The organism is Paenibacillus sp. B46(2026), assembly GCF_056786355.1.
The window spans coordinates 5,478,790-5,594,132 of record NZ_CM165907.1; the positions used below are offsets into that span (position 1 = coordinate 5,478,790).

The 115,343-nt window shown below is 45.9% G+C and carries 97 protein-coding genes, 3 pseudogenes, 1 riboswitch and 1 other annotated feature (2 of these 102 only partly in view); of the genes and pseudogenes, 29 read left to right on the forward strand and 71 right to left on the reverse strand.

Annotation, left to right across the window (positions count from 1 at the left end; genetic code table 11):
* Both AC1S8V_RS24295 and AC1S8V_RS24300 read right to left on the reverse strand, forming a co-directional pair.
* Positions 1-821, reverse strand: the 5' portion of a protein-coding gene (locus AC1S8V_RS24295) for a response regulator (RefSeq protein WP_482071107.1). 694 nt of this gene lie to the left of the window's left edge; the window shows 821 of its 1,515 coding nt (coding positions 1-821); it begins with the start codon at positions 819-821; its stop codon lies beyond the left edge, outside the window.
* A 1-nt stretch (position 822) separates the two neighbouring features.
* Positions 823-2,652, reverse strand: a complete 1,830-nt coding sequence (locus AC1S8V_RS24300) for a sensor histidine kinase (protein ID WP_482071108.1) — start codon at positions 2,650-2,652, stop codon at positions 823-825.
* A gap of 212 nt (positions 2,653-2,864) precedes the next feature.
* Here AC1S8V_RS24300 and AC1S8V_RS24305 point away from each other — a divergent pair, with 212 nt between their 5' ends.
* Positions 2,865-5,645 carry an endo-beta-N-acetylglucosaminidase gene (locus tag AC1S8V_RS24305; protein WP_482071109.1) on the forward strand — a complete coding sequence of 927 codons (2,781 nt, stop codon included), beginning with the start codon at positions 2,865-2,867 and terminating at the stop codon, positions 5,643-5,645.
* 224 nt (positions 5,646-5,869) lie between these two features.
* On the opposite strand, the gene AC1S8V_RS24310 is transcribed toward AC1S8V_RS24305, so the two are convergent.
* The 3 genes from AC1S8V_RS24310 to AC1S8V_RS24320 all read right to left on the reverse strand — a co-directional run bounded on the left by AC1S8V_RS24310 (position 5,870) and on the right by AC1S8V_RS24320 (position 9,669).
* Positions 5,870-6,748 (reverse strand): hypothetical protein, encoded by an 879-nt coding sequence (locus tag AC1S8V_RS24310; RefSeq protein WP_482071110.1) that lies wholly within the window; start codon positions 6,746-6,748, stop codon positions 5,870-5,872.
* A 706-nt stretch (positions 6,749-7,454) separates the two neighbouring features.
* The gene (locus AC1S8V_RS24315; RefSeq protein ID WP_091037865.1) at positions 7,455-8,990 is read right to left on the reverse strand and encodes a replication initiation and membrane attachment family protein; all 1,536 of its coding nucleotides are present in this window, start codon (positions 8,988-8,990) and stop codon (positions 7,455-7,457) included.
* Between the two features lie 385 nt (positions 8,991-9,375).
* Complete coding sequence (locus AC1S8V_RS24320; protein WP_076211070.1) at positions 9,376-9,669, reverse strand: YuiB family protein; 294 nt, start codon at positions 9,667-9,669, stop codon at positions 9,376-9,378.
* Between the two features lie 229 nt (positions 9,670-9,898).
* On the opposite strand from AC1S8V_RS24320, the gene hemQ reads away from it, so the two are divergent.
* Positions 9,899-10,645 carry a hydrogen peroxide-dependent heme synthase gene (gene hemQ / locus AC1S8V_RS24325; RefSeq protein WP_215075685.1) on the forward strand — a complete coding sequence of 249 codons (747 nt, stop codon included), beginning with the start codon at positions 9,899-9,901 and terminating at the stop codon, positions 10,643-10,645.
* A gap of 149 nt (positions 10,646-10,794) precedes the next feature.
* On the opposite strand, the gene AC1S8V_RS24330 is transcribed toward hemQ, so the two are convergent.
* Both AC1S8V_RS24330 and AC1S8V_RS24335 read right to left on the reverse strand, forming a co-directional pair.
* Positions 10,795-11,049, reverse strand: a complete 255-nt coding sequence (locus AC1S8V_RS24330) for a hypothetical protein (RefSeq protein ID WP_036673350.1) — start codon at positions 11,047-11,049, stop codon at positions 10,795-10,797.
* Positions 11,046-12,239 (reverse strand): NAD(P)/FAD-dependent oxidoreductase, encoded by a 1,194-nt coding sequence (locus AC1S8V_RS24335; protein ID WP_036605766.1) that lies wholly within the window; start codon positions 12,237-12,239, stop codon positions 11,046-11,048. The genes AC1S8V_RS24330 and AC1S8V_RS24335 overlap by 4 nt, the downstream gene beginning before the upstream one ends.
* 551 nt (positions 12,240-12,790) lie before the next feature.
* Between AC1S8V_RS24335 and AC1S8V_RS24340 the strand changes: the two genes are divergently transcribed.
* Positions 12,791-13,765, forward strand: a complete 975-nt coding sequence (locus AC1S8V_RS24340) for an NAD(P)/FAD-dependent oxidoreductase (protein WP_210437008.1) — start codon at positions 12,791-12,793, stop codon at positions 13,763-13,765.
* Between the two features lie 75 nt (positions 13,766-13,840).
* Entirely contained in the window at positions 13,841-14,092 is a 252-nt protein-coding gene (locus AC1S8V_RS24345) for a hypothetical protein (protein ID WP_482071111.1), read from the forward strand.
* Between the two features lie 21 nt (positions 14,093-14,113).
* Here the strand turns inward: AC1S8V_RS24345 and sda are convergent, their stop codons facing one another.
* Together sda and AC1S8V_RS24355 are read right to left on the reverse strand one after the other, a co-directional pair.
* On the reverse strand, positions 14,114-14,257 hold the full coding sequence (sda, locus tag AC1S8V_RS24350; RefSeq protein WP_017692430.1) for a sporulation histidine kinase inhibitor Sda: 144 nt from the start codon (positions 14,255-14,257) through the stop codon (positions 14,114-14,116).
* Positions 14,258-14,613: 356 nt separating this feature from the next.
* Entirely contained in the window at positions 14,614-15,273 is a 660-nt protein-coding gene (locus AC1S8V_RS24355) for a YheC/YheD family protein (RefSeq protein WP_124117505.1), read from the reverse strand.
* A gap of 239 nt (positions 15,274-15,512) precedes the next feature.
* Here AC1S8V_RS24355 and AC1S8V_RS24360 point away from each other — a divergent pair, with 239 nt between their 5' ends.
* Together AC1S8V_RS24360 and AC1S8V_RS24365 are read left to right on the forward strand one after the other, a co-directional pair.
* The gene (locus tag AC1S8V_RS24360; protein WP_482071112.1) at positions 15,513-15,767 is read left to right on the forward strand and encodes a hypothetical protein; all 255 of its coding nucleotides are present in this window, start codon (positions 15,513-15,515) and stop codon (positions 15,765-15,767) included.
* A gap of 26 nt (positions 15,768-15,793) precedes the next feature.
* Complete coding sequence (locus tag AC1S8V_RS24365; RefSeq protein ID WP_482071113.1) at positions 15,794-17,323, forward strand: Ppx/GppA phosphatase family protein; 1,530 nt, start codon at positions 15,794-15,796, stop codon at positions 17,321-17,323.
* On the opposite strand, the gene ppk1 is transcribed toward AC1S8V_RS24365, so the two are convergent.
* On the reverse strand, positions 17,283-19,364 hold the full coding sequence (ppk1, locus tag AC1S8V_RS24370) for a polyphosphate kinase 1 (RefSeq protein WP_482071114.1): 2,082 nt from the start codon (positions 19,362-19,364) through the stop codon (positions 17,283-17,285). The genes AC1S8V_RS24365 and ppk1 overlap by 41 nt on opposite strands.
* Positions 19,365-19,443: 79 nt before the next feature.
* Here ppk1 and AC1S8V_RS24375 point away from each other — a divergent pair, with 79 nt between their 5' ends.
* The 4 genes from AC1S8V_RS24375 (at position 19,444) to AC1S8V_RS24390 (ending at position 22,471) form a co-directional block, all read left to right on the forward strand.
* Positions 19,444-19,614 carry a hypothetical protein gene (locus AC1S8V_RS24375; RefSeq protein WP_482071115.1) on the forward strand — a complete coding sequence of 57 codons (171 nt, stop codon included), beginning with the start codon at positions 19,444-19,446 and terminating at the stop codon, positions 19,612-19,614.
* 232 nt (positions 19,615-19,846) lie between these two features.
* A complete protein-coding gene (locus tag AC1S8V_RS24380; RefSeq protein WP_145325104.1) occupies positions 19,847-20,074 on the forward strand; it encodes a hypothetical protein in 228 nt (75 codons plus the stop codon).
* Between the two features lie 406 nt (positions 20,075-20,480).
* Complete coding sequence (locus AC1S8V_RS24385) at positions 20,481-21,530, forward strand: glycoside hydrolase family 53 protein (RefSeq protein WP_036605759.1); 1,050 nt, start codon at positions 20,481-20,483, stop codon at positions 21,528-21,530.
* A 461-nt stretch (positions 21,531-21,991) separates the two neighbouring features.
* Positions 21,992-22,471: a hypothetical protein gene (locus tag AC1S8V_RS24390; RefSeq protein WP_482071116.1), complete on the forward strand. Its 480-nt coding sequence runs from the start codon at positions 21,992-21,994 to the stop codon at positions 22,469-22,471.
* Positions 22,472-22,981: 510 nt separating this feature from the next.
* Here AC1S8V_RS24390 and rarD read toward each other — a convergent pair.
* From rarD to AC1S8V_RS24415, 5 genes are all read right to left on the reverse strand, one after another.
* The gene (gene rarD / locus AC1S8V_RS24395) at positions 22,982-23,860 is read right to left on the reverse strand and encodes an EamA family transporter RarD (RefSeq protein ID WP_482071117.1); all 879 of its coding nucleotides are present in this window, start codon (positions 23,858-23,860) and stop codon (positions 22,982-22,984) included.
* Between the two features lie 149 nt (positions 23,861-24,009).
* Positions 24,010-24,588 (reverse strand): hypothetical protein, encoded by a 579-nt coding sequence (locus tag AC1S8V_RS24400; protein WP_482071118.1) that lies wholly within the window; start codon positions 24,586-24,588, stop codon positions 24,010-24,012.
* A 346-nt stretch (positions 24,589-24,934) separates the two neighbouring features.
* Positions 24,935-25,330: a hypothetical protein gene (locus AC1S8V_RS24405; RefSeq protein ID WP_482071119.1), complete on the reverse strand. Its 396-nt coding sequence runs from the start codon at positions 25,328-25,330 to the stop codon at positions 24,935-24,937.
* Positions 25,331-25,585: 255 nt separating this feature from the next.
* Positions 25,586-26,227 (reverse strand): NAD(P)-dependent oxidoreductase, encoded by a 642-nt coding sequence (locus AC1S8V_RS24410; protein WP_047841293.1) that lies wholly within the window; start codon positions 26,225-26,227, stop codon positions 25,586-25,588.
* 224 nt (positions 26,228-26,451) lie between these two features.
* Complete coding sequence (locus AC1S8V_RS24415; RefSeq protein ID WP_062837974.1) at positions 26,452-26,808, reverse strand: HesB/IscA family protein; 357 nt, start codon at positions 26,806-26,808, stop codon at positions 26,452-26,454.
* 444 nt (positions 26,809-27,252) lie between these two features.
* Between AC1S8V_RS24415 and mqnE the strand changes: the two genes are divergently transcribed.
* Together mqnE and AC1S8V_RS24425 are read left to right on the forward strand one after the other, a co-directional pair.
* Positions 27,253-28,359: an aminofutalosine synthase MqnE gene (gene mqnE, locus AC1S8V_RS24420; protein ID WP_482071120.1), complete on the forward strand. Its 1,107-nt coding sequence runs from the start codon at positions 27,253-27,255 to the stop codon at positions 28,357-28,359.
* A 233-nt stretch (positions 28,360-28,592) separates the two neighbouring features.
* Positions 28,593-29,654: an NAD(P)/FAD-dependent oxidoreductase gene (locus tag AC1S8V_RS24425; protein WP_482071121.1), complete on the forward strand. Its 1,062-nt coding sequence runs from the start codon at positions 28,593-28,595 to the stop codon at positions 29,652-29,654.
* Here AC1S8V_RS24425 and AC1S8V_RS24430 read toward each other — a convergent pair.
* Positions 29,651-29,905: a YuzB family protein gene (locus AC1S8V_RS24430; RefSeq protein WP_062837976.1), complete on the reverse strand. Its 255-nt coding sequence runs from the start codon at positions 29,903-29,905 to the stop codon at positions 29,651-29,653. The two genes, AC1S8V_RS24425 and AC1S8V_RS24430, sit on opposite strands and share 4 nt — an antisense overlap.
* An 80-nt stretch (positions 29,906-29,985) precedes the next feature.
* Here AC1S8V_RS24430 and AC1S8V_RS24435 point away from each other — a divergent pair, with 80 nt between their 5' ends.
* Positions 29,986-30,231 (forward strand): NifU family protein, encoded by a 246-nt coding sequence (locus AC1S8V_RS24435; protein WP_053783253.1) that lies wholly within the window; start codon positions 29,986-29,988, stop codon positions 30,229-30,231.
* Between the two features lie 135 nt (positions 30,232-30,366).
* Here AC1S8V_RS24435 and AC1S8V_RS24440 read toward each other — a convergent pair whose 3' ends face one another.
* Positions 30,367-31,146, reverse strand: coding sequence for an SDR family oxidoreductase (locus AC1S8V_RS24440; RefSeq protein WP_482071122.1), 780 nt, complete (start codon positions 31,144-31,146; stop codon positions 30,367-30,369).
* Positions 31,147-31,321: 175 nt separating this feature from the next.
* Between AC1S8V_RS24440 and AC1S8V_RS24445 the strand changes: the two genes are divergently transcribed.
* Positions 31,322-32,320, forward strand: coding sequence for a DUF2167 domain-containing protein (locus tag AC1S8V_RS24445; protein ID WP_482071123.1), 999 nt, complete (start codon positions 31,322-31,324; stop codon positions 32,318-32,320).
* 130 nt (positions 32,321-32,450) lie between these two features.
* Here the strand turns inward: AC1S8V_RS24445 and AC1S8V_RS24450 are convergent, their stop codons facing one another.
* The 6 genes from AC1S8V_RS24450 to AC1S8V_RS24475 form a co-directional block, all read right to left on the reverse strand.
* On the reverse strand, positions 32,451-33,290 hold the full coding sequence (locus AC1S8V_RS24450) for a MetQ/NlpA family ABC transporter substrate-binding protein (protein WP_482071124.1): 840 nt from the start codon (positions 33,288-33,290) through the stop codon (positions 32,451-32,453).
* Between the two features lie 74 nt (positions 33,291-33,364).
* Positions 33,365-34,024, reverse strand: a complete 660-nt coding sequence (locus tag AC1S8V_RS24455; RefSeq protein WP_482071125.1) for a methionine ABC transporter permease — start codon at positions 34,022-34,024, stop codon at positions 33,365-33,367.
* Between the two features lies 1 nt (position 34,025).
* A complete protein-coding gene (locus tag AC1S8V_RS24460; protein ID WP_482071126.1) occupies positions 34,026-35,060 on the reverse strand; it encodes a methionine ABC transporter ATP-binding protein in 1,035 nt (344 codons plus the stop codon).
* A gap of 126 nt (positions 35,061-35,186) precedes the next feature.
* Positions 35,187-35,328: riboswitch (SAM riboswitch) on the reverse strand.
* A 129-nt stretch (positions 35,329-35,457) separates the two neighbouring features.
* A complete protein-coding gene (locus tag AC1S8V_RS24465) occupies positions 35,458-36,174 on the reverse strand; it encodes a Cthe_2314 family HEPN domain-containing protein (protein ID WP_482071127.1) in 717 nt (238 codons plus the stop codon).
* Positions 36,175-36,340: 166 nt separating this feature from the next.
* Positions 36,341-37,279, reverse strand: a complete 939-nt coding sequence (locus AC1S8V_RS24470) for a COX15/CtaA family protein (RefSeq protein ID WP_482071128.1) — start codon at positions 37,277-37,279, stop codon at positions 36,341-36,343.
* Between the two features lie 315 nt (positions 37,280-37,594).
* Positions 37,595-37,939, reverse strand: coding sequence for a thioredoxin family protein (locus tag AC1S8V_RS24475; RefSeq protein ID WP_145325080.1), 345 nt, complete (start codon positions 37,937-37,939; stop codon positions 37,595-37,597).
* 142 nt (positions 37,940-38,081) lie between these two features.
* Here AC1S8V_RS24475 and AC1S8V_RS24480 point away from each other — a divergent pair, with 142 nt between their 5' ends.
* Positions 38,082-39,368 carry a DUF2515 family protein gene (locus AC1S8V_RS24480; protein WP_482071129.1) on the forward strand — a complete coding sequence of 429 codons (1,287 nt, stop codon included), beginning with the start codon at positions 38,082-38,084 and terminating at the stop codon, positions 39,366-39,368.
* 197 nt (positions 39,369-39,565) lie between these two features.
* Here the strand turns inward: AC1S8V_RS24480 and AC1S8V_RS24485 are convergent, their stop codons facing one another.
* The 11 genes from AC1S8V_RS24485 to AC1S8V_RS24535 form a co-directional block, all read right to left on the reverse strand.
* Positions 39,566-41,194: a putative polysaccharide biosynthesis protein gene (locus tag AC1S8V_RS24485; RefSeq protein ID WP_482071130.1), complete on the reverse strand. Its 1,629-nt coding sequence runs from the start codon at positions 41,192-41,194 to the stop codon at positions 39,566-39,568.
* Between the two features lie 61 nt (positions 41,195-41,255).
* Complete coding sequence (locus tag AC1S8V_RS24490; RefSeq protein ID WP_017692400.1) at positions 41,256-41,747, reverse strand: DUF456 domain-containing protein; 492 nt, start codon at positions 41,745-41,747, stop codon at positions 41,256-41,258.
* Positions 41,748-41,750: 3 nt separating this feature from the next.
* Positions 41,751-42,500, reverse strand: a complete 750-nt coding sequence (locus AC1S8V_RS24495; protein ID WP_076253219.1) for a Cof-type HAD-IIB family hydrolase — start codon at positions 42,498-42,500, stop codon at positions 41,751-41,753.
* Between the two features lie 445 nt (positions 42,501-42,945).
* Positions 42,946-43,818 (reverse strand): metal ABC transporter permease, encoded by an 873-nt coding sequence (locus AC1S8V_RS24500; protein WP_047841304.1) that lies wholly within the window; start codon positions 43,816-43,818, stop codon positions 42,946-42,948.
* Complete coding sequence (locus AC1S8V_RS24505) at positions 43,818-44,777, reverse strand: metal ABC transporter permease (protein ID WP_482071131.1); 960 nt, start codon at positions 44,775-44,777, stop codon at positions 43,818-43,820. The genes AC1S8V_RS24500 and AC1S8V_RS24505 overlap by 1 nt, the downstream gene beginning before the upstream one ends.
* Before the next feature lie 3 nt (positions 44,778-44,780).
* Positions 44,781-45,602 (reverse strand): metal ABC transporter ATP-binding protein, encoded by an 822-nt coding sequence (locus AC1S8V_RS24510; RefSeq protein ID WP_482071132.1) that lies wholly within the window; start codon positions 45,600-45,602, stop codon positions 44,781-44,783.
* A 31-nt stretch (positions 45,603-45,633) separates the two neighbouring features.
* Positions 45,634-46,578, reverse strand: a complete 945-nt coding sequence (locus AC1S8V_RS24515) for a metal ABC transporter solute-binding protein, Zn/Mn family (RefSeq protein ID WP_482071133.1) — start codon at positions 46,576-46,578, stop codon at positions 45,634-45,636.
* A 237-nt stretch (positions 46,579-46,815) separates the two neighbouring features.
* A complete protein-coding gene (locus AC1S8V_RS24520) occupies positions 46,816-48,765 on the reverse strand; it encodes a peptidoglycan D,D-transpeptidase FtsI family protein (protein ID WP_482071134.1) in 1,950 nt (649 codons plus the stop codon).
* Between the two features lie 396 nt (positions 48,766-49,161).
* Positions 49,162-51,204: a peptidoglycan D,D-transpeptidase FtsI family protein gene (locus tag AC1S8V_RS24525; RefSeq protein ID WP_482071135.1), complete on the reverse strand. Its 2,043-nt coding sequence runs from the start codon at positions 51,202-51,204 to the stop codon at positions 49,162-49,164.
* 105 nt (positions 51,205-51,309) lie between these two features.
* Positions 51,310-52,404 (reverse strand): transglutaminase domain-containing protein, encoded by a 1,095-nt coding sequence (locus AC1S8V_RS24530; protein WP_482074575.1) that lies wholly within the window; start codon positions 52,402-52,404, stop codon positions 51,310-51,312.
* 69 nt (positions 52,405-52,473) lie between these two features.
* Positions 52,474-52,956: an ATPase gene (locus AC1S8V_RS24535; protein ID WP_186327914.1), complete on the reverse strand. Its 483-nt coding sequence runs from the start codon at positions 52,954-52,956 to the stop codon at positions 52,474-52,476.
* Between the two features lie 190 nt (positions 52,957-53,146).
* Here AC1S8V_RS24535 and AC1S8V_RS24540 point away from each other — a divergent pair, with 190 nt between their 5' ends.
* Positions 53,147-54,322 carry an MFS transporter gene (locus AC1S8V_RS24540; protein WP_482071136.1) on the forward strand — a complete coding sequence of 392 codons (1,176 nt, stop codon included), beginning with the start codon at positions 53,147-53,149 and terminating at the stop codon, positions 54,320-54,322.
* Between the two features lie 489 nt (positions 54,323-54,811).
* Positions 54,812-55,159, forward strand: a complete 348-nt coding sequence (locus AC1S8V_RS24545; RefSeq protein ID WP_036605733.1) for a toprim domain-containing protein — start codon at positions 54,812-54,814, stop codon at positions 55,157-55,159.
* Between the two features lie 75 nt (positions 55,160-55,234).
* On the opposite strand, the gene AC1S8V_RS24550 is transcribed toward AC1S8V_RS24545, so the two are convergent.
* A complete protein-coding gene (locus AC1S8V_RS24550; RefSeq protein ID WP_482071137.1) occupies positions 55,235-55,846 on the reverse strand; it encodes an SCO family protein in 612 nt (203 codons plus the stop codon).
* 440 nt (positions 55,847-56,286) lie between these two features.
* Between AC1S8V_RS24550 and AC1S8V_RS24555 the strand changes: the two genes are divergently transcribed.
* Complete coding sequence (locus AC1S8V_RS24555) at positions 56,287-57,267, forward strand: metal-dependent hydrolase (RefSeq protein WP_482071138.1); 981 nt, start codon at positions 56,287-56,289, stop codon at positions 57,265-57,267.
* A gap of 117 nt (positions 57,268-57,384) precedes the next feature.
* Here the strand turns inward: AC1S8V_RS24555 and AC1S8V_RS24560 are convergent, their stop codons facing one another.
* Complete coding sequence (locus AC1S8V_RS24560; protein WP_056702318.1) at positions 57,385-57,606, reverse strand: alpha/beta-type small acid-soluble spore protein; 222 nt, start codon at positions 57,604-57,606, stop codon at positions 57,385-57,387.
* 120 nt (positions 57,607-57,726) lie between these two features.
* Between AC1S8V_RS24560 and AC1S8V_RS24565 the strand changes: the two genes are divergently transcribed.
* Positions 57,727-57,927, forward strand: coding sequence for a hypothetical protein (locus AC1S8V_RS24565; RefSeq protein ID WP_145325066.1), 201 nt, complete (start codon positions 57,727-57,729; stop codon positions 57,925-57,927).
* Between the two features lie 118 nt (positions 57,928-58,045).
* On the opposite strand, the gene trpS is transcribed toward AC1S8V_RS24565, so the two are convergent.
* A complete protein-coding gene (gene trpS, locus AC1S8V_RS24570) occupies positions 58,046-59,038 on the reverse strand; it encodes a tryptophan--tRNA ligase (RefSeq protein ID WP_482071139.1) in 993 nt (330 codons plus the stop codon).
* A 73-nt stretch (positions 59,039-59,111) separates the two neighbouring features.
* Positions 59,112-59,380: a binding site (T-box leader), on the reverse strand.
* 246 nt (positions 59,381-59,626) lie between these two features.
* Between trpS and AC1S8V_RS24575 the strand changes: the two genes are divergently transcribed.
* Positions 59,627-60,601 carry an aldose epimerase family protein gene (locus tag AC1S8V_RS24575; RefSeq protein WP_482071140.1) on the forward strand — a complete coding sequence of 325 codons (975 nt, stop codon included), beginning with the start codon at positions 59,627-59,629 and terminating at the stop codon, positions 60,599-60,601.
* A gap of 205 nt (positions 60,602-60,806) precedes the next feature.
* Entirely contained in the window at positions 60,807-61,040 is a 234-nt protein-coding gene (locus tag AC1S8V_RS24580; RefSeq protein ID WP_111269531.1) for an alpha/beta-type small acid-soluble spore protein, read from the forward strand.
* A 78-nt stretch (positions 61,041-61,118) separates the two neighbouring features.
* Here AC1S8V_RS24580 and AC1S8V_RS24585 read toward each other — a convergent pair whose 3' ends face one another.
* Both AC1S8V_RS24585 and AC1S8V_RS24590 read right to left on the reverse strand, forming a co-directional pair.
* Positions 61,119-61,532, reverse strand: coding sequence for an O-methyltransferase (locus AC1S8V_RS24585; protein WP_482074576.1), 414 nt, complete (start codon positions 61,530-61,532; stop codon positions 61,119-61,121).
* Between the two features lie 272 nt (positions 61,533-61,804).
* Complete coding sequence (locus AC1S8V_RS24590) at positions 61,805-63,604, reverse strand: M3 family oligoendopeptidase (RefSeq protein ID WP_482071141.1); 1,800 nt, start codon at positions 63,602-63,604, stop codon at positions 61,805-61,807.
* Between the two features lie 301 nt (positions 63,605-63,905).
* Here AC1S8V_RS24590 and AC1S8V_RS24595 point away from each other — a divergent pair, with 301 nt between their 5' ends.
* Together AC1S8V_RS24595 and AC1S8V_RS24600 are read left to right on the forward strand one after the other, a co-directional pair.
* Complete coding sequence (locus tag AC1S8V_RS24595; RefSeq protein WP_105409906.1) at positions 63,906-64,076, forward strand: YycC family protein; 171 nt, start codon at positions 63,906-63,908, stop codon at positions 64,074-64,076.
* A complete protein-coding gene (locus AC1S8V_RS24600; protein ID WP_062837999.1) occupies positions 64,073-64,306 on the forward strand; it encodes a hypothetical protein in 234 nt (77 codons plus the stop codon). Before AC1S8V_RS24595 ends, AC1S8V_RS24600 begins: the two co-directional genes overlap by 4 nt.
* A 12-nt stretch (positions 64,307-64,318) precedes the next feature.
* Here AC1S8V_RS24600 and AC1S8V_RS24605 read toward each other — a convergent pair whose 3' ends face one another.
* The 3 genes from AC1S8V_RS24605 to AC1S8V_RS24615 all read right to left on the reverse strand — a co-directional run bounded on the left by AC1S8V_RS24605 (position 64,319) and on the right by AC1S8V_RS24615 (position 65,880).
* The gene (locus AC1S8V_RS24605) at positions 64,319-65,050 is read right to left on the reverse strand and encodes a DUF2225 domain-containing protein (RefSeq protein WP_145325061.1); all 732 of its coding nucleotides are present in this window, start codon (positions 65,048-65,050) and stop codon (positions 64,319-64,321) included.
* A gap of 43 nt (positions 65,051-65,093) precedes the next feature.
* Positions 65,094-65,471: a globin domain-containing protein gene (locus tag AC1S8V_RS24610; RefSeq protein WP_482071142.1), complete on the reverse strand. Its 378-nt coding sequence runs from the start codon at positions 65,469-65,471 to the stop codon at positions 65,094-65,096.
* A gap of 244 nt (positions 65,472-65,715) precedes the next feature.
* Complete coding sequence (locus AC1S8V_RS24615; RefSeq protein ID WP_433747030.1) at positions 65,716-65,880, reverse strand: hypothetical protein; 165 nt, start codon at positions 65,878-65,880, stop codon at positions 65,716-65,718.
* Positions 65,881-66,032: 152 nt separating this feature from the next.
* Between AC1S8V_RS24615 and ylbJ the strand changes: the two genes are divergently transcribed.
* Positions 66,033-67,286, forward strand: coding sequence for a sporulation integral membrane protein YlbJ (ylbJ, locus tag AC1S8V_RS24620; RefSeq protein WP_482071143.1), 1,254 nt, complete (start codon positions 66,033-66,035; stop codon positions 67,284-67,286).
* Between the two features lie 104 nt (positions 67,287-67,390).
* Positions 67,391-68,194, forward strand: a complete 804-nt coding sequence (locus AC1S8V_RS24625) for an NAD kinase (protein WP_036673293.1) — start codon at positions 67,391-67,393, stop codon at positions 68,192-68,194.
* Positions 68,195-68,220: 26 nt separating this feature from the next.
* Here the strand turns inward: AC1S8V_RS24625 and AC1S8V_RS24630 are convergent, their stop codons facing one another.
* Together AC1S8V_RS24630 and lipA are read right to left on the reverse strand one after the other, a co-directional pair.
* A complete protein-coding gene (locus tag AC1S8V_RS24630; protein WP_482071144.1) occupies positions 68,221-68,628 on the reverse strand; it encodes a YutD family protein in 408 nt (135 codons plus the stop codon).
* Positions 68,629-68,642: 14 nt separating this feature from the next.
* On the reverse strand, positions 68,643-69,542 hold the full coding sequence (lipA, locus tag AC1S8V_RS24635) for a lipoyl synthase (RefSeq protein WP_482071145.1): 900 nt from the start codon (positions 69,540-69,542) through the stop codon (positions 68,643-68,645).
* 239 nt (positions 69,543-69,781) lie between these two features.
* Here lipA and AC1S8V_RS24640 point away from each other — a divergent pair, with 239 nt between their 5' ends.
* Positions 69,782-70,852, forward strand: coding sequence for a M23 family metallopeptidase (locus tag AC1S8V_RS24640; RefSeq protein WP_482071146.1), 1,071 nt, complete (start codon positions 69,782-69,784; stop codon positions 70,850-70,852).
* Positions 70,853-71,029: 177 nt separating this feature from the next.
* Here the strand turns inward: AC1S8V_RS24640 and yunB are convergent, their stop codons facing one another.
* From yunB to zwf, 4 genes and pseudogenes are all read right to left on the reverse strand, one after another.
* A complete protein-coding gene (yunB, locus tag AC1S8V_RS24645; RefSeq protein WP_482071147.1) occupies positions 71,030-71,905 on the reverse strand; it encodes a sporulation protein YunB in 876 nt (291 codons plus the stop codon).
* Between the two features lie 249 nt (positions 71,906-72,154).
* Positions 72,155-72,469 (reverse strand): annotated as a pseudogene (locus tag AC1S8V_RS24650) (transaldolase family protein); the annotation flags it as partial.
* A gap of 99 nt (positions 72,470-72,568) precedes the next feature.
* Positions 72,569-73,462, reverse strand: coding sequence for a phosphogluconate dehydrogenase (NAD(+)-dependent, decarboxylating) (gnd, locus tag AC1S8V_RS24655; RefSeq protein ID WP_169480654.1), 894 nt, complete (start codon positions 73,460-73,462; stop codon positions 72,569-72,571).
* Positions 73,463-74,037: 575 nt separating this feature from the next.
* Complete coding sequence (zwf, locus tag AC1S8V_RS24660; RefSeq protein ID WP_482071148.1) at positions 74,038-75,492, reverse strand: glucose-6-phosphate dehydrogenase; 1,455 nt, start codon at positions 75,490-75,492, stop codon at positions 74,038-74,040.
* A 415-nt stretch (positions 75,493-75,907) separates the two neighbouring features.
* Between zwf and AC1S8V_RS24665 the strand changes: the two genes are divergently transcribed.
* Positions 75,908-76,228 (forward strand): winged helix-turn-helix transcriptional regulator, encoded by a 321-nt coding sequence (locus AC1S8V_RS24665; RefSeq protein ID WP_482071149.1) that lies wholly within the window; start codon positions 75,908-75,910, stop codon positions 76,226-76,228.
* Positions 76,229-76,484: 256 nt separating this feature from the next.
* The gene (locus tag AC1S8V_RS24670; RefSeq protein ID WP_482071150.1) at positions 76,485-76,676 is read left to right on the forward strand and encodes a hypothetical protein; all 192 of its coding nucleotides are present in this window, start codon (positions 76,485-76,487) and stop codon (positions 76,674-76,676) included.
* A 768-nt stretch (positions 76,677-77,444) separates the two neighbouring features.
* Here AC1S8V_RS24670 and AC1S8V_RS24675 read toward each other — a convergent pair.
* From AC1S8V_RS24675 to AC1S8V_RS24750, 16 genes and pseudogenes are all read right to left on the reverse strand, one after another.
* The gene (locus AC1S8V_RS24675; RefSeq protein WP_482071151.1) at positions 77,445-77,582 is read right to left on the reverse strand and encodes a hypothetical protein; all 138 of its coding nucleotides are present in this window, start codon (positions 77,580-77,582) and stop codon (positions 77,445-77,447) included.
* A gap of 21 nt (positions 77,583-77,603) precedes the next feature.
* Positions 77,604-78,635: a lipase family protein gene (locus tag AC1S8V_RS24680; protein ID WP_482071152.1), complete on the reverse strand. Its 1,032-nt coding sequence runs from the start codon at positions 78,633-78,635 to the stop codon at positions 77,604-77,606.
* Between the two features lie 21 nt (positions 78,636-78,656).
* The gene (locus tag AC1S8V_RS24685) at positions 78,657-78,944 is read right to left on the reverse strand and encodes a hypothetical protein (protein ID WP_482071153.1); all 288 of its coding nucleotides are present in this window, start codon (positions 78,942-78,944) and stop codon (positions 78,657-78,659) included.
* 175 nt (positions 78,945-79,119) lie between these two features.
* Positions 79,120-82,455: a DUF5704 domain-containing protein gene (locus AC1S8V_RS24690; protein WP_482071154.1), complete on the reverse strand. Its 3,336-nt coding sequence runs from the start codon at positions 82,453-82,455 to the stop codon at positions 79,120-79,122.
* 44 nt (positions 82,456-82,499) lie between these two features.
* Positions 82,500-83,738 (reverse strand): S-layer homology domain-containing protein, encoded by a 1,239-nt coding sequence (locus tag AC1S8V_RS24695; protein ID WP_482071155.1) that lies wholly within the window; start codon positions 83,736-83,738, stop codon positions 82,500-82,502.
* Between the two features lie 411 nt (positions 83,739-84,149).
* Positions 84,150-85,105, reverse strand: a pseudogene (locus AC1S8V_RS24700) (IS30 family transposase).
* A gap of 247 nt (positions 85,106-85,352) precedes the next feature.
* Positions 85,353-86,482, reverse strand: a pseudogene (locus AC1S8V_RS24705) (IS3 family transposase).
* A gap of 196 nt (positions 86,483-86,678) precedes the next feature.
* Positions 86,679-87,206, reverse strand: a complete 528-nt coding sequence (locus AC1S8V_RS24710; protein ID WP_150364202.1) for a hypothetical protein — start codon at positions 87,204-87,206, stop codon at positions 86,679-86,681.
* A 2-nt stretch (positions 87,207-87,208) separates the two neighbouring features.
* Entirely contained in the window at positions 87,209-92,143 is a 4,935-nt protein-coding gene (locus AC1S8V_RS24715; protein WP_482071156.1) for an RHS repeat-associated core domain-containing protein, read from the reverse strand.
* Positions 92,144-92,325: 182 nt separating this feature from the next.
* A complete protein-coding gene (locus AC1S8V_RS24720) occupies positions 92,326-95,445 on the reverse strand; it encodes a DUF5704 domain-containing protein (protein ID WP_482071157.1) in 3,120 nt (1,039 codons plus the stop codon).
* A gap of 399 nt (positions 95,446-95,844) precedes the next feature.
* Positions 95,845-97,110: an S-layer homology domain-containing protein gene (locus AC1S8V_RS24725; RefSeq protein WP_482071158.1), complete on the reverse strand. Its 1,266-nt coding sequence runs from the start codon at positions 97,108-97,110 to the stop codon at positions 95,845-95,847.
* Between the two features lie 608 nt (positions 97,111-97,718).
* Positions 97,719-98,195 carry a hypothetical protein gene (locus AC1S8V_RS24730; RefSeq protein ID WP_482071159.1) on the reverse strand — a complete coding sequence of 159 codons (477 nt, stop codon included), beginning with the start codon at positions 98,193-98,195 and terminating at the stop codon, positions 97,719-97,721.
* Entirely contained in the window at positions 98,196-103,058 is a 4,863-nt protein-coding gene (locus AC1S8V_RS24735; protein ID WP_482071160.1) for an RHS repeat-associated core domain-containing protein, read from the reverse strand. It abuts the gene before it with no gap.
* A gap of 190 nt (positions 103,059-103,248) precedes the next feature.
* Positions 103,249-105,972, reverse strand: a complete 2,724-nt coding sequence (locus AC1S8V_RS24740; RefSeq protein WP_482071161.1) for a DUF5704 domain-containing protein — start codon at positions 105,970-105,972, stop codon at positions 103,249-103,251.
* A gap of 783 nt (positions 105,973-106,755) precedes the next feature.
* Positions 106,756-108,012, reverse strand: coding sequence for an S-layer homology domain-containing protein (locus tag AC1S8V_RS24745; RefSeq protein WP_482071162.1), 1,257 nt, complete (start codon positions 108,010-108,012; stop codon positions 106,756-106,758).
* Between the two features lie 726 nt (positions 108,013-108,738).
* Complete coding sequence (locus AC1S8V_RS24750) at positions 108,739-109,257, reverse strand: SecY-interacting protein Syd (RefSeq protein ID WP_482074577.1); 519 nt, start codon at positions 109,255-109,257, stop codon at positions 108,739-108,741.
* Positions 109,258-109,960: 703 nt separating this feature from the next.
* On the opposite strand from AC1S8V_RS24750, the gene AC1S8V_RS24755 reads away from it, so the two are divergent.
* On the forward strand, positions 109,961-110,917 hold the full coding sequence (locus tag AC1S8V_RS24755; protein ID WP_482071163.1) for an IS30 family transposase: 957 nt from the start codon (positions 109,961-109,963) through the stop codon (positions 110,915-110,917).
* On the opposite strand, the gene AC1S8V_RS24760 is transcribed toward AC1S8V_RS24755, so the two are convergent.
* The 7 genes from AC1S8V_RS24760 to AC1S8V_RS24790 form a co-directional block, all read right to left on the reverse strand.
* On the reverse strand, positions 110,878-111,846 hold the full coding sequence (locus tag AC1S8V_RS24760) for an S-layer homology domain-containing protein (RefSeq protein ID WP_482071164.1): 969 nt from the start codon (positions 111,844-111,846) through the stop codon (positions 110,878-110,880). The two genes, AC1S8V_RS24755 and AC1S8V_RS24760, sit on opposite strands and share 40 nt — an antisense overlap.
* 657 nt (positions 111,847-112,503) lie before the next feature.
* A complete protein-coding gene (locus tag AC1S8V_RS24765; protein WP_482071165.1) occupies positions 112,504-112,836 on the reverse strand; it encodes a hypothetical protein in 333 nt (110 codons plus the stop codon).
* 46 nt (positions 112,837-112,882) lie between these two features.
* A complete protein-coding gene (locus AC1S8V_RS24770; RefSeq protein ID WP_482071166.1) occupies positions 112,883-113,380 on the reverse strand; it encodes a hypothetical protein in 498 nt (165 codons plus the stop codon).
* On the reverse strand, positions 113,334-113,741 hold the full coding sequence (locus tag AC1S8V_RS24775; RefSeq protein ID WP_482071167.1) for an RHS repeat-associated core domain-containing protein: 408 nt from the start codon (positions 113,739-113,741) through the stop codon (positions 113,334-113,336). The genes AC1S8V_RS24770 and AC1S8V_RS24775 overlap by 47 nt, the downstream gene beginning before the upstream one ends.
* Before the next feature lie 355 nt (positions 113,742-114,096).
* On the reverse strand, positions 114,097-114,561 hold the full coding sequence (locus AC1S8V_RS24780; protein ID WP_482071168.1) for a hypothetical protein: 465 nt from the start codon (positions 114,559-114,561) through the stop codon (positions 114,097-114,099).
* Between the two features lie 17 nt (positions 114,562-114,578).
* On the reverse strand, positions 114,579-114,878 hold the full coding sequence (locus AC1S8V_RS24785; RefSeq protein ID WP_482074578.1) for a zincin-like metallopeptidase toxin domain-containing protein: 300 nt from the start codon (positions 114,876-114,878) through the stop codon (positions 114,579-114,581).
* A 237-nt stretch (positions 114,879-115,115) separates the two neighbouring features.
* Positions 115,116-115,343: the 3' portion of a dihydroorotate dehydrogenase (quinone) gene (locus AC1S8V_RS24790; protein ID WP_482071169.1), read on the reverse strand. It continues 138 nt past the right edge of the window; 228 of the gene's 366 nt are visible here — the last part of the coding sequence; its start codon lies beyond the right edge, outside the window; the stop codon is at positions 115,116-115,118.

Here is a 115,343-nt window from a genome sequence, read left to right on the forward strand (position 1 = left end):
ACATACTGGAGAGCTTTTTTGGCCTCAGCATAACTGGTCGGCGCATGGTATAGCCCTTTCATCAATCTGCCTGCTCCAATGCGTACCGCAGGATGGGTTACTGTTATCGCATCAGATAATGCCTGAAGGCCATCCATTAACTCCTGTTCCTCGTCACGAGTACCATGAATGTTGGCAATAATGACAATGTCTCCATCGATATCATGAAATACGTTCAGATGGGGTCTGTCTCTCAGCATCCCCTCGACGCGTTCAAACATGCCAGCTGTCTGTTCTTTGTCCCGCAAGACGGCCACAGCAACGTCGGGTGCATCTAGCGAAAGGTTCATAAACTGGGCGCGTTCTTCGAATTCAGTAGCTGCAATCTGTCCCGTAAGCCATCGATGAAGAATGTTATCTTTCAGAATCTGGATGCCATAAGCATCATCGGCTTGGGGTGAAACCGTATGATCCAGCTTGGACGCCGTGTTGCTCAGCGTGGATTCCAGTTCCTCCACATTAATCGGTTTGAGGAGATAATTTTCGATACCCAGCTGCATACCTTCCTTCAAATATTCGAACTCGTTGAAACCACTCAGGATAATGACCTTCATCTCAGGTTGTACTCGCCTTGCTTCCCGAATCAGATCGAGACCATTCATGAGTGGCATCGATATATCCGTAATCAGAATGTCCACAGGCTGAGAAGAGAGTGCATGTAACGCTGCCTGCCCATTGCCTGCATGGCTCACAATTTCCATACCAAACGAAGACCAATCCACAATATCGTATAACCCTTCGATGATGAACGGCTCATCGTCCACAATAAACACCTTGTACATGTTAAACACCTGTCCCTTCTGAATGTGGATATCGCACCCTGATCCGTGTTCCTTCTCCGAGGGTGCTCTCTATGGTGATGCCGAACTCTGGCCCATACAGGAAGCGCAATCGACTATGGACACTGCGTAGCCCGAACATCTGACCAGACTCTTCAGGACGTTCCAGTTCTTCAAGGATTTCCGTCAGGCGTGCAGGATCAATGCCTTTGCCATTATCTCTGACCTCCACCTGCATTACATCATCCGTCTCTTCCACAACAATGGATAATCGGTTATCCGAACGTTCCGTCTGAATGCCATGCACAACATAATTCTCAATGATAGGTTGCAGCGAAAGTTTGACCACCGGATGTTGATAATACGAGGGGTCGATCTGGATTGTATATATGAAAATATCCTTGTAGCGGATTCGGAATAATTCCAGATATAACCGGCAAGCTTCCATCTCATCCTTCAGTGTATAGTTTTTCTTCTGCTGTACCAGGCTCTTGAACAAAACGGATAGGCTATAGATCATCTCGCCGACATCCCTCGCCCCCTGAGATATCGCCCTCATCCGAATTACTTCAAGCGTATTATAGAGAAAATGAGGATTGATGCGCGCCTGTAAAGCGACCAGTTCGGTCTCCTTCTGTTTGATCTCGGCTTTGTAGACCCGTTCAATATACAGATTCAGCTCATCCAGCATGTCGTTGAAGCTATGGGAGATCTGCCCCAGTTCATCATCTCGCGGATCGTCAATCCGAGCCGTCAAGTTGCCATATTTCACTTTTTGGGTGAAGCGAATAATTCGACGAGTTCGTTTGGCAAAGTTGATAATGAAAAATGCCGGAACCAGCACGGCAAACAAAATACAGACGATACTGATCGAGATGATGGTATTGCGAATGCCCGCATAGGTTTCAGCCATCTCTTCTACCGGAACGGTCCCGATGACCACATAGCCCTGATCCGCGGAAACAAACTTGTTTACATACATGTTCTGCTCCTTTTTCATCGAATCCATATCGGTCTGATCAAACAGGGAATCGGCCACATTCACGTAGGGATACTTCTTCCCGTAATACTCATTGTTGGAGTCGAACAAGACTGTGCCTTTGGCCGATAACACCACGATTTCTCCCTTCAGGTTACTCTCGTAGTTATCCAGTGCATTACCGATTCCCTCCGAGTCAAAGAAGACAAGAAACTGGCCCAGATTACGAAGGGTCTGTGTATTGTTAATCGGTACGCGGATGGAATAGAGCGCAGGGTCCCATTGATTGATCTCTTTGCGTATCCAGTAGTTGGGTGCACTGATATTGGGTGTTTCCATCGCCATCACGTCCGGAATATAGGAATGGGCCACATTGGTGTCCAGCTTGCGGAACTGCTTGTGTTGATTGAAGGTAGACAGATCCTGCTGCTCGGCGCTATACAACATGAGTTGGTTAATCTGCGAATTACGATCCATAATGTTCTGAAAATGTTTCAACACATCGGCTGAATAGTCGTCCTGGTTGGCATAGTATCCATTCGTCATGTGCTGAACATATTCAGCGTACGAATGATTCATCAGGTAAGTAATGTTGGCGGAAAGCGCCTCATTCTGATGCATGTCCCTCACCATGTTTTGCACCGATTCATACTGCTGATGAATGGTTCGATCCACATGTTCCATCGCCGCTTTCTGGATCGCCAGTTCCCGGCGAATCGTGGAGTCGGACACCGACAGGAAGATGATATAAGACAATGTAATGATCGTGACAATGGATATCATCGAGAAAATCAGGAGCATTTTCATAAACATATTATTTTTGAAGAAATTATTGTAAACGCTAACAATTTTCAAGTCGCATGTTCCCTCCGATGCTGTTTTCCTGACTTGAATTATACCATCAGGCTTCTGACATTAACTTGTCACCTGGAACTTTTCTTTAGTTTATATCTGTGTTTCTTTAATTTCACCCTATTTAAAAACGCTTTCATCCACTATCGTTAACCATAAGTTTAGCTTTGTGTAAAAGAATACCTTACATTCATTCCACTTGAAGGAGGAACAGCATGACACGCAAACTCAAACCAAAAGGCCTCATTCCCAAGGTCACTGCCATGGTCCTGACCACGGCTCTGCTTGGACAAGTTGTTGTATCATCCGTTTATGCAGGAGACACGCTCCCTTACACCGGTGAAAGTGCCAAAGGGGTGAATCAGCCCTATCAACACGGATACACCTCGGCCCAGATTCTGAACTGGACACCGGAAAGTGATATCCATGGCGATCTGCTTCGTGCCCATGTTCCCTTGCAGCCCCGTAATGAAGCGTTCGCTGCCACACAGGCTTATCCTGAGCTTAGTCCAGACACCCAACTGTTCACGATGAGTGGTGATTATGGTAATGCATTTTTCGATAGCACACCTTATACCAATGAATTCAGCCAGTACCTCTTCAATTATTGGCAATATACAGACTACTACAGCTATTGGCACGGCATGGCCTCTGCGGGTGTACCTGAGGAGCTGTACGATCCGAGTAAAGAATGGACTGAGAAATACTTCGAGTTTGGCATTTTGAACATTCCGAATCCGGCCTACACCAATGCAGCTCACAAAAATGGCGTCAAGTCCATAGCCAACATCTTTTTCTCGGACAATGACCGTGGACCACAAACCTATAAACAAATGCTGGTCCAGGATGAAAACGGTAATTTCCCTGTGGCTGAGAAACTGGCCGAGATGGCGAAGTACTACAACTACGATGGATACTTTTTCAATCAGGAAGAGGTTGCCCGGGGTGTAGCCCCTGAGGATATCGCTTCCTACAAGAAATTCATGAAATATCTAAGAGATGAAGGCCTGTACGTTCAGTGGTATGATTCCACCATCAATACAACAGGCAAAATTCAATACCAGAACCAATTCAATGGGCTTAATAGCCCCTTTGTGCAGGATTCCGTTCTCGGCAGAGTCTCGGATTCCATCTTCCTGAACTATGTATGGAACCACAAGATGCTCCGCGATTCCCGCGACCATGCTCTCAGCCTGGGACTTGATCCACTGGAAACCGTATTTGCTGGTGTTGAAGGTGGTCATGACAAATTCGGCCGCTGGAAGCAGTCTTACGACCTGCGCCATAATCTGGATGAGAACGGTCAACCCATGAACAGCATCGCGACATTGGGTGCCGACTTCACCCACAACGCTCTGGATGAAGAGATGGGCGATGGGAGCACGAATCATCGTGCGGAGGATGAGTACCAGTGGATGACCTTTGTACGTGATCGCGCCTGGTGGTCTGGTCCAAATCAGGACCCGACAGTTGCACGTCGTAATGCGTCTGCCGATCTGTCAGATGTGTATGCTTCCGGTGCAAACTGGGATGGGATTGCCGCTTATCTTACCGAGCGATCCGTCATCAACGGCTCTAATTTTGCGACCAGCTTCAATACGGGCCACGGTCTGAAATATTATGAAAACGGCGCCGTCTCGAACGACAAAGAATGGTCCAATATCAACATTCAGGATATCCCTGTCACTTGGCAATGGTGGATGGATAGTGAAGGTGACAAGCTCAGTGTTGATTTTGACTATGGCCCAACCTACGAGAAAGGCGCAAGGTACAACTATGACTCCATTGGCGCGTTCAATGGCGGCAGCTCTCTCGTGGTGAACGGTACACTGAACGCGGACAACTTCCTGCGCCTGTACAAGACCGATCTGTCCGTCAACGGACAATCGAAACTGGAACTGACGTATAACAAACCGTCGACGAGTGACGCTTCCTCCCTGCATGTTGGGTTAATCTTCGAAGATGATCCATCCAACGTGGTCAACGTACATGTGCCTGATTCAGGCCAGCATACGGAAGGCTGGAAGACAGCTACACTGGATTTGAGCGCCTATCAAGGCAAATCCATTGCTGCTATGGGGCTTTCCTTTGACTCTAATGGGACTACGATTGAGAATTATCAGATGAATATTGGTGAGATCCGCATTTCCGATGGTTCAGCGGCTGTACCGGATGCACCGACCGGATTCCACATTGCCAAAGCACTGACTAACACCGATGAACTGGTTGTAGCATGGGACATGAAGGACTATTCAGAGGTCAAGCAATACAATTTATATGAAAATGGCGCCTATGTAGGCGGCGTGTATGATTCCACTTTTTATATCAAATCGCTAAAACAGCCTTCTGGTGAACTGTCCATACGTGCTGTTGGTGCAGATGGTACCGAGAGTGAAGCAACCGTCCTGCCCTACGATCTGAATGCAGCCGTTCAGAATATTGATGTGAAATTCAAAAAGAATGGCGATGCTATTGTAAGCTGGAAAAACCCGAAGAAAACAAAAGATACGGGCAAAGACAAAGGTAAAGGCTACGAGTCAATTCAGCTCACACTACAAACCGAATACACAAAAGAACCCTTCACCAACTCACTTCAGGTCAAAAAAGGAAAACAATCTGCCATCCTGACCGGACTTCCGACCAATGGTGAACATTACGTGCTGAACATCGCCATTGGCGACCAAAATCCGGTGACCCATACCGGACAGCTCGCAGATCTTCAGATTACACCATACGCCAAGGAAAAGGTGACGGTAAAAGATGGGAAATACACACTTGCCCTGCCCGATCTCGAGGACTGGTACAAGATCCATGTATATGAAAATGGGGTGCCACGCGAGTTCGGAGTCACTTACGTTTCGCAGAAATTCCCGTATATCATTCGGGGAAGAACAAAGCTGAGTGAACTGACCTTCACGCCATCGTCCAACAACAGCTCTTTGAAACTGGTCATTGAGGATTATGCAGGCAATCAGGCTACTACGATTTTGAGGTAACACTACAAGGTATTTTCAAGCTAACCTGTATAACATATTAGCCACTTACAGCTATTTCAATAAAAGAGAGCCCTCTCACTTCCCTGATAAGAAGTTGAATGAGCTCTCTTTTATTGATCTCACAATAACATCTCAAAAATCTTGACGATATAACTAGCTTGAGTAAGTACCTGAAGATGAAATTGTTTATGTGTAATATAAATTCTTTATTTCCAACCTAGAATTTATAGCTGATTGTATAGTTTCTTGAAATTAGACATGTATGGGTCAAGAAGATACAACTTCTTCTTTATAATTCTCTCTCTATATTTAGGGAGTTCTTCGGAAGTATTCACTACTTTATAGCTTATAATTTTAGCTTTCTTCACACTTCCAATGGAAATTTTATCATTATACGGGTCAAACAGCTCAATCGTTCCATTAAATAAACTAGTTCCTCCATTAGGACCCTTTTTATACGTTCCATATTGATATACGTTTTTTTGCTCTTCCGTATATTGCATAAGAAATCCAGATTCTTTTTTAAAATTCACAGATGCAAACAAGGACATATTTTCTGCTTTTAATGGAACATTTAAATCATTGGAGTCTGCTAAACCGAGAGCGACCATCACATTATCGTTCATGTACCTAAAAACCAATTCAGTATCTAAACTCGAGTCCCTTATCACTGTGTATCCAGATACAGGCTGACCATCTTTAAAAGTACCCTGATGTGCCGTAGCTCGATCATATTCTTCACTGTACTTACTAAATTTAAAATATTCTCTTAAAGTACCTTGCCCATTCTGTTTATCATTAGCCCAAGCTCCCTCGTAAATGACTTGAGGCGTTTCTGTTGCTGGGTCTGATGTGATTAACTCTCCCTTCCCAGATCTCTTTCCATATTTCCACTCACCGGTATAAGTTTTATACTTTCCCCATGTGGCAGTTCCCTTTCCATGTGGTTTCCCATCTTGAACTTCACCATAGTAGACACCTCCATTAGAAAGAGATAAAGATACTTCTTGTGTTGTTGCAGCGTAAACCCCTCTTTCAGTGGCTACATTAGACCCTATAAATAACCCTAGAACCAATAAAGCAATTGCAATAAATCTCTTCAAATTCAAAATCCTTTCTATTCTTATGTATTAGTAGGTACTATTATATATCGTATAAATGATAACATTTCTGTATATTCATAAGCTGATCATTGAGAACTACGCTGGCATTCAAGCAACCATGATTTAGCATTTGGGAGCTACACAGTAATAACTCGATTGATGGCCTGGTCAGTTAAAGCGAAAACGTTGGTAATTCAAGGGGATACTATATCCCGCTCTGCCCTATGGGATCAAAAAAACAGTCTACTGATTCGCACGTTTCCTGCTTCATTAAAGGGTTTTCAACATTACTATATACGCTCTCTGGAACAAGGTTATCGGCAGAGAAAGTATTATGCTGGCGTCAATTAGGCATCCGTCAATGTCTAGCTAGGACACGGAAGACCTCACCGATCTTGAGATCGTCAAAGGCCCTTGGAGGAGCGATCAGCCACTTTGTTCGATCGAAATTGGGATCCACATATCTTAAATCAGAATGAACTATCCTGTATACAGGCTGTCTTCCCTAACTATTCATGGGTATGTTTATATGATAGGCATGTAAATACATCGGGGGGAACTGTACATTTTTTTATTCCTTTCATACACTTAATCGTTTCAAGTCATCCTAAGCACTGCAGATAAAGAGAGTACCTATCCTCTGCCTAATGATTCTGCAAAAAAAGACAAGTCCCCAATCGTAGAGACCTGCCTTTACAAAACATATTTAAGAAGTTCCTTTTTGCTTACTCGCTTGCATCTGCTGGGCAAATCGCATCATCTCTTCGAACTCTTCCTCAGATACGGCATCCCCATCGGTGCTTATGTCTTGTACAATCGGAATTTCGGGCTTGGCTTTGGTTCCTTTGCCGTATGTACGGGTACGGGTTCCAGCTGCACCAGCAGCCTGTTTGCCTTTGACCTTGGCCTGGTCACGAATATATTGAACAGCTTTCTCATATGAGTTCACCTGCTTGAGTAACATGTTGGAGGCGATCGCCTCAACGAAGTTACGGTTAATCCGCTGCTCTCCGCCGGATACAAGTAATGCCATCAAATAATGAATCAATACATTGATGACTTCACCAGGCAACTTGTAACTAAGATCAATTTTCTCAAATATATCGATGAGATTGTCCGGTACTGCACCAGGGAAGAACGTCTGAAGCAGGCGGGTATACGGCTCATTACGCAGCATCATGTTGTATTGATGAATATCACACTTGGTCATAAATTGCGGAGGCACTTCGACGTAATATTCCATCTGTACCCCATGCTCAACAGGTGGTTCACCAGAGTCCTCTTTCCGTTCAGGCTCCTCCATATGCTGTCTCAGAGCCACTACTTTAGCCGCCTGGACGGTTTGTTGCTCATGCCGCTTCTTCGTCTGTCTGAACTGCATACTCGCCTTATGCTGGAGATCATCCAGAATCAGCTGGCCCTGGGGACTGAAGATATCATCTTCATCCAGCAGACGGCATACATCCTGCACACTGAGATTAAACTTGTTTACTACATAATTTACAATGCCCAGTTGTTCATGATCAAACCGCAGCTGCTCCACATGACGGCGATTGACCGATTCCCGCGGAAAACGCAAAATAATGTCGGCATAGTTCAAACTGTTTTCTTCTGCTGCATCATTCGTGCCTGTCCGCTGGGCTGTAGTCGATACTTCCGACAATGCTTGCTCCAACTCGTAATCAATCACATGGGTATTCAATTCAAATATATCGTAAAAGGGTACGGAAATATTCTCTTTATTGGCTGCCGGATAAGGTGCGTCCCCATTTTCCACTGCCGAGAAACCGGAACGCAGGGAAAGGACGGCGAATTTGCCTATCTTGTCACGAAGCAGCAGTGTCAAATGCTGTGTCCGGAAAAATTCTGCCGGAGAGAGCGGCGGTTGCAGCTCATATTCGTAGATGTAATCATCATTTTCCGGTATATATAGCCGTGAAGTCTGAAGTAGCCCCACCGCTTCAAGCTTGGATGCCTGCTCTACCAGATATTTACGCCCTTTCTCACTTGGCTCCAGCCCAAGTGTCATGAACAGCCTCCGTTGCTGTTCAAGCGGCGAATAACCGACCTGTTCACCGGGAAGATGCTGAAACAACAGCCGATACAAGCCAACCGCAAAAGCACCTACCATGGGCTGATATGCTCCTGTAAGCATACGGTCATCCAGGGCGCTAAGTCCAAACTCCCTGTATACGCAGTAGCGATGATGTTCAGTATAATGGTGCAGATTCTTCATGCGCATAGCCTGATCTCCTTCTCCCCAAAAGTATGTTTATCTATTCTATCATAAATGTCTGATCCTCAAATGCTCAAAAACAGGTAAAAAGATGGCCTGTTCTCGCTCCGTTTCGTCCTAGGTCGACATCATTCACGTTTTCGCCGAATTCAGCAAATTTCTAAAATAAAAATGTCGAGAGCCGCTAGAATACTATAAAAGCTGTAGCTGCAGAATACAAGGGAAGATCTGAAGAGAATGTTCTCCAGATGTATATGAAGTACAAGTGTACAATAATCCTTCTAATATAAATGAACAGCAAAAAAGCCTTCCCTTTGTACTCGTAAGCGTTTACGACAAAGACAAGACTTTCACGCGATTACAGTGGCATGTGTTACCTCTTTCCAACAATCTAAAACATTCTGTACCCACCCAGACGCAACTTCTGGATCGTCCAGCCACTGATTACCGCGCCAGCCAGCCCGGCGATGCCCGTCATATAGTCTACAATCTGAAAGGAACCCAGATGTGACATCAGAGACGACGAATGATCCCATAGAGAGTACACGACGATAGGCAAAATCACAATGATGAACAGATAGGAAGGAAACCAGGTGGTCTTCATCAGCATGTTCAGAATGAAACCGATACCAAACATCATAACGAAAAATAATACCATTAATACCAACACAGGTATAAATTGCATCGGGCAACATTCACCTCTTCTTTCACACTTTCAGGTTTCACTTCTGGATAGTAGTTAGTGTACCGCAAAAAATGTGGCGAAGCAACGAACTTTCTGGACAAATTCCCCTATATTTATACTCTGTTCATTTGCCCTTCTGCTTCATGTTGGGATACAATGTAAACGATAAAGCACTCACCCGTCCCTTATAGGGGATTTGGAAATATACCTTGCAGGAGGAACACAACCAATGAACGAAGCCGCATCAACACTGGAGGGCTGGTACGCCCTGCATGATTTTCGCTCGATTAACTGGGCCGCCTGGAAAGCAGCAGATGATGAAGAACGTGCTGTAGCACTGGACGAGCTGGAGGAATTCTGGAAAGAATGGAAAGAAGTCGAGGATTCATCCAAAGGAAGTACAGTCGTGTATACGGTTGTCGGTCAAAAAGCAGACCTTGTCATGATGCACCTGCGTGAAACGCTGGAAGATCTGAAGGCTGTTGAGAACGCATTTAACAAAACGATGTTTGCTCAATACACAACTAAGTCGTATTCCTACGTCAGTGTAGTGGAACTGAGCAACTACCTTGGCAAAGAAGGCGAAGACCCGATGCAAAATCCGGAGATTATCGCCCGTCTGAAACCTGTTCTGCCGCAACGGCAATATATCTGTTTCTATCCGATGAACAAAAAACGTGAGCTGAATGACAACTGGTACATGCTGTCCATGGACGAGCGTCGCACCATGATGCGCAGTCACGGCATGATTGGCCGCAGCTATGCAGGTAAAGTGAAACAAATCATTACCGGCTCTGTCGGTTTCGACGATTGGGAATGGGGCGTTACGCTGTTTGCGGACGATGCACTTCAGTTCAAGAAACTCGTCTATGAGATGCGTTTCGATGAAGTTAGCGCCCGTTATGGCGAATTCGGTTCGTTCTATGTGGGAAGTCTGTTGAACGAAGGAACTTTGGAAGACATGCTTAAGCTGTAAAATAGTGCAAAGCACAATAAAGCACCGCGACATCTCCTCTTAAGGAGATTGTCAGCGGTGCTTTATCTCATTCATGTACGTGTAGACAACCAGTCGGATAATGATCCATTTGCAGTTGTTCACTCTATTTTATAAGTCTCTGTTAATTCTTAATCCTCGTCCTCTTCATCAACCGCTTTCAGCGATTCGAGGAACTCGGCTGTGGCCCGGTCACGGTCACGACCCTTCTCTTTAAGCCGCTCAATCGCAGGCAAAATGAGAATATCCACTTCTTTCTGCACGATATAGGCCAGATCATATTGATCCTGTTCCTCCAGATAACCACCGACCTGCATCAGGGCGTTGTATCGATCCAGTTCCTCACGCGTTAATAGTCCCCGGACCTGAACACTGCAATGTCTCATCCAAAAAACCGCCCTTTCTTCAGGACTAACGGAATACCACCAATGATGAACAGATAACGCAGATCAACCAGTTTCTTCAACTGAGCCGCTTTCCAGCCCTTGTATTTCTTGCCGCCTACAACAGCAATGGCCTCACCTTTACCCAATGAAGCAACCGTGCCTTTGCTCGTAAATACAAAAGGTTGTGGCTGTTTCTTGCGAATGGATGCCACAACGTTCTTGGCGCAGTTCACACCCTGCTGCATCGCAATCTGGGCTGTTGGCGGATAAGGCCGTCCTTCCGCGTTGAACACAAGTGAATTATCACCAATGACATAAACGTGCTCATGTCCAGGGGCACGCAGATAATCATCTACCTTCACACGTCCTCGCATCACTTCAAGACCTGCCTGTTCAAGCAGTGAGTTACCGCGAATACCGCCGGTCCATACGACTGTAGCCGCATCGAGCTTTTCACCCTCACCCACAATAACCCCGTCCGGGAGACATTGCTTGATTGGAACACCAATTTTGAAAGTAACGCCCTTCTTCTTCAGTACGTTCATCGCATGCTCTACCAGTTCCGGATCAAATCCAGGCAAAGCTGAAGGCGCTGCCTCTACATTATAGATATGCACATGTTTCGGATTCACGTCGAACTCCTTGCACAGCTGTGGTATGCGATCTGCAAGCTCAGCTACGAATTCAACACCACTGAAACCAGCTCCACCTACGACAAACCGAATACGATTTCGTTTATTGTCGTTTTTGTACATCGCAAATTGATATTCGATGTGCTCTCGAATCAGTCTGACCGAGTTAATGCTGCGGATTGTCATGGCGTGGTCGAGCATACCCGGAATACCGAAGGTCTCGGGTTCCCCGCCTAATCCAATAATCAGATAATCATAGGATAACGTGCCGTCCTCCAGAATAATCTTCCGATCCTGCAGACGAATCTCCTTCACGGAAGACTTGACCAGATCAATTTTGAACTCATCAATCAGCTTGGAAATGGGGACTCTTGCATGCTCAATGGTATCCGTGCCGGCTGCCGGCATATGTAGATGTGTAGTAATATAATGATAATCATGCCGATTCACCAATGTGACGTCGGCCTCGTTATAGTTCAATTCCTTCTGCAGCCGCTGGGCTGTCAGAATCCCGCCATAGCCCGCGCCGAGGATGACGATTTTGGGAATACTGCTCATGTCTATACCCCTTCCGGTTTCACTTGCATCAGCCCGATCCTGGGTGAGATGCAAAATGCACATACTTACAAATATTGATGAGGTCTTGCCCATTATGACAACAAATGTTAACTTCGCGAATTTATTTAAACGTTTGCATCAAAATTGATCCGTTTGCACGCAAGTTATCGGTTCAAGTTGTGAAATTAACCACAAGATTCTACAAAACACGGGTTCTGTCTTCATATTACATATTGACTCTAAATTAGACAAAAAAACACATAGTACAGGTCAAGGATATCTGTATTTCTAGTAAAGATCAAGGTTTTTTTTGTTATTTTTCATAACCTTTCATTTCCAATTTCATCCTATTCTCATCTGATCTTCATCAATTGTTCCCAGTTTCGTGACGCCGCTAACTTTGCAACCCTGAATACACCGTTTATAATAGGAAAGACAGTTCAGCACCAATGCCGGTTACGATACGTAGCCTGCACATTCTTCCTGTTAACTACCTATTAAAATATGAAAGGTGTTGTTGATTCTTGACTGCACAGAATTCCAGTCATGATATGACTGATTTGCTTATTATCGGTGGAGGCCCTGCGGGTCTGTTCGCCGCGTTTTACGGTGGGATGCGTCAGGCATCCGTTACACTGGTTGAAAGTATGCCACAGCTTGGCGGACAGCTTGCCGCTCTTTACCCGGAGAAATACATCTATGATGTAGCCGGATTCCCGAAAGTAACGGCTCAGGAACTGGTGAATAACCTGGTTGAGCAAATGAGTCATTTTAACCCGAACATCCGCCTTGAAGAAAAGGTTGTATCGGTTGAGAAAAAGGATGAACAACACTTCGTCGTGAAGACGGATGAGAATGAATATCATGCCAAAGCTGTTATTATTACAGCTGGTGTAGGTGCATTCGAGCCACGCCGCCTGGAACTTGAAGGTGCTGCCAAGTTCGAGAAGAGCAACCTGCACTACTTCATCAGTGATCTGAATGCCTTCGCTGGCAAAAAAGTACTGATCAGTGGCGGTGGTGACTCCGCTGTAGACTGGGCACTCATGCTGGAGCCAATCGCCGAGCAAGTAACGCTGATCCATCGCCGGGACAAGTTCCGTGCACATGAGCACAGTGTCGAAAACCTGATGAATTCCAAGGTGAATGTCGTTACACCGACCGAAATCACGGAACTTCACGGAGATGACACGATTACCAAAGTAACCCTCTCCCATGTGAAAACTAAAGAAACACAGGAAATCGAAGTAGATGACGTGATTGTTAACTTTGGATTTGTCTCTTCTCTCGGACCTATTGCCGAATGGGGAATCGAAATTGACAGCAACTCCATCGTCGTTGATTCCCGCATGGAAACGTCTATTCCAGGGATCTTCGCTGCCGGAGATATCACAACATACCCAGGTAAACTGAAGCTGATCGCTGTCGGATTTGGTGAAGCTCCAACAGCCGTCAACAATGCGAAAGTATACTTCGATCCGGATGCCAAGTTGTCCCCAGGACACAGCAGCAACATGAAACGCTAGTTTCGCTAAAATCACATATTTGATACAAAAAAGGGTATCTTACTCCTGAGTGAATCCATATCAGGAGGGATACCCTTGTCTTATATATGCCCGCTGTGTAACGGTCTGGTTGTACCGGAGCAGGCTTGCCCCCACTGCCTTCAGGGACTGTTAGAATGCGGCAAATTGGATGATTACACCGGACCATACAGCCCCTACGTACTCCAAACTTCCTCTGACACGGCAGACGAAGCCGAAAACGTTTGCAATCATGTGATGTACTGTCACCATTGTCAGAAGAGCACGCTATGGCCTGTCTCACTATGGGACTTGTCCGGAAACCTGTAACATTGCCTGCAATGAGGATCTCTAGTGAAGAATGGCAGATACGTCGGTACCCAGTTTGCGCTTATGGATTTCTGCCAACAGCAGTGCGATGAAATCTCGTTCGAGATTCAACTCAATCGCTTTATGGTAGGAATCCAACAACATCTCATCGGATAACATAGCCATTTCCCGCCACAACCTTTCCTTTTTTTTCCTCAAAACTATCATATCAGAGATTCATATAGAGAACAAGCGTTCTTGTTATCCACAACGATATGTGGAAATCCTGTGCATAGTTTGTTGATAAATGGAAAAAATGTTGAGTAATCAACGTGTATAGTGTGGACAATATTTATGCACAGGTGAGATGTACTACCTTCAGAACGTTTATGAGCGTATTTTTTTTAGAATAAATTCATAGTTTCAAAACTTGTTTCGAGTAAATTACCCGGTAATGTAAATTTTCAAACGGTTTTCAAGCTGTTTTCTTCTATATATTATCGGTTTTTCTTGGATTTTCTTGAGCTTTTCCATCCATTTTTTTATTGTGGTCTGGTATTCACTTCCAGAATCCAGATCTTGCCTGAATAATCCAGTCCATAATCAAATCCAAGCTGTCCTACACCCGGGAACTGGCTCTCCATAATGTACGTGCATGTCAGTGTAAGTGAGCGCATCTCCCGGCGTTTGTGCCGACCGGATATATGTGGCAGGGACAAACCAAGTGCTCTCCTTCCCGATAACATGGTGCCACCCTTGCTCAGATTCGTCACACAAAGACCTGGGCGAGCGAGTCGTCCTACCAATGAACGGAATACCCAGCCTCTTTCGGTCTTGACGACTTTGACTCTGTAATCGACAGGCCTGCCTTGAATCGTTGCCAGATGAATACCCTGCTGGATCAAGTACCTGCGTCTTGCCTTTACACGTACCAGGGAGCGATACATCTGGCTGAAACTGGCGAAAGAACGGGTCGTTTTCATATGGGTGTATCGATAAGCCCCACCGCTGGCCGATACCCGGATGACACCGTAACCTCCGCCTCCTACAATAGGTTTGACATACACCATTCCATAACGACTGAGCATTTGCAGCAGATTACCCGAGTTGAATGCCTTGGTCTGTGGGATATGGACAGCAGCTACCGGGTATTTCATCAGAGCCGCTGTCTTCCGCCATTTGCTTGCAAGTTGTCTCGACATGGGTTGATCTCCTTCCTTGAAACAATAGTCCTTCCTTATACATACTCAACAGAAGCCTTGCTTTCTTGGATGTCTGTCCACGGCAAAGGCCCCTTTTCCATGGAACATGTCCCAGGGGTGATGGCCGGAAACGGGAACAAGCGCCCGGTTTGCTTTTCAAACAAGTCAATCTGTCGTATGCTACTAAGGAATGGCATGGAAGGGCTTAAATATGAGGATTTAAGGAGCGTTCAGAAGAAATGGAAGCATTTTTCAAATCACTTTATGGCGTAGCCTATTTTGCAATGTCGATCGTTCTGGTAGCCGTTACGGTACTTCTCTTTGTCACAGGTATTCGACTGTTTATTCAAAAGCGCAATCGCGGCTTTGCCGTGAGTTGTCTTATATTTGCCTGTTTCATCGTCTTTATCATTGTTGTTATGCTAACTACGCCCTTCTCTGCCACACCATCGGGTTCACCGGAAGCCATGGCTGCCCTTCTTCACTTCGGGTAGTTGAACCTCTGTAGAAGGAGATGTTTATGACACGTACTAATGAAACCTTAGGAATTATTGATATCGGCTCGAACTCCATTCGTCTAGTTATATATGAACTGGATCAGGACGAAGCCTATCGCATCATTCATGAAGACAAATACGCTGCTCGTCTGAGCAACGTTGTTGAGTCCGATGGAACCATTCTGCGTCATTCTCTGGATAAAGCCATTACCATCTTGCGTCAATTCAAAGCGACCTGTGAAGCGTATCAGACCAAACTGATCCGGGCAGCAGCTACGGCAGCTATTCGTAATGCAAGCAATGTCCTGCAAATTATCGAATGGCTGGAGACAGAGACGGGGCTTACCATTGAATGTGTATCCGGAGATCGGGAGGCCTATTATGGTTTCCTTGGCGTCACTCAGTCCATTGATCTGGCAGACGGTTACGTCGTAGATATTGGAGGCGGCAGTACAGAGATCACCGTCTTTCGGGATCGGAAAAGGTTACATAGCATTTCCCTCCCGATTGGTGCAGTGAATTCACATGCCCGATATGGGGGTGAAGATCAGTGGACCGAGGCGAATGCGATTGCGCTGTGCAATGAAGTCATTCAAGCGCTGAGTGGACAGGATTGGATTCGTGAGCATCCTGGCCTGCCACTCATCGGACTTGGCGGCACAATGCGTACACTCGCCAAAGTGGAACAAAAGCGTACTCAGTATTCTCTGCCGGTCTCTCATCATTATGAGATCAGTGAGGAAGCGATGGAGAACATCGCTCGCTCCTTGCCACATCTCACCTCGGCACAGCGCAAAAAGGTACCCGGGCTCGCCAAAGATCGCGCGGACATCATTGTGCCCGGCGTACTGATCCTGCGAACAGTCTTCCAGTTAATACAGGGAGATCGTTATGTGGTTAGTGGTGCGGGTCTACGAGACGGGTTGTTGCGAGATTACATGGCTGGAGGTCAGCCGGTCGTTCCGGATGCGCTGAAGGACAGTATCCGCAACTTTATCCATTTTGGTCCGCCTATTCCAGAGAAACGTCTGCAACGGATTCATCAGGATGCGGTTACCCTGTATACGGCATTACAAGGTACTCCTCCTGATCAAGCAGATGCCCGAATCCTGTATGCCTCCTCCATGCTGCACATGGCTGGTAAGCAGATTAACTATTTCCGTTATACGCAGCACTCGGCCTATTGGATCATGAATGCAAGCATCTATGGACTTTCTCACCGGGAGACCATTCTCAGTGCCAGTGCAGCCGATTATCATCCCAAAAAAAGAACGCCCCAGCTGCTGAACAAGCACCGGGACATTCTGAAGAATTCCGATGAGCGGCATGCTCATCGAATAGGCTCTCTGCTGCGCGTGGCCGAAGCCATTAATCGATCCGAGAGCATCGCTGCGATCGAAGCAACCAAAGAAAACGACTCGCTGCAGGTGCAATTCACCTGTACAGCCGAGCCGTTACTGGAACTTGAAGGCCTGGAAGAGGCCGTCAAGGATCTGCAGGAAGCCTGGGGAGTTAAGTTAAAGCACTCCATTCAGCAGGCTTCCAAGGGATAATCCCCATCGCCTCCGTCTGACTTCTCAGCGGGGGCTTTTCATTTTGTACAAATACATAATTGCCACCAGGCATAAGTTCTCTCGCTTTGACATTATCCATCAGGGACAGATTAAGGATATCGACCAGCATCTTCTTCAGCTCTGGATCGAATACAGGACACATCAGTTCAATTCTTCGATTCAGGTTACGTGTCATCCAGTCTGCACTGGAGATGTATACATCGGGGTTGCCGCTATTTTCAAAATAAAACAACCGTGAATGCTCCAGGAAGCGATCCACAATGCTAATGACCCGAATATTCTCACTGAGTCCCTCCACACCCGGACGCAGGCAGCATACGCCGCGCACAATCAGATCGATCTGCACTCCAGCTTGAGAAGCCTCGTACAATTCATCAATTATATCCTGATGAGATAAGGAGTTAATCTTGGCAATGATTCTGGAAGGTTTGCCTTTCAGCGCATGCTCCGTTTCCCGACGAATCAGTGCGAACAGTTCATCCTTCATGCCATCCGGAGCTACGCGGAAAGCCTGCAATGCCTTCGGACCGGAATATCCGGTGATTTCATTGAACAATTCGGATGCATCTTCACCGATTATCGGATTGGAAGTGAACAATCCCACGTCCGTGTATACTTTGGCTGTACTCTCATTATAGTTACCTGTTCCTACGTGAACATAACGTCTCAAACCCTCTTGTTCTCTGCGGACGACAAGAATAATCTTGGCGTGGGTCTTGAGCCCAACCAGTCCATATACCACGTGACAACCTGCCTTCTCCAGCTTGCGGGCCCACGCAATGTTGCGTTCTTCATCGAACCGGGCTTTCAGTTCCACCACAACCGTGACCTGTTTACCACTCTCAGCAGCAAGTGCAAGTGCCGGAATAAGGCGTGAATCGCCATTGACCCGATATAATGTCATCTTGATGGCCAGAACTCTTGGATCTTCCGAAGCCTCCAATATAAAATCAGTAACCGGTTCAAACGATTCGTACGGGTGATGCACCAGTACATCACGTTTGCGCAGCAACTCGAAATGACTTTCCCTTGGCAGGAACTCCAGTGGATAGACAGGCTTCACCGGACTGTATTTCAGATGCGAGAAACCTTCCAGACTATCTACGAATCCAGCCAGAAAACTCAGATCGAGTGGCCCATCCATTTCGTACACCGGGTCCTGAATATCGAATTCATCCTGCAATTGTAGCAAGGCATCCGGACGAAAATCCTTGCAGACCTCCAGCCGTACAGGAGCTCCCCTGCGTCTGCGTCGCAATTCCTTCTCAATCGCCTCAAGCAGATCTTCCGCTTCTTCTTCATTAATGAACAGATCCGCATTGCGGGTCACCCGGAATTCCTGTGCAGCAAGCGAGATATATCCGCTGAAGAGCGTGTGGATATGATGTTTGATCAGGTCTTCAATCAGGATGAATGTTTTCTTTTTGCTATTCGCCCGAATGGGAGCCTGAACCATCCGCGGTAGATTGGAAGGCACCTGGACAATAGCCATAAACGGCTCGCCCTCTTGCTCTCCTTCCTTCTGCAGCATCACGGACAGATAGACAGACTTGTTGTGTACCAGCGGGAACGGACGACTCTGGTCAATCGCCATCGGTGTGAGTACCGGGAAAATAATCTCATGAAAGTACTGGTCCATTGCGCGTTGCTGTGTCACATTAAGATCTGTATATTCCTGAATGTTTACGCCCTTCTTGGCGAGTAGACGAATAAGTTCACGATAAGTTCTATACTGCTCGGCGACCATGGTCCCGATTCGTTTGATCAATCTGCGATACAGTCCCGAAGGCGTATATCCCGTAAAATCCTTTTGCGTGAATCCGGCCTTGATCTTCTCTTTTGTCTCTGCCACTCTTACACTGACGAACTCGTCCAGATTACTGGCGACAATACCGAGAAATCTCATGCGTTCCAGCAGGGGTGTCGTTGGATCCTGGGCCTCTTGAAGTACGCGCCGATTAAATTCAACCCAACTCAAATCGCGATTAACGTAGTTACCTGTTTTGACGTCTCTATGCATGTATGGCCTCCGATGTGTTGCATATCTATTCTTGTTAATAGAAAAGTTAAACTAAAGAATATTTACACTTGCCACTCCGATGACAGAACAACCTTCCGATCGCGGTTATCCCCAGATTTTATTGATTCCCTTTTTTAAAGGGGAAAATTCGGGGATAAAGGCGAAGCGTATGCTTCCGATGCAGCTTTCTTTCAGAAAGCTTTTAGCTCCGCTTCTTCAGGTTATTTCTGCCCCCTCCGTTCTCATGTAAATGCTTAGTTCAATTTTTTATAGGTGCTGTAATTTAATTGTACTATTCGTAATCGACTTCAGGCGTCATCGCAGTGTAAACGCTACGTAAAATTTATGTAAATGATACCTCATGGGCGCAACTTTTTCCATCCCTTTACAAAGAGCAATAGACAGAGTAAAGTGATGTACAGTGTGATTTGGTGCGGTTGCTTGTTATCATTTCCAAATATCAGTGTCTAAAGGAGTATATAATGAAATCGAACAAACCTAGAACGTTACAAAAAAATATAGAGTTTTTCACGGCTGCACTCTCTCAATGTATCGTAAGCGCATGGCAGGAAGACCCGGCTGGCGTCTACTGTGAAGTGGGAAGCGGCATTGTCGAGCGGATCAGTGAAGACAGCGTACGCATTCGAAACAATGACGGAACGAAAAGTCACTATGCACGAGATATAACGATGTTCCAGACCGAAAAATAATTATGCGTAAATGAATCAATTTCATAATACCTTTGGCTGCTTCAATCAGGGCTAGATATAGATTAAAATACGTAAAAAAAGACTAGCTTTTCAAAACAAGGTGTTGTATACTCTTGCCACAAGGAAAGGAGGTGCGTCAACATTTCTAATGTCATGTTGAACGTGTCCCTTACCCGATCCACCAGCTCAAAATAAAATGAGTTTGGTGGAGGCGCGGGATACGGATCAATGTTTCAAAAAGCGCCACGGGTAGAAAAGCCGTCTTCGGACGGCTTTTTGTTTTGGCTTTTTTTGTAGAGAGGTTGAGAAAACAGCCAAAATATTGGTATTGGACCCTTTAGTTAAGTAAACCAGGATGGCTATAATTAGGATGCAACTCAACCTAAATCCGAGGAGGCATCTTGTAATGTTCAAAAATGTAAGGGGTTTCAAGACATCTATCATGTTGGCTTTTGTTTTGTTATTCACCTCCATCATGTTGCCCGCAGGTCAGCATGCCAGCGCAGCACCAAGTTTCGCCAAAGGAGCCGACATCAGTTGGGTTCCCGGAATGGAAGCTCAAGGCTACAAATGGAAAGATAAAAACGGCGTACAGCGCGACATCATTGATATTTTGAAAAAAGATTATCAAATCAATTCCGTTCGTATTCGGGTATTCGTTAATCCTTCGAATGATTATGGGAACGGTTACATGAATAAGGATCGTGCGGCTGCACTCGCACAACGTGCCAAGAATGCTGGCATGAGTGTAATGCTCACTCTGCACTACAGCGATTCCTGGGCAGACCCTGGTCAACAGACCAAACCAGCTGCCTGGAAAAACTATACGTTCCAACAGCTCATGGATGCGGTATGGAACCACACTCGTGAAGTTATGACGGCGATGCAAAGCAAAGGCGTTACCCCTGACTGGGTTCAGATCGGGAATGAAACAAGCAACGGCATGTTATGGGAAGATGGCAAAGCATCCACCAACATGAAAAACTATGCGTGGCTGGTAAACACAGGCCATAACGCAGTGAAATCCCTGAGCAGCGGCACCAAAACCATTGTGCATCTGGCAGGTGGCGATGATAACGCCCTCTATGTATGGAATATTGGTGGTCTGATTAATAACGGAGCTAACTTTGACATGATCGCTATGTCCCTCTATCCTTCAGCTTCCGGCTGGAACACCGCTGTGACAAATACGGTAAACAACGCCAAGGATATGATCAACCGTTATGGCAAAGAGATTATCATTTCCGAAATCGGCATGGACAATAATCAGGCTGCGGCTGGAAAAAGTTTTGTTGCGGCGATGAAAAACCAAATCCGCAATCTGCCAAATGGCAAAGGTAAAGGTGTATTCTACTGGGAGCCTCAGGCTACACCAGGATACAACAGTGGCTACGGCAAAGGCGCTTGGCAATCGAATATGATGCCAACGGTAGTCATGGAAGGATTTATTGACTAGGTACGGTGGGTAGAAGTGCGGGCTTTGGGGGGCAGCGTAGTGGCCGTTCCGGGGTCGGATCGTTCTTATGATCGCTGTTATCCCCAGATTTTATGAATTCCCCTGATAAGGGGAAAATCCGGGGATAAAGGCGACCGCTCCGCTTCTTCAGAATCGATTCCGCCCCCTCCACTACGTTGCTGCTCCTTGAGACACTTCTAAAACCGTGTGTAGGCAAGTTATTAGGGTAACGAAAGGCGGAAGGCGCTGTTCCCAGTGGGAGTAGCGCCTTTTGTGTGTTTTCGGCTAGCGTGCTGGACGTTCCGGGATCGGATCGGGCACTTCTAAAGCGTGTCGCGATCAATCGAGGAGGGGTGCACCACTCGGGCTGGAGACTGATGTTCTTTTGCTTACATATGAATATAATAAGTTTATTGAGATAACACATAGGATCAACTTCTTATTGGAGAGGAGGCATAAGGATGAGTTTTTTAAAAGGCATGGGTCAATTAGCTGGGGAAGTTACCGGGAAAGTGTTGGGCGGCAGTGTGAGGGTTGTTGGTGAAATTGCGGGAAGCCCCTTTATCAAAGAAATCGGGAACGGCGTAGAGAAAGCTACAATCAATACAGGCAAAACCGTTGGACAACTGGCTAGCGGGACATATGATCTTGCCAGTGGTGCAATTCGAAAAGATGATACCGCCATAGACGCGGGGCTTGCCGATATTGGAGGTGCTGTAACCACTACTGCAAAAGGTGTAGTGATATCAGCCAAGTATGTATATAAAAGCGGTAAAGATGTTGTTGTGGGCATGAAAGAGGAAGATAAAGAGAGAGTCAAGCTTGGTGCCAAGAATCTTTTAGCTGCTGCTGCGGTAACAACACTCGCTGTCAGTGTAATTGATGCAGCTGATGGGGCTGATGGTATGGATACGGCAGAATCTGGATTAGATCATCAATAACACGATAACCGAAGAAACACAGCCTAGCAGGGAAACAAAAATATGTAGGCAACTACATGAGATTTTTTCAAGTAAAATCCGTTGTTTCTTCTGCATGAGGTAAGAATAGATGAACACCGTTACCACAATGGGTAGATATAAATGAAGATCCGGACCATCCGTGCTCGGTAATAGGGTATTAATGAATCCACCTATCGTCTCGTTAACGAGCATAAATCCGTATATAACACCAATTATCGCTGAAATAGAAAACTGAATTAATGTCTGAACTACATCATTCTTTAAAAAGAATGGATCACGTTTACGGTAAAAGTTACTAACCATCATATATCTATTGCCTCCTCGTTTTCTTATTACTATTTTTGAATATTACTCCTGTATTTTACCATATCGTTGATCAGCTGCCTTCTTGGTTTTATCGAGTAATTGTTCCCCCAAATACGAAAAAATGGACCTGTCCACCTCATTGGCGGACAGGTCCATTATGCCATTCCCAAGATGCCTCTCTGTTCAGCTTACCTTAGCAAGTCTCGTAGCACGCATGGATGCGGCAGCGTACACGATAAGTGCTGTCCAGATCAGCGCAAAACCAACGAGCAGAACTGGCGAGACCGTTTCCTTGAACACAAACACACTCAGGATCAGCATGATTGTCGGACCAATATACTGTACGAAGCCTAGTGTGGACAATGACATTCGAGCAGCCGCCCGTGCAAAGAAAAGCAACGGCAACGCCGTCACCACACCGGAAAGAAGCAGTTCGAAGAACATCGGTGCAGGCAGAGTCCATGCCGTAGCTTTTCCCACGACGGCCAAGTAGATCCAGTAACCTAGCGCCACGGGCAGAACTACAGCTGTCTCGGAAAATAAACCCACAGAAGCGTCTTGCTTAATCTTCTTCTTCGCCAGACCGTACAAGCCAAATGACACGGCCAGTGAGATCGCAACCCATGGGAAACGTCCGTAGTCGATGGCAATGATAAGCACTGCGACACCAGCGATGGCAATCGCGAGCCATTGTCCACGGTTTGGCTTTTCATGAAGGAAGACAACCGCCAGCAGCACATTCAGTAACGGGTTCAAATAATAGCCCAGACTTGTCTCAACGACATGACCATTGTTAACTGCCCAGATGAAGATCAGCCAATTAATAGCAATTAGCAACCCACTCGCGGTAAGGGACAGCAGGGTCGAACGACTGCTCAGAATGCGCTTCATGTCACCCCAACGACGTTGGACGGCAACGAAAATCCCCATAAAGACAAATGACCAGACAACCCGGTGCGATAAAATCTCGCCTGCTGGTACATTTTCAAACAACTTCCAATACAGCGGGAGAACCCCCCACATGATATACGCAATGATCGCGTTGATTAATCCATTATTCATAACTAGTTCCCCTCTTATTGCTCTGATATCTCAACGGATTATACGCCTCGATCCTCGTTTAAGTAAAGGGGGTAATAGGTCATACAGGAATCCATGCCTAGTTCAAATGACTTTTTCTTTGAGCAAAATCCCCGTTTAGCGCAACCAAATTATACTTTGCGCTTTTTCTTTCTTACTCTCATGAAGAAGATAAAGATCGCCGCAAATACGACTACACCTACGATAAACAAATCAATATCTTGCTCAAACATAAACCACATTTTATGTTCTACGTTTACTTGTTGTTTTGGTGGAAATCCTTCCCCGAATAGCTCAGTTACTTGGTTCAAATGATTCATTTCGATGGTCAAACTGCACGGACTACTACTTAATTCGCCATCCACCTCGCTAAAGTATATTAAGTATTTGTTACCTTCCTTGAAATCAAACCCCCAAGTGAAGTTAGTTGCAATAATTAATTGAGAGTCAACTTCAGTATTCCAACTCCTCTCAACTTCCACTAAAATATATCTAATTTTCTCTTTGGTCCCCGTGAAACCCTCTTGCTTCAAGTCGACCTTTACTTGCTTTACTTCACCATAAACAGCTCCATCATATATTTCTAACTGTTCTTGGGGACCTCCCGATTCAGCACATGACAAAGCGTTAACATCTTGTGCATTTGTGATATAGAAAACGGTGGATATAAAAAATATTAACGTGAATATACGAAGCTTCAGTTTTTCCACCTTCTTCTCATGACGTTATTTCGTACATCTTTATTGACCTGTTTAACAGGAAAAATGTTGCATTTTCCCTGGCCGTTAGGTGAATGAACAAAGAAGCAACCAATCGGACACAGTTGGTTACTCCGCTAAGTCTTTATTAAGTTATCATTCAAGACTAATCTAAAAGAAATAAAACTAAGATATTTTTCTTACAGCAAACCATAGCTCAACAAAATTCAGTCCATCTTTAACTCCAGTAATTTCAAATTCCATTCCGTCGACCTGTTCATATCCTGTAGTAGGAAGCCATTCGGAAAAGAATCGTCTATATATGGTAGCATCACATTTGATCCTATTTTGGTTACTTTCACTTTCCTCCAACATGAAACACACCAATTACGGTTTCACCTTCCATGTCATATAGTGGAATATCACGACCATCTGGTGATCTGCTGTTCTGTATCGCAATAGCTTCCTCAGGTGTTTTTGGTTGCTCGCCATCTATGTCTTTTTTCAGCACATATCCTTCTGTACCACCCACACCTATCGCCCTGATTAATTCAGGTTCCGTTTCTGGAGAAGTAGCATCTGCGGCAGAACCGTATGTCTGTCCATTTTTATTTTTAGGATAAAGAGAAGTTATGTGACTTTGATTCATCGTATTTTTAGTATTTGTATATTGGGATAACCCTGAACCACTCGATACACTAATCATAAAAACCACAAAGAGCAATAGTATAACTCCTTTAGAATACATCTTCACAACTGTTCACTCCCTTATACTTTTAGGCTCGCAGAAAATCTAATTAAGAGAAGGAGGCCTCCATATAATCACATTTCCCTCCCAACTTTAGAATAATATAACATAGATTCAAAGGAGTAGTTGGAAGATGAACGATAATAATCTAACCTGTCTAACTTTATTGCAGAACATCCCTCTTCCATAACATAAAAAAACAGACGCCGATCTGTGGAGATCAGCGTCCGTTTGTATGTTCAATATTATAATTTAAAAGTGTTACTTCACTTCGCCAACAACGGTAAAGCGTTCGTTTTTGTGTTGCGGATTCTCGATTTCATCCACCAAAGCAATCGCATAGTCTGCATAGCTGATGTAGCTGTTGCCTTCGCTATTCACGAGAATAACGTCGTTGCCTGCTTGATATTTGCCTGTACGTACGCCTTCCGGATTGAAGAATCCAGCTGGGCTCAGGAATGTCCATTGAATACCAGAAGATGCTTGCAGATCCTGCAAGTTTTGACCCTGGTTCGTTGCAGTTGCTTTGTATGCATCAGGGAATCCTGGAGATTCAAAGACACGCAATGTCTTGGACTCGTCCGTGAACAGGCTTCCTGCTCCACCCACAACAATCAGACGAGTGTTTGGTGCATCTTTCAGGATATTGATCAACGCTTGTCCTACTTCCACATGCAGGTTTTCTTTACCCGCTGGAGCACCAAATGCATTCACAACCACATCGAATGCTTTAACATCTTCAGCTGTAAGATCGAATACATCTTTCTCCAGCGTGTTCAGGCTTTTATCTTCCAATTTGGATGCATTACGAACGATTGCCGTTACTTTATGCCCTCTGTCTGCCGCTTCTTTCAAAATTACACTTCCTGCTTTGCCTGTTGCACCAATGATTGCAATGTTCATCATGATCTCTCCTTTAAATTATCGATATTGTTTATGTTTGAACTTTATAATGTAACTATAATTGTTACAACTAAGTTTGTCAACCATGCACAATCAGTACACGCAAAAAAGCCCCTGATATCATGCCCGTGCTAAACGGATACAATTCAGAGGCTAGCTATTAAAGGGATTGCAAACTGCTTATTTCAAAACAAGATTGGGAAACCGCTGTACAACTCAGTTTTTTAACAATCCTTATCAGGCACACCCGCATCTTCCTTCGTACGGAAAGAAGATCCACAGCCGCAAGTGGCTACCGCGTTCGGATTATGAATGGTGAACCCACCCGTCATACCGGACTCTTCAAAATCAATTTCAAGTCCATTCAGATACTTCAGGTTTTCCTTCTCGACCACAACCTTCATGTTCTGAATATCCATATACAGGTCCTCATCGGACTCTTTATCGTCAAAGCCCATGGCGTACGAAAATCCGGTGCAACCGCCCGGTGCTACGCCAAGACGCAGGAACATACCAGGTGTCTCTTGCTGTGCAAGCATCTCTTTCAATCTGTCAGCAGCCGTTTCGCTGATGTTAATCATGCCAGGTCACTCTCCTTTTCGTTAACTCTTCTTTAAATTATACTCCACCCCGTCAAGGGTCTCAAGTCATGTTTGCCTCTTTCCGCGTTCCACCTGAACTCCTTTTTCTTCCCAGTGTATTGAACCCCCGGGACACGAGGTTTATAATGAATAGGTGGTCGCACTGAACTGTCGATATTTTGTCATGACTTATTCAGACGATGGTCATAATTGGAGTTGTAATTTTTTTCACATTTCGAGACTGCAGCGCAGTCCCCAATGCATATATGAGTCAACAGACTCCATTTTCTGAAAAATTTTAGCTTTCATATGCAGCACACGCTGCACCGGGTAAATAAGAGTTAGTCCATATAAGGGCGGCAGATGACCGCATCTTTGCTATGTAGTTCTGTAAATCAGGTCCTACACACAACTCAATTCCGGTAAAGAACAGGAGGAAACAGTATGTCTACATTGGTGACACCGTTCACAGACAAAAGAATGGCTGAAATCGTTGAGAAAGTGCAGAACGGCGTAAGGCTGAACGTAGAAGACGGCGTATATCTGTATGAAACAGATGATCTGCTGACTTTGGGCCAGCTGGCCAATGAGGCCAACTTGCGGAAGAATGGTAAGAAAGTGTATTTCATCGAAAACATGAGTCTTTACTTTACGAACGTATGCGAAGCCCGCTGCGCTTTTTGTAATTTCCGCAAAGACCAGGGGGAAGAAGGCTCTTATACATTATCCGGTCAGGAAATGATCGATTATGTGGAACAGCATATTCATCCAGGCGTACGTGAATTCCATATCGTAGGCGGTCATAATAACCATGTTCCTTTTCAGTATTATGTCGATTCCCTGCGTGCTTTAAACGAGAAATATCCGGATGTTACACTGAAAGCCTACACGGCAGCCGAGATTGATTTCTTCACCCGGATTAGCGGACTCAGTATCAGGGAAGTTCTGCAAGAGCTGCAAAAAGCAGGTCTGAAAACATTGACTGGTGGCGGCGCTGAGATTCTGTCGGATGAATATCGCAAAAAAATGCGTGTAGACAAAGCCAACGTGGACCGTTATCTTGAGGTGCACCGCACAGCTCATAACCTGGGCATGCGTACACATACAACGATGCTGTATGGTTCGATCGAATCCTATGAGGACCGTGTCAACCATATGGTGCAGATCCGTGAATTGCAAGACGAGACCAACGGATTCATGGTCTTTATCCCGCTCTCCATGCAGCCAAAAAGCAAAACTGCGAGCATTATGCGCCGTAACTCGGCTTATGAGGATCTCAAAACAATTGCCATCAGCCGTCTGATGCTGGATAACATCGATCATATCAAAGCCTACTTCATCAACATCGGTCCACAGCTGGCTCAAGTTGCGCTTGGATTTGGCGCTTCGGATGCACACGGCACGATCGTTCGCGAACGGATTAGTCATGCGGCAGGTGCACTCACACCTGAAGGCCTTACACGTAAAGAGCTCATATGGCTCATTAAGGGTGCAGGACGTATTCCGGTAGAACGTGATACGTTCTACAATGAAATCCAAGTGTACGAATAGGATAGAATTCCATCTACAACCAATATTGCACTAGCATCACTCCAGGACGCTGCTTCATTACAGGGAGACGTTTGAATTCGAGTGGTGCAAACTGCTAAAGTATATCTTCAATTTTCAATTCCTATTTTTCAATTATTCAAATCCAAACAAAAGGAGCAGCTATGTTATTGCATAGCTGCTCCACAGTTTACAGCCCCATTTCAGTGGGACTGATGCAGAAAGGAAGCCGAGTCATGAAAAATTTCGTCATTCTTGGAGGCGGTTATGGCGGCCTCACCATCATCAAGGAACTTCTGGAAGGTAAAATTCCATCCGATACACAAATTATTTTGGTGGACCGCAGCCCCTTTCAGGGATTAAAGACAGAATATTACGCACTCGCAGCAGGAACCGTATCTGATTATGACCTGCGTATCCAATTTCCAGTGAGCGATAAAGTCACTTACCGTTATGGAGAAGTTACTTCGATTGACCTGGAACAGCGTCAGATTGAATTTGAAGGCCAAGACCCGCTCGTTTACGACAAACTTGTTATTGGACTTGGCTGTACAGACCGTTTCCACAACACGCCAGGCGCAGAAGACTACAGCTGTACCATTCAGAGCTTTAGCAAAACACGCGAGACCTACCTGCGCCTTAATGAAGTCAAAGCCTATGGCAATGTGCACATCGTTGGAGGCGGATTAAGTGGTGTCGAGATGGCAGCCGAACTTCGTGAGAGCAGACCCGATCTGAACATTAGCATTCTGGATCGTGGTGAACGTGTATTATCCGCTTTCCCCCAACGTCTGTCCGTTTATGTGCATGAATGGTTTAACGAACATCAGGTAGAGACAAGCGGACATATCGCCATTTCACGCGTTGAACCAAATGCCATCTATAACCGGGATGAACAAATCCTAACCGATGCTGTCGTTTGGACTGCAGGCATTCAGCCAGTAAAAGTGGTACAGGATCTGGACGTAACCAAAGACCCTCAAGGTCGTGTCGTCCTGAATGAATACTACCAAATCCCGGAATATACCGATGTTTATGTCGTTGGTGACTGTGCGAGTGTCCCTTATGCACCTAGCGGTCAAGCTGCCGAAGTGCAGGGTGAGCAGATCGCCCATATTCAGCATGCCCTCTGGAAAGGCGAAAAGCCCAATCCACATCCACTCAAGCTTCGTGGCACACTGGGTGCACTTGGCAAGAAGTCCGGGTTTGGGCTGATGGGCAAAACGTCCATGATGGGACGTGTACCTCGTATTTTAAAAAGTGGTGTGCTCTGGATGTCCAAGCGCCATCTCGGTTAGTCGAGATCGAGCTCGTCCCAGGCATCGGCTTCGGCAATTTTGGCCAGAATGGCGTTATATAGATCTTCCACTTTGTCCGTGATGACAACTTCGCCATTCACCAGTGCAAAAGGAGTCATGTAACATTGGCCGCAGTTGGTGAGGCAGCCGTATTCAATCACATCATAGTCTGGATTTTCTTCCAGTTGATCCATGACTTCATCTGTTCCAAAATGCATATTATTGGCACAAAATTCAATAATCGGTCTCATGTAGTTTCACCTGCTTTGTTTGACCATTTTAATTTATGGCCATTTGTAATATAATATAGGAAGGAAAGGAGTTGAAAAAAATGAGCGAAAACGCACAAAGCACCATGTACGATGAGGTATCTGATGTGCTTGACAAACTTCGTCCGTTCCTGCAACGCGATGGCGGTGACGTGGAACTGGTCGACGTGGAGGACGGCATCATTAAGCTGAAACTGGTCGGTGCCTGCGGCAGTTGCCCAAGCTCCACCATTACCTTAAAAGCCGGGATTGAACGCGCCCTTCTCGAAGAAGTTGAGGGTGTACAAGAAGTCGTACAAGTATTCTAATCAATCCTTCACGAAATAAACCTCAAGAGCCTTTCGCTTCACATGAAGCGGAGGGCTCTTTTTTTGTGTGCATATGCAGAGAGTCCATTTCACTGTCACCTTGACCTATTTCCACGTCCATTCTTCCAATTCACTTTAAGCATCCTCGCGCTGTATGGTTGGACGAATCGGATCAAGTCCTCCAGATACATCCATAATGTTGCCTGTTATAAAATCAGAATGATCCAGACACAGATACGTAATGACTCGCGCAATATCTTCACCACTGCCAGGACGCCCTCTTGGCGTCTCTACGTCGGTTATGCCTGCCATCTCATCAATCGTTTTCTCTTTGTTCGCACCTCGAATGTCACCTGGACATACCATGTTAACCGTAATTCCATACGGGGCTTCTTCAACCGCGAGTGTCTTCGTAAAAGATACCAGACCTACCTTGGCAGCAGCATACACTGCGCGGTGGGGCCAGGATCTCGCTTCTCCAGCATGACTGAAGCCTAAATGAATGATGCGCCCCCACTGCTTGCGTCTCATCTCTGGCAACACACGTTGATCCAGCAACATAGGTCCCAACAGGTTACCCTGTACAAGCATCTGGACCTCACCTTCGGAATAGTCCGCAAATAATCGACGTTCACGAACAAATGGACCCGCGTTATTCACCAGAATATCAATGCTGCCCAGCTTGTCTTCCACCTGTTCGACCAATGAAGCAATATCTTCCACCTTGGATATATCCGCCTGGATGGCAATGCAACGCACACCCTTGGCTGTAATCTGAGCCCTTAAAGCCTCAGCTTCTGTTCTGCTGTGTACATAGTTGAGGGCAATATGACACCCCTGATCTGCCAGACTGAGGGCCGTCATTTTACCAAGACCTTTGGCACTTCCCGTTATGAGGGCAATCTTTCCCTTCACGTTCATCCCCCTCTTCAAAGAGCAGTCACTTATCCAGTATAAAAGATTTATCGTCCTCCTACAACTCGCTTATCCACAAGTCATTATCCACCTTTAATTCCAAATATATCTTGATTGAAATCAAACACCTATGGTACTGTCGATGATATTAACTTGAAAGGATCTCTACATGAACATGAAAAACAGAAGATCAACATTATTTATCACACTAGTAGTGGTCATTTTATTAGCATTCTCTAATGCTTTACAGGTTTCCGCGGAAAGTGAGACTGACCAAGCACCTGATGAGTATGATTGGATTACCGGACCTGCATCTGTAACCCTGGATGGAAAGGCCACACTGGAAGTCCCAGAAAGCCATTCCTTTCTGGATAAGGCCAATACCCAACGCTCGATACTTAACAGTGATGGAAAGCCTAACGGGAATGAAATTGGAAGCCTAACCAGCAATAGCGAATTCGGCTCGTGGTATGTTGTGTTCGAATACGTGAAGACAGGTCATATCCATGATGACGATCAAAATCTGAGTGCTGAAGAACTGTTAAGCAGTTATATCCGTGGCACAGAAGAAGACAACAGAGAGCTCGATCCTGAATATAGAACGTACATAACAGGGTGGGAAATCGAACCGGCATACGACAAGACCAAACATCAGTTGGTCTACTCCCTTGGTTTCAAAAATGCTTATCAGCAAGCCATGGTGAATTACAATGTAAAACTCCTGACACGTGAAGGGTATATCACAGCCATTCTGGTTACAGATACGGCCACCTTTCAACAGAGCCGCCAGGCATTCGAGGAAACGGTCCTTAATCAACTTAGCATCAATGCGGGATATACCTATGAGGAGTATGATGCTTCGACTGACAAAACATCCACCATAGGGCTCAATAGCCTTCTGATGGGCGGGATCGGGTACACGGCTTCCCAAAAATTCAGTGCTCTTCTTTTGCTCAAAAAAGGGTGGGCCTTAATCCTGGTTGTTGTACTCGGTCTGATCGGGTGGATCAGATACAAAATCAAAAGCTCAAACGGAGATGAAGAAAAACTCTCTCCCACCGAGAGAACGTACCTGCAAGAAGCTGATGAGCAGCAGTATGCTGATCAAAATGAATTATCCTACTACCGCCAATCTGGACATCACTCCAACACTGATAAAACAGAAGAACTCTGACTTATGTTGATCCCCGCGTCAGCACAGACTTATGTAACATAAAATAAGCCGTATATCTCTTCTGGAGAGATATACGGCTTATTTCTTACAAACTTTACATCATATCATTTCATATCATACATATCGTGAATTATTCAGTTGCAGGTTCAACTGCACCTTGGTAACGTTCTTTGATAAATGTTTTAACTTCTTCGGAGTGCAGTGCAGCAGCCAGTTTCTGGATTGCATCTGCATCCTTATTGTCCTCACGGGAAACGAGGATGTTTGCATATGGGTTACCTTGCAGATCTTCGATCAGCAAAGCATCATTTGCAGGATTCAGGTTGGCTTCGAGCGCGTAGTTAGCATTGATGAATACCAGATCTGCTTCATCCAATTGACGAGGCATCATGGCTGCATCCAGCTCGATGATATCCAGATTCTTCGGATTTGCTGTGATATCCTGAATCGTAGATGTGATGTTTGTGTTGTCTTTCAGCGTAATGATGCCTTCCTTCGCGAGCAACAAGAGTGCACGTCCACCATTAGATGGATCACTCGGAATCGCTACTTTTGCGCCGTCTTTCAATTCATCCAAAGACTTGATCTTTTTGGAGTATCCACCAAAAGGTTCAACATGAACAGGTGTTACCGTAACCAGGTTGAAACCACGCTCTTTATTCTCGGTGTCCAGGTAAGGCTGATGCTGGAAGAAGTTTGCATCCAATTTTTCATCAGCAAGCTGCTGGTTAGGTTGAACATAATCATTAAACGTAACCACTTGCAAACGGATACCTTGGGCTTCCAATTCAGGCTTAATGCTTTCCAGAATCTCAGCGTGTGGTGTTGGTGAAGCTCCCACTTTTAATTCTACCGTGCGCGGAGCGCCTCCGGCATTGTCTGCGCCGCTATCGGCATCCTTGTTGTTTCCGCAAGCTGCAAGTACTGCAATCAGCATAAGACTAAGTAAAGCAAAAGACCATTTTTTCATGTGTAAAACCCCTTCTCTAATCATTTTTTCATGTGGTATCCGCATGAATGCATACCCCTCATGTTATCTATGTGTTATTTCCTGGTGAAAAATACAACCAAGCGATCTCCTGCCATTTGGAGAATTTGTACCAGAATGATCATAGAGACTACGGATATAATCATGATTTCATCCTGATAACGATAGTATCCATAGTTAATTGCCAGCGTTCCCAGACCTCCACCACCGACCATACCCGCCATCGCCGTGTACGAGACAAGCGTAACGATAGTGATGGTTATTCCAGCAAGCAGACCAGGTAGTGCCTCAGGCAACAGTACCCGTCTTACAATCTGTCCAGTCGATGCACCCATTGCCTGTGCCGCTTCAATGACACCACGATCCACTTCACGCATTGTTGTCTCTACCAGTCGAGCGAAGTAAGGAGCTGCTGAAATAACTAAAGGTGGGATAACACCAAGCACCCCTGTAGCTGTACCGACGAGTGAACGAGTGAATGGAATAAGAGCAACAATCAATATGATAAATGGGATCGATCGCAAAATATTAACAATCAGGGACAGTATAATGTACACCACCCTTGACTGGGTTGAAGCAGATCGGGCTGTCATGAACAGCAGCACCCCGAGCGGTAAACCAAAGATTACGGTAAACAAGCCTGATACACCCAAAATTTGCAGTGTCTCAATGGAAGCTTTACCAACCTCTTCCCAACGTACGGTTGAAAAATCCATGTTAACGTAACACCTCCACATCAAGTCCCTCTGCGGTTAATTCTGATATCGTCCGGTCAATCGCATTAGTATCGCCTTCGAACCGAACGGTCAGCTGACCATAAGGAACCTGTTTGATCGTAGAGATCGTACCTTGCAGGATGGCAAAATCCACACCCGTTTTACGTACCGTTCTGGATAAAATCGCTTCATACGTTTTGTTACCCAAAAAGGATATCTTCACAAGTTTGGAAGCAGCACCTGCCTGTAATTCCAAGCCTGCATTCGCCAAAGCAGTCTCTTCAAGGGCAAGTTCAACTTCATGATCACGCATCATAAAGTCCCGCGTAATGGCATGCTGCGGCTTCAGGAATACTTCGGTTACAGGTCCCTGTTCCACTATGCCGCCTTGATGAATGACAGCCACTTTGTCACAGATATTCTGGATGACGTGCATCTCATGTGTAATCAGCACAATCGTGAGGTTGTACTTTTCGTTAATGTCGAGCAATAACTTCAGAATTGAATTTGTCGTCTGCGGATCAAGTGCCGAGGTGGCCTCATCACAGAGAAGTACATTCGGATCACTTGCAAGTGCTCTCGCAATCCCTACACGTTGTTTCTGTCCACCCGATAATTGAGCCGGATATTTGTTGCTATGATGCTCCAGACCAACCAGAGTGAGCATTTCCTTCACTTTGCGATCAATGGCTTCCCTGGGTGTATTCACAAGCTTTAGTGGAAAAGCCACATTGTCATATACCGTTGCCGAGGATAACAGGTTAAAGTGTTGAAAAATCATCCCGATCTTGCGTCTCTGTTGCTGCAATTCGGTTTTATTCAGTTCAGTCAGGTTGATCCCGTCTACCCAAACTTCACCCTCCGTAGGGCGTTCCAACAAATTAATGCAACGGATCAGTGTACTTTTACCCGCTCCAGAATGGCCGATCACTCCGTAGATTTCACCCTTCTGAATGCTCAAATTCAGCTCGGATAATGCTGTTGTAGATTTTGCTCCTTTGCCGTACGTCTTCGTTAAACCTTTTAATTCAATCAATCGCACTTGCCCCTTTCCAACCACCTACATGTATCTTTACCCGATCTAAAGGAAAACTCCCCTATACATACAAAAAAAGAGCCCTTTGCAGATACAAAGAGGGCTCTTTACGTGAAAGAATATACCTTCTCATCTGCCAAAATCGTGTCTTGCACCATTTTGTAGGAATTAGCACCTAACATCTATAACGAATGACACATGTGTCGTGTCGTTACAAATCGGTTGCCGGGCTTCATCGGGCCTGTCCCTCCGCCGCTCTCGATAAGAAATATGTTGTTGTAGGATTCTATAAGTTCATGTAGTTTATGCTTTATAATGTGAACATAACTTCTGAAATATCAGTCATATCTGTGTAACATTCGATTGAAACTCAGTATATTCCAAGTATTCCGATTTGTCAAAGGGAATTATTTCTTTGCCATATTTTATTGATATAGCTATAAGAGGCTGTTAACGTTTCACAGACCATATCCACGCCCTGACGCATTTCCTGCACATGTTGATTCAGATCCTCCAATTTCACTTTACCTTGCAAGGTCTGATGTAACTGCCACAAATCATCGTGCATTTCGGAGTTCATGTAGTGAATTTCCATATTACGTCGTTTGCGGAGCTTGCTCATCGGCTCACGATAAGAGTCCTTGATCTGAATCAACCGCAAGGCAAGATCATGATGCTCCCTCGCATAGTCGAACTGTCTTAACACAGTAAAATAAGAAAAGTGCGCTTTTGTATTTGAGGTATTCAGCTGGAATATCTCATTCAATACGGTGCCGACTTTATCCAGAATGGCAAAGCAGCGAATGAAGCCATCTTTGTAGAAATACACATACCGGGCATACTCGGCTTTTTCGGGCGGCGTCATATCGTCCGTAGAACCTGCAACGACCTTTTGGCGAAAATGAGCAGCAGCGAAGCAGCTTTGCTCCAGTTCATCCAGTGAAGAGATAAGCCCCTGGGTCCACACATACAGTTTCCGATAGTCATGCGCGGGGTCATGGTCCACATGCATTTGTCGCTGAAATAGCTCAAGCGTATGCGCCATGGACTCCATTGCTTCTTTCAGCAAACCTTCGTTTACACGCGGCTTTTCTCCCAGCAACGTTCGCAGCATATATAACCTCCTCTTTTCCAAATCAACAAGGTTTCATCACTATAATACATAATCATTCCGAGTAAACGTGTAATTGCAGCTTGCCATAGGTTGCCCTGTTCCCCCTGACATCAAACAAAGTCCACCTGTCCAATGATGTGCATCACTGGATGGTGGACTTTCATATTTAGAACCGATTAACCGGGCGATGCAGCTTGTACACCAGGAAACTCATATACGTTAATACCCCGAACAGTATGGCGATATCCAGCATATGCGCAAGAGCTACGAACATGTATACTTCCGGACGGCTCATCGTCACCATCATGAAAATACCGATGACCACTTGCATCAGAATCAGAACAACAGATACCACGCCAAGGGTACGCATTTCCTTGTTATCCGGATGATTACGATACGCGAAGTGCCCCAGAATTGCGATTACAATTACTAGAGAAGCAGCTGCCGCACGGTGAGCAAAAGCAACCGCTACCCCGCCCGAAAGCTCAGGAATAATCTGCCCGTTACAGAGTGGAAATCCGGAGCAACCACCGGCAGAATCCGTGTGACTCACAAATGCACCCGTGTATACCACGAGATACGTGTAGATCGTGGAGAACCAGACCAGATTTCTGAATTTTTTACTGACCCGAGGGTATTTATTCAGACGCTCCAGTCCACCATCTTTTGCCTCCTGCCTTATACCCAATGCCATCATAAGCGAACTGGCAAAGGCAATCAGCGCAAAGCCGAAATGAAGTGCCATAACTGCTGAAGATTGGGAGAAAACGACGGCAAAAGCCCCCATGATTCCCTGGACAATAACAAAGATCAGGGTTAAGAAAGAAAACAATTGCAGGTCACGGCGTGACTTGCCGAACCGCAGAAAGGCAACAAATGAGGCAATGGACAACAGTCCAGCCAGTGCGCTTACAGCGCGGTGGGAATATTCAATAAGTGAAGCCACAGTATGTGCGGGAACGAGTTTTCCGTTACATAAAGGCCATTCCGTTCCGCAGCCAAGGCCCGATTCCGTTTTGGTTACGATGCCTCCACCAAAAGTGGCCAGAAACATGACAAGACAGGTTAATACGGTTAACCATTTAAACAAAGATAAGTGCTTCAATTTTTTCTCACCCGCTGTTGGTTTAAGATGGCGAAGAATATTCTTCGCTTGTTTCGGTACTTTGACACTTATTTCACAACTAAATTCATTATACCGGATAAAATGTTCATTGACGTCGCGCTTTGTGACAAAATGTTAACGTCTGGTGAAATAATGACCCGCAGGTCATTGGAGTTATGTAATTGAGGGATATGCCAGTTGAATTGTGTATTAAACAGAATCCTGAACACACAAACGCCATCTCCCTATTTCAAGAGAAATGGCGTTTCATCTAGTATAACCCTTTTACAACATGAACCTGTCATACTTTTATTATCATTTATGGATCGTGTTGTACACCTCAACTGCGCGATCCAGGAACTGCTCAATCTCTTCTCTCGACTTGCGCAGCTTGTTCACATACCGTACGAGTTCGCGGCCATCTGTATACGCCACAAAGCTCGGAATGCCAAGAATATTCTGCTCTTCACTAACCGTTCCAACCTGATCCACGTCGACCTCAACCAATGTCAGTTCACGTGCATATTTCTCTTCAACCTCAGGCATAAACGGATCGATGTATTTGCAGTCACCACACCAGTCTGCCTTGAATACGGCAATCGTCAAACGTGGGGATTGGATGGCTACATCAAAAGCCGGTTTGGAAGTAATCTGTTCCATTCGGTTCATCTCCCTTTCTGTACCTTGTCTTACCCTAAGTGAAGCAAATTGAAGAGTGGAAGTCAAATAATCAGCGCATACTTAGAATAAACCACATGGTCTGTGAAATTAAACTTAGAACATCATGAAAGGATGTCAACTTATGACTTCCACCAGAACCGATTCTTCCAACGCACAGCATCACGGGTCCCTCCTGCAGATGGTCCGTTCCATTCCGGGGGCTGCCCGTGAAGTATGGCGTGGCAAACAGGCCGCATGGCAAGCTTCAGCACAGCTTCGTCACCCGTTGCGTGACATCGAGTGGGATACAGATACGGCAGCTGCCCTACAGTCTGAGGTGGAACGTTTGTTGCCTGGCAGCGGCAAGTCTTTTGCACGTACCGATCAGATCCAAAGTGCACTCGTCTGTGAAGAAGATTGCATCATTCTGGAAGAGATTAAGACGCTTACCCAGGAGCATAATCGGAGTAACATCACTCGCACGGCAGCCTATCTGGAATGTTATGAGCAATATCCTGAACTGCATTGGGCACTACTGGCTCATATGGTCTCTCGCAACGGCGGATATCACATGACTGATCTTCAGAGTGACTTGATGCATAATTTACAGAATCAAAGCGATCGTGAGCATATGTATCGACTGTTAGAACGGTGCAATGCACTCATTTTCCAGGATGCATATCCCCAACTTCTGCTGTATATGAACAGTCGCCGGATCGGACGAAGCTGTTTCCATCTCTTGTCGCACTTTCACGTATCGGCGTTCATGACGCCGTTTTGGGAACGCTTTTGGCTGGAACGGTGCAGTTCACTGCTTAGTGTGGCATTAATTATTAATGAGCAGAACTATATCGAAAGCCGGGTGGTGCAACATCCTTATTTTCAAAAAGAAGTACTCTCCAAACCCGCATTCCATCTGCATAATCTGGCGGGTCTGAATCATATCGTCTTTCCACTTGGACGGGAAGCCGGGCTCGCAGGGCGAGTGATTGAACATTTTGGCAAGCTGGATGAGCGAATTAGGTTTGGCAAAGGCCTATATGCCCTGTTGTTCGGGGTGGAGCAAGTCCACACAAAAGTGTTGGAATTCGCACGTTCAGTTCCCCATCATGGCTCACGAGCCGAGTATTGGCCTGGCCTGTTTACCCATCATGAAGATAAGGCGGGTGATCGTACGTTCTACGCTCAGGAGCTGCTCAATGAAGAATGGTTACCCGAAGGGCAACGATTGTATAGTCCGGAGCTGCTCGCCGTATGGGGAGACACGCCTTATGAACCGATCACCCGACAGGACTGGCTTCAAACTCGGGATTGTCTCGGTTATCTGACGGCACCACGCCGCCCATGGTTGTTTGAGATGAGTCACGAACACCGGTATGGCATGTTGAAAACAGCACTGGCTCATGATGCGAAAGCCATCACACACTAATTGTGAAGATCACATAGAACAGGTTAATCCAGATCATGCGAACACCCGAAGTACAGCTAATTTAGGCTTGCTTGCCTACTGTCCAACTCAGTCGCTCAGCTCGCCTTAACTATACAAAAAGCCCTGTCCGCTTCAACAGCAGACAGAGCTTGTATCGTATTTTGACCGAATGATGAGGCCTAGATATTTCGTGAAGGTTATCCTCTTTGCCCGACTCCACGTTGAAGACGCATAAGTGGACGGAGAATTTTTTGCAGAATACGGGGGTAACTGCCCAGCTCGTCCTTGCGCAGTACACGCAGCACAACCATGAGAACCAGATACACCACCATCACAAGCACACCAACCACAAGGCAGGTAAACAAGAAGGATACACGTGCTGGCAAGAACAAACCAAAGATCATATTGCCAATCCAGTTCGTTGCAAATCCTACACCTGCTGCAAGCAGCACTGTAATGATAAACCCTTTCCAACGATCTCCCATGATGGAGAAATCAACGATTTTGCGAAGGACCCGCAGATTCAGGTATGTGATAACCAAGAAACACAGCGCCGTTGCAATAATGATGCCATAAATACCAAAGATCGGCGCCAAAATCAGACTTGCGATCAGTTTGATTACAACACCTGCTGCCACACTGACCATCGTAATCCGCGGTTTCCCTACCCCGAGTAAAATGGAGTTGGTGGTCATCATCGTAATCTGGAAAATGGTACCGAATGTCAGCAAGGCAATGATCGGCGTTCCATCCAGATTGGTAAACAGCAATCCGTTAACCGAATATGCTGCCGCACAAAGTGCAATGACAATCGGCATACCTGTCAGAATCGAAATGCGCAACGCAAGTGTAACCTGACTCTTCAGATGCGCTTCATCCTTGCGGGCAAATGCTGCCGAAATGACAGGCACCAATGATTGACTGAGCGCGATAGCCAGAATTGGGGGAATACCCGCAATACTTTGAGCCTTGGCACCAAGGATCGCAAGGACGCCTGTCGCTTCTTCAAGTCCGATCTGGCCACTAAGCAGTGGTACCACAAGGGATGAATCGATGAAGTTAATGGCTGGCACCGCAAGTGAGGACAGCACAATTGGAATAGACAGCTTGAAGATATCACTGTAGATGCCACGCATCGGTAACTGTTCTGCACGCTCGTAATTCAATTGGGCGGCACGGTCGCTACGTCGCAGCTTCAAGGTGAAGTACAACATGACACCGAAGGCACCAACACTTCCTAATACCCCACCAAATGAGGCACCCGCAGCAATCGTTTGGTCATCATAATTCCATTGCAGCATGACATAAGCCACGATAATGGCTGTACCTACACGGGCGAATTGTTCCACAATCTGTGAAATGCCGCCTGCTGTCATGTTGCCACGTCCCTGGAAATATCCACGCATCATCGCAATGGCCGGGAAGAGCAGCAAGGCTGGGGCCAAGGCGCGAATGGCGCTGACCGATTCCGGTACTTTGGAGACATACGTAGCATAATAAGGCGCCGCGAACCACAATAAAGCAGACATGACCACCCCGGCAACAGCCGCAAAGATCAGGGCTGCACGGTAGATCTGCTGTGCTTCACCCGCGCGTCCGAGCGCATAGCGTTCCGACACCATTTTGCTAAGTGTACTCGGTATGCCCGCCGTTGCTACAGTTAACAGCATTAAATATACCGTATTGGAGATGGTAAATGATGCGTTACCTATATCTCCGAGGATATGCTCCAGCGGTACCCGTTGAACCAATCCGAGTACCCTCGCGATTAGCGCAGCTGCCGCCAGAATGAGCGTACCCTTAATGAATGTTTCTTTCTTAGACAAACCAATTCCCCTTCTTTCCTCCACACCGGACGTGCATCCCATTGAAGCTAATCCCGAACGTTTAGGCGAATCTTACCACCCAGATAATAAAGAGAACAATCATGACGATCTGCAAAATAATTTTCATCACAGTGCTTGTAAATAGTCCCACGACGGAACCAAATCCTACTTTCGACGCTTTGGATGGTGAAGACCCTCCGATCAGTTCTCCGATAAAAGCACCGATAAATGGTCCCAGCACCAGTCCGAATGCCGGAATGACAAATGGGCCAATGATAACACCAATGGTACTCAGCGTGGTCGATAACTTGGAGCCACCGAACTTCTTCACGCCCCATGCGCTAACGACATAATCAGCCACAAACAACACAACAACAATCAGAATCTGAATGATCCAGAACCACACACCAAACGGATCAAAGCTGAAGAACCAGCCGTAGACCAGAAACGCGAAGAAAATCGCTACAGCACCAGGCAGTATGGGATATACCGTTCCAGCCATCCCCACTGCAAACAGCAGTACAATTAAAATCCAGGCAACGGTTGCGAGCAAAGGTTACTCCCCCTTCAAAATATGTTCACGGATCACTTCGACGATGCCGTCTTCATTATTACTCGCTACGATCAGATCAGCCGCTTCCTTCACCTGCTCTTGCGCATTGCCCATCGCTACACCCAGACCCACGGCCTCAATGACAGCCAGATCATTCAAACTGTCTCCGACAGCAACGACTTCGGACATCTCTATGCCCAGCAACTTACAGACTTCCGCCACACCACTGGCTTTGGATACGCCAGCAGGGTTGATCTCGATATTAACAGGTGAAGAATTCGTCATTTGCAGACCACCCATTTGTTGCAGTTCCATCATAATCTGGTGACGAACTTCGTCCACTTCGGTATTGAAGCCGAATTTTAGCCATTCCAGACCTTCAATATTGTCTGTCCAGCGATCACGGTTGAACAGCTCTTCCACGGAGTATGCCCAGTACCAGCTGTTATATTTCTCACCAATTTCCTGCATTTGGCGAATCAATGCCGGGTCCATCAGATGACGCATATGCAGATCATGCGGTGCTTTCCAGACCTCACTACCGTTAACGGTAACCATCGGTGTCTCCAGTCCAAGCTGCACCGCATAAGGCATCGCGTGGAATACGGCTCTTCCCGTGGAAAGGCACACATGTACCCCCCGACGAATGGCAATCTGAATCCACTTGGCGGTCTCCTGTGTAATTTCATGATTATCGTTAAGCAATGTTCCATCCATATCCAATGCCAGCAATTTGTATTTCAGTTCACTCATACAGTAATTCCTCCTCCGGCGTCTCTCTCCAAATTGAACTCATGGATATCCATTCAGGCACTACGCGGGCAGAAAACCTTTCAGAGTAGTTGTAATTCCCTTCTCTAGGTCCTTTCTGCCCTCTCCGTTTCCCAATGTATCTCCAGTTCAACTTAAAGGTTCTCTTTAATCTAATTTTAAACATTCTCTCACGACAAGATCGCCCGGCATCCACAAAAACGGACGCTCCGGACGTCACAGCTAACGACATTTTACCACAGATCATCTGTATGCAACAAAATAACCCGTAATCGGAACGTTGACGCTACACTACAGATGTATATTCCATTTCTTATATCAGGTGGCCTTGTAAAAGAATATGACCAGACACGATATAAAACCGCCTGCAAAGCAGGCGGCTTCTTGTTATTTGGGTTTATCAACCCGTTATTCACTTAAAATTCGATTACCGTGCCGCAAATTTGCGACGAGCATAACGGAATACGATGCCATGTTTCGGTGACAGCAGCAGTGCGAGAACAAACAGAATTCCAGCAACAGCCACCATGCAGCCCGCGATGGAAGCATCCAGCGCGTATGCCATGATGTAACCTCCAACCGAGGAAGCTGCTCCGATCAGGACAGCATACAGAATCATTTTTCCGAGACGATCTGTGAGCAGGTAAGCCGTCGCCGCGGGTACAATCAGCATACCCACAACGAGAATGGACCCCACACTCTCAAATGAAGCTACGGATGTCATGGATACGAGTCCCATGAGCAGATAGTGGAACAACACCACCGGAATGCCGCAGGCTGCAGCCAGCGCCGGATCGAACGCACACAGCTTGAACTGTTTGTAGAACAGTCCGATGACAACGAGGATGACCAGCAAAGTGATGCCCAGCATCCAGACCGCCCTCGGCCCGACATCCGTACCTCCAAGGGTTAGCGTATCCCACTGCACATAAGCGATCTCACCGAACAGGACACAGTCCAGATCCAGATCAATATGCTGGGCGTTCAGACTAATGAGAATGACCCCTACTGCGAAGAGTGCTGTGAACACAATTCCGATTGAGGCATCGGACGAAAGTCCACCCGCCTGCAGACTTTGTATGAAGAACACCGTCAGTAGTCCAAACACCGTTGCGCCGAGCAGCATCCACAATGAATCTCTGGAACCGCTCCACAGGAAAGCAATCGCAATACCGGGGAGAACCGCATGACTGATCGCATCACCGACCAGAGCCATTCGCCGCAGAATCAGAAAACAACCGAGGATGGCGCAAGCAGAAGATACCAAAACGGCCGTCAAGATAATCCAAAACGTTGCCATTACATCTCCCCCCGTTCCTGCTGATTTCGCTGTGCGGCGAGAGTCTGGAGTGTAGCTCGCTCTTTACGCATATATGCGGACTTTGCCTGAATACTACGCAACCGTCGGGCTAACAATCCACGACGTGGGGCGAGCAAGGCTGATCCGGCAAACAGCACCGTAGCCGCAAGAACCGTTACAGGTCCTGTCGGCAGATTGGGCACGAGCGTGCTGAAGATGGTACCCGTCGCTCCGCTCAATGCACCAAATATGCCTGCCAATAATACCATGAGTGCAAGGGAGTCGGTCCAGCAGCGTGCCGCTGCAGCCGGAGTTACCAGCAAGGCCGCAACAAGTACGACACCAACGGCCTGAATCCCGGCAACCACCGCGATCACCGTCAAGAGCAAAATGAGTTGCTCCAACATGGCAACTGGAAGTCCCATACCTCGTGCAAAGCCCGGGTCAAAACTCACCAGTTTGAATTCCTTGAACCAGGCAAGACAGGCAATCAGTAATACGAGACATACGCCACCCATGACATACACATCCGTCATGACCATGGACGCCGCCTGTCCAAACAAATATTTATCAAGTCCGCTTTGGCTTCCGCTCGCCCCATGCTGAATGCGCGTCAGCATCACTACGCCAACTCCGAAAAATACAGTTAATACGATTCCCATCGCCGCATCCTGCTTGATCCGGGAGTAGCGTGTAATCCAGGAAATTCCGAAGGTAGCGACAATACCGGCCACCAGCGCACCGAACAGGAATAAGCCTACGGACTTCGTTTCCGTCAACATAAATGCAATACAGATCCCAGGCAGAGCAGCATGAGCGAGGGTATCCCCCATGAGGCTCTGCCGACGAAGAAAGGTGAAGGAGCCAATAATTCCGCTACTGAATCCCAGCAGCAGACAGCCAAGCAATATCCAACGTGTATTGGGGTCGGACAAGATGGCAATGATCCAGTTCCACATGCACTACACCTGGCCTTTCTCCGTCCGGCTTCCGATCATCGCAATCCGGCCTCCGTACGTCTCTTGCAGTGTATCCGGTACAAATACTTCGCTTGTTGGTCCGCCTGCCACCAGTCGTCCATTGAGCAGCAGCACATGGTCGAAGTATTCCTCGACTGTCGCCAGATCATGGTGAACGACCAGTACTGTCTTGCCTTGTTTCTTCAACTCTTCCAAAAGCGAAATGATCGCTTTCTCCGTGGTGGCATCCACACCTGCAAACGGCTCATCCATGAAATACAGATCCGCGTCTTGCACGAGTGCCCGTGCCAGAAAGACACGCTGCTGTTGTCCACCGGACAGCTGACTGATCTGGCGGTACATGTAATCGCCCATGCCGACTTGCTCCAGGCAGTGTGCTGCCAGGTCCCGCTCCTTTTTCCCCGGACGACGGAACCAGCCTAGATGACCATATCTTCCCATCATAACTACATCAAGTGCATGCGTTGGAAAATCCCAGTCGACCGATTCCCGTTGTGGCACATATCCGATACGACGACGTTGTTCCCGGTACGATTGTCCGAATATCCGAACCTCGCCATGCATCTTCGGTACCAGTCCCAGAACGGCTTTGATCAGGGTGGATTTCCCTGCGCCATTTGGTCCGAGAATTCCGATGAGTTGTCCTTCCGGGATATCAAAAGATACGCTGCTAAGCACTGGTTTTTTATGATACGCAACAGCCAGATCCCTCACACTAAGAGGAGCCGATGTTGGCTGCGTTCCCTGCAAGTGGCTGTTGTTCAGTTTCGTAGGAGTTTGTTCCAATAAAGTTGTATCATTCATAATCCTATAACTCCTCTCTTCTTGTGATTCATTATTTCAGGGCTTCTACAATTGTCTCAACATTGTGGCGAATCATACCGATGTATGTGCCTTCTTCCGTTCCTTCAGCCCCCATGGCATCTGAGAAAAGTTCTCCACCAATGCTGACCGTATGTCCTTTTTGAGCTGCTCCGGCAATGATGGCTTCCATCGCTTTCGCAGGCACACTCGATTCAACAAATACTGCTTTGATATGGTTATCCACGAGATAATCCCGCAGTTCGCTAACATCTTTTGCACCATATTCGGCTGCTGTACTGATGCCCTGAAGCCCCATCACTTTCATCCCATAAGCCTGACCGAAATATCCAAATGCATCATGCGCCGTAACCAATACCCGGCTTGCTTCCGGAATCTCCAGAATCTTCTCACGTACCTCGGCATCCAGCGCTTCGAGCTTCGCTAAATACGTCTCTGCCTGAGCCTTGTATTCTTCCGCATGGTCCGGGTCCGCCTTCACGAGCGTATCGCGTACGGCTTCTGCCGCATGCATCCAGTGGCTGACGTTAAACCAGACGTGTGGATCATATTCGGTGCCGCCTGTATCTTTGCCTGAGTGCAACTCCTCGACTGGAATAGTCTCTGTAACGGCAGTAACCAGCTTGCTTGAGGACATTTTTTCCAAAATGTCTGTCATTTTGCCTTCGAGATGCAGTCCATTATAGAAAATGACTTTTGCTTGTTCCAGCTTGCGAATATCACCTTGGGATGCCTTGTACAAGTGGGGATCAACTCCCGGGCCCATTAGCCCGGTAACATCAACATATGCCCCGCCTACCTCACGTGCTACGTCAGCGATCATTCCCGTTGTAGCGGTTACTTGTAGCTTGCCACCACTGCTCGTCTCTGCATCACTGGAACATGCCGTAAGTACGACAACCAGAACCAGAGCCGCTAGCGTAATGACCCCCCTCTGAATACTCCTCATTTTCACCATTAACAATTCAACCGTCCCCTTTCCCTCTCCTAAAATACTTGTCTCAATCTAATTTTGTTGTACAAGGTATTAAATTTTAATCAAGACTAATAATGTTTCCCTTGTGCAAATTTTATCCGAAGCCAAAAAAAAAGGCAAGGGATAAATTCCCCCTGCCTGTCCAAATGTATTTAATTCACTTCATTAACTTTCTGGTTATGATGTTAAAAGAGCTACATCTGCTACGTTTCTTTTACATTACTCGTTGTCTTTTCCTTCGTCTTTCTTCCCTTTTGGCGTTCCATCGAGACCATACACTTCATCGTATGCATCGAAGATTTTCCGTGCAATCGGTGAAGCACTGACTGACCCGAACCCACCTTCCGGCACAACAACAGCGACAGCAAGCTTCGGATTGTCCCGTGGTGCAAAGGCAATAAACACACCATTCTCTTTTTTGTTCGGCCCTGTCCCCTGCTCTGATGTTCCTGTTTTCCGAGCATAATCGTAAGGGAAACCGTCAAATGAACTTACTTTGGTAACCATTCCTTTATGAACTTCATTCCAATGCGCATCGGCAAAATCAACTTCATTGAGCACCTTAGGTTTGATCTCTTTCACCACATTACCGTCCGCGTCACGAATTTCCTTCACCAGATGTGGTTCCATCCGTTTACCCTTATTCGCAAGCATCGTGGTATATTGTGCGAGTTGCATCGTGGTGTACTTGGCTTGTTGTCCAAAGGAGGCAAATGCCAAACGTGTTAGAACTGATTCGTCTTTATTATTATATTCTAGCCTACCCAGAAATTCATTAGGCAGATCTACACCAGTGGACACACCCAAGCCAAATTCCTTCATGTGTTTGTCCCAGATATCAATTCCTTTATCCGAGCCATATTTGCTTAACAAACGTTTACCCACCATGTCGATCATGAACGCATTGGACGATTTCTCGATCGCTTTTCTGGCGGTAATGGAACCATTATAAGCAGAATGTGAGTTCCTCACTTGTCGGCCGTCTTTCCCCAGAATGGCATATCCCGGATCATGATAGGTCTGTCCTGCTGTAAATAATCCCTCTTTCAATCCAATAAGCACACTTAGCGGTTTGATCACTGACCCAAGAAGTACAACGGATTCTGCCCGTCTAGGCTTATCATCATTCGGTGGGAATGACTCGGTGGTTCCGTTTCGGAACACATATTTAATTTTGTCATAATCCCAATCGTTCGGATCATAATCCGGCATACTTGCCATGGCCACCACATTTCCTGTATCCACTTCCATGGCGACTGCGTATCCGGTAATTGCTTTGGGAAGTCTGCGCAATTCGTCCGTTATCGCTTCTTGTGCGGCCATCTGAATTTCCTTGTTAATGGTGGAAACCAGACTGTAGCCTTTCTCCGGTGGTGTTTGTAACATCGTCCCATCTGGCAGATTACGTGCGTCAATATCAATGGACTGATATCCGCTTCGTCCACGGAGTTCTTCTTGGTATTGAAGCTCCAGCCCATCGAAGCCAACCTTCTCTTCTTCATGATAGACAAGCCCTGGATCACGCTGGGTACTTGCCCCTTCACGGATGGCCTTATATTTGGCAATAGAATCCGGTGCCCGTTTGAACTCTCTTGTGTAACCGACAACCTGAACCGCTACGCCATCCGGGTCATATTTTCTTATGTTTTCTTCCAGCACCATAACGCCTGGATATTCCGCTTTTTTCTCCATGAAAAAGGCAATTTCTTTGGTCGATAGATCCGACTTCACCAGCCTCGGTACATAGCCAAACGTTTTCTGGTAATCCAGATCCAATCGTTTGATGATCTCTTCCGCGTCCGGCTGCTCTTTGTCCCCGGGATTAAACTGCTTAAACACAGCCGCCAGATCATGAGCCAGTTCCTCTGCTTCCTGTCTACGTTCATCATTCCGATAATCCTCATACAACAGCACATACAGGGACTGTACAGGTTCGGAATAAGCCAGCGCGACTTCCCCTGTCGCATCATAGATGGGACCACGAACAGGTGCAAGCGGGATATCTTTGGTATTACGACTCGTTTCCATATACGTCAGTTCAGGACCCTCCACAAATTGCACAAAGGCCAATCTGAAAATAAGGATGCTGAATATGACAAATGCCGCGAAAAAAAACAGATTCAGCCTTGCGGTGGAAGGCTTGTTGACGGGTGTATCTTCCTCAGTCATGGGTTTCTTCCTCAATCGGTTAAACATGTATTAAGCCTCTCCCGTTCCTCTATAAAAATAATATTATTTAATACGTATTGTGCACGTGTTCAATCTGATATTTAATCCTTTCTCATACAAGTCTACCAAAGGTCAGCTGTCACGTCTTTCAATATTTGGTTACATTTTCGTAAACAGACCGTTACACTAACCAATCTACCGATTTCAATGTAAACACTGACATATCAACGTTATCCCGTTCTCCGGATCGCGTTTACCCTTCCCTTATTTAAACGTGGTACAGCTCATATGGTTACATATTAATGCAACTAATTAGTTCACCCTTACGATCCATTCTCACCGTAATAACAAAAAAGAGGACCCGCCAAGGTCCTCTCTCTAAACGAATACTTTACATCACTGTGTGCCTGATTCCGAATCTGAATCTGAATCTTTATTTTTGTCCTTTTTCGGTACACCGTCGAGACCGAATTCCTCGTCATAGGCGTCGAAGATCGCACGTGCAACCGGGGCCGCACTGCTCGAACCAAAGCCCCCTTCGGGAATAACCACAGCGACAGCAAGCTTCGGATTATTACGTGGTGCGTAGGCGATAAACACCCCGTTATCCACCAGTTTACCGCCGACGAGTTGTGTCGATGTCCCTGTTTTTCTGGCGAAATCATATGGGAAGCCGCTAAATGCCGAAACTTCGGTGGCCATGCCTCGTTGCACTTCATTCCAATAGGCATCGTTAAATTCTACCGTGCTGAGTACTTTCGGTTTCACTTTCTCAACCACATTGCCTTCCGAATCCCGGAACTCGCTAACCAGTTGTGGTTCCATGCGTTTTCCTTTGTTCGCCAGCATTGTAGTGTACTGTGCTAACTGCATGGTTGTATATTTCCCTTGCTGACCAAAGGAGGCATATACCAGACGTGTTAAAGAACTCTCCAATTCATTCTCATATTCTTTGAGACCAGACTTCTCATTAGGCAAGTCTACACCTGTAGACACACCAAGACCGAATTTCTCCATGTACTTATCCCATACGCCAATGCCCTTCGCACCATACTTCGAGTACAGCTTCTTCCCGATCTCGTCGATCATGAACACGTTCGAGGAATGACGAATCGCATCACGCGGACGCATCGCACCGTACACATGACCTGAAGAGTTCTGCACTCTACGGTTGTCTCCACCAAAGGTCGTTGAACCTCTATCTGAATATACGGTATTTGTAGTGAAGAAACCTTCCTTCAAACCGATCAATACACTAAGCGGTTTGATCGTTGAACCGAGCAACACAACAGATTCTGCCCGTTTTCCACTATCATCTGGCGGGAACCCTCTAATCGTACCATTCTGATAAATATATTTTATTTTTTCGTAATCTTCCGTGCTTATACCGCCAGTTCTCCACACGTTGGTATCATAATCGGGCATACTCGCAGCGGATACGATTTTCCCCGTATCCACTTCCATCGCAACTGCAAATCCTGTCTTGGCATTCGGATGCAATTTACCGGAAACCGGGTTCCGGTGAAGCCAGCTCAACTGATCCAAAATGGCCTGTTCCGTTTTCATCTGAACGTTCTTGTTAATGCTGGAAATCAGGTCATACCCTTTCTCCGGCGGGGTAGAACCAGCCACACCTTCAGGCAAGTTACGCAAATCCACATCAACGGATGTATATCCGCTTTTGCCTCGGAGAGCATCCTGATATTGCAGTTCCAGTCCGTCAAAGCCTACGAATTCATTCTCCGTATACACAAGACCCGGATCCGTTTGTGTTTTATTGGTCTTATCAATCTCTTCGTACTTCTTCAATGCTTTGGAGCTTTTGAATTTTTTCAGATAACCGATCGTCTGAACCGCTACCGTATCCGGATCATAGAACCGTACACTTTCCTCAACAATCTGGATGCCTTTGAACTCGTCCTTATGCTGCAGGAAATAAGCGACCTCTTCCTCAGATAGATCACTCTTAATGAGCCGTGGCATGAAGCCGTTCGCCTTGCGTGAATTCAAGTCCATCTCTTCAATAATCTGTTCCACTGTAAGTGACTCTGAATCCTTCAGTTTGTACTGTTCAAACACATCATGCAACCGGGTTGCAATATCCTGCACTTCCCCTATGTTAGGGCTCGGCTGCCCATCTACATCCCCATAGTTTTTATACAGCGTCAGGTATAGAGACTGAATGGGCTTGGAATACGCCAGCTTCACCTCACCTGTGGAATCATAGATCGTTCCCCTAACAGGAGGAAGCGGTACATCCTTGGTAATATTACTCGCTTCTTCCTGACTGAGTTCAGGACCTTCCACAAATTGCAAAAACGCCAAACGTACAATAATAACGCTAAAAATAACAAAGGAAGCGAAGAAAAATACGTTCATACGGTAACTAAAACGCCGTTTGTCTGTAAGTTCATCCTTCTCATTGGAATGCTTTTTCATCCATCCTACCTCTTTCATGACTTGATGCATACCGCTCAAACTGGTTCTTCGCGGCATGATAACCTGGCAACGTCGTCATATTAAGGACCCATGTCCGTTGTAATGTCAAGCTGATTGATCCTTTAGATGGGTGTCGGCAAAATTCGGAGGATTAAACCAATCTCCACTGATCGCCCATGTCGGGTCAAGCGGAATCCAGCTCTCGGAATCACTCAAATACACCTCATTCCACGCATGCGGACCGTACCCTCCCTGGCCGTTATAACCAAGTCCTGTAACGACTTTGACTTCAAGTCCTTGTGAACGGGCCATCACAGCATAGAGACGGGCATAATCAATACATACGCCTTTGCGTGTATCAAATGTATTCTGTGGATTCTGTTCATGCCATATGCCCTTTTGCTCATAGTCATCCACTTTACCATAGTCATACTGAATACGTGAACCTACCCAGTCGTATAGCGCTCTTGCTTTGGCTTCATCTGTCGATTCGCCTTTGACAATCTCACTCGCTGCAGATTCAATGTCCGTCGGAATATTATGGTCAATGACTTCATATTTGCGTTGCAGGATGCCGCCCAGTTCCTTCTGCACAGCCTGCGTAAATACGGGAAGCTTGTCCTTGATAAATGTGCCAGACAACGGTTCGATAACCGTTTTGGCCCCTTGCATATAGATCGGAGATGCCTCCACATATCGGCTGAACATGCTCCCGGGGTAAAGACTGACAATCATGAACAAGACCGCAATGACAATCATTCCGCGGACGGAGCCTATGATCGTGCCAATCAATGCACCCGTCAACCGGCTAAACATACCTTTAGGCGCACTTTCCTCGGCTGACCCCTGCCTGCTGTTAAAAATTAATGAAGAAAGGAACCCGAGAATCAGTCGGATGAGTCCATAGCTAAGTACAAATAATACAGCGAACCGCATCAGCGGAAAATCTGCAATCGCCGTAACCAACGTATAATACATCTGTTCCCACCGGTTCAACTCACGGTTAGGCATGGCAGAAGCATACGCAGACAGCCACTGCTGTACATATGGTGCAAGCCACATCGTTAAACCGATTGACAACAGAATACCAATCACCGCCATAATGCCATCCATCAGGAACCCGAAGAGTCTGCCTGCTGAACGCGAAGCCCCTCTGGACCAACCCTGCAATAATGAAGCAGCCACAATCAGCAGCAGCATAATTGTGATGCCATTAAACTCCTTCAGGCTGTCCAGCCAATTCTGCAGCACGTACTGATTCCCCCTTTACTACGATGCTGGTGCTGTTTTGTTCTCCTGTGCCTGTTCGACAAACGTACGTATGGTTTCATTGTCGAGTTTCCATTCACCAAGTGAAATTCCGCGGAAGGTCACATCAACTTTATCCGATTGAGTTCGGCCCTTAATCTCCACATTGGGACTTGTGATGGTGAATGCGCCATCCTGTCCTTTGACGTAGGTTGCTTTGGAAGCTTCCTTGAGCATCATGCTGGTCGCTTCCTTCTTCAATGTGTCCATCGTACTGGATTGTACGTCTGTCACTGTCTGTTTGATCTGATCAATGGAGATGCCGCTGTATATCAGTAGAGCCGCAATAATGATGATGGCAATCGCCCATTTCAATACGGTTTTAACCACATTCAGAACAAAGAACAAAATGATCAACGCAACCACGATCACCAGCCAGTTCTGCATCACAAACTCTTTCATTACTTCTATGTTCATGACTACACCTTCCGTATTAGAATTCATTCGTTACACTTCCCGAATATTATACATGATTTCCGAAGCTGCTGTCAGCTAAGCCCTCCCTCGTAAAAATAAACGGTCTAAGTTCGTCCCGCCAGGCGTACAAGTAGTACCATGAGGTTCTGCTAGCGAACGGAGAACACGTTCAAGACCTGTAATGTGAACATGCATCGCTTAACAAGGAGGGGCTTATGTGAAAACAGCCATCTGGCTATACCTGTTTTTGTTCCTTGCCGTATTTGATTTGCACGCTCAGTATCCCATTTTGACCCCTTTTGCCATCTCGCTTGGAGCCGCCCCTACATTCATCGGCTGGATGATGGGCATCTATTCCTTAACGCATCTTCCTGGCAATCTGATTGCCGGAACACAAATTGATAAACATGGCAGTCGTCGCTACATTGTGTTCAGTCTGCTTGGGGCAGGATTCATCCTGCTCTTGCAAGCCCACGTCCATACCCCATGGCAACTGCTGGCGCTGCGTTCCATCAGCGGTTTTGTGCTGGCCTTCCTATCTCCGGCATGTCTTGCCCTGCTTGCCCAGCTATCCAGCGATCCAGTAAAACAGGGGAAGTATATGTCGGGTCATGGGGTGGTACACACCCTCGCCTCAGTTGTATCTCCAGCAGCAGGTGCGATCATTGTAGGTTCTATGGGATTCTCCGCTACATTCTCAGGATTAGGTTATCTGCTTATTCTCACAGGTGTCATTGCATTCATGACCATGCCCCGTGGTATCATCAAGCAACATGAGAAAGTAACGGAACCGGCTAACCCTGATGTTTCACCCGCAGATGCTACAAGTGCATTCCTGCCGGTATCCTGGCGCTACTTTGCCCTGCCTCTGGTTATTGCCTGTGCTCAGGGGATTCTCTTCTTCGAATTACCCCTGCGAGGAGGCGGACATTCGTCCATGATGTCTACCGGCCTATTGTTCTCCATAATCAGTATCGGGGCCCTCTCCACACTCAGCATGTTATTTCTCAATCGGTATTCCCCGAAACTGCGACTGGTTACGGGTGTGCTCCTGATGTCCTTATGTTTTTTTGTAATGGCAGCTATTCCGCAAATTCCGTTGTCTACCGTATTGTTTGTACTTGGGATGTCCAAAGGTATTATTTTTCCAGCTATGGCTACCCTCTTTATTCGTCTGAGCGGCGGGAGCAAGTTGGGACGAATATTCTCGCTGCAATCCATCGCCACCTCCATCGGTTCTTTCATCGGTCCCATCACAGCCGGGCAACTCCGTGTCGGAGTATCACCCTATTTCATCGCCTTCATTTTGTTAATGATTGGTATGCTACTGCTTCCATACTATACATCCAGACGCGAAGCTTCCATTTCGGATCACAAAAGTATATTGAATTAGGCCAGTATTTTCATTAGCTTTGCATCATTCCCCCATTTACAGCTAAACTATATAAAATGGACTGATGTTTTACACGTTATAAAAGCTAACTGGGAAATCTATGTTTCACAATCACCGAAGGTTTTATCTTATTGAAGAGCATCATTAAGGTTGAACGATGAGCCAAAAGTAGTGAAGGGGACGGAATCGATTCTGAAGAAGCGATAGCGTTCGCCTTTGTCTCCAAATATTAACTTTATAAAAGTAAATCAGAAATATATGGAGACAACAGTGATCGGAAGAACGATCCGTAACCGGAACGGCCACTGCCAGCTATTACTGACCTAATGATGCACATCAAATAAGATTTCAGAGAATTGTCTTGATGGGTTGTTCTATCCAGTTAGCAATCGTGTAAAGAAAGGAGTCCATTTTATATAATCAGTCGATTTTCGCTGCAACATTTCCCGGGGAATGTCGACATAAGCTCTCGAACAAGAGGTGAATATGATGCCTATTCATGTCATTGTGGAAGGTAAGAATGACCGAAGCAAACTAAAACGTCTGGTTGGACCCGAAATCAACATTCTATGCACGTTCGGAACGCTTAATTCACTTAAACTGGAGACCTTGCGCAAACAGGTCGGATATGATGAAGTCTTTTTATTTATGGATAATGACAGTTCCGGTAAAAAAATTAGAGGTGTGCTTCGGGATGCTTTCCCGGATGCAGTACAGATGTATACACGACGAGGATATGCAGGTGTAGAAGGAACGCCTGATGAGTATATCATTGCCCAGCTGGAGAAAGCCGGGTTAGAGACATACATCCAATACCCTGAACATCCTTCCTATTAAAGTGAAATACCAAAAGGCTGCCTTTGGGTTGATATCCAACCTGAAAGCAGCCTTTACAATATGAGCAACAGATGATTATTCCTTGATCAGATTCCGAATATCCTCGGCAATCACAGCAGGCACAACGTCCTCTGTATTAAACGCATTATATACCTTACGCAGCTGGTTGTTCTCATCCACCAGCCCAATCATGTTCATATGGGCAAAATCGTCCTTAGTCTCCCCATCGATCAGGATCTGGAATGAATCCCTGGCGAACTGTTTTGTTTTGTCCATATCCCCTCGCAAGAAGTACCATCCGGAATAATCTGCATGGAAGCGGTCCGCGAACGTCTTAATCTTCTCTCTTGTATCGACTTTCGGGTCGAATGAAATGGATACAAACGAGACATCTTTACCGAAGGTGTCGTCCTCTTTCAACAGATCCTGCACCTGGGATAACATAAACGTCGTAATCGGGCAGACATCTGGACAACTGGTGAAATAAAAGTAGAACAAACGGACTTTCCCTTGAGTATCCTCCAGTGATACCGTACTACCATCTACATTTTCCATGGAAAAGGATTGGATCTCGCGAATCTCGGGTAATTTTTCCTTACTGGCAAATACGGTGCCCCACATCAGATACACAGCCATAATCAGTGCGAGCCCCAGTAGCATCCATGTCCATTTGTACTTTTTCAGCATCTTCCTCGTCCCTTCTATATCTTCTCTAATGAATACGCATACATAGGTGAATCAAAAAAGTCCTCACGTTCGTTACGCTTAATCCATGCATTGTGACATATGTATTCAAAGAAACCTACTTTTTATGAGATTCTATATTATTGTAACGGTTTGAAGGAACAATGCCCATACATTATTTCAACGTTGTACATCATTCGAATTGTATCATGCATTATCAGGTGAAATTTCTTTCTGTATCCGATATAAAGTTTATCATAGGAAATGCGGAAATAGTTTGACAAACCAAGTATGTTCATTAAATATAATACATTTATTGGCATTAATTTAAAATTAGGGGTGTTTTGCATCCTTACAGGCGGATATTATACACTATATATGGGTATCACCTAGATAGAGAAGTAATATGCCTTAGAACGATACACCACACAAAGGAGACGGTTATGGATACCTCTACACACTTTGTCATGGGGATTGGTTTAGCCGGTCTGGCTTATATCGATCCTGTGGTCGCGTCCAACCCCATGCTTGCAGCTGCAGTAATGGTTGGCACGATCGCTGGTTCCCAAGCCCCTGACATCGATACTGCGTTACGTCTCAAAAGCAATTCGCTTTACATTCGGAATCACCGGGGCCTGTCACACTCTCTGCCATTTCTCCTGTTATGGGTTCTGCTCATCACTGGCGTCATTGCACTGATATTCCCAGGAGTCCCTATGGGTCACGTTGCCACTTGGACTGCTGTAGCCGTAGGCGTTCACGTATTCACTGATCTGTTCAATACCTATGGAACCCAAGCAGCCCGGCCTTTTACCGAACGCTGGATTGCCTGGAATATCATTCATATTTTTGATCCGTTTCTATTCACCACTCATGTCATGGCCATCCTGTTATGGGCCTTTGATCTGTTTGCCCCTGCACCACTCTTCGTTACGTTGTATAGCTTGACAGGTTTATATTATGTATGGCGGACGATTGCGCGTGCACAAGCAGTCAGAAAGGTTAGGCGGCTGGACAACAGCCCAGAGCAGGTAAGATACATTGTCATTCCGACGATATCCTGGAATCGCTGGCATGTGGTAAAAAGAATTGCGGACGGCAGTTATGAGATCGGTAAAATGGATGGTTCCAATCTGGCATGGAGTCTGCACGCCTCGTCTTCTACACATGCGGCTGTTGCTGCTTCACGCAAATCGCCCGAAGTCAGTGCATTCCTTTACTTCACCTCCTATGCGGTGGCAGAGGTTGAAGAATTGCCTGCCGGTTACAAGGTTCGCTGGGCAGATGTACGTTATCGTCACCGGAAACAATATCCATTTGTCGCTGTCGTGGTTATGGATCGGAATTTCGAAACGATCGATACGTATGTAGGCTGGTTAAGCGATGAGAAGATGGATAAAAAACTTTTATCCGCGCGCCCTTGACGAAGCGAGCATGGCAAGGCACAATCAAACATAGGAACTGATACGCGAGAAAGCCCGGAGCGTTTCCGCCCCGGGCTTTCTGTTTATCCTGTTTTGTTGCTGTTTGGTTAAGATAAATTATTTGCCAGACCCAGCCAGAGACTGCTCAGCGATTTGTACCAGACGTTTGGTGATATATCCACCCAAAGATCCTGTTTCACGGGAAGTGTAGTTGCCATAGTAACCGTCTTGTGGGATAGTTACACCCAGTTCCTGTGCAGCCTCCATTTTCAATTGTTGCAGTGCTGCAGTCGCTTGAGGTACCACCAAGTTGTTTGAAGAACGAGATCCTTGAGCCATAATTTATAATCTCCTTTCAATCTGTGTCTGTAATGTATTGCAAGCTTGCAAGATTATTATGGCTCGTACGCTTCAGGTTATACGGAATTTCACTAAATTTATAGGTGGAGGTTTTTCCCAATGAGCAAAGGCTTATCCTTATGGTTCGCATTTTCTTCAATTATCTTGTTAGCGGTTACAGCAATTACGATCTCCTACTCCGGTTGGCTTGCTGCACTACTATTTGTCCTGTCCATTGCCAACATTGGTTGGGGATTTGTGATTCGTGCCAAAAAAGAACGTCAGGAAGTGCGCTCGACTGCTTCAGAGCCTACTTCTTGAGCAGGTCATTTTATAACTCAACACTGAACGTACAAAATAAAGAGGAGTCCTTCAATAAGAGCTCCTCTTTATTCATGTTAACTATTCATCCCGTTACATATGAAGATCTTGTTCAGCACTACAGTTTACGTCTAGGAACAAACCCCATACGTTCTTTCACTGCATCCAGCGTTTGAGCAGCTACTTCTTCTGCACGGCGGGCTGACGTATCCAAGACTTCGGCTAATTCGCCAGACTCACGAATCTCATTATACCGTTGTTGTAGAGGTTCAATCACAGACACAACCACTTCAGCCAGTTCCTTTTTGAACGGACCATACATCTTGCCTTCATAACGCTCTGCTACTTCCTTAAGCGTCATACCGGCACATTCAGCGTAGATACTCATCAGATTGCTAACTTCCGGTTTGTTCGCCGGATCGTATAGCACTTCGCGTCCAGAATCTGTAGTAGCACGGCTGATTTTTTTGCGAATAACATCTGGCGGATCAAGTAGAGCTATATAGCTGCCAGCGTTAGGGTTACTTTTGCTCATTTTTGAAGAGGCATCATCAAGTGACATTACCCGAGCACCCACCTGTGGAATATACGGATCTGGAATGGTGAAGTAGTCCCCATAACGGTGGTTAAAACGTCCTGCCAGATCACGTGTCAGTTCCAAATGCTGCTTCTGGTCCTCACCTACTGGCACAAGGTCAGCATTGTATAACAAAATATCAGCCGCCATTAATGATGGATACACGAACAATCCGGCACCAACAGAATCTTTACCGGATGATTTATCCTTAAATTGAGTCATACGCTCAAGCTCACCCATGGAGGTCAGCGTTGTCATCAACCAGCCCAGTTCCGCGTGCTGTGGTACATGGGATTGCAGAAATACATTGGATTTCGACGGATCAATGCCTGCTGCAATAAACAGCGCAGCTACAGCTTCTGACTGCTCACGCAATGCTGCTGGCTCTTGAGCCACGGTGATGGCATGAAGATCAACCACCATGAAATGACACTGATAGTCATGCTGAAGTTTCACAAAATTTTTGATTGCACCAATATAATTACCTAATGTGAGCTTGCCGCTCGGTTGAATACCTGAAAGTACTGTTTTCATTGCACATAACGCCTCCCTGATTGTAAATAAAAAGCTCCGCCATTCTCTGCGAACGCAAAAAGGCCCCACATCCGCAAGGGACGTGAGACCGTGGTGCCACCCTTATTCGCTTTTCTTCCATTGCTCCTGACCCTGAATTCAAGTCAAGCTGAAGAATCGCCTTCATTGTTCCGTAACGTGGATTATACGGCAGACTCTAATGAGGCAAGCCCGTCTCTGGCTGCGCCTGTTCAAATCCACACTCAAGGGTCCATTCGATAAAGAGCTCACACCGGTTCGCATCAACCACCGGCTTTCTGAAGAGGATTCTCTTGACCTACTTATCCCTGTCATCGATTTCATGTCATTCAATTCTAATAAATGCTTTCAGAGTTCCATCTTAATGCGCACAGGCCCGAATGTCAAAATGAGATGAACTTTTTTACCCCGCACATCAAAATCTGTTATGATGGAATTGCTTATCCTATAGCCCTGCTTCACTGGAAGTAGAACAGGAAATAGCTGGCATGTACACAATGACACGCCTGCAGCAGCCTAATCATCACGACTGCTTGCAGACAGATTTCAAGTGGGAAAAGGAGCATCGATATGAAACAAGTGACCAAAGGCCAATGGAATGGTTACGACACGTATATCCTACATAGCCGTGAATTGGAAATTACCCTGCTGCCGCGTCTTGGAAATAATATTATCTCTATTCGCGATTTAGTGCAGGACCGAGATGTCGTCCGCCGTCCGGATGAAGACGATCTTGCCTTTTATCTGCAGAAGCCGTACCATTTTGGCGTTCCTCTTCTGATTCCACCTGGACGCATTCATCGGGGACAATTCGAATATGAAGGTGTTCGTTACCAGTTCGATCAGAACACGGCGAATGACAACCATATTCACGGTCTCCACCGTACCCAATCCTGGTGTGTCAGTGACATTGAGGAAGATGAAGACGGCTGTGCAATTACGACTGAATTATTGACTGAAAATGAAGAGCACTGGATGGCTCAATTCCCGATTCCCCTGAAGCTCGAGATGACATTCAGACTGCAAAACGCTGTATTTAGCCAGCGTCTGCGGGTCACCAATCTGAGCTCAACTCCTGCTCCTTTCGGGATGGGATATCATACATGGTTTTTGTTAGACGGCAAACCTGCTGACTGGACACTGCAACTGCCTGTTTCCGGACTATACGGACAGAATGAAGAACAATTACCCACAGGTGAACTGGAATCTCTAGGTGAATGGTCTGCTCTGAACGAAGGCATCAACTTGCAGGGACGTAACTGGGATACCTTGTTGAAAGCTACCGAAGGTGAACCAGCCACGGCTTACTTACGCAGACAAGACGGATATACATTGAAATATTCAGCAGATGAAGCATTTTTCAAACACTGGGTTCTCTTTACCAAAGGCGAATCTGATCAGTTCTTGTGCATTGAACCGTACACTTGGCTCCCGGATGCACCCAATCTGGCTTTATCGGATGATCAGACGGGGTTAATTCGTCTGGAACCGGAACAGCCTGTTGAGCTATTTACACGTATTGAGGTTATACCTCCTACAGACTAAGCGAGCTGATCATCCTCTATGTTGCTTTTGCACATATGACCCTATATTTTGATATCCTTATACAACTTGTCGACCCGCATTGGGTCGGCTTTTTTATATGACATATCTACCAATGATCATCCATATTTTCCCTTACGCCATATCATGTATATTTCCGTATTCTCTAACCATACTAACATCACCAACCCATAAGGAGGTGACACATATGTACGGAAGTCAAAACCAAGGTAGCGGTAGCCGCTCCAACAACCTGGTCGTTCCCCAAGCAACTGCAGCATTGCAACAATTGAAAATGGAAGCTGCACAAGAGCTGGGTGTAACGATTCCACAAGATGGTTACTACGGTAACTATACTTCCCGTGAGACAGGTTCTCTGGGTGGATACATCACTAAACGTCTGGTGCAAATCGCTGAGCAGCAATTATCGGGTCGTTCGTAAGCTCGTAATTTTTGCTTAAGTAGCGTAAAAAACAAAAGCGGCCTTCTTCGGAAGTGCCGCTTTCTCTTGTGCAATGAATTATGAAGTCGACTCCATACCTGAATCCTTGTATGTATTGGTTCTAGGGTAACGAATCATAAGGCTGGCCATATTGTAGTTAGATTCCATCGTTGCATCTACCAAAATCATACCTTGTCTTACTGTGAAGTCATATGCTATTTCTCCATGTGTCCAATTATGCTTGAATTTCAAAGTTTCCAGAGCCATCGCTCGGAAAGAAGTCCTTTGGGTATCGTTCAATCCTCCATCCTCGATTTCCATCTGTCCATCGCGTCCGGTTATCGGATTATGTCGAATTCCAAATTTCCCAATTACGTTGTTTCGTATTTGCACAAAAACTACCCCTGAATCTAAACCTGATAATTCATGATCAAGCTCTTTGAACACCAAATCTAACTGTCTTGCTAATGAAAGCTGTTCAATTTTCATAATAACACTCCTCCTATAAGCTTATAGTCCTACACGACAAGGACTTACGACTCATTATATGACAACAAATGTGCTCATTCAACAAAGAATGATAAACTTGGGTAATTATAACTACAACTTGCACAATTAATTGCCATTCGTCTTCCTTAAACCGAGTTTTTTCACTCAATTACGACAAAATATTCGAGAATCCAAAATGAGGATTTCGAACAAAAAAAGCTGCAATCCCGTGTCTGTTAACACCGAATTGCAGCCATTCCATATATGTGTTCAACCTATTTTTCGGTTGCCGTCATCCGCAGAAACTGCTCAATATCGGCAATAACCAAGTCGGCAGCATTTTGCCAGAAATCCGGTTGTGTCAGATCCGTACCCAGATGTTTCTGAGCAAGTTCTTCGACGGTCATACGCCCTGTATCACGTAATAAATCATCATATTTATCTGCAAATGCTGTTCCTTCCTGCTGTGCTCTCGCATAGATTCCCGCACTGAACATATACCCGAACGTGTATGGGAAGTTATAGAATGGCACACCTGTCAGATAGAAATGCAGTTTGGATGCCCAGAAATGCGGATGATCTGATGCAAGTACACCACAGAACGCTTCCTGCTGTGCCTCCACCATTAATTTGGATAACTCATCCGCGTTGACCAGGCCTTTTTTGCGTTGTTCATAGAAACGATTCTCAAACAGGAACCGGGCATGGATGTTCATAAAGAACGCTACACTGCGCTGTATCTTGTCTTCCAGCAAAGCCAGCTTCTCTTGTTCATCTGTTGCCGCCTGTACCAGGGCATCTGCTACAATTAGTTCGGCAAACGTGGAAGCCGTCTCGGCCACATTCATCGCATAGCGCTGGTTCAACGCAGGCAACTCTTCCATAATGTGTTGATGATATCCATGACCAAGTTCATGCGCAAGAGTCGACACATTAGATGGTGTCCCGGAGAAGGTCATGAAAATTCGGGTTGCTTTGCTAAGTGGCAAAGACGTACAGAATCCTCCTGGACGCTTGCCAGGACGATCTTCTGCTTCGATCCAGCGTTTCTCAAAAGCCATCTCTGCAAAAGAAGAAAGTTTAGGACTGAACTTGGCAAACTGTTCAACAATATTGATGGCTGCCTCATCATAAGTGATTTTCCCACTCGATTGGCCTACAGGTGCGTCTACGTCGCTCCAGCTGAGCTTGTCTACCCCCAGCAGTTCTGCCTTGCGCTCCAGATATTGAACAAGCGCAGGTTTGGCACCGTTAATCACATCCCACATCGTATCCAGTGTCTGACGTGACATCCGGTTGATGGCCAGAGGTTCTTTGAGGATATCATCCCAGCCACGTTTCTCATATAACTTCAGACGGAATCCCGCAAGGTGATTCAGCGTATCAGCGCAGAAATCTTCGACATCGGTCCAAGCCTGCTCCCAGTTTGCGAATACCGTCTCGCGTACATTCCGATCGCTATCGCTCAGCTTGTTGGCAGCCTGTCCTGCGGACAGCATCACCGTTTCCCCATCTTGCTCAAATGGAATGTTTACCTTGCTGACAATGGTGTTATAGAATTTGCCCCAACCATGGTAACCATCCACACCCAGATCCAGAGCAAGGCCCTCAAGTTCCGGCGACAGCTTCTCACGAGCCAACGTGCGACTCTCGTTCAAAGCAAATGCCAGCGGCTGGATATCTTCCCGAGCAATCCAAGCGTCCCACACCGAATCCGAGGTCTGACTAAGTGTATTATCGAACTTCGATTTGCTGCCGTTCAGCATCGCAGCAAGAGAACTAATGGCCCCCTGAAGCTGCGTTGCCTTCTTGTCCTTCTGGTTTTGCGATGAGAGGCAGGATACAAACGCAGAACCTTCCGATATGCGGACATAACAGCTTTGCAGCAGCTCCAAAATGGGATCAAATGCTGCCGTCTCTCCTAATGAAGTCGGTGCAGGTGTTTCGTTTAACAGATGTTGCAGTTTACGTACATCCTCTTCCAGTTCAATCAGATACGCAGCGAATGTCTCGGAGGAAGAACCTCCACTAAAAATGGACTCCAGATCCCATACGGGGTGTAATGGCGTTTTCATTTAATCAGGCACCTCTCTCTATAAATTGGATCATTAGGATTGAATTAAAAACTGGTTTTATGTGTGCCATATCTCTATACTAGAGAAATAGTTATAGAGGTTGTTCAAAAAGTCCACTTTTGATTACGAATCATGCCTAACGGCATCATCAGCATCGAATATGAAATTCAGCCGAAATGTCCGTTGCTCACGTAGTTTCCCTACGCTCCGCTACTCCATTTCTATCTTCATTCCATCTTCTCGGTACTGAAAACCAGACTTTTTGAACATTAATTTATAGTAACTTTCAGGAGGTAAACGTATGAAACCTTTACAAGTATCGGCTGATACAGCCGTCAAATTAGCAGAATCCTTGGGCGTACCTTTGGAGCACCTGATGCACATGCCCCAACATATCCTGATGCAGAAGATTGCGGAACTCGCCAAACAAGAAGCATCCAAACCTGCCGCAACAGAAGGCGAACAGGAATGATTCCATTTGAGAACAGCTGGCCTTACGATATTGTCATGGGAGATATCTATGTACAGCAATGCCCTTACTGTCATGCAAGCAATGTGCTGCTCCCCCTTAAACCGAAAGAGCTTGTGCTCATTCGCGAAGGAAAAAAGAAATTACTGGTCTTCCCCTGCTGTAATGCCAGCATGACCGTGATCGACAATGACAGTGACTATTTGTTATCCAGTCGTCCTGTCCGTAACTAATGTAAGATCAACCTAAAGGGGGCTACGTTTCGTAGCCTCTTTCTCTGCTTCCAGCATCTCTTCTGGGAGTTCCAGCTTGCCTGAAATCATCTGTTCGCGTAGCACGGCCCATTGTTCTCTTGAAGCACGAATCATAGCCGCATCTGTGATCCGCTTGTCATGAATGACCTTGCCGAACCACTGCACTGCTTCATTGAACCGGCCTACCCTGCGGTTCAATTCCCCGAGCAGATACAACAGTTTGGCTTCATTGCCACCCGTTCCTTCACGTTCGAACACCTTGACATAAGCCTCAAGGCTAAATTCAAGAAAACGATGTTCCTGTGCATGATCCTCCATATAACGATACAGCCAGGCAATATGATGCAGCAGGCCAGCGACAACACGGTCTTTCTCCTGGATAACCTGAGCGCACAGCAAGGCAAGCTTGTACGTAGCCAAGGCTTGGTCCAATGTCCGCGCTCCACTATAATCACGTTTCACCCAGCGATTACCGATCTGTTCCTTAAAAGCCTTGCGCTGAGCATCATTCAAATGCTCCGTTGCGTTCTCCGTGGAGGCAAACCCGCACTGCGGACAGATGCGAACCACATAAAAATCCGGATTCTCCAGCTTGTAGTAAGCACAAAAATCGGAATCCGTTCGGTAGGGTCTTTTCAAGCTCGGTCTTACCCGTGAGGTGTCATACTCGGTTTCGCAATAATGACACGTCACTTTCACCTTATACAGCGGCTCTAATTCCACTCGCTTCCATCCCTCTCCCGTACGCTTATAATCATATTCGGAACTATGGTGTATTCACAAAATGATGTGCAGGCCCGGATAAACGCTGCAGGATAAACGAATGCAAGGGCTCCTCCACACCGATCTGTGTTAACGCTTGATTCATACATGCAAGCCAAGCCTCAGCCCGTTCAACCGTTACTTCAAAGTGCATATGACGGGCACGCATCATTGGATGTCCAAACGCTTCGGAAAACAGTCCTGGTCCTCCAAAAAACTGAGACAAAAACATATACTGCTTGTCCATGACCGGCTGAATATCTTCCGGGAAAAGTGGAGCCAGTTGCTCATTCTGCTGAACGATCGGATAGAAAGCTTCAACCAATGCGCGAACACCTTTCTCACCGCCAAGATTTTCATAAATACTCAAACTGGGATTCATTCGTCTGATTCCCCTTTCTGATGTCGAATTTTGCCATATATTACACGTTCCGTGAACATTGTGAAAACAGTAACAATATCCAGGCTACAAAAGCCCTTATCTCCATTCTATCAAAAAAAACCGAAAAGTCCTATATAACATGAAATCATCAGGATGCATGACCGGCTATCTGTATATAGGACCTTCTTCAGCACATTACACAAAAAAAGCGCCAACCGTATGGGTTGGCGCACTAGATATTCCATTAATAACTCCGCCAGTCCTCTTCCTCAGAGCGTACAAGCGAGGCACGTATCACATATACAAAAGCACAGACCAGGATTCCGGTGACAAGACTCATGATCATCACTCCATCCGAATTGAATTTCACCTTGGAGACAATTAGGTGACGTTCAGGCGTTTTTCTCATTTTAGCACACATCACTCAAAAACACAGCCACTTTTGCAAGCGCTTTCTACGTATATTTTTGTACTGTTTGTCCGCTTTTTTTCATATATTGATGGCAAAAGCGCCACTGACTGCCGCACACCGACCATTCCAAAAATAAAGGAGAAGAATTCATGGCTGCTCCACAACGAATCACCCATGTCCTGGTCACACTCGCTCTTCTGATCCTTTGTGTGTTGATGGTCCTGTTTCCAGCGGAAACCTGGCATGCAGGCGTACGCGGACTGTCCATCTGGTGGGACGTCTTGTTTCCCTCCCTTTTTCCTTTTCTGGTGCTGTCCGAGCTGCTGCTCGGTTTTGGAATTGTTCATTTTCTCGGTACATTACTGAATCCACTGATGCGTCCATTGTTTCGAGTACCCGGAAGCGGTGGTTTTGTATTTGCTGTGAGCTGTGCATCCGGTTATCCCACAGGGGCTAAACTGACCGCCCAATTATGGGAACAAAAGCTGGTTACCCGGGAAGAAGGAGAGCGTCTCGTAGCCTTCACCACATCCTCCGATCCAATCTTCATGATTGGAGCAGTATCCGTTGGTTTCTTCCACAACGTTGCCATTGCTCCATTATTGGTTGCAAGCCATTACGCTGCGGCTTTTCTGGTGGGTGTGCTCATGCGTTTCCATGGGGGCACAACGAAAAGCTCACAGCCAGGCGCCTCTCCTGCATCCCCATCGGAGGAGAGACATCGAAACAGACTGACCCGCGCCATCTATACGATGCATGAAGCAAGAAAGGCTGACGGACGGGCATTTGGTGAACTGTTGCGCCACGCAGTCTCCTCGTCCCTTCGCCTTATTATTATCGTAGGGGGGCTAGTTGTATTCTTCTCCGTCATGATGGAATTGTTTGTGCAGACCGGTTGGCTTGGCGGATTGTACGGGATTACAGAGCAATGGCTACGGCAGATCGGATTGCCCCCATCCTTATCCCCTAGCCTGGTCGGGGGGCTATTTGAAGTCACACTGGGGGCCAAGGAGGCTGGAGGTGTCAGCACCTCCATTCCACTCGTATATAAAGTAGCGGCAGCAGCCTTTGTTCTCTCCTGGGGTGGATTATCCGTCCATGCCCAGATTATGAGTGTTCTTAGCAACACACCGATGAGATATGGGCCCTTTCTGTTTGCCAGAGCTATTCATGCGCTAATCGCACCTGTGCTAGTCTTGCTCTTGTGGACACCCATGATGGGGCATTCCTCTTCACCTGTACTCATGGAGCCCGGCTTCATCCCAACGTTATCGACATATACACCGGACTGGGGGCTGATCTTCTTCTCCGGAATGATTGTTTTTGTAAGTCTCATCGTTTTGTTGCTATTCTTGGCGATATTAAGTTCCATTCTCAAGCCTAGACGACATGCCAAAAAATAAGTCCACCTTTGATCTATATTTAACTGAATATGCATACAAACGTTGTGTTCTTCCGCGGAATTGATTATCATCGGTAGTATAATGACCACAAAGGAGCTTTCATCTTGAGATACTATGTTCAAGACCGCGGAGACCAGTTATCGATTGATCTCAGTCAGCAGTTTCATGCGCTGGCGAAGGAAGAAGGGTTCAAGCTGGATGCAGAATCGCCGGAGATCGTCATCTCCATCGGGGGCGATGGTACGATGCTGCAAGCATTTCACAATTTCATCGACCGCATTCCGGATATTGCTTTTGTTGGGGTTCATACGGGCCATCTCGGCTTTTACGCCGATTGGAAGAAGGAAGAATTACGTGAATTAGTTAGACTGATGAGTGGCAAAGGAGATCCGGAGCGTCTCAAACCACGCATTGTACAATATCCACTCCTGGAGCTTGAGATTCGGAAAAAGTCGGGGAATTCCTCTTACATTGCACTTAATGAATTTACGTTAAAAGGTGTGGACGGTACCGTCGTGGCCCAGGTCGATATTAACGATGTGACTTTTGAAATGTTCCGTGGGGATGGAATCTGTGTATCCACGCCATCAGGCAGTACGGCATACAACAAAGCTCTTGGCGGTGCCATGGTGCATCCAACCATTGAGGCCATTCAGATTGCGGAGATTGCTTCGATTAATAACCGGGTCTATCGTACACTCGGTTCACCGGTTATTTTGCCCAAGCATCATCATTGTGATATTTTTTCCCGCAAGGATCAGCGGTTATTGATGACGATTGATCATGTGAACGTGATGGTGGAGGATCTAATATCTGTGCGTTGTCAGGTATCGAGTCACAAGGTCAGTTTCGCACGTTTCCGTCCTTATCCATTCTGGAATCGGGTCCGCACGGCATTTCTGGACTAACATACACACCAAAAAAGCGGTCCTTCTCAGGAACCGCTTTTTGCTTTGGCTTGAGGTTGATCTTTGCTCTTCTGAAGCACAAAATACGCACAGCCAAAGTTACAATATTCATTGATATAATCCACCATACTGGCGATCGTGGAATCCTTTGTGGCTTTCGGATGGTTATCACGGTAAAAACCCTTCAACCGTAACTGGCTATATCCCCAGTCCCCGATAATATAATCATAACGCTCCAGCACTTCACTGTAACGATCACGGAAAACTTCTGGATTCCAGCCCTCTTTATGGTTCTGAACGATTTCATAATTCTTGCCGCCGATCTGTACAATGACCGGTTCTTTGGGCTTTTCCTCAACCGATTCCTGAACCGTCTCCTGGATCTGTTCCTGAAGTTGCTCCTGAATCTGTTCTGTGATTTTTTCTTCTTCCAATCCGGTATCCTCCATCACGCGTGTGTTGCCGCCTGTTCAGCATGTTTGGTAGCCGATTTCACCTGTTCATGCGCATGGTAGGAGCTGCGAACCATCGGGCCGGATTCGACATGGCTGAATCCACGTTTCAATCCTTCCTGTTTCAATGCAGCGAACTCCTCTGGCGGATAATACTTTTCAACATACAGATGTTTCTCCGATGGCTGCAAATATTGACCAATCGTCATAATATCGCAGTTCACCGCACGAAGATCATCCATCGTTGATAAAATTTCATTATATTCCTCACCTACGCCAAGCATAATGCTTGATTTCGTTGGGATGTCAGGTTGCATCTCTTTGGCACGAGCAAGCAATTCCAATGAGCGTTTATATTTCGCCTTGGCGCGCACTTTGTCTGACAACCGCTCTACTGTCTCAATATTATGATTCAGAATGTCCGGTTTGGCATCCATTACAATCTGCAAAGATTCCCGATCGCCCAGAAAGTCTGGAATAAGTACTTCAACGCTGCACAATGGCAAGCGTCGTCGTACGGCCTTTACCGTCTCTGCAAAGATCGTAGCTCCCCCGTCCTTCAGGTCGTCACGGGCTACACTTGTAATTACGCAGTGTTGCAGATTCATCTGCTCTGCTGCTTCCGCCACACGTTCTGGTTCCTGCAAGTCAAGCTCCGTTGGCAAGCCTGTATTCACCGCGCAAAAACGGCATGCCCTTGTGCAAATGTCGCCCAAAATCATAAAAGTGGCCGTTCGATTGGCCCAGCATTCATAAATGTTCGGACACCGTGCTTCCTCACATACCGTATGCAGCGTTTTGGAACGCATCATCGTTTTCATTTCCTGATAGTTATCGCCGGTTGTCAATTTGATCCGAATCCAATCCGGCTTCGGTTCTTTAACACGTTTAGCCAATGCATAAACCTTCTTTCTACTGAAGTTAGGCTGTTCTCGGAACATATTATACCATGAAAGCACTGGAAAAACTCCCATTTGTCACATCTAGTGTATTCAAGCCTGGTCCGGACAATTTCTATTCATCGATTCATACCCAATGCTTACATGGATAAAATGAGAACTTTTGAAGAACGCTAACCTTTAGCTTGGTTCATCGGGTACCTTGTATCATTCTAATGGAAAGGGGCTGCTTCCCAGTGCAACAACGCTTGACCTTCAGGCACACGTACCGCTTTTGGATCAAAACATTACTTGCAGGTACTCTGCTTCTCCCATTCTTGCCTGTTGACGTTTACAGTGAACCCGCCCAGGCCGCTCCCAAACCACAGGCAGCTGAGCTAAAGCCCGCAGAAATTTTCGCTGCTCGTCGTCATTTATATGAGAGCATCGGTCAGATGACTCAGATTCCCTGGTACAGGCTGGCCGCAATTGATCAGTATGAACGAACGATTACTCGTGCACACCCGAAGGATCGCAAGCATGAAGAGCGACTTACAGGCATCTTCATGACCTCTCCAGCATGGAGAGGTTGGCTTAACCCTGATGAGACGGATCAACATCCGAACTCCATTCTTTTTTTCAATGGATATGGACGTGACGGTTCCGGGGATGGCCTGGCAGATGCCAACAATGATCAGGATGTGCTGTACAGCATGGCTTCTGTTATTCAGCGTTACGGGAACAGACAAGAGGACTTCAACATTGCCTTGTGGGAATATTATCATAACTCCCGTGCTGTGCAACGGATACAGCAATTCGCGAAGTTATATGAGCATTTTGACAATCTGGATCTGTTTGGACATGCCTTTCCCGTGCCGCTCGGAACCAACTACTCCTACCGCAGCACCTGGGGTACGAAACGAAGCTGGGGCGGCTATCGCATTCATGAGGGAACGGATATCTTCGCTCCACATGGCCTGCCTGTTCGTAGCACCTGTTATGGGGTCGTGGAAATCAAAGGCTGGAATCCGTTTGGCGGCTGGCGCATCGGTATCCGGGATTTGAACAACCATTATCACTACTACGCCCACCTCTCGGGTTTTGACAAAAGTACACGTATCGGTGAAGTCGTTATTCCCGGTCAGGTTGTGGGTTGGGTTGGCAGTTCGGGTTATGGGAAACCTGGGACACAGGGCAAATTCCCTCCGCATCTGCACTATGGGATCTACCGGGACAGCGGGCTGCACGAATGGTCGTTCGATCCTTATCCACAGCTGAAACATTGGGAACAAGAAGAACGCAAACAGAAGAACACGAAAAAGAAGTGAGACGAGGATATGCCAGTACGTGGAAGCAAATTGGAGTACACCTCATGTCTTGACCCAGCCTGTAAATTCGCGGGATTGAGTCGATTCTCTTCGGCTTGGAGTACGATAAGCATTCGAAAAAGGGACCTCTTCAATAGGAGGCCCCTTTCTTCGCTTTGTACTGGGTATTTGTGTGTATCACGGCTGCGCATCCTTATTAGGTTGCAATCCCCCATTGATATCTGGCAGATCCGGCTCCAATTCAAGCTCGTTCCCATGTACATTGTCTGTTGGCGCCTGTTGCTGGTTCTGGCTAGGGGGATTCGTAGTCACTCCATTCCCGCTTGATACACCCGTATGCCCCGATGGCAGCGCAATAGCTGGGGCCTGACTACCGTTACTGCCTACCGGCTTGCCCTGATTATCGTAATAATACATTGGCACATCGCCCACAACCAGAAGATAAGAGATCGGGATTTCCGTATCGACCGTTTCAGGCTCCATATCGAAGGGAACCACTACTGCAACCTCAGCAATAATGTGAATGTACACTTCCACCAAAATCATGTTAATACCCGCGTTCTGCTGACGGGTATTCAGGTCTACTTTGACAGCGCCCTGAGGCTCAATACGAACCGGTATACTTGGACCAAATGAAGCCATCACCGGACTACCCAGCGCCTGCCCCAACGGGATCTTTTCTTTTAACATGTGTACATTCTGAAGCGTGGATTGCACGATATTCATCGTACTTGCGGTGATTCGCATATGCTCATTGTAGTTCAGCATGAAACCGGACACTTTCCCGGCGGTATCCGTCTTCCAGTCAATCAGCCCTTCATTGGTTTTACCATCTGCCACCTGTGCTGTAATCGCCTTGTTGATTGCTTCGGTTGCAATCTGCTTTACTCTGATCTTGGCCAGATGCATGATCGGCGGCTTCATTTTTTTGTCCACATAGGCAAAGCCATGCATTAAACAAAACGCTGTCACCAATAAAATAATCACCCACATTTTTCGTTTACCGCTTGGCGGCTTACGACGTCTCCGGCTTCGCCATTTTCTTCTCATCATCGAAGTGTCCCTCCCCTGCGGGATGAGCTATAGGCTATATGTTAACCTTATGCACTGTTGTCCCGAAAAAGAAGGACAGTACGTGGACACTGGACAGAAAGTAATAACAACATTAAAGAGACAAGCAGTCACCATTAACTAATTGGAGCATACGAAAACAAAGATAAAAAAACCTTCCGCTTGCAGATTACTCCACAAGGCGAAAGGCTTTATGTTCAGACACCCAAAGAATCGGGCATGTCTACCACTTTATTTCGGAACAGATTCCCAGTCTTTCAGGAAACGTTTGATACCGCTGTCCGTCAGTGGGTGTTTCCAAAGTGTCGGCAGAAGCGAACCCGGAATGGTGGCAATATGCGCACCGGAAAGGGCTGCATCTTCGACATGTTTGATATTGCGAATGCTTGCTGCGATAATCTCGGAAGGCAGATCATACATGTCCAGAATAAGACGCAGATCACGAATCAGTTTCATACCATCCACCGCAATATCATCCAGGCGACCAACGAATGGACTGATGTAGGTTGCACCGGCTTTCGCCGCCATCAGGCCCTGTGCTGCGGAGGAAAAATTTCATGATATGTTCCCTCCACTTGATGAATTCGTAAACACGATATAAGTCATTACCCGATGTTCATCATATGTTAACAGTTATATATAGAATTAATTTTTCTCTACAGCGTGACCGCCAAATTCGTTACGCAGTGCTGCTACCACTTTACCTGTGAATGTATCTGTCTCCAGGGAACGGTAACGCATCAGCAAGGACAAAGCGATAACTGGTGTAGCGGTTTGAAGGTCAAATGCCGTTTCTACCGTCCAACGTCCTTCGCCGGAAGAGTGCATTACACCTTTAATTTCATCCAGGTTTGCATCTTTGGAGAAGGCACGTTCTGTAAGTTCCATCAACCAAGAGCGGATAACGGATCCGTTGTTCCATACGCGAGCCACTTGTTCGAAGTCGAAGTCAAAACCGCTTTTCTCCAATACGTCAAAACCTTCACCGATGGATGCCATCATGCCGTACTCGATACCATTGTGAACCATTTTGAGGAAGTGACCGCTGCCCGCTTTACCTGCATACAGGTAGCCGTTCTCCACGGAAGTATCTTTGAATGCCGGTTCAACAATTGCCCAAGCTTCCGGGTCTCCACCGATCATATAACATGCTCCATTACGTGCGCCTTCCATACCGCCAGATGTACCTGCATCCATGTAGTGAATGCCTTTAGGCTTCATCTCTTCGTAACGACGGATGGATTCTTTGTAGTGGGAGTTACCCGCTTCAATAATGATGTCGCCTTTGGACAACAATGGGCTCACTTCAGCCAGTACAGCGTCTACCACGTTGTGAGGAACCATGATCCACAGTACACGTGGAGATTCGAGCGAAGCTACCATCTCTGCGTAAGAAGATACGCCTTCAGCGCCGTATTCTTTCATTTCTTTTACTGCTTCAGCGTTCAGGTCAAAAGCAACCACTTCGTGTTTGTGATCAATCAGGTTTCTACCCAGGTTCAATCCCATTTTTCCTAATCCGACAAGTCCAAGTTTCATTTCAAAATCCTCCTGTTATGAACAATGTTTAAATTTCATCTTTGTTGCAGAGCGCCAGACTACATTCCCGTTTCGCAGCAACCGTTCCGGTTACGGCTCGTTCTTTCGATCGCTGTTGTATCCAAATTTCTTTTCATCAACCTTTAAATTGATGAAATTTGGATACAAAGGCGAAGTGTATGCTTACGAAGTAGCTTTCTTTCAGAAAGCTTTTAGCTTTGCTTCTACAGAATCGATTCCGTCCCCTACACTACGTCGCTACTTAGGCAAAAAACTCAGTGCGTCCGCTAATCTATATTCAAAAATTTTCACGGCCTTCCGCCCACATAACCGGAAGGGCTTATGCAAAATTGGAACGGTATAATTCGTAATAGATACTGTGTTATATCAGCAATTTACACCTTCGATCCAACTCGCTTCTGAGTACAAGCTCTAGGGGAATAAAACATTCCGTTCTATATCCTGCTGACTTGGAAGACGCAATTTGGATTGTGCAAAATGTTTATTTGTGAGTAGAACGGATTGTACTGTTGTCTTTACTATTGTGTTCTCTTGTGCTCACTCTTTCGTTTCACTTACCACCAACGATAACCGTCTTCTGCTGTCAGGCGATCTCCTGACTCAGGTCCATGTGAACCTGCGCTGTACGTATCCAGTGGCACACTGCCCGCTTCGAATGCTTCCTGAATCGGTTGCACCCATTTCCATGCCAACTCCACTTCATTCCAGTGAGCGAAGAAGGTGGAATCTCCACGCATCGCGTCAAAGATCAGATTCTCATACGCTTCAGGGATGTTACGTTTACCTGAGTTGAATGTCATATGCATCGGCTCCACTTCACCATGGTTCAATGGATTCTTCGCATTTAATTGAAACGAGATGCTTTCTCCCGGACCAATTTCAATCGTAAGCAGGTTCGGTTCCGTTGTATTTTCGGATTCATGTCCCGTCTTCAACGGAGCCTTGAATTCAACAACGATTCGGGTGGATTTCTCAGCCAGGCGTTTACCTGTACGGATGTAGAACGGAACCTCGCTCCAGAATGGATCATCGATCCGCAGTCTCGCGGCAACATACGTCTCATTCTGAGATCCGACTGGGATGCCAGGCTCGTCCAGATATCCAACAACCGAAGTACCTTGTAGCTCACCTGCTGCATATTGCGCACGAACAACTTCAGAAGTGATATTTTCTTTCGTCAAAGGACGAAGCGCTTCAGCAATTTTTTGCTTTTTAAATTGAATTTCTTCCGGTGTACAACGTTTAGGCAGATGCAAACCGATCATCATCAGCAACTGAAGCATATGATTTTGGAACATGTCACGAAGGGCACCGCTTTGGTCGTAATACGCGGCACGTTCTTCAACACCCACCGTCTCACTTGCCGTAATCTGTACATTGGCAATATAACGGTTAGACCACAACGCTTGAATCACCGGATTTGCATAGGTGAGCGTCTCAATATTTTGAACCATCGGTTTACCGAGGAAATGGTCAATGCGATAGATCTCTTCTTCCGCAAAGGTATTGCTCAGTTTTTCGTTCAGATCACGAGCCGATTGCAGGTCGTGTCCGAAAGGTTTTTCGATAATCAGTTTCTTCCAGCCTTTGGTGTTACCCAGGCCACTTTCTTGAATGTTTAATGCGATTGGCTCAAAGAATTCCGGGGCCACCGACATGTAGAACATGCGATTTTCGGGAATGTTAAGCTCTTGTTCACGCTGTTGAACCAACTCCAACAGTTTGGTGTAATCTTCAAGCTTTGTATTATTTAAAGAACAATAGCGGAAAGCTCCAATGAAATCACGAACTTGAGATGCTTCTTCCGGCGTCTGACGTGAGAATTCATGCAGTGACTTTTCAACATTCGCCTGGAAGTCCGTATCCGACAATTCACGTCGTCCCAATCCGATAACGGAGAAGGATTTCGGCATTTTCTGATCCATGTACAAGTTATATAATGCAGGGTAAATCTTGCGTTTGGCTAAATCGCCAGTTGCCCCGAACAGGACAAATGTCATTGCATCCATTGGAGTGCCTCCTGTGATCTGTGCAGTATAGTATATGATGTTGCAAAATGTTCAAATCCAAGCATGACAAAAGACGGAATAAGTGGGGGTGGTCCCCGCCTTGCCTCCGTTTATATAACGCACCTGAATTCAACCATGGAACATTCCTTCTCTCCACAACCTGTGTTTAGGTTATAAATTGTAACCATTTGAATTAACGTTACCCATATTACACCTGTCGTCACAATTCGTCAATAATCATGTCGAACCTGTGAACTCCAGTGTTTATAGGGTTTTTATTTGATGATAACGCTTTATGTGGTAACATTAAGAACAATTGGAATGTGACATTTTACACATATGGCCTGTGGACAAGTAGGTTACAATAAGTATACTAATGATATTACAAGCAATACTAAATCAAAGGAGTACAATCATGAGCGATGATGAGAATGCCAAGCAAATATGCACAAAAGTGGAACAATCTTATCAGATCATTGGCCGAAAATGGGTAGCCCTCATTATCCATGCATTGGTGGAGGAGCCCAAACGCTTCAGTGAGATTCACGCTTATATCCCTGACTTGAGCAAACGTGTGTTAAATGAGCGAATGAAGGAATTGGAGGAAGAAGGACTTGTGGTTCGCCATGTAGTTACGGAACGTCCAGTTCGAACTGAATATATGTTGTCACGAAAAGGCACGGAACTGGGGAGAGCGCTAAGCGCCGTGGAACGTTGGGCTGATAAGTGGCTGTAACATTTTGAGGAATCATTATTGTTTATTTAGCTTGAAGGTAACGCCGTGCAATCCCGGAGGTGGAGTATCGCATTTAGCAACTGGCTAGTGCAATCCGCATCCGGGATTTTTAAATTCAAACGGTGAATACTAATTGTATAGAGACGTAATAACGCTATTTTTCACAATCCAAAATAAAGCTTACTGCACCGTTCAAATTGTTGCTGATACTGCAGCGGGGTCGTCCTGGCAGATTTGCGAAATAACTGGATGGAATATGGTCCATTTGGAAACCGGCGCGTCTGCCAATCCTCCACCGAAAGTGTTGTTATCTCAAGGAGCAGTAGGCTTGCTTCGACCTTCGGGCTGTGACGTAGTCCGTTATGCTGCTACCTGTCTCTTGATGAAAAATGCGGGAAGCATACGATTTGGACATGTGAACATCTGCCACCATCTGCTCCTAATCTGATCACATATTTGAAATGCTCTTCAATCCATTGCATTCTCTTCTCCAAGTGTCTCAAATGACGTTAATACGCTAAATGAGAAAGCGTTTCATTTTCGCCCTCTTTCTGTTGATTATCGTCAAAGGGATTATTATTATCTGGAAACGTTCTCGAAGATAATTGGATGAAGGCACCGGGTCTATTGATTTTTCGGAGTTGTAGACGCAACAAACGTAGCACAAAAAAATGCCACCTCACTATTACGTGAGGTGGTATCTTTAGATATTCATAATAATTACTTATTATTTTGGATTAGATCATTATTTCAAGATTAAAACAAATTTTTATGTAAAATAAAAAATAAAATCTCAATATTCATTCAATAGCTTCCATCCGCATCCTTTATTCTCTTGATCGCATCTAACATTTCCTGTTTTTGTTTGAGGAGTAACTGTGTCCGAGTATCCACTGATAAAAGAACACTTCCACCTTGATTCGAAGTTTATCGGCTGATTGTCCCTTCCAGGTGTTCAACTTCCCATACAATACACGTGCTTCTCTCTCATTTTCTCTCAATTCGCTAAGGATAAGATCCAACTCTTGTTCTGCCTGTAATAACTGATCCAAGTCCATGGGTATACTGCTTCCACTCATTACATCTTCCTGCCTTTCTACCCATGTTCGTTAAGCTACTGTTCCACTATCGGCCTGGATAAATAGATCCGCCTTGTTCTGAATATAATCTACAAGATCAGTGGTATGTTATGTTCCAGATGCCATTCATCTACTGCTTAATACTTCTGAAGATCCCATACAATCGGCACAAGCCGCTGACTGTGACTGCTCTCGGTGTACTCAAAAAAGTTCCGTTGGATTCGCTCGAAGGTACGGCTCATATCCTGTGCTTGGCGACTCCATTTTCCCTGCAATCTCCTTCAGTTCCTCTGGCGTTAACTCGATGGTTCCTGCCGAGTATCCACCAACAACGTTAACCACAGATTTGAAACCTTTGGATAGGGTATCCCATGCTTCACGTGCATGATCCAGTAATTTATGATCCGAAGGTTTCGGGGAGAGTAACTCACTTGTTCTCCCGTAATTTCATCATACAATGTATTATCGATATATCCATCGTCATCGAAGCTATAATGCTTCATATCGTGATATCCAGGACCATCCAGTGTATCCTTTATTTTGTCCACAGCACCGTAACTGGCATTAAAATCGTCATAATTTTGATCAATCACGAGAGTTGAGCTCACGTGCCTCTCATATCCTCCGAGCATGCCGCTTGCAATGAAATCCCCAGGATGAATGAAGTTGGTCACCTGACGATCGAAAGCACCTTCTTCTGCTTTCCTACACATTTCTGGTGTTAACGATGCCACGACGGTAGGCGCACTAAACGTGACTGCATCCAGTCCTGTATACACCGCTGCATATTGTGCATTCGCCCCGCCTAATGAATGCCCCGTAAGTGTAAAGTCTGCATCGGGATACTTACTTTGCATCTCTTTCACGTAATCTTCTGCTTCGTATAACTGATTATCAGGTCCAAACTCTTTATCTATACTTTTGCCTGTATCCCCAAACAAGTTATTGAGCCATGTAATCCCTAAGGTATCTTCAATACCCTGCACATTTTCTTTCCCAGCTTCAGACAAAGGATCAATTTTTCTAGCAATCGTAGCCCCTGTTTCAGGAAGACCAATATTGAGAACATCTGCTTTTAAATCAGGTGCTTTTCTATCCCAAGTGCTGGAGCCTTCCGTTCCTCGGAAAGCAATGACCGCTTGTTTCGTATCTGGGTTGTAAAAGGTCACTACATCCATGCCAGATGAATTATGTTTTTGATCTAGTACTTCCCAACCAGGGAGAACGCCTATTTTCTTACCAGTTTCATAATCCTTATACGCTTCTTGTGACATCTTCTTATAAACAAGATCAGTAATTTCTCTATTATTTGAACTCTCTTTATTCATTAAAACGTCCACCTTTCATTGTCATTCCAATTTGTATGGATCGTAACCTTCGTTTAACAAAACTTCTTCTAATTCTGGGCTAAAACTAAATGACTCCGTTCGGTTTTCCTCATAATTAATGGAAACATTAAAGGATTGTTCTTCATGTTGAGAAACATAGCCATAAAAAGTAACCCAACTCATTGCCATTTTAGGTTGCATTTGTTTCCTAGCAATTTTCACATCGAGGTCATAAGTATCCTTCAAATACTGAATGGCAATGGCCTCCGAACGATCTATAATTTCTTGATCTTTATCTTTTGTATCCACTCTTGAACACCCTCCTAAAATGAAAACTATCATTATGGTAAATGTAATTATTTTTATCATCCGGGACACAACCATCCCTCACTTTATGATCTATTTGTAAATAGATAGAAGAAATCCTCTGGTAAAAGGATTTCTTCTATCAGGATCTAATCAATAAAACTAACTTGCGTTTTCTTTAATGCGGTACCTGCGCACTGAAATCATCCCGGCTGGAGCGATCCGCATGGTAGAAGACCACGTCTCCATCCCGCAATGTAAAGCTGTTTCCGTAGCTATCCTCTACCTCACGCTGGAATCCTTCTAGTAACCATTGATTCATCAGTGGGGCATGGATATACTGCAGATGCGGTGCCGCCAGATTTCCCTCTCGAATGGACTCAAAGTTGAAGTTCACCACGATATACCCATCCTTCAAGAAGATCGGCGATTTAGCATCCAGTCCGCCATGCGTACGTCCATACTCAGCCAAGTTTGTTCCCGCTTGCACCACATAGGGCTCAGCAGGTAGACTGTATTCCCCGTACCATTGTTGAATGGCTGCATTCGCACGCAGGACATCTGCACTGGCGGTCGTTGGAATATTCGTTTTCGGACCGATAAATGTCCGCAACTGTTCTGGCATCAAGAGGAGGCTATACCCACCTACGGGTGTTTTCATTTTCGTGAACTTGTCTCGATAGTACTCTTGATACGCTCGTTCACTCATCATCCCCGGGTGGATTTCACCATATCGGTTGTATTTGTACGTCGCTGTATCTCGTAGTTGCTCGGACGGGACTTGGCGCAACCGATCATTTAAAATCACAAACCGCTTCACTTGGTCTTCTGTCGAACCGATGCGAATAAAGTTCCGTTGGTTGGTGGAGTAATACAGATCCACGGGCACACGCGTACGGCCATCCTTACTCACAAAATCAAAGGTTGGCGTGAGACGAATGCCGTCTCGTGGGCCAAACATGTTGCCTTTCGTTTTAAAGTCAAACTTGAAGTGGTATCCCGTTTTCACCGCCACATTCTGATACCCTTGCAGTGGGTGACTGCCTGGGCGAATCGGGACGGTAAACTGCGGTTTGTTCCCCCGCTTATCTCCGTCAATATCCTGCGTGCCGGTCCAGTAAGTGATCCAGGTCGGCGCAAGGCTATTTTTGAAACGGCGGAAGACCAGCTCCCAATTATAATCGGCGATATCGGTAATCTCAAAATCATATAGTCTCCCAATGACCTCCACAGATACTTCGTCCGAAGCGGCGTGGTAGTACAGATCTGTGTTGGCAGCGGGCTGGGCGTCAATCTCCGGCTCGGTACTAAAATGCGATGGGGCATTTTCAGCGATATTCCGGAATTCCACCTGGTAGTCTCCTTCATCCACCCACACAGGCAGATAGAAGGTCGTATCCAGTACCGGTACCTGAACATCAATCCATGTATTTCGTGGATAAAATTGCGTTCGGTCAGCACTGTACACGTCAAAAGGAAACCGCACTTGTTTGATCCGATAATATTTAGCGTAATCCCGATCGCCATATCCGGGATAGGATCCCGCATCCAGATGCTGTCCGTTGGTCGGGATGCGAACCGTGAATGGTCGCTCCAAAATGAGCGCGGACCGACTCATGTTCGGCACCGTTTTCTGGTTATGTGGCTGATCATCCGAAACGAGCGAGTAGTTCACGACTGGGGTATGGACGGTGACGGTGTTGATACCATTGATATCGAACTCTTGGTCATCGCCTCCATTCACACTGTTATCCATTAAGATATAACGAATGGTACCCTCGCTGATGGTATCTTGTTTGTTCGCCTTACTGATTGGAATATAGTTATAGGGACTATATAATACATTCTCATCAATCTGCACGGGATCTGGAATTTCGCCGGGCTGCGGGCCGGATTCAGGGGACCGCTGCGGATCCATAACCGTCCCTCCATTAAAGTAAAAGGCATCATTCTCTACCTCTACATCAGGGACTGCATCCTCAGCCACACTCTGTAGATCTTCATCGGGCGGGGAGGGTCGATCCTTTCCTCCCGTTTCTGTGCCAGGCGGAGCTGTGACTTTGACTGGATTGGGTGGCGGATAATAATAGCCCGTCGTTTCCGCCTTAAAATCTGGAGGAACATACCCTTCGGGCTGCAACGTGATTTGTCCAGATCCAAAAGCATAATTGATTAGCGTCGCCTCATCGATGCTGTATACACTTAACGTATCAATCGTCCAATAAGCGTATGGACGTTCAACAGTATATTGCTTGGTAACCGTTTCTTCCGCTTCCTGTGGATCTGGAACTTCCCTCTCATTGCCCTCCGCATCTTTCTCAGTCTTCTTCGGATCCCACTTCAGGGTCCATATTTTCTCAACATCAAACTGATATGTACATGTGCCTGTCATCTGTACAAAGGTATGTTCAAACAAATAATCTCGACTAAATACGTTACCATAGAGGCTTTCAGAGGTGGGAATCCCCTTGAGAACATCAAAAGGTTCACTGCCCCGTTGATCTGCCCTAATCATAGCTGTAACGACTGGATCCATAATCTGGCCTTCTAATGTCCGTCCGGGTTGGGGCTGTGAGCATGCAGTTACAGGTTCTTCTGGAATCTCGTTATCTTCCCCTACGGTTATCGTGACGTTTTCCCAAATATAGTACGGCCCTTTTTTCCAAAGAGCAGTAATTTTTGCAGTCCCTCTGCCTTCTGCCTTCACTACTCCGTTGGAATTTACTGTTGCAACACCCTCTTTATCTGTCTTCCACTCGGTTTGTTCACGAGTTGAGACATTTACCCAGTCTGTTGTATTCCCTTGATAGTCAATCTCGCGCACTTCTGCAGCAAGCTGAACCGTTTCTCCCTCCTGCAACGTGTTATCCGAGTTAACCCGAATCTCTTTTGTTTCGTAAACATGAGCTATATAATCAATATGCAACGGAGTCCAATATGCTACTTGCCATTTTTTTTTGCCGTCAGGTCTAGTACCATAATCTCGTTCTTCATTTAACTCATGTGGATACCCTGTTAATACGTTGATTTCGATATGCTTATCTCCGAATGTATATCCGGGTTTAGCATTTCCGGGTGTATAGTTATCTCCTCCCAAATAATCAACATTCTTTACTCCGAGATCATCAATATACCTTCTGTCAAATGTATTTCCATTTATATCTTCCAAAGAGTCCGGCGCGTATACTGTAGCATCTATCTTATCAATAAACCTCTCTCTGACTGGATATCCACGAGTTCTATTCTCATTCCAATGTGTTGTTGTAGTAACCCGACTATTTGAAGATTCACCTGTTGCGGACCAAATTTCTCCATCACCCTGTGTCCATATCACCTTAGGATTGGGGTCTTTATATCCATTAACAGTTACTTTAATCTTTTGTTTCCCTCTTGATCTACCTTGAGCATCAGTGGGGACCAATTTTTCAAGGTCTTCTGGATAACCGTTACGAAAATGATAGTCACTAGCTTGTGCCGCCACGAGAGGGAGAATCCCTGTTATGAAAGTGATCATTAAAATTATATTCCAGATTTTTTTTTTCATAATTACCCTCTCTACTATCTTCCATATATCTGTACACCTGAACCATCATCTGTCTTGAATCCTGCCACAAGTCCTTTATAGCCCTCATCATACCACTTCACAATCCATATTCTTACTCCATTAGTCGATGAATATTTCGCAAAAAAGTTCTCAGCGTTGGACTTTGGCAAAGTTGTATAACCAAATTTTTCAGCCAAGTCTTCTTTCAGAGCAGACCCAAAAAATGAATTACTCAAACCTTGTCGATAGTCATCGAGATTGAATCCTTTTTTATTCGGGTAAATAGTAACCTCTTGAAATACAGCTATTAATTTCTTTGGATAAGACTGATACCATTCTTTATATGACTCTGAGAAAAAGAAGGGGGCATATACTCCTCTCTTATTATTCCATTCTGTAGGATCAACAGCTATGGTGCGATGGAGAACTAGACTCCCACTTTTATTGCTAAATGTCACTTTCTTCTCGCTTGCATCTGAAAAATCACGACCAGTTGTAAATTCAAATGGAGTAATTTCTTTAAAATTAGATTTCGCTACCCCCACAGATCTGATTTCATTTAGTGCTTCGAACGATGATGCCTTCTTACCTTCCATATTGGCTATTCTCAATAGAATTACCGAAGCTTCTGCACGCGTAGTGGCTTTAGTTAAGCCAAATGATTTATCCGGATATCCCGTCATTACACCTGTTCCGATCGCTACTGCTATATAAGGTGCTTTACTTTGAGAGATCCCTGGAGAAAATGCTTCTTTTACAGGAATTAAAGATGTCTTGGTATCCTCCAAAGCTTGTTCGAAGTCCTTGTCAGCAGCTGCTAATCCGGAACTAATCCACTTGGCCATCTCTTCACGAGTAATTATCGTACTCGGCTTAAAGCCGTTTGGATAATCCTTTACGTTAATAAATCCAAGAGATACTGCACGATTCACTTCTGTTTCACTCCAGTGACCGGTCAAATCCTTAAACACGTTACCTTGCTCCGTCTCTGGAGTCCCTTTCGCGACTCGTGCCAGCAACGCTGCAAATTCTGCGCGCGTGACGGTGGAGCCAGGCTTAAATGTGCCATCACTAAATCCTTTGAAGTAGCCTTTTTCTACAGCTGCATCGATGGATGCTTTCGCCCAATGGCTTGTAGGCACATCTTTAAATGAGGTAACTGCTGCTTGACTGGTGTTTCCGGTGAAAGGGAACATTCCAATTACCAATGCACCGCTTAATATGAGTTGTGTTACTTTTTTCAATTCTTTCACACTCCATTTTTATTTTTTTCTGTGGAACCTTTATGCCTATGTACATTTTTCTTGAATCTAAATTTTGCTATCATCAAATATATAGGACTTATTTAAATAAAATAGTTCACTAAGCAATATATCCCATTAAAGTTCCATGAATATTTTACCATAACGCGATGCCTATTCATAGGTATTAAGACTTATTTCTGCTTGTATATATCCCCCTGAATCCAGGGATAATGTTTCTTACCTTACTTAGATTACCCAATGCTTTACGTATTGTACTTGCTACTCTCTCCCTCATCTTTTCTCACAACTTAGGCTCATCACAATAATGAAAAAACCTTTAAATGGCTTTTAAACACCATTCAAAGGTTTCTTAGTTTTGATTCTATACTTTAATTTTAATGTTTTATATTTGACGGATTGTCAAACCAAGTGCGACAGTTCCTCTGTGAAGGATTCGTGAGCGGTTCTCCAACCCAAGCATTTTCGTGGTCTGTGATTCATTAGATCGAGTGAACGGGCGAGAGCTTTATCCTCCACTTGAGCGAGATCGGTACCTTTAGGGAAAATTCTCGAAGCAACCCGTTTGCATTCTCGTTGGAACCGCGTTGCCAAGACGAATACGGATCAGCAAAATAAATGTGCAGGTTATGGGTCGTTTCTAGATTGGCATAGCATGCAAACTCCTTTCCTCGATCAGCTGTAGCTGTAAGGAAGGTCCCTGTAGGGTACTGTGAGATCGCTACACCGAGCGCAATCTCCATCGACAAAGCGGTACGGTCTGGCATGAGAACAGCGGTATACAGGCGTGTTTTACGTTCAATCAACGTGGCTACGCAGCCTTTACTTTTCCCACGACCCGATACGACGGTATCCAGTTCCCAGTGTCCAAACGTTTCGCGGGAACGAACCTCTTTGGGACGATCTGAAATGGATCTGCCGACAGCGAATTTACCGCGAGTTTCTGCCGGTTTCTGGCGCTTCCCCTTGTGCCGAAGAACCTGTAATACACCTCGAACCAAGCGCCCAGCGTAGATCCAGCGATAGATGGTTTTGAAGGAGACTGCACGCCGGCCTTCGATACGGAAGCGCTGAGTGATCTGTTCTGGAGACCACGTTGCCTCCAGTTTTTCCTCCAGTGAAGCAGCCAAGCTGTCTGACCATTTACCTGAAGAAACAGAGGCTTTACGACGCTCCTCATAAGCGTTCTGAGCGTATTTTGCCTGATAGGGACGCGATGAATTAACACGATCTAGTTCACGGCAAATCGTGGATGAGTGCCTTCCCAGCTCTTTTGCAATAGCTCTTGAACTTTTGCCTTGTCTGTGGAGGATTTCTAGCTTGCTGCGTTCGATTATGCTAAGATGTGAATAACTCATGGACTGATTCTCCTTGTGTGAATGCTGGTGTGGTAACTTTCATTCTACACGAATCAGGCTATGAGCCATTTTTTATTTCCAGCGGGTGTCGCACTTCATATTACAATCCGTCATTTATAGAACTTTACCTTTGCGGCTGTGACTGCCTAAGACTCTTATTTATTGTTGAGAGACAAAGATGAACCCTCCTCCATATAATAGGGACTGCACCCCTTTTATGATATAGAGATCAAAACACCTTGCAAGTTTAAGCAGCCAGTCTTCGGAAATTTATCGGAGACTGGTTATTTTCGCTTGAATCTGATAGTAAGTGATGTAATCTCAAACGCTCTGTTCAACGATGGCTGTCGTTGTGCACCTAAGATCTTCGAGGTAGAACGTTTCAGACTTTAGTGTGGAATGAAACGACTAAATGGGGGCATTATCAGCGGGCGTTCCTTTACGGGACATGCTCATTGTAATGCCTTTCCCCTTTATTACAGTTTGGTAAACTTGAGAAGTATACACGCTACCCTGGTCGCTGTGGAGCAGCATATTTGTCCGCTCTGGAAGTTGCTCTAGCGTATCCAAAACCAAGGATGTGTCCTGCTTGTCCGCTATACTGTAAGCGACAATCTCTCCGTTGTACAGATCCAAAATGCTTGAAAGGTATAACATTTTATTACCGAAAGGCAAATAAGTAATGTCGGTCACCTGTTTTTGCAAAGGAGTTTCTGCATTAAATTTGCACCATAGTAGATGTTCCGCATGTTTTGCAGGTTGCCCCGTGTTCTTTCATTTTTTCATTCTCACTCGACATTGTAAAACCTCGTACTGCATAATTCGTTGTATTCGTTTATGATTTATGGGACCTTCAATCCGAAGCAAGGCAGTGTTTTTCCAATCCATACCGGAACTAGTGCTGAGTACAAAGCTGAACTACTTTCACGACCATCGGATCTGGACACTTGCTCTCCCGAGCTGTCTTCCAGCGGTAGTATGTCGCTCGAGCAATTCCAAGCCATGCACAAGCCTCAGACATCGTCACTTCTTTTCGAATGGACTGGACCCAAGCGATAACGACTTTTGCTTCCACCTCTTTTCGAGTTTATTGTACTTTTTTAGCAGATCCAGTTGCTGTTTCAAAAATCGGTTTTCTGCTTTTACTTTTTCGAGTTCTGTCTTGTGTTCTGGACCTCTTCCGTAGCTATATTGCTTACCAACCGGTTGATCTAAGGGATGTAATTCTCCTTTTCGATACCATATCATCCACGTTTTTAATTGTGACTTATTTCGTATTTCGAGCTGATCCATAACCTCTTTCACGGGTACCTCTTCCAATCTCATTTCTATGGCTTTCATCTTTAATTCCACGGGATAACTCACTCTTGATGCCATTACAAAAACACCTTCAAGATGATCTCCTTATCTTACGACAAGGTTTCATTCTCTTAAAGGTGTTTTGATTTGTCTCACGTTATGGGGTCAGTCCAAAGCTCTAAGCGCATATTGTGGTATTTTTTTATTTTCGTAATATAGCCTAATTTATAACTGATGATAAGATAATAAAAACAAACACATACTATAAAATCAACTAATTTATTATTTTCGATACTTTTGTACCGTCAAACTTATCACCCCATCCTCTATTTTCTTTAATAGAGTAAATCAAAAATGACTGAATATCTGGTAAAGGGAAATTACTGTGGTTCATAAAATTGATAATCTTCTGCAATGAATTCAAACTATTTTCACCATATCCTTCAATTACAGAATAAGCATGGCTAATACCTAATTCATAAATATCTCTAATTGAAGTATTTATCGATCTATCAATATATTGATATAATTTAAATAAATATAGAAATTCATCTTTACTCAATCGCTCAAACTCATGTTCTTCATAAGTTTGAAACTCCAGTAAATTTTCAGGAATTAATTCAACTACAACTTCATTCCAATCATCTAAATATTGAGTACTAGTAAATTCCCATAAATAGTTCAATACAAGCTTCCAATCATTAACATCATATTTGAGAGTTAAAATTATGTTTTCAAAACAGCTTATCCCATATGCTACCCTACCTCTCAACGATATATATTTAAATTGCTCCATATCCATGTCTACTTCTCTCCTTTAGTCCAACCCGTTATAGCATCAGCAACCGTCCCCTTGAAAGTGCTTGTACAATTTTCACAAGCCAATTTTGTTTTTCCAAAAGATGAACGTGTTGTTTCGATCGTAACTAAATATAAGTCATTTAATTTCGCATTCTGATTCAATGCTTGGTTAATTGCATCTACTTCTGAACAATTTCCTACCTTATAATCATTGAGAGAATTTTTAGGCAATATCCCATCTTGATTTTTGTTTCCAAATAACACTGTATTTTTCACATCTCCACTTAGATCCACTCCTTTGTTCATACCATAATAGTAATTACCTGTTTTTGCATCGTAAGCTAGAGTGGCCGTATTAAAAAGATCCCTTTTTCTATTTGACGGTGCTATTGATTTCTGCATATTAGACCACTCACTAACAGAACTTAGTAACTCTTCATCGGATGGTATCCGTGGTACATCACCTTTACTCGCACCCTCAGACTTTGTTTCCCACTTACTCAACCCTAACGGATCGATGTAACTTACGGGATTCCCGTTGACATACGCATACCGGTTAAACGTCTGCCCATCCTGAATCTCTCCGCGAATTACATCCCGGTTCAGGAACCGTTTCAGCTTCGGATCATAGTACCGTGCACGCATGTAATACAATCCGTTGGCATCCGTCATGACCCCATCTCGACCATTATACGCAAACGGCTGCTGGGTTAATCCTTCATGTTGCTCCAGTTCGCCATATAATCCATACGTATAGCGGTCCGTCACCCGGTTTTGTTCATCCGTCAGCAAAGTCGTACTACCGCGCAGATCGTAGTGGTAACTCAGATACGTTCCGTCGGCATCTTCGCGTCCGATGAGTCCCAGACCATAGATGTAACGGGTTTTCACATGCCCTTCCCCGTCCAGCTCCATCAGCACTCGGCTCAGTTCATGCGCATCGTCAATGACATAGCGGGTAATTTGCCCTCGCTGGGCGAGTTCAATCCGGTCCCCCTGAGGGTTGTACCGATACTTCAGCTTGCCTGCCTTCACCAGACGGTTTCGGGCATCGTATTCGTAAGCGGAAGCCGTGCTACCATCGGTCGCATACAGCAGATTTCCGTTGGCATCGATCTCGACGGGATAGTCCCCTACCCGCTGAAGCCGGTTATCCCAGGTATAGTGCAGATGCTGCGTGGGCGAAATGCTCGTGGATTCCGTTTCAGATGTCCCTAGTTGTTCGGTTGTCAGGTTCCCGGATGGGTCATACGTGTAGTGTACAACACGACCTGGCTCGGCGCCACTACGCAGGCGTTTCAAGGTATCGTACGTGTACTGTTTGTTTTCTTCCTTCAGTAGCAAGCCGCTTGGGCTGTATTCGTACTTGAATTGCTGTAAACGAATGCCTTGTCCGCTCGTATCCGTCAGGCGAGCCAGTTGGCCTGCGGCATCGTATTCCCGTTGCTCCTGGCTGCCGTTCGGGCGCCGGGTGTCGATGAGCTTCCCGCTTGCATCATAGCGGTACCGGGTCAGGCGGCCGTTCCAGTCCTTCACTTCAGCCAGTTCACCCGTGGCTTGGTAGCGGTATTGCACCACTTTGCCATCTGGATAGGTCAGTGCCGTCATCCGGCCTGCGGCATCATACGCATATTGCAGTAGATGACCAAACCCATCGGTTCGGGTAAGCAATCGGCCTGCCGCATCGTAGGTTCGTTCCTCATGCTGCTCCGCTTCGAGCACACGCGCCACTTGTCCATCCGGCGTATAGGTCAGCACGATTTCGCCCGCTTCATCCGTGGCACGGATCAGGCGGCCCGCAGCATCATACGCATACCGGGTTTCCTGTCCCTTGGCATCCAGCTTGGCACGTAGCCAGCCGCGTTCGTCATAGCTGTACGCCGTCCGTGCACCTGCCGCATTTGTTTCCTGCAGCAAGCGTCCGCTGCGGTCATAGGTTAGACGGGTCTCGTTTCCACTGGCATCGGTGTAGCTCGTATTGCGCTCTTCCCCATCCCATGTCTGGCGATAGGTCACTTCATCTGCCCCTTCGCCTTGAATGACTTCGGTCAGGCGGTGCGCGGCATCGTAGCGATAATGGCGGGTATGACCATCCGCGTCGGTATCTTCGACGCGTTGATGGAGGGCATTGAACCGCAGCCGCGTCATGTGGCCGAGTCCATCCTGCCATGCCACGGGGCGTCCTGCGCCATCATAGGTCAGTTGCTGGACGGTCCGACCTTCGCCATCGATGACGGAGACTAGGCGACCTGCACCATCATAGTGATACCGTGTGATGTGTCCTAATGCATCGGTCACGGTCTGCAATCGACCTGCGGCGTCATAGGATAGCTGCGTGCTTTCACCGAGCGCATTCGTTTCGGCGATCAGGTGGTTTTCGGCATCATAGGTATACTGCCGAGTGTGACCGAGCGCATCGGTGATGGTCGCGACCTCACCGTTTGGCGTATACGTATAGTGCATGGAGGCTCCAGACGGACGGGTCTCCCGAATGCGCTGCCCACTGGCATCATACACAGTCTGCCATGTGAGGCCCAGCGGGTCGGTGATAGATGTCAGGCGATCTGCACCATCGTAGCTCCGGCGGCTCACACTTCCTGAGGCATCCTTCAGTTCGACCAGTCGGCCTGCTTCATCCCAGCCCACCTGTAAACGTCGGCCTTCCGGATCCAGCGTATGCTGCAGTTCGCCTGTCTCGCTGTACACATAGGTCCAGATGGCTCCCGTGAAGTCCTGATACGTGGCGGTTTGTCCGGTTTCGGTGTAGGTCCACTTGGCTGTACTGCCATCTGGACGGGTCACTTCGGCCAGTCGTTGTTGTTCATCGTACTGGTAGTTGGTTACGCCGCCTTCGGCATCCGTTTCACGCGCAACTTGGTGGTGCGCGGTATAGTGATATTCCGTTTCATGACCCAGTGGGTCGATTTCGCGGATCAGATGCCCATCCTCATCATAGACATACGTCGTGGTTTCGCCCAGCGGATTCGTCGCACTGGCCATCTGTCCTTGTCGCGTGTAGGTATAACGTGTAATCCCGCCGTCTTCGGCATGCACTTCGAGGAGCTGCAAGGCATCATCGTGCACAAGGATGCGCGCCTGACCCAGCCGATTGGTCACGGTAGTCCAGGTCTGACCCGGATGACTCTCGGTATCATACGCCATCTGCCCTGCTACACCGGATGGGTCGGTTTGCGCAATGATTCGGTACTTCTCGTCATAGGTATTGGTAAACTGAACAACGCCGGCTTCGCTCAGCGACATCAGACGCCCTTCGCCGTCATGGGTCATTTCCGTGATCGTACCGTCCGGTTCGGTTAGACGCACCAAGAATCCTGCGCTATCATAGCCAAATGTCGCTTCACGCAAGGCATCCCTGACCGCGGCAAGGTTCCCTTCCGCGGTGTAGTCCAGTGCCAGCACACGTCCCGTGACCCGGTCCTGCAACTGCTGGAGTTTTCCTTCTTCATCATAGACCAGATCAAGTGACAATCCGTCCTTGTTGGTGTGACGAAGTAGTACGCCATTGAGATCGAATTGGTACATCTCGCGCGGACTACGGGCTGTATAGAGCCAACCCTGCTCGGTGTAGCTCAGCTCGTCATGGTTCACATCCAGGTCATCACTGCGGTAACAGCCGTCCCCTTGGTGCGTAAATCGGTTTTTCCGTCCCGGTGTCCAGCAGACATCCACGATGGGTTGGAATGCATCACTAGCTTCGACTTCGATCTGAGAATCCTTTGGAGTGATGTCCAACCGCAGACCATATTGATGTGTCCAAGCCGGGCCTAGCTCTCCCCGTTGCAACAGTCCCGAATGGTAGATTAGGGTAAAGGGCCAGTCGGCTGCTCCGTGCAGCGTCAGCAGACGGTGATTCATAAATTGATGACCGGTCGCTGCGTGAATCGGGTCCTCCACTTTACTTTCTGCATGTGATTTCTGAGGATTCTGCGTTTCGGTGGTTCGCCCCGTAGATGGTTGATGCGGCGAAGAATCGATATCCTTCGACTTGGGCGCCCCTGGTGCCTCTGCCCCTTTCGGAGCGTTACCTCCGGGTGTCTTCTTTATCATCGAAGCGGCCGCTGCAGAGCCCGTTCCTGCCGCCGTTCCTGCTGCAGCCGCTGCTTTCTCGGCATCGGTGAGTCCCGTATCGTGGCGTGTGGACCCGGCATCGCTTGGCGCATCGTCTGCTTTGCCCGTTGGTTTGTTACTCGTCATCGGCGCGTCACCTGTATCCCTGGAGCCCGCGGGGGCTTCGCCTGCCTTGGTCGACTTCGGCATCGCTCCGGCAATATCCTCTCCGGCTTCTCGGGTCGAGTTCCCGGGTACGCCCGCCTTGTTCGTGCTGGTCGGGATCGCATCGATCGCTTCATCCGCGTTGCGACCGACGGTTTTTGCTGCATCTGCAGCGTCGTCCGCATGCTTCACCGCTTTCCCGGTCAGATCCATAGCTTCATCCGCATATTTAAAGAGGGAAGCCGCTTTATTGGCTCCTTTCCCCAGCGGTCCCAGCACGGCAAGACCTCGTTCGTACCATGCGAGCTTCTCTCCGGTCAGCAGATCCCGACCCGTGATGGCCTCAATAATCCCTTTCACATTGCCGACGACAGGCAAGAAATCCAGCACCGTCCCCAATGCAAAGGTGAGGAAGCTCGCCAGCTTCCCCCAGTTGAATTTTTTGCCCTCCCGGTCCGCTTGTTCATATTCTTCTCGTTTGCGACGGGTCAACTCCGACAACAGTTCCAGCTTGCTTTGCAAGCCGTCCAGTTCCCGCATCAGGTGGGTGAACGTACTTTGTACCCCACCTTGGCTGAGGGTTTTATAGCTTAGGCTGTTCATGGACCGATTCAGGTCCGCGCGCAGATCCCCCATCTCATCCGCGGCTCCGTTCAGACTTTTTGAGGTCCGCTTCAGGTCAGATAGGCTGACTTCCAATTTCATGGCTGTTCCTCTTTTCTATGTACAATGGCGTTGCAATTCATTTTTTAAATTGATACTTCTTACTTTGCTCATCGTTCTAAATAAATGCGGTACACCGTAAGGCATACCGCATAAGCTCTACAACGTTCTCTCTAAAATACGACTAGACTATATCCTGCTATTTCTCTTTTCTACATCTGAAACTAATGCGGTACCTGCGCACTGAAATCATCGCGGCTAGAGCGATCGGCATGGTAAAAGACTACGTCTCCGTCCCGCAATGTAAAGCTGTTTCCATAGCTATCCTCTACCTCACGCTGGAATCCTTCCAGCAACCATTGATTCATCAGTGGGGCATGGATATATTGCAGATGCGGTGCCGCCAGATTTCCCTCTCGAATGGACTCGAAGTTGAAGTTCACCACGATATACCCATCCTTCAAGAAGATCGGCGATTTAGCATCCAATCCACCATGCGTACGTCCATACTCCGCCAAGTTTGTTCCCGCTTGTACCACATAGGGCTCAGCAGGTAGACTGTATTCCCCGTACCATTGTTGAATGGCTGCATTCGCACGCAGGACATCTGCACTGGCGCTGGTGGGAATATTGGTTTTCGGACCGATAAATGTCCGCAACTGTTCTGGCATGAGCAGCAGGCTATACCCACCTACGGGTGTTTTCATTTTCGTGAATTTGTCTCGATAATAATCTTGATACGCTCGTTCACTCATCATCCCCGGATGGATTTCACCATATCGGTTGTATTTGTACGTCGCTGTATCTCGTAGTTGTTCGGACGGAACTTGACGTAGCCGATCGTTCAAAATCACGAACCGCTTCACTTGATCTTCTGTCGAACCGATGCGAATAAAATTCCGTTGGCTGGTAGAGTAATACAGATCCACGGGCACACGCGTACGGCCATCCTTACTCACAAAATCAAAGGTTGGCGTGAGACGAATGCCGTCTCGTGGGCCAAACATGTTACCTTTTGTTTTAAAATCAAACTTGAAGTGATATCCCGTTTTCACCGCCACATTCTGGTACCCTTGCAGGGGGTGACTGCCCGGGCGAATCGGGACAGTAAACTGGGGTTTGTTCCCCCGCTTGTCTCCATCGATATCCTGCGTGCCGGTCCAGTAACTGATCCAGGTCGGCGCAAGGCTATTTTTGAAACGGCGGAAGACCAGCTCCCAGTTATAGTCGGCGATATCGGTAATCTCAAAGTCGTATAGTCGCCCAATGACCTCCACAGATACTTCGTCCGAAGCGGCATGGTAGTACAGGTCTGTGTTGGCATCGGGCTGGGCGTCGATCTCCGACTCGGTACTAAAATTCGACGGGGCATTTTCAGCGATATTCCGGAATTCCACCTGGTAGTCTCCTTCATCCACCCAGACAGGCAGATAGAAGGTCGTATCCAGTACAGGTACTTGGATGTCGATCCACGTGTTTCGCGGATAAAATTGCGTTCGGTCAGCACTGTACACGTCAAAAGGAAACCGGACTTGTTTGATCCGATAATATTTAGCGTAATCCCGATCGCCATATCCTGGGTAGGACCCCGCATCCAGATGTTGTCCGCTGGTCGGGATGCGAACCGTGAATGGTCGCTCCAAAATGAGCGCCGACCGGTTCATGTTCGGCATCGTTTTCTGGTTATGTGGTTGATCATCCGAAACGAGCGAGTAGTTCACGACTGGGGTATGGACGGTGACGGTGTTGATCGGATCGACAGAGAACGTTTTTCCTCCACTGCCGCCCAAGGTCGTTGGATGAAGGGCATATTGGATTTCTCCCGTGGACTCCGTATCCGCTTTATTCAAAAGTGTCCGGGGAATCAACAACCGATCTTCATACAGCACCTGCTCCCCGGTATTTTTATACGAGCCAATCTTCGTTGGTGCCGGGATTTGCGTCGGGTCTGGTCCATTTTCAACCACCGTGCTGCCATCCATGACGTTTGTCGTCGAACCCTCCCAGGTAAAGTCGAGCGCATCGTTCTTCACATCGGGTGGACCCGTTTGGTCTTCGGCCATCCCTTTCAGTAACTCCGTATCATCAGGTACGTCTAAAGGCTCGTACCCCTCAGTCGCTAGTACCTCGGGAACATAGCTAATTTCTCCTGTTTCCTTCGGCATGACATGGATCTCCACGTCTTCGTCGTGCTCCATCTCCAAGTCCGGCGGTGTATACCCCTGTGGCCTGAGTATAATCCGACTTCCATCAGGGAGAGCATAGTTTTCCATTTCAGCCTGCTCAATCGAATACAGTTCGACGTTATTGATGTTCCAATAGCTATAGTTTCGGTCAAAGCTGAACGTGTACTTCACATCAACCGTATCCGAATCCTCGGTATCTTCCTGCGGGATGGACGTCCCATTCGGTCCCGGCAGGTCAGGCTGCTCCACCTTCCAGGTGCGAACATATGTAATGTCGGCAGTGCAATCATAGGTAATCGTGCCTTGTTGCTTGCCAAAGGTATGCTGGAACAAATAGTTCATCGCCCACGTATTGGCATAGAGATGCTCCGACGTCGGAATCCCTCGTGTGACATCAAAATGAATGCCGTTGGTTGGGTCATCCGCCAGAATATGTCCTTGAGCCCCCGGGTCCATAAATGCAGTTTGTGGTGAGGCTACTTCATTCGGTGGATTAATGGTATATGTACAACCTGCAACTCCACCAGGTTCAGGCTGGGTCGGGCCATCTCCTACGGTCACGTTTAAGTACGCAATGAGATCATATTGATATGGATCGCCGCTTTTCCAACGTACAGAGATTTTTGCCGTCCCCGGGCTTATGCCTTTGATCTTTCCACTTGGGTTGACCTCTACAACACTACTTTGGTCTGATTTCCATTCCACACCCGAACGAGTGGAGATATCTACCCAGTTCCCAAAGTCTGCCTCTCCAGGATTCATGGTAGCCACCTCACCTTTAAGGTAGGCCTCTTCATCAATCGCCAGTCGCTGGCTTCCCGTAAGACGAATTTTCTTTTGTTCTACAACTTTTCCTCGCCAAGTTATTGTGAGCGGAGTTAAATATAAAGCTGTTTTTTTTGGATATCCATTATTACCATTACCAACCGCGTCATCATTATATTCTTCTCTATACTTAGTAGGTATGTCTGGAAAATTGGCTCTCCCCGTTTCGGAAGTAAGCAAAACTGCTGTGTTCTGCCCTGTAAGCTCTAAATCACTAATATAAGAGGTGCGACCTTGTAGATCCGTTGTAGTAACTTTTGATATACGCGCTTCAGTAACCATATTTATATTTTCAACTGGAGTACCCTCAAAATAACTATATTCACGAGCCATATAATGTGAGTCATACAAATCTATTTTATCCCTGACAACTCCTAATGTTGGCCAAGGTGCTTCAGGAGGACCAACGCTGTTAACAATCTCATCTCCTCGAGATGATCTAGCAACCCACTTTCCATCATCCCTTTGGACCCAATATACACCCGGATTAGCTGTCCGTACCCCATCAACTTTTCTTACAACTTTTTGATAACCCGTTGGACCAACTGGAGATGCAACAGAAGCAGTAAGTGGTTCCCTATCCTCTGGATTAGAACTCACAGCAATAACTTTAGTAGAATTACCCGGAGCAGAAAAAACCAACATCATCTGATAGTTACTACATACAATAAATACAGATAATATTACTATACATTTTCGCAGACCTCTAAATTTCATATGTACATCCTCTAATCAATTTGGTATATAAAATGACGTAAGGGAGTTACCGACCCTTATAGATGAACCGTTTAAAGTAACATCCTCCGAACGATATCGATTGATAGATTGGGCCATCCAATATCGCTTAGAAACCCCTTTTTTGAAAAAGCCAGATTTCACATAATCTACCCTTGGTAAGTTTATTATTCCATATTTTTTTATAGCTCCACTTGTAAAATTACTTGCTGCACCACTAGTTAAGCGATATCCAGTCGAGTTAGCTAAGGCAAGATTGCTAAGATTATTTCCATTAGGAGTAACTGTTACTTCCATAAAAACCATGTAGCGATCTTCATCAATGAATCTGTCAAAATCTTTATCGATAAACATTTTTCCATACATATTCTTCACAGTCGAAGCAGTGGGGGCGTCGGCTATGATCATTCGATGGACTATCATTTCTCCAAGATTGTTACGAAGTGAAAAAGGTTTCTCCGTTATCAAGTCAAAACTATTCAAATAGTTTGCGTTCTCATATTTACTGTAAACAAATGGCGTCGCAGAAGTCAGATTCGTTCCTGTTAGACCTACCTCGCGCATTTCATTCAGATCTCTATACGACGTTGCCTTGCTCTTCTGTACCTGTTCGTAACGGGATAAAATAACTGCTGCCTCTGCTCGTGTGGTTGTTTTCCCCGGACCAAACGTACCGTCTGGGTACCCGCCCATCAATCCAGTTCCCAATACCACCGACACATAGGGATAGGCTGCTTTCTTTAACCCACCCTTGTAATATTCTGCCACAGGCACTAGCGTATTCTCTGTATCCTTCAGCGCTTGCTTGTAATCTTCATTTTGCGCTGCAAGTCCTGAGCTGAGCCACTTTGCCATCTCCTCTCGCGTCAAAGCCGTGCCTGGCTTAAACCCATTCGGATAATCCGAAGACTTCAGAAAACCAAAGGTTACCGCACGATTAACTTCTACCTCACTCCAATGCCCTGTCAAATCCTTAAACACATTAGCTTGCTCCGTTTCCGGCGTCCCTCTAGCTACTCGGGCTAGCAATACTGCAAATTCCGCACGTGTTACTGTCGCTCCAGGCTTAAATGTACCGTCACTATAACCTTTGAAATAACCTTTTGCTACCGCTGCATCGATCGATGCTTTCGCCCAATGGGTCGTAGGCACATCTTTAAATGAAGTCACGGCTGCTTGACTCGTGTTTCCGGTGAAAGGGAAGATTCCAAATACTAATGCACCGCTTAATATGAGTTGTGTTACTTTTTTCAAATCGTTCACGCTCCATTTTTATTTTTTCTGTGGAACCTTCATGCCTATGTACCTTTTTTCTTGAATCTACTATTTTGCTATTATCGAATATATAGGACTTATTTAAATAAAATAGTAAGCAATATATCCCATTCTAGTTCCGTGAATATTTTACCATAACACGATGTCCACTCATAGGTATTAAGACTTATTTCTCCTTGTATAGTTACCTTTGAATAGCATAAAGCATGCCACACTTAACACAATCAATAAATCTATACCCGAGATTGTGTTTCTCCTCATAACCCCTCAATAGATCTGATAGAAATAATTTTAAAGATATTTCTATGTTCAATCCATATTGATGAAGTTACTTTATAGCTCTTGCTAACGTCTGCACTTCTTCTTTTCCCTTTTAACTCTATTATCTCCAAGATATTTACTAATTTTAAAATCAAAAAGTTATTAATTCCCAACATCTCTCAGCAATTCATCGCTACAAGAAAAGTAGCCAGTTTCGTTCTCACTGGCTACACCTTCTCAAATATATTACATCTGGTACGCTTTTGACTGTTAGTTGTAGATAAATTATCTAAGTTTTTCTAAAGAAAGAAAATTCCTATTTATGCGATTGAGAATTATGCCAAATTTATCCTTTTGAGAAATTGGTACCAATCATCTAGATGTACATCAGGTACGAGTTCTTCATATTTTGGACCAAATACATAATTAAAAAGGAAGTAGTTAAAATCCCCAAAAGTTTTCTCAGCGCTTGCTGAATATCCTTGTTTTAAAAAGCATACTTGTCCAGAGTGCTTATCAATTACTAATGGCTCGTACAATACTTGCCCTACTTCCATCCATTTCTCTGTTCCTCCTATAAAATCAGAAACCCGATATTGATGCTCATCTAATTCATTAATCGACCATAAATCGATTGCTCCACATCTTGCACCATCAGATTTTCCCAAGAACTCAAAGTACAGTTTCAGGACTTTATTATCCATTGTAGTAGCTGTAGCACCTTCACATAATTCACCATAAATAATACTATCAGGTTCAGTTTTCAGTTCTTCTTTTACCCTCATTATTAAGTCGTCAAGTTTTTCATCCATCTACTTTCCTCCCAATTGAATATTAATCTTAATTTTTGTACCAGTAGGTAAGTCTTTTATTTGTGGTCTAATTTGTTTAACACCAATATGCCAGTTAGTGTACGAATCTAAAAATTTTAAATTTTTAACATTATCAGGTCCACCTAATTGTAGTTCCCATACATGATCTGGTTGCATACGTTTTGTTACTCTATCTATTAGTTTTTTTCCAAATTCCGGGTTATTCTGTCCATACTGATTCCAGATTCTTTTTATCATATCTTGTCTATATTCTCTTGTAACTGCAGGATTCCTTGATACAGGGTTTTGTGCTTTGTATAATAGACCTTGATCCCCTAGTTCCTTTAACTTATTAGCCTTTTTCTCAAATTCACGTTTTGGCATTTCACTATCATATTTAAGAGTTATCTCAGTCTCACACTTCATCAACCCCAGCGGATCAATGTAACTCACCGGATTCCCGTTGACATATGCATACCGGTTAAACGTCTGCCCATCCTGAATCTCTCCGCGAATCACGTCTCGATTCAGGAACCGTTTCAGCTTCGGATCATAGTACCGTGCACGCATGTAATACAATCCGTTGGCATCCGTCATGACCCCATCTCGACCATTATACGCAAACGGCTGCTGGGTTAATCCTTCATGTTGCTCCAGTTCGCCATATAATCCATACGTATAGCGGTCCATCACCCGGTTTTGTTCATCCGTCAGCAAAGTCGTACTACCGCGCAGATCGTAGTGGTAACTCAGATACGTTCCGTCGGCATCTTCGCGTCCGATGAGTCCCAGACCATAGATGTAACGGGTTTTCACATGCCCTTCCCCGTCCAGCTCCATCAGCACTCGGCTCAGTTCATGCGCATCGTCAATGACATAGCGGGTAATTTGCCCTCGCTGGGCGAGTTCAATCCGGTCCCCCTGAGGGTTGTACCGATACTTCAGCTTGCCTGCCTTCACCAGACGGTTTCGGGCATCGTATTCGTAAGCGGAAGCCGTGCTACCATCGGTCGCATACAGCAGATTTCCGTTGGCATCGATCTCGACGGGATAGTCCCCTACCCGCTGAAGCCGGTTATCCCAGGTATAGTGCAGATGCTGCGTTGGTGAAGTACTCGTGAACTCCGTTTCAGATGTCCCTACTTGTTCGGTTGTCAGGTTGCCCGACAGGTCATATGTGTAGTGTACAACACGACCTGGTTCAGCGCCACTGCGCAGCCGTTTCAAGGTATCATACGTGTACTGTTTGTTTTCTTCCTTCAGCAGCAAGCCGCTTGGACTGTATTCGTACTTGAATTGCTGTAAACGAATGCCTTGTCCGTTCGTATCGGTCAGGCGAATGAGCTGGCCAGCCGCATCGTATTCCCGCTGCTCCTGGCTGCCGTTCGGGCGTCGGGTGTCGATGAGCTTCCCGCTTGCATCATAGCGGTACCGGGTCAGGCGGCCGTTCCAGTCCTTCACTTCAGCCAGTTCACCCGTGGCTTGGTAGCGGTATTGCACCACTTTGCCATCTGGATAGGTCAGTGCCGTCATCCGGCCTGCGGCATCATACGCATATTGCAGTAGATGACCAAACCCATCGGTTCGGGTAAGCAATCGGCCTGCCGCATCGTAGGTTCGTTCCTCATGCTGCTCCGCTTCGAGCACACGCGCCACTTGTCCATCCGGCGTATAGGTCAGCACGATTTCGCCCGCTTCATCCGTGGCACGGATCAGGCGGCCCGCAGCATCATACGCATACCGGGTTTCCTGTCCCTTGGCATCCAGCTTGGCACGTAGCCAGCCGCGTTCGTCATAGCTGTACGCCGTCCTTGCACCTGCCGCATTCATTTCCTGCAACAAGCGACCACTGCGGTCATACGTTAGACGGGTCTCGTTTCCACTGGCATCGGTGTAGCTCGTATTGCGCTCTTCCCCATCCCATGTCTGGCGATAGGTCACTTCATCTGCCCCTTCGCCTTGAATGACTTCGGTCAGGCGGTGCGCGGCATCGTAGCGATAATGGCGGGTATGACCATCCGCGTCGGTATCTTCGACGCGTTGATGGAGGGCATTGAACCGCAGCCGCGTCATGTGGCCGAGTCCATCCTGCCATGCCACGGGGCGTCCTGCGCCATCATAGGTCAGTTGCTGGACGGTCCGACCTTCGCCATCGATGACGGAGACTAGGCGACCTGCACCATCATAGTGATACCGTGTGATGTGTCCTAATGCATCGGTCACGGTCTGCAATCGACCTGCGGCGTCATAGGATAGCTGCGTGCTTTCACCGAGCGCATTCGTTTCGGCGATCAGGTGGTTTTCGGCATCATAGGTATACTGCCGAGTGTGACCGAGCGCATCGGTGATGGTCGCGACCTCACCGTTTGGCGTATACGTATAGTGCATGGAGGCTCCAGACGGACGGGTCTCCCGAATGCGCTGCCCACTGGCATCATACACAGTCTGCCATGTGAGGCCCAGCGGGTCGGTGATAGATGTCAGGCGATCTGCACCATCGTAGCTCCGGCGGCTCACACTTCCTGAGGCATCCTTCAGTTCGACCAGTCGGCCTGCTTCATCCCAGCCCACCTGTAAACGTCGGCCTTCCGGATCCAGCGTATGCTGCAGTTCGCCTGTCTCGCTGTACACATAGGTCCAGATGGCTCCCGTGAAGTCCTGATACGTGGCGGTTTGTCCGGTTTCGGTGTAGGTCCACTTGGCTGTACTGCCATCTGGACGGGTCACTTCGGCCAGTCGTTGTTGTTCATCGTACTGGTAGTTGGTTACGCCGCCTTCGGCATCCGTTTCACGCGCAACTTGGTGGTGCGCGGTATAGTGATATTCCGTTTCATGACCCAGTGGGTCGATTTCGCGGATCAGATGCCCATCCTCATCATAGACATACGTCGTGGTTTCGCCCAGCGGATTCGTCGCACTGGCCATCTGTCCTTGTCGCGTGTAGGTATAACGTGTAATCCCGCCGTCTTCGGCATGCACTTCGAGGAGCTGCAAGGCATCATCGTGCACAAGGATGCGCGCCTGACCCAGCCGATTGGTCACGGTAGTCCAGGTCTGACCCGGATGACTCTCGGTATCATACGCCATCTGCCCTGCTACACCGGATGGGTCGGTTTGCGCAATGATTCGGTACTTCTCGTCATAGGTATTGGTAAACTGAACAACGCCGGCTTCGCTCAGCGACATCAGACGCCCTTCGCCGTCATGGGTCATTTCCGTGATCGTACCGTCCGGTTCGGTTAGACGCACCAAGAATCCTGCGCTATCATAGCCAAATGTCGCTTCACGCAAGGCATCCCTGACCGCGGCAAGGTTCCCTTCCGCGGTGTAGTCCAGTGCCAGCACACGTCCCGTGACCCGGTCCTGCAACTGCTGGAGTTTTCCTTCTTCATCATAGACCAGATCAAGTGACAATCCGTCCTTGTTGGTGTGACGAAGTAGTACGCCATTGAGATCGAATTGGTACATCTCGCGCGGACTACGGGCTGTATAGAGCCAACCCTGCTCGGTGTAGCTCAGCTCGTCATGGTTCACATCCAGGTCATCACTGCGGTAACAGCCGTCCCCTTGGTGCGTAAATCGGTTTTTCCGTCCCGGTGTCCAGCAGACATCCACGATGGGTTGGAATGCATCACTAGCTTCGACTTCGATCTGAGAATCCTTTGGAGTGATGTCCAACCGCAGACCATATTGATGTGTCCAAGCCGGGCCTAGCTCTCCCCGTTGCAACAGTCCCGAATGGTAGATTAGGGTAAAGGGCCAGTCGGCTGCTCCGTGCAGCGTCAGCAGACGGTGATTCATAAATTGATGACCGGTCGCTGCGTGAATCGGGTCCTCCACTTTACTTTCTGCATGTGATTTCTGAGGATTCTGCGTTTCGGTGGTTCGCCCCGTAGATGGTTGATGCGGCGAAGAATCGATATCCTTCGACTTGGGCGCCCCTGGTGCCTCTGCCCCTTTCGGAGCGTTACCTCCGGGTGTCTTCTTTATCATCGAAGCGGCCGCTGCAGAGCCCGTTCCTGCCGCCGTTCCTGCTGCAGCCGCTGCTTTCTCGGCATCGGTGAGTCCCGTATCGTGGCGTGTGGACCCGGCATCGCTTGGCGCATCGTCTGCTTTGCCCGTTGGTTTGTTACTCGTCATCGGCGCGTCACCTGTATCCCTGGAGCCTGCTGGGGCTTCGCCTGCCTTGGTCGACTTCGGCGCCGCCCCGGCAATATCCTCCCCGACTTCTCGGGTCGAGTTCCCGGGCACTCCCGCCTTATTCGGGCTGGTCGGGATCGCATCGATTGCATCATCGGCGTTACGACCTACGGTTTTTGCTGCATCTACGGCGTCGTCCGCATGCTTCACCGCTTTCCCGGTCAGATCCATGGCTTCATCCGCATATTTAAAGAGCGAAGCCGCTTTATTCCCCGCTTTTCCCAGCGGTCCCAGTACGGAGAGTCCGCGCTCATACCATGCGAGCTTCTCTCCCGTGAGCAGATCCCGACCGGTGATGGCCTCGATGATCCCTTTCACATTGCCAACGACAGGCAGGAAATCCAGCACCGTCCCCAATGCAAAGGTGAGGAAGCTCGCCAGCTTCCCCCAGTTGAATTTTTTGCCATCCCGATCCGCTTGTTCATATTCTTCTCGTTTGCGATGGGTCAACTCCGACAACAGTTCCAGCTTGGTTTGCAAGCCGTCCAGTTCCCGCATCAGGTGGGTAAACGTACTTTGTACCCCACCTTGACTGAGGGTTTTATAGCTTAGGCTGTTCATGGACCGATTCAGGTCCCCGCGCAGATCCCCCATCTCATCCGCGGCCCCGTTCAGGCTTTTTGAGGTCCGCTTCAGATCAGATAGGCTGACTTCCAATTTCATGGATATTCCTCTTTTCTATGTACAATGGCGTTTCAATTCATTTTTTGAAATTGATACTTCTCAATTCTTATTTTGCTCATCGTTCTAAATAAATGCGGTACACCGTAAGGCATACCGCATAAGCTCTACAACGTTCTCTCTAAAATACGACTAGACTATATCCTGCTATTTCTCTTTTCTACATCTGAAACTAATGCGGTACCTGCGCACTGAAATCATCACGGCTAGAGCGATCGGCATGGTAGAAGACTACATCTCCGTCACGCAACGTAAAGCTGTTTCCGTAGCTATCCTCTACCTCACGCTGGAATCCTTCTAGCAACCATTGATTCATCAGCGGGGCATGGATATATTGCAGATGAGGCGCCGCCAAATTTCCCTCCCGAATGGACTCGAAGTTAAAGTTCACCACGATATACCCATCCTTCAGGAAGATCGGCGATTTAGCATCCAATCCGCCATGCGTACGTCCATACTCAGCCAAGTTTGTTCCCGCTTGCACCACATAGGGCTCGGCAGGTAGACTGTATTCCCCGTACCATTGTTGAATGGCTGCATTCGCACGGAGTACATCTGCACTGGCGCTGGTGGGAATATTGGTTTTCGGACCGATAAATGTCCGCAACTGTTCTGGCATCAAGAGTAGGCTATACCCACCTACGGGTGTTTTCATTTTCGTGAATTTGTCTCGATAATAATCTTGATACGCTCGTTCACTCATCATCCCCGGATGGATTTCACCATATCGGTTGTATTTGTACGTCGCTGTATCTCGTAGTTGTTCGGACGGAACTTGACGTAGCCGATCGTTCAAAATCACGAACCGCTTCACTTGATCTTCTGTCGAACCGATGCGAATAAAATTCCGTTGGCTGGTAGAGTAATACAGATCCACGGGCACACGCGTACGGCCATCCTTACTCACAAAATCAAAGGTTGGCGTGAGACGAATGCCGTCTCGTGGGCCAAACATGTTACCTTTTGTTTTAAAATCAAACTTGAAGTGATATCCCGTTTTCACCGCCACATTCTGGTACCCTTGCAGGGGGTGACTGCCCGGGCGAATCGGGACAGTAAACTGGGGTTTGTTCCCCCGCTTGTCTCCATCGATATCCTGCGTGCCGGTCCAGTAACTGATCCAGGTCGGCGCAAGGCTATTTTTGAAACGGCGGAAGACCAGCTCCCAGTTATAGTCGGCGATATCGGTAATCTCAAAGTCGTATAGTCGCCCAATGACCTCCACAGATACTTCGTCCGAAGCGGCATGGTAGTACAGGTCTGTGTTGGCATCGGGCTGGGCGTCGATCTCCGACTCGGTACTAAAATTCGACGGGGCATTTTCAGCGATATTCCGGAATTCCACCTGGTAGTCTCCTTCATCCACCCAGACAGGCAGATAGAAGGTCGTATCCAGTACAGGTACTTGGATGTCGATCCACGTGTTTCGCGGATAAAATTGCGTTCGGTCAGCACTGTACACGTCAAAAGGAAACCGGACTTGTTTGATCCGATAATATTTAGCGTAATCCCGATCGCCATATCCTGGGTAGGACCCCGCATCCAGATGTTGTCCGCTGGTCGGGATGCGAACCGTGAATGGTCGCTCCAAAATGAGCGCCGACCGGTTCATGTTCGGCATCGTTTTCTGGTTATGTGGTTGATCATCCGAAACGAGCGAGTAGTTCACGACTGGGGTATGGACGGTGACGGTGTTGATCGGATCGACAGAGAACGTTTTTCCTCCACTGCCGCCCAAGGTCGTTGGATGAAGGGCATATTGGATTTCTCCCGTGGACTCCGTATCCGCTTTATTCAAAAGTGTCCGGGGAATCAACAACCGATCTTCATACAGCACCTGCTCCCCGGTATTTTTATACGAGCCAATCTTCGTTGGTGCCGGGATTTGCGTCGGGTCTGGTCCATTTTCAACCACGGTGCTACCATCCATGACGTTTGTCGTTGAACCCTCCCAGGTAAAGTCCAGCGCATCATTCTTCACATCGGGTGGACCCGTTTGGCCTTCAGCCATGCCTTTAAGCAGCTCGGTATCATCAGGTACATCTAGCGGTTCGTACCCCTCAGTCGCTAGTACCTCGGGAACATAGCTAATTTCTCCTGTTTCCTTCGGCATGACATGGATCTCCACGTCTTCGTCGTGCTCCATCTCCAAATCCGGCGGTGTATACCCCTGTGGCCTGAGTATAATCCGACTTCCATCAGGGAGAGCATAGTTCTCCATCTCGGCCTGCTCGATCGAATAAAGTTCGACGTTATTAATTTTCCAATAGCTATAGTTTCGTTCAAAGCTGAACCTGTACTGGACCGGGACTTCATCCGAATCCTCGGTATCTTCCTGCGGGATGGACGTCCCATTCGGTCCCGGCAGGTCAGGCTGCTCCACCTTCCAGGTGCGAACATATGTAATGTCGGCAGTGCAATCATAGGTAATCGTGCCTTGTTGCTTGCCAAAGGTATGCTGGAACAAATAGTTCATCGCCCACGTATTGGCATAGAGATGCTCCGACGTCGGAATCCCTCGTGTGACATCAAAATGAATGCCGTTGGTTGGGTCATCCGCCAGAATATGTCCTTGAGCCCCCGGGTCCATAAATGCAGTTTGTGGTGAGGCTACTTCATTCGGTGGATTAATGGTATATGTACAACCTGCAACTCCACCAGGTTCAGGCTGGGTCGGGCCATCTCCTACGGTCACGTTTAAGTACGCAATGAGATCATATTGATATGGATCGCCGCTTTTCCAACGTACAGAGATTTTTGCCGTCCCCGGGCTTACCCCTTTAATCTTTCCACTGGAATTAACATCCACTATGCCTTGCTGATCCGATTTCCATACCACACCAGAACGAGTGGAAATATCTATCCAATTTCCGTAATCAGTATCTCCAGAGTTCATCGTAGCAACTTCTCCTTTAAGAGAAGCCTCTTCATTTATAGCCAATCTCTGGGTTCCCGTGATACGAATTTTCTTTTGCTCAACAAGTTTTCCTCGCCATGTGATATCAAGGGGTGTATGATACAGTGTTTTATGCTTAGGTTCGTGATCTGTATTTTCTCCATATTTATCGTTGTACTCAGCTTTATATAGCTCTGAATTTAGTCTTCCCGTTTTCGATACTATCTTCACACCTGTTTTTGATGAAGTTAATTGAAGACTTTTAATAACAGACTTTATACCTTGTAATTCAGTTGATTGAACTTTTGCGATATGAGGATCAATAATTTTACTTTGATTTACTGAATTACCATATTGATCAGTGTACGTATTAGGGAGGTACTCCAACTTACCAGACATCTCAATTTGATCTGGTACTTCCGTTACTACTGGGGCAGGATCAGCTCTTGTACCTTGATTATCGGCTACTATCCTATCATTAGAAGCTTCAGCTACCCAATCTCCGTTATCTACTTGGAACCAATAAACCCCAGGAGTAGCTTGTTTAGTTCCTTCAACAATATTCACTACTTTTTGATAACCAGTTGGTCCATCTGGTGAGGCTACGGGCTTGGGTAAGAGATTAAAATCTTCTTGATCCTCAGCATCAGAACTTACAGCAACAACCCTCTGGCTCTCAGCATCAGCTGCGAATACGGTGACAGGTTGAAATACTAGAATCCAGCAGCAAAATAATATACTGACTTTATACATACCTTTCATTAGGCTCACCAAATTATCTCCTTAAAACTTTATAGGCAAATGAAAAGAAGCTATATCTTCACCAATCACAATGGTTTTACCATTGCTTCCAGCGGGCCCTCCATGTTTTCTATTCAACATAGTCATCATCCAAAATTTTCTTGTTACTCCTTTTTTAAAAAATCCTGATGTGATGAAATCTCGTTCAGGTAGATTTACTATTCCATATTGCCCAACTGTCCCACTACTAAAATTATTACCAGGTGTCAATTTATCAGCAATAGCCTGACTAAATGTAAGATTCTTTAAATTATCGCCACTAGGAGTAACAGATAATTCAATAAAAACAGTATAATAATCATTCAGAACAGGGTATGAATATTCCTTATCTATAAACATTTTTCCATACAAATTATTTATATCTGTTTTGGAAAGGGCATCCACAACAATCATCTGGTGTAAAGTCGCTACTCCAAGATTATTACGCAGTTGGACTGGTTTCTCTTTAACCTTATCGAAACTATTAACGATGTTTGTTCCAGCTTTTAAACCGTATACATATGGCGTAGCAGAAGTCAGATTCGTTCCTGTTAGACCTACCTCCCGCATTTCATTCAGATCGCTATACGACGTTGCCTTACTTTCCTGCACCTGTTCGTATCGTGATAAAATCACAGCCGCCTCTGCTCGTGTGGTTGTTTTCCCCGGACCAAACGTACCGTCTGGGTACCCGCCCATCAATCCAGTTCCCAATACCACCGAAACATAGGGATATGCTGCTTTCTTTAACCCGCCCTTGTAATATTCTGCCACAGGCACTAGCGTATTCTCTGTATCCTTCAGCGCTTGCTTGTAATCTTCATCCTGAGCCGCAAGTCCTGAGCTGAGCCACTTCGCCATTTCCTCTCGTGTCAACGCCGTGCCTGGCTTAAACCCATTCGGATAATCCGAAGACTTCAGAAAACCAAAGGATACCGCACGATTAACTTCTACCTCACTCCAATGCCCGGTCAAATCCTTAAACACATTAGTTTGCTCCGTATCCGGCGTCCCTTTAGCCACTCGGGCTAGCAATGCTGCAAATTCCGCACGTGTTACTGTCGCCCCAGGCTTAAATGTACCGTCACTATATCCTTTGAAATAACCTTTTGCTACCGCTGCATCGATCGATGCTTTCGCCCAATGGCTCGTAGGCACATCTTTAAATGAGGTAACGGCTGCTTGACTGGTGTTTCCGGTGAAAGGAAATATTCCAAATACCAATGCACCGCTTAATATGAGTTGTGTTACTTTTTTCAAATCGTTCACGCTCCAATTTTTATTTTTTCTCTCTTGATCTCTTCATACTTATGTACATTTATTAAGTCTGCTGTTTGCTTCCTTTTATATTTTCACCTTCACTGATACTTGTTTATCACCTCGATAATATGGATATAATTCGTTTTTCTTTAAGACCTTCGGTAGTTTCAAAAAGTTATCTTATGCCTAGGACACCTATAACCTAAGATCCAATCAAAAATGCCATTTATATGAATATTTTACCACTACAGACTCAAAAAATATAGGTCTATTGAATCAAATAATTGATAACCCTAAGTAGGTTCTAATAAACGCTAAAATTAAAACAGAATTTTCATCATCTTACTTCGGTCATACGATAGATGGGTCTCATCTCCACTAGCACCGATTTAGCTCGTACTCCCGTACTCCCTATCCGATATCTAGCGATAGGTCACTTCATCTGCCCCTTCGTCTTGGCCTACTCGTAGTCAGGTTTCCGATAGACTGTACTTCTACTTGAACTTCTGTAAACGAATTCCCAGTAAGCTCGTATCCATCAGGTTAAATAATTGGCTCACCTCGTCATACCCAGCTGTTCCTGACTGATTCAGATGTTGGAATGTGGTATTATTTGAAAATTAGATGACAAAAAAACAGATTAATCATAGTGGAATTTAACTATGATCAACCTGCAAGATGTAACGAGATAACTTAATTAAGAGCGAACAATGATAGTTTGAATATTTATTTTTGTAATCGTAGAGTTACAATTAATTGCTCAATGCCCTCTGAAATTACTTCAAATGATTTTCGTTCGAAATCCTCAAGTTTGACTAACCCATTCTGATTATCAACTACAACAATAAGCCCGTTACCCTCTATCCCTATAGGAATGTGCTCGAGTTTGTTATCATGGTTGCGCTTGTATCCCACAAGTAAGTTGAAGTACGATTCTATATCTGTTGTTTGCAGTACAGACTCTAGTTTTATATAATGGTCAGGAATAAAACCATCTAAATTTGCAAACCAATACGAATTGAAATACTCAATGACAGATACATGCATTCTAATGCCTAATTTTTCTTCTAGTGAGCTAAAATCATAAATTTCTTTTTTTTCGACAGGTCTCCAAGAGATATAATCATCCTCGTCAACTTTTCCATAATAAATAAGAGATTCTACGTCTTCATCAAATGGTGTTTTAAATAAAAAATCTAATCCTCCTTCAGCGAGGGACTTCCTTAATAAAAAATATTGATTCATCGCTTCTTTTATGGACACATATATCACCCTTTACTTATTTAAGAATCTTTCTAGCATTTCAGCATATTTGCTATCACTACCCCAAGCTCCTGCTTCTTTTTCAACATTGTGTATGCCGCCCGAACTAGGATACAATTCGGAAACTTGCTGCACTAGCATGATAAACGCCTGTAACAATGAGAACCATCACAAGTCCAATAGCAAGGATTAAAGGTGTAATTAATTTCTTTCTTCTCGTAACTTTCATCTTAGTGGAAGACTAAATGACGCTTTTGTATTATTATCAATGAAAAAAGTTTTCCAACTGTCTGATGAGGATCCGTCAGAAGTTCTGGCCAATCCAAATCTCATCCAAAACTTTCGATCCACTTTTTCTTTAAAAAATCCAGAGCTTACATAGTCCTCAACGGGAAGATTATTTATCCCGTATTTATCCACTGTTCCACTATTGAAGTTGTTTACCGTTGTAAATACGTTAGCAACCTCCTGGTAAAATGTTAAATTCCTTAAATTATTACTACTAGGGGTTACGGTCACTTCAATGAAAACCTCATAATATCCTTCTTTAATGGGGTATCTATAATCTTTATGACAGATTGTAATATGAAGTGCGACACCTACTGGAAATAAAAAAATGGCTCATAGCCTGATTCGTGTAGAATGAAAGTTACCACACAAGCATTCACACAAGGAGAATCAGTCCATGAGTTATTCACATCTTAGCATAATCGAACGCAGCAAGCTAGAAATCCTCCACAGCCAAGGCCAAAGTTCGAGAGCCATTGCAAAAGTACTAGGGAGGCATCCGTCGACGATTTGTCGTGAGTTAGATCGTGTTACTGCATCGCAACCCTATCAGGCAGAACAAGCTCAAAACGCTTATGAGGAGCGCCGTAAGGCTTCTGTCTCTCGAGGTAAATGGTCAGAAGCCTTGGCTGCTTCCTTGGAGAAGAAGCTTCAGGCGACGTGGTCTCCAGAACAAATCACCGAACGTTTCCGTATGGAAGGCCTGCCAACCGTCACCTTCAAAACCATCTATCGCTGGATCTACACGGGGCGCTTGGTTCAAGGCGTATTACAGGTTCTTCGGCACAAAGGGAAGCGTCAGAAACCCGCAGAAACTCGCGGTAAATTTGCCATTGGTCGATCCATTTCGGATCGTCCCAAAGAGGTACGTTCCCGTGAAACGTTTGGGCACTGGGAACTGGATACCGTCGTATCGGGCCGTGGGAAAAGTAAAGGCTGCGTGGCCACGTTGATTGAACGTAAAACACGCCTATATACCGCTGTTCTCATGCCCGACCGTACCGCTTTGTCAATGGAGATTGCACTCGGTGTAGCCATCTCACAGTACCCTACAGGGACCTTTCTCACAGCCACGGCTGACCGAGGAAAGGAGTTTGCATGCTATGCCAGTCTGGAAACCACGCATAACCTGCACGTTTATTTTGCTGATCCGTATTCCTCTTGGCAACGCGGTTCCAACGAGAATGCGAATGGCTTACTACGAGAGTTCCACCCCAAAGGTACAGATTTCGCTCAAGTGGAGGATGAAGAACTCGCACACTCACTCGATCTAATGAATCACAGACCACGAAAATGCTTGGGTTGGAAGACGGCTCACGAATCTTTTACAGAGGAACTGTCGCACTTGGTTTGACAATCCGTCTTATCAATAAACATCCTACCATAAATATTGTTAATATTTGTCTTTGATTGTGCATCGACAACAATCATCCGATGCGGGGTCATTGTACCTAAATTGTTTCGAAGTTTTACTGTCTTGCCCACTATACGATCAAAACTCGAACTAACACCCTCTTCGGATTTTAGATATATGTATGGTGTTGCAGACGTCAGATTTGTTCCTGTCAGACCTACCTCGCGCATTTCATTCAGATCGCTATACGAATTCGCCTTACTCTCCTGCACCTGTTCGTAACGCGACAAAATAACCGCCGCCTCTGCTCGTGTGGTTGTTTTCCCCGGACCAAACGTACCGTCTGGGTACCCGCCCATCAATCCAGTTCCCAATACCACCGACACATAGGGATAGGCTGCTTTCTTCAAGCCACCCTTGTAGAACTCAGCTACAGGCACCAACGTATTTTCTGTATCCTTCAACGCTTGCTTGTAATCCTCATTTTGAGCTGCAAGTCCTGAGCCGAGCCACTTCGCCATTTCCTCTCGTGTCAAAGCCGTGCCTGGCTTAAACCCATTCGGATAATCCGAAGGCTTCAGAAAACCAAAGGATACCGCACGATTAACTTCTGCCTCTCTCCAATGCCCGGTCAAATCCTTAAACACATTAGTTTGCTCCGTATCCGGCGTCCCTTTAGCCACTCGGGCTAGCAATGCTGCAAATTCCGCACGTGTTACTGTCGCTCCAGGCTTAAATGTACCGTCACTATATCCTTTGAAATAACCTTTTGCTACCGCTGCATCGATCGATGCTTTCGCCCAATGGCTCGTAGGCACATCTTTAAATGAGGCAACAGCTGCTTTAGTGGTGTTTCCGGTGAAAGAAAACATTCCAATTACCAATGCACCGCTTAATATGAGTTGTGTTACTTTTTTCAAGTTTTTCATGCTCCATTTTTGATTTTTTTCTGCGGAATCCTTCATGCCTATGTACCTTTTTTTTCCTTGAATCTACTATTTTGCTATCATCAAATATATAGACTTATTTAAATAAAATAGTTCACTAAGCAATATATCCCATTCTAGTTCCATAAATATTTTACCATAATATGATACCTATCCATAGGTATTAAGACTCATTCCCCTTGTCTAAATATCCCTGAATCCATATATAATGCTTCTTACCTTACTTGGATACTCATAGCTTTACGTATGTACTTGCTATTCTCTCCCCCTCATCTTTTCTCACACCATAGGCTCATCATAATAATGAAAAAACCTTTAAATGGCTTTTAAACACCATTCAAAGGTTTCTTAGTTTTGATTCTATCCTTTAATTTTGATACTTTTCTATTTATAGAAACTTCCCGTTGCGACTAAAACTGCCTCAGACTTTTATTTGTTGAATAATTATTTGCAACCTATTCTTCTCTTGTAATCATTAAAAATAAAGATTTCATCCATCATTTGCAAGAAAAATCATCGTTCACCAGAAATTTTCGACATGCTTGAAGAAGAATTACTATGAATTCCTAAGAAAACCTCAAATTTCATGCTTTTGCTGAGATCCTTAGTATTTTCTGAATATCATAAAAGGTAATTCTATTATATCTCCTTGAATATTTCCCATTGAATATTTTGAAAGAACTCCTTTTTATTCTTAATATCATCCTCAAAAGGCAAAGAGATTGATACGAACACTCCAGTAAACGATATATTATCTTCTAAGCACATCTGTAAGACTTTCTTCATATCTTGCTGATCTTTCTCATTCAGTCCCTTATACCCTGGAACTATTACAGTCCTAATCACTTTTAATTGTTGTTCTTTATCATTAATATCTAGATCACAGATCTCTTCATACTGTTCTTCTGTAAGGAAATCTACATCAAGATATTTTAAAATAGTTACTATACTTTCATGATTTAAATTACTCATAGTTTTTTAATTCTCCTGTGATATTAATAGGTGATCTTTCTGCAACCTATAATTTAATGCCCCACCTTGGGAAAACAGTAATAGGCTGATTGTTTTGGTTAAAAAATACTTGTCCAGAACGAGATAAACCATAATCTAATGTCCCACGTTGATAGCCTGACCCCACAATATGATTGAATGAGATAGGATTCTGAGCATGTGACAATTGTCCTGTATTCTCCAATATTTGCTGTGCACGTTGGATCATATTTAGCTGATCTCTATGACTAAAGAATTTAGTTGCAGCGGCTGGTAATCTAGTTCTACCTCTTCTATCAGTATCTACTACTCCAGTAGTGGGATTGATCCCCTGTGAAGCACGGTCGTATTGTGACTGTAATGTTGTCTGAGCTCCATGTCTTTCTAAAAAATGTGCACCTGGTGTAGAGTTTTCTAATTCTTGTAGTCGCCGATAAGCGTTATTTTCAGCTAACTGTTGTAATCGAGCTGCACGTTGATCATTGGAAAGATGTGAATACTTCTCCTCTTGATTTCGAAGACTCACACCCCATCAATCCCAACGGATCAATATAACTCACCGGATTCCCGTTCACATACGCATACCGGTTAAATGTCTGCCCATCCTGAATTTCTCCGCGAATTACGTCTCGATTCAGGAACCGCTTCAGCTTCGGATCATAGTACCGTGCTCGCATGTAATACAGTCCATTGGCATCGGTCATGACCCCATCTCGACCATTATACGCAAACGGCTGCTGGGTTAATCCTTCATGTTGCTCCAGTTCGCCATATAATCCATACGTATAGCGGTCCGTCACCCGGTTCTGCTCGTCCGTTAGCAACGTCGTACTGCCAGGCAAGTCATAACTGAGATACGTTCCGTCGGCATCTTCTCTTCTAATCACGCGTAGACTATAAAAAAACCTTGATGACATTATGTCAATCAAGGTTTTAAAATAACGTTAATTTAGATCTCATTTTATAACGCAATAAACTAAATATTACGTTAATTGGATAACATTCATCATTTATTTTAAACAGAGGGTACTGTGCTCGCATTTAGTTCACATCCGTAATGCCCTTATCTCGTCCCTTACATACATTTATGCGAGTAGCTGAATCATGCTTCCTTCGTGCTGCACAAGACCACCATATCGAAATAAATACGTATATCGATCCAGCAATTAGGTAATGCTTCGCCGAATGGTTTTTAGTTGTATTGTGCACGTGCCCACAGAATGTACACATCTCATCTAAATATTATCCCTTATCTTCTTCTGTGACTTCGTTACTCATAATATACTCTATATCTTTATCAGTATATTCGTTACCTTCTGATACTGGATGCCCATTAACATCTAATATCCCTAAAACTGTTTTATCTCTATCAGATACAATTAAAGTATATTCCTCAAATATAAACTGATTTGGCTGTAGATCTACAGTTACTCTCCAAGCAGTTCGAATATCATCATTCTCTCTATTTTCGATATCTACTATAAACGTATACTCTTCATCAAAAAATAGGGATTCTATTTGTTCATTAACTACTCCATCCAGTTTATTTTCTCTATGATATTTTTTTGCAATTTCAATCACTTCATTTGGCTTCAATACTGTGTCTATTGTTATTTCTCCAACTTTACGATAATGCCTTGGAAAATCTTCATCAGCTAATTTAATAATTTTTTCAAGTTCTTCTTTAGTTCTATTGTATTTTTTCATCCCTACACTCCTTTCAACTATTTAGATTTTAATCGTAATCCGTTAATATACTCTAATGAGTGTTTAATTGATGCATCATCAAACAAATGTTGATTTTTCATTATTTGTTCAAATACATATTCTTCTCTTTCCAGACGGCTCAATTTCATATAAGCATCTTTCCCTATATCTAACCATTGTTTAGCATGATAACCTTCATGATATAAATTAACGACAGTGGGATTTTTCTTAATGAAAATTTGTCCACTTCCAAAGTCAAATGCCGCCTCGTAGTGTGTCTTAGTCTTACGTTCAACATTTCTAACAAAATGAGCTATTCATAGTCAGATCTATTTCAGTATGAGAAAACCTTGAACGGTCTTGCAAGCGTTCAAGGTTTTCTCAATTAAAGCCTATCTATATGATGAAAGAAAAAAGCAAGAATTTAGAACTAACTTAAAACTCTTCTTCAGAAATTACTTCTATAGATTCACAGTAAAAATCAATATATCCGAATCCATCATCCTCTCCATACCCACTGTCATCATGAACATGATAGTACTGGTTGCGCACTACTACTCATCAGCAATCCATACAGACTCATTTAATATCGAAGAGTCGGATAATATATCGCAAAGCTCAATAAGGAGTTTCTTTACCTCCACATTTAAAAGCGCTGTTTGTATTTCTTTTAGTTGTTTTAGTACAATTGGTATATCCGGAATCTTCCACGGTTTTTCCCACCAAGGCTCTTCAACATTGTAATAATAGGCCAGACCGGTCCAGCCGTTGTCCTCGGGCTG

Coding starts and splice junctions, on each gene's coding strand:
- AC1S8V_RS24305 (WP_482071109.1), top strand. CDS start 2,865: ATGACACGCAAACTCAAACCAAAAGGCCTCATTCCCAAGGTCACTGCC.
- AC1S8V_RS24315 (WP_091037865.1), bottom strand. CDS start 8,990: ATGCGCATGAAGAATCTGCACCATTATACTGAACATCATCGCTACTGC.
- AC1S8V_RS24320 (WP_076211070.1), bottom strand. CDS start 9,669: ATGCAATTTATACCTGTGTTGGTATTAATGGTATTATTTTTCGTTATG.
- hemQ (WP_215075685.1), top strand. CDS start 9,899: ATGAACGAAGCCGCATCAACACTGGAGGGCTGGTACGCCCTGCATGAT.
- AC1S8V_RS24330 (WP_036673350.1), bottom strand. CDS start 11,049: ATGAGACATTGCAGTGTTCAGGTCCGGGGACTATTAACGCGTGAGGAA.
- AC1S8V_RS24335 (WP_036605766.1), bottom strand. CDS start 12,239: ATGAGCAGTATTCCCAAAATCGTCATCCTCGGCGCGGGCTATGGCGGG.
- AC1S8V_RS24340 (WP_210437008.1), top strand. CDS start 12,791: ATGACTGATTTGCTTATTATCGGTGGAGGCCCTGCGGGTCTGTTCGCC.
- sda (WP_017692430.1), bottom strand. CDS start 14,257: ATGGCTATGTTATCCGATGAGATGTTGTTGGATTCCTACCATAAAGCG.
- AC1S8V_RS24355 (WP_124117505.1), bottom strand. CDS start 15,273: ATGTCGAGACAACTTGCAAGCAAATGGCGGAAGACAGCGGCTCTGATG.
- AC1S8V_RS24360 (WP_482071112.1), top strand. CDS start 15,513: ATGGAAGCATTTTTCAAATCACTTTATGGCGTAGCCTATTTTGCAATG.
- AC1S8V_RS24365 (WP_482071113.1), top strand. CDS start 15,794: ATGACACGTACTAATGAAACCTTAGGAATTATTGATATCGGCTCGAAC.
- ppk1 (WP_482071114.1), bottom strand. CDS start 19,364: ATGCATAGAGACGTCAAAACAGGTAACTACGTTAATCGCGATTTGAGT.
- AC1S8V_RS24375 (WP_482071115.1), top strand. CDS start 19,444: ATGACAGAACAACCTTCCGATCGCGGTTATCCCCAGATTTTATTGATT.
- AC1S8V_RS24380 (WP_145325104.1), top strand. CDS start 19,847: ATGAAATCGAACAAACCTAGAACGTTACAAAAAAATATAGAGTTTTTC.
- AC1S8V_RS24385 (WP_036605759.1), top strand. CDS start 20,481: ATGTTCAAAAATGTAAGGGGTTTCAAGACATCTATCATGTTGGCTTTT.
- AC1S8V_RS24390 (WP_482071116.1), top strand. CDS start 21,992: ATGAGTTTTTTAAAAGGCATGGGTCAATTAGCTGGGGAAGTTACCGGG.
- rarD (WP_482071117.1), bottom strand. CDS start 23,860: ATGAATAATGGATTAATCAACGCGATCATTGCGTATATCATGTGGGGG.
- AC1S8V_RS24410 (WP_047841293.1), bottom strand. CDS start 26,227: ATGAACATTGCAATCATTGGTGCAACAGGCAAAGCAGGAAGTGTAATT.
- AC1S8V_RS24415 (WP_062837974.1), bottom strand. CDS start 26,808: ATGATTAACATCAGCGAAACGGCTGCTGACAGATTGAAAGAGATGCTT.
- mqnE (WP_482071120.1), top strand. CDS start 27,253: ATGTCTACATTGGTGACACCGTTCACAGACAAAAGAATGGCTGAAATC.
- AC1S8V_RS24425 (WP_482071121.1), top strand. CDS start 28,593: ATGAAAAATTTCGTCATTCTTGGAGGCGGTTATGGCGGCCTCACCATC.
- AC1S8V_RS24430 (WP_062837976.1), bottom strand. CDS start 29,905: ATGAGACCGATTATTGAATTTTGTGCCAATAATATGCATTTTGGAACA.
- AC1S8V_RS24435 (WP_053783253.1), top strand. CDS start 29,986: ATGAGCGAAAACGCACAAAGCACCATGTACGATGAGGTATCTGATGTG.
- AC1S8V_RS24445 (WP_482071123.1), top strand. CDS start 31,322: ATGAAAAACAGAAGATCAACATTATTTATCACACTAGTAGTGGTCATT.
- AC1S8V_RS24450 (WP_482071124.1), bottom strand. CDS start 33,290: ATGAAAAAATGGTCTTTTGCTTTACTTAGTCTTATGCTGATTGCAGTA.
- AC1S8V_RS24455 (WP_482071125.1), bottom strand. CDS start 34,024: ATGGATTTTTCAACCGTACGTTGGGAAGAGGTTGGTAAAGCTTCCATT.
- AC1S8V_RS24465 (WP_482071127.1), bottom strand. CDS start 36,174: ATGCTGCGAACGTTGCTGGGAGAAAAGCCGCGTGTAAACGAAGGTTTG.
- AC1S8V_RS24475 (WP_145325080.1), bottom strand. CDS start 37,939: ATGGAACAGATTACTTCCAAACCGGCTTTTGATGTAGCCATCCAATCC.
- AC1S8V_RS24480 (WP_482071129.1), top strand. CDS start 38,082: ATGACTTCCACCAGAACCGATTCTTCCAACGCACAGCATCACGGGTCC.
- AC1S8V_RS24495 (WP_076253219.1), bottom strand. CDS start 42,500: ATGAGTGAACTGAAATACAAATTGCTGGCATTGGATATGGATGGAACA.
- AC1S8V_RS24500 (WP_047841304.1), bottom strand. CDS start 43,818: ATGGCAACGTTTTGGATTATCTTGACGGCCGTTTTGGTATCTTCTGCT.
- AC1S8V_RS24505 (WP_482071131.1), bottom strand. CDS start 44,777: ATGTGGAACTGGATCATTGCCATCTTGTCCGACCCCAATACACGTTGG.
- AC1S8V_RS24510 (WP_482071132.1), bottom strand. CDS start 45,602: ATGAATGATACAACTTTATTGGAACAAACTCCTACGAAACTGAACAAC.
- AC1S8V_RS24515 (WP_482071133.1), bottom strand. CDS start 46,578: ATGGTGAAAATGAGGAGTATTCAGAGGGGGGTCATTACGCTAGCGGCT.
- AC1S8V_RS24520 (WP_482071134.1), bottom strand. CDS start 48,765: ATGACTGAGGAAGATACACCCGTCAACAAGCCTTCCACCGCAAGGCTG.
- AC1S8V_RS24525 (WP_482071135.1), bottom strand. CDS start 51,204: ATGAAAAAGCATTCCAATGAGAAGGATGAACTTACAGACAAACGGCGT.
- AC1S8V_RS24530 (WP_482074575.1), bottom strand. CDS start 52,404: ATGCTGCTGCTGATTGTGGCTGCTTCATTATTGCAGGGTTGGTCCAGA.
- AC1S8V_RS24535 (WP_186327914.1), bottom strand. CDS start 52,956: ATGAATTCTAATACGGAAGGTGTAGTCATGAACATAGAAGTAATGAAA.
- AC1S8V_RS24545 (WP_036605733.1), top strand. CDS start 54,812: ATGCCTATTCATGTCATTGTGGAAGGTAAGAATGACCGAAGCAAACTA.
- AC1S8V_RS24550 (WP_482071137.1), bottom strand. CDS start 55,846: ATGCTGAAAAAGTACAAATGGACATGGATGCTACTGGGGCTCGCACTG.
- AC1S8V_RS24555 (WP_482071138.1), top strand. CDS start 56,287: ATGGATACCTCTACACACTTTGTCATGGGGATTGGTTTAGCCGGTCTG.
- AC1S8V_RS24560 (WP_056702318.1), bottom strand. CDS start 57,606: ATGGCTCAAGGATCTCGTTCTTCAAACAACTTGGTGGTACCTCAAGCG.
- AC1S8V_RS24565 (WP_145325066.1), top strand. CDS start 57,727: ATGAGCAAAGGCTTATCCTTATGGTTCGCATTTTCTTCAATTATCTTG.
- trpS (WP_482071139.1), bottom strand. CDS start 59,038: ATGAAAACAGTACTTTCAGGTATTCAACCGAGCGGCAAGCTCACATTA.
- AC1S8V_RS24575 (WP_482071140.1), top strand. CDS start 59,627: ATGAAACAAGTGACCAAAGGCCAATGGAATGGTTACGACACGTATATC.
- AC1S8V_RS24580 (WP_111269531.1), top strand. CDS start 60,807: ATGTACGGAAGTCAAAACCAAGGTAGCGGTAGCCGCTCCAACAACCTG.
- AC1S8V_RS24590 (WP_482071141.1), bottom strand. CDS start 63,604: ATGAAAACGCCATTACACCCCGTATGGGATCTGGAGTCCATTTTTAGT.
- AC1S8V_RS24595 (WP_105409906.1), top strand. CDS start 63,906: ATGAAACCTTTACAAGTATCGGCTGATACAGCCGTCAAATTAGCAGAA.
- AC1S8V_RS24600 (WP_062837999.1), top strand. CDS start 64,073: ATGATTCCATTTGAGAACAGCTGGCCTTACGATATTGTCATGGGAGAT.
- AC1S8V_RS24610 (WP_482071142.1), bottom strand. CDS start 65,471: ATGAATCCCAGTTTGAGTATTTATGAAAATCTTGGCGGTGAGAAAGGT.
- AC1S8V_RS24615 (WP_433747030.1), bottom strand. CDS start 65,880: ATGAGAAAAACGCCTGAACGTCACCTAATTGTCTCCAAGGTGAAATTC.
- ylbJ (WP_482071143.1), top strand. CDS start 66,033: ATGGCTGCTCCACAACGAATCACCCATGTCCTGGTCACACTCGCTCTT.
- yunB (WP_482071147.1), bottom strand. CDS start 71,905: ATGATGAGAAGAAAATGGCGAAGCCGGAGACGTCGTAAGCCGCCAAGC.
- gnd (WP_169480654.1), bottom strand. CDS start 73,462: ATGAAACTTGGACTTGTCGGATTAGGAAAAATGGGATTGAACCTGGGT.
- zwf (WP_482071148.1), bottom strand. CDS start 75,492: ATGGATGCAATGACATTTGTCCTGTTCGGGGCAACTGGCGATTTAGCC.
- AC1S8V_RS24665 (WP_482071149.1), top strand. CDS start 75,908: ATGAGCGATGATGAGAATGCCAAGCAAATATGCACAAAAGTGGAACAA.
- AC1S8V_RS24670 (WP_482071150.1), top strand. CDS start 76,485: ATGGTCCATTTGGAAACCGGCGCGTCTGCCAATCCTCCACCGAAAGTG.
- AC1S8V_RS24680 (WP_482071152.1), bottom strand. CDS start 78,635: ATGAATAAAGAGAGTTCAAATAATAGAGAAATTACTGATCTTGTTTAT.
- AC1S8V_RS24690 (WP_482071154.1), bottom strand. CDS start 82,455: ATGATCACTTTCATAACAGGGATTCTCCCTCTCGTGGCGGCACAAGCT.
- AC1S8V_RS24710 (WP_150364202.1), bottom strand. CDS start 87,206: ATGGATATGGAGCAATTTAAATATATATCGTTGAGAGGTAGGGTAGCA.
- AC1S8V_RS24715 (WP_482071156.1), bottom strand. CDS start 92,143: ATGAAATTGGAAGTCAGCCTATCTGACCTGAAGCGGACCTCAAAAAGT.
- AC1S8V_RS24720 (WP_482071157.1), bottom strand. CDS start 95,445: ATGGCTCGTGAATATAGTTATTTTGAGGGTACTCCAGTTGAAAATATA.
- AC1S8V_RS24730 (WP_482071159.1), bottom strand. CDS start 98,195: ATGGATGAAAAACTTGACGACTTAATAATGAGGGTAAAAGAAGAACTG.
- AC1S8V_RS24735 (WP_482071160.1), bottom strand. CDS start 103,058: ATGAAATTGGAAGTCAGCCTATCTGATCTGAAGCGGACCTCAAAAAGC.
- AC1S8V_RS24740 (WP_482071161.1), bottom strand. CDS start 105,972: ATGAACTCTGGAGATACTGATTACGGAAATTGGATAGATATTTCCACT.
- AC1S8V_RS24750 (WP_482074577.1), bottom strand. CDS start 109,257: ATGAATCAATATTTTTTATTAAGGAAGTCCCTCGCTGAAGGAGGATTA.
- AC1S8V_RS24755 (WP_482071163.1), top strand. CDS start 109,961: ATGAGTTATTCACATCTTAGCATAATCGAACGCAGCAAGCTAGAAATC.
- AC1S8V_RS24760 (WP_482071164.1), bottom strand. CDS start 111,846: ATGAAAAACTTGAAAAAAGTAACACAACTCATATTAAGCGGTGCATTG.
- AC1S8V_RS24765 (WP_482071165.1), bottom strand. CDS start 112,836: ATGAGTAATTTAAATCATGAAAGTATAGTAACTATTTTAAAATATCTT.
- AC1S8V_RS24780 (WP_482071168.1), bottom strand. CDS start 114,561: ATGAAAAAATACAATAGAACTAAAGAAGAACTTGAAAAAATTATTAAA.